The 115,343-nt window shown below is 53.2% G+C and carries 101 protein-coding genes, 1 riboswitch and 1 other annotated feature (1 of these 103 running past the window's edge); of the genes, 23 read left to right on the forward strand and 78 right to left on the reverse strand.

Going from position 1 to position 115,343, the window contains the following annotated elements; genetic code table 11:
* Positions 1-546, forward strand: a 546-nt coding sequence (locus M2108_RS15570; protein WP_277470314.1) for a transposase, incomplete at its 5' end; no start/stop codon positions are given.
* A 117-nt stretch (positions 547-663) separates the two neighbouring features.
* Here M2108_RS15570 and groL read toward each other — a convergent pair.
* From groL to M2108_RS15605, 7 genes are all read right to left on the reverse strand, one after another.
* Positions 664-2,295, reverse strand: a complete 1,632-nt coding sequence (gene groL / locus M2108_RS15575) for a chaperonin GroEL (protein WP_277470315.1) — start codon at positions 2,293-2,295, stop codon at positions 664-666.
* Between the two features lie 87 nt (positions 2,296-2,382).
* A complete protein-coding gene (groES, locus tag M2108_RS15580; RefSeq protein WP_068720745.1) occupies positions 2,383-2,664 on the reverse strand; it encodes a co-chaperone GroES in 282 nt (93 codons plus the stop codon).
* A 328-nt stretch (positions 2,665-2,992) separates the two neighbouring features.
* Positions 2,993-3,763 (reverse strand): twin-arginine translocase subunit TatC, encoded by a 771-nt coding sequence (gene tatC, locus M2108_RS15585; protein ID WP_277470316.1) that lies wholly within the window; start codon positions 3,761-3,763, stop codon positions 2,993-2,995.
* Positions 3,764-3,919: 156 nt separating this feature from the next.
* Positions 3,920-4,162 carry a twin-arginine translocase TatA/TatE family subunit gene (gene tatA / locus M2108_RS15590; RefSeq protein WP_198536442.1) on the reverse strand — a complete coding sequence of 81 codons (243 nt, stop codon included), beginning with the start codon at positions 4,160-4,162 and terminating at the stop codon, positions 3,920-3,922.
* A gap of 124 nt (positions 4,163-4,286) precedes the next feature.
* A complete protein-coding gene (locus M2108_RS15595; RefSeq protein ID WP_039870183.1) occupies positions 4,287-4,772 on the reverse strand; it encodes a MogA/MoaB family molybdenum cofactor biosynthesis protein in 486 nt (161 codons plus the stop codon).
* A 77-nt stretch (positions 4,773-4,849) separates the two neighbouring features.
* Positions 4,850-5,323 carry a cyclic pyranopterin monophosphate synthase MoaC gene (gene moaC / locus M2108_RS15600; protein WP_277470317.1) on the reverse strand — a complete coding sequence of 158 codons (474 nt, stop codon included), beginning with the start codon at positions 5,321-5,323 and terminating at the stop codon, positions 4,850-4,852.
* Complete coding sequence (locus M2108_RS15605) at positions 5,313-5,954, reverse strand: 5-formyltetrahydrofolate cyclo-ligase (RefSeq protein WP_277470318.1); 642 nt, start codon at positions 5,952-5,954, stop codon at positions 5,313-5,315. Before M2108_RS15605 ends, moaC begins: the two co-directional genes overlap by 11 nt.
* A 229-nt stretch (positions 5,955-6,183) precedes the next feature.
* Between M2108_RS15605 and M2108_RS15610 the strand changes: the two genes are divergently transcribed.
* On the forward strand, positions 6,184-8,139 hold the full coding sequence (locus M2108_RS15610) for an ABC-F family ATP-binding cassette domain-containing protein (RefSeq protein WP_277470319.1): 1,956 nt from the start codon (positions 6,184-6,186) through the stop codon (positions 8,137-8,139).
* Positions 8,140-8,539: 400 nt separating this feature from the next.
* On the opposite strand, the gene M2108_RS15615 is transcribed toward M2108_RS15610, so the two are convergent.
* The 8 genes from M2108_RS15615 to M2108_RS15650 form a co-directional block, all read right to left on the reverse strand.
* The gene (locus tag M2108_RS15615) at positions 8,540-10,096 is read right to left on the reverse strand and encodes a 2-isopropylmalate synthase (RefSeq protein WP_277470320.1); all 1,557 of its coding nucleotides are present in this window, start codon (positions 10,094-10,096) and stop codon (positions 8,540-8,542) included.
* 265 nt (positions 10,097-10,361) lie between these two features.
* Positions 10,362-10,653, reverse strand: a binding site (T-box leader).
* Positions 10,654-11,086: 433 nt separating this feature from the next.
* Entirely contained in the window at positions 11,087-12,136 is a 1,050-nt protein-coding gene (gene tsaD, locus M2108_RS15620; protein WP_277470321.1) for a tRNA (adenosine(37)-N6)-threonylcarbamoyltransferase complex transferase subunit TsaD, read from the reverse strand.
* Positions 12,133-12,657 carry a ribosomal protein S18-alanine N-acetyltransferase gene (gene rimI, locus M2108_RS15625; RefSeq protein ID WP_277506236.1) on the reverse strand — a complete coding sequence of 175 codons (525 nt, stop codon included), beginning with the start codon at positions 12,655-12,657 and terminating at the stop codon, positions 12,133-12,135. Before rimI ends, tsaD begins: the two co-directional genes overlap by 4 nt.
* Positions 12,654-13,484, reverse strand: coding sequence for a tRNA (adenosine(37)-N6)-threonylcarbamoyltransferase complex dimerization subunit type 1 TsaB (gene tsaB / locus M2108_RS15630; RefSeq protein WP_277470458.1), 831 nt, complete (start codon positions 13,482-13,484; stop codon positions 12,654-12,656). The genes rimI and tsaB overlap by 4 nt, the downstream gene beginning before the upstream one ends.
* Positions 13,484-13,972: a tRNA (adenosine(37)-N6)-threonylcarbamoyltransferase complex ATPase subunit type 1 TsaE gene (tsaE, locus tag M2108_RS15635; protein WP_277470323.1), complete on the reverse strand. Its 489-nt coding sequence runs from the start codon at positions 13,970-13,972 to the stop codon at positions 13,484-13,486. Before tsaE ends, tsaB begins: the two co-directional genes overlap by 1 nt.
* Positions 13,973-14,077: 105 nt before the next feature.
* Positions 14,078-15,085: a DMT family transporter gene (locus M2108_RS15640; protein WP_277470324.1), complete on the reverse strand. Its 1,008-nt coding sequence runs from the start codon at positions 15,083-15,085 to the stop codon at positions 14,078-14,080.
* Positions 15,086-15,378: 293 nt separating this feature from the next.
* Positions 15,379-15,564 carry an H-type small acid-soluble spore protein gene (locus M2108_RS15645; RefSeq protein WP_277470326.1) on the reverse strand — a complete coding sequence of 62 codons (186 nt, stop codon included), beginning with the start codon at positions 15,562-15,564 and terminating at the stop codon, positions 15,379-15,381.
* 50 nt (positions 15,565-15,614) lie between these two features.
* Complete coding sequence (locus M2108_RS15650) at positions 15,615-15,806, reverse strand: hypothetical protein (protein WP_280777083.1); 192 nt, start codon at positions 15,804-15,806, stop codon at positions 15,615-15,617.
* A gap of 211 nt (positions 15,807-16,017) precedes the next feature.
* Here M2108_RS15650 and ku point away from each other — a divergent pair, with 211 nt between their 5' ends.
* From ku to ligD, 3 genes are read left to right on the forward strand one after another with little or no spacing between them, the layout of a single operon-like run.
* Positions 16,018-16,989 carry a non-homologous end joining protein Ku gene (ku, locus tag M2108_RS15655; protein WP_277470328.1) on the forward strand — a complete coding sequence of 324 codons (972 nt, stop codon included), beginning with the start codon at positions 16,018-16,020 and terminating at the stop codon, positions 16,987-16,989.
* 33 nt (positions 16,990-17,022) lie between these two features.
* Complete coding sequence (locus M2108_RS15660; RefSeq protein ID WP_277470329.1) at positions 17,023-17,970, forward strand: ATP-dependent DNA ligase; 948 nt, start codon at positions 17,023-17,025, stop codon at positions 17,968-17,970.
* 27 nt (positions 17,971-17,997) lie between these two features.
* Positions 17,998-18,882 (forward strand): non-homologous end-joining DNA ligase, encoded by an 885-nt coding sequence (gene ligD / locus M2108_RS15665; RefSeq protein WP_277470330.1) that lies wholly within the window; start codon positions 17,998-18,000, stop codon positions 18,880-18,882.
* Positions 18,883-19,106: 224 nt separating this feature from the next.
* Here the strand turns inward: ligD and M2108_RS15670 are convergent, their stop codons facing one another.
* On the reverse strand, positions 19,107-20,018 hold the full coding sequence (locus M2108_RS15670) for a YitT family protein (protein ID WP_277470331.1): 912 nt from the start codon (positions 20,016-20,018) through the stop codon (positions 19,107-19,109).
* Between the two features lie 166 nt (positions 20,019-20,184).
* Positions 20,185-21,618 (reverse strand): cardiolipin synthase, encoded by a 1,434-nt coding sequence (gene cls / locus M2108_RS15675; RefSeq protein WP_277470332.1) that lies wholly within the window; start codon positions 21,616-21,618, stop codon positions 20,185-20,187.
* 244 nt (positions 21,619-21,862) lie between these two features.
* Between cls and M2108_RS15680 the strand changes: the two genes are divergently transcribed.
* Both M2108_RS15680 and M2108_RS15685 read left to right on the forward strand, forming a co-directional pair.
* Positions 21,863-23,077, forward strand: a complete 1,215-nt coding sequence (locus M2108_RS15680; RefSeq protein WP_277470333.1) for a peptidoglycan DD-metalloendopeptidase family protein — start codon at positions 21,863-21,865, stop codon at positions 23,075-23,077.
* Between the two features lie 24 nt (positions 23,078-23,101).
* Complete coding sequence (locus M2108_RS15685) at positions 23,102-23,551, forward strand: bactofilin family protein (RefSeq protein WP_277470334.1); 450 nt, start codon at positions 23,102-23,104, stop codon at positions 23,549-23,551.
* A 48-nt stretch (positions 23,552-23,599) separates the two neighbouring features.
* On the opposite strand, the gene M2108_RS15690 is transcribed toward M2108_RS15685, so the two are convergent.
* The 5 genes from M2108_RS15690 to M2108_RS15710 all read right to left on the reverse strand — a co-directional run bounded on the left by M2108_RS15690 (position 23,600) and on the right by M2108_RS15710 (position 34,519).
* A complete protein-coding gene (locus M2108_RS15690) occupies positions 23,600-24,388 on the reverse strand; it encodes an ABC transporter permease (RefSeq protein WP_277470459.1) in 789 nt (262 codons plus the stop codon).
* On the reverse strand, positions 24,381-25,310 hold the full coding sequence (locus M2108_RS15695; protein WP_277470335.1) for an ABC transporter ATP-binding protein: 930 nt from the start codon (positions 25,308-25,310) through the stop codon (positions 24,381-24,383). Before M2108_RS15695 ends, M2108_RS15690 begins: the two co-directional genes overlap by 8 nt.
* Before the next feature lie 1,062 nt (positions 25,311-26,372).
* On the reverse strand, positions 26,373-30,968 hold the full coding sequence (gene gltB, locus M2108_RS15700; protein WP_277470336.1) for a glutamate synthase large subunit: 4,596 nt from the start codon (positions 30,966-30,968) through the stop codon (positions 26,373-26,375).
* Between the two features lie 376 nt (positions 30,969-31,344).
* The gene (locus M2108_RS15705; RefSeq protein ID WP_277470337.1) at positions 31,345-33,699 is read right to left on the reverse strand and encodes a YhgE/Pip domain-containing protein; all 2,355 of its coding nucleotides are present in this window, start codon (positions 33,697-33,699) and stop codon (positions 31,345-31,347) included.
* A gap of 244 nt (positions 33,700-33,943) precedes the next feature.
* Complete coding sequence (locus M2108_RS15710) at positions 33,944-34,519, reverse strand: TetR/AcrR family transcriptional regulator (RefSeq protein ID WP_277470460.1); 576 nt, start codon at positions 34,517-34,519, stop codon at positions 33,944-33,946.
* Positions 34,520-34,824: 305 nt separating this feature from the next.
* Between M2108_RS15710 and M2108_RS15715 the strand changes: the two genes are divergently transcribed.
* Complete coding sequence (locus M2108_RS15715; protein ID WP_277470338.1) at positions 34,825-36,012, forward strand: MGDG synthase family glycosyltransferase; 1,188 nt, start codon at positions 34,825-34,827, stop codon at positions 36,010-36,012.
* A 69-nt stretch (positions 36,013-36,081) separates the two neighbouring features.
* Here the strand turns inward: M2108_RS15715 and M2108_RS15720 are convergent, their stop codons facing one another.
* Together M2108_RS15720 and thpR are read right to left on the reverse strand one after the other, a co-directional pair.
* Entirely contained in the window at positions 36,082-36,972 is an 891-nt protein-coding gene (locus tag M2108_RS15720) for a cell wall hydrolase (protein ID WP_277470339.1), read from the reverse strand.
* Between the two features lie 82 nt (positions 36,973-37,054).
* A complete protein-coding gene (gene thpR, locus M2108_RS15725) occupies positions 37,055-37,660 on the reverse strand; it encodes an RNA 2',3'-cyclic phosphodiesterase (protein WP_277470340.1) in 606 nt (201 codons plus the stop codon).
* 112 nt (positions 37,661-37,772) lie between these two features.
* Between thpR and M2108_RS15730 the strand changes: the two genes are divergently transcribed.
* Positions 37,773-38,708 carry a D-2-hydroxyacid dehydrogenase gene (locus M2108_RS15730; protein WP_277470341.1) on the forward strand — a complete coding sequence of 312 codons (936 nt, stop codon included), beginning with the start codon at positions 37,773-37,775 and terminating at the stop codon, positions 38,706-38,708.
* Positions 38,709-38,801: 93 nt separating this feature from the next.
* Here M2108_RS15730 and M2108_RS15735 read toward each other — a convergent pair whose 3' ends face one another.
* Entirely contained in the window at positions 38,802-40,577 is a 1,776-nt protein-coding gene (locus M2108_RS15735; protein ID WP_277470342.1) for a methyl-accepting chemotaxis protein, read from the reverse strand.
* 213 nt (positions 40,578-40,790) lie between these two features.
* The gene (locus M2108_RS15740; RefSeq protein ID WP_277470343.1) at positions 40,791-42,200 is read right to left on the reverse strand and encodes a deoxyguanosinetriphosphate triphosphohydrolase family protein; all 1,410 of its coding nucleotides are present in this window, start codon (positions 42,198-42,200) and stop codon (positions 40,791-40,793) included.
* Positions 42,201-42,391: 191 nt separating this feature from the next.
* Here M2108_RS15740 and M2108_RS15745 point away from each other — a divergent pair, with 191 nt between their 5' ends.
* Together M2108_RS15745 and M2108_RS15750 are read left to right on the forward strand one after the other, a co-directional pair.
* Positions 42,392-43,165, forward strand: a complete 774-nt coding sequence (locus tag M2108_RS15745) for a polysaccharide deacetylase family protein (RefSeq protein WP_277470344.1) — start codon at positions 42,392-42,394, stop codon at positions 43,163-43,165.
* A gap of 122 nt (positions 43,166-43,287) precedes the next feature.
* Positions 43,288-44,313, forward strand: a complete 1,026-nt coding sequence (locus tag M2108_RS15750) for a helix-turn-helix transcriptional regulator (protein WP_277470345.1) — start codon at positions 43,288-43,290, stop codon at positions 44,311-44,313.
* A gap of 84 nt (positions 44,314-44,397) precedes the next feature.
* On the opposite strand, the gene modB is transcribed toward M2108_RS15750, so the two are convergent.
* From modB to M2108_RS15775, 5 genes are all read right to left on the reverse strand, one after another.
* Entirely contained in the window at positions 44,398-45,060 is a 663-nt protein-coding gene (modB, locus tag M2108_RS15755) for a molybdate ABC transporter permease subunit (protein WP_277470346.1), read from the reverse strand.
* Positions 45,061-45,093: 33 nt separating this feature from the next.
* Complete coding sequence (modA, locus tag M2108_RS15760; RefSeq protein WP_277470347.1) at positions 45,094-45,879, reverse strand: molybdate ABC transporter substrate-binding protein; 786 nt, start codon at positions 45,877-45,879, stop codon at positions 45,094-45,096.
* 219 nt (positions 45,880-46,098) lie between these two features.
* Positions 46,099-47,064, reverse strand: coding sequence for a helix-turn-helix transcriptional regulator (locus M2108_RS15765; RefSeq protein ID WP_277470348.1), 966 nt, complete (start codon positions 47,062-47,064; stop codon positions 46,099-46,101).
* Positions 47,065-47,287: 223 nt separating this feature from the next.
* Entirely contained in the window at positions 47,288-47,938 is a 651-nt protein-coding gene (locus M2108_RS15770; protein ID WP_277470349.1) for a hypothetical protein, read from the reverse strand.
* 188 nt (positions 47,939-48,126) lie between these two features.
* Positions 48,127-48,813, reverse strand: a complete 687-nt coding sequence (locus M2108_RS15775) for a M50 family metallopeptidase (RefSeq protein ID WP_277470350.1) — start codon at positions 48,811-48,813, stop codon at positions 48,127-48,129.
* Between the two features lie 271 nt (positions 48,814-49,084).
* Between M2108_RS15775 and M2108_RS15780 the strand changes: the two genes are divergently transcribed.
* Both M2108_RS15780 and M2108_RS15785 read left to right on the forward strand, forming a co-directional pair.
* Entirely contained in the window at positions 49,085-49,612 is a 528-nt protein-coding gene (locus M2108_RS15780) for a coiled-coil domain-containing protein (RefSeq protein ID WP_277470351.1), read from the forward strand.
* A 40-nt stretch (positions 49,613-49,652) separates the two neighbouring features.
* Positions 49,653-50,357 (forward strand): AIM24 family protein, encoded by a 705-nt coding sequence (locus M2108_RS15785; RefSeq protein ID WP_068720687.1) that lies wholly within the window; start codon positions 49,653-49,655, stop codon positions 50,355-50,357.
* A 93-nt stretch (positions 50,358-50,450) separates the two neighbouring features.
* Here M2108_RS15785 and M2108_RS15790 read toward each other — a convergent pair whose 3' ends face one another.
* The 21 genes from M2108_RS15790 to M2108_RS15890 form a co-directional block, all read right to left on the reverse strand.
* Entirely contained in the window at positions 50,451-50,906 is a 456-nt protein-coding gene (locus M2108_RS15790; protein ID WP_277470352.1) for a Dps family protein, read from the reverse strand.
* Between the two features lie 356 nt (positions 50,907-51,262).
* The gene (locus M2108_RS15795) at positions 51,263-53,953 is read right to left on the reverse strand and encodes a discoidin domain-containing protein (protein ID WP_481856916.1); all 2,691 of its coding nucleotides are present in this window, start codon (positions 53,951-53,953) and stop codon (positions 51,263-51,265) included.
* Between the two features lie 31 nt (positions 53,954-53,984).
* Positions 53,985-55,502 carry a glycosyl hydrolase gene (locus tag M2108_RS15800; protein WP_277470354.1) on the reverse strand — a complete coding sequence of 506 codons (1,518 nt, stop codon included), beginning with the start codon at positions 55,500-55,502 and terminating at the stop codon, positions 53,985-53,987.
* 215 nt (positions 55,503-55,717) lie between these two features.
* Complete coding sequence (locus M2108_RS15805; protein WP_280777084.1) at positions 55,718-58,657, reverse strand: PA14 domain-containing protein; 2,940 nt, start codon at positions 58,655-58,657, stop codon at positions 55,718-55,720.
* A gap of 10 nt (positions 58,658-58,667) precedes the next feature.
* Positions 58,668-58,747: riboswitch (cyclic di-GMP riboswitch) on the reverse strand.
* A 138-nt stretch (positions 58,748-58,885) separates the two neighbouring features.
* Positions 58,886-60,259 carry a sugar phosphate nucleotidyltransferase gene (locus M2108_RS15810; protein WP_277470356.1) on the reverse strand — a complete coding sequence of 458 codons (1,374 nt, stop codon included), beginning with the start codon at positions 60,257-60,259 and terminating at the stop codon, positions 58,886-58,888.
* A 424-nt stretch (positions 60,260-60,683) separates the two neighbouring features.
* On the reverse strand, positions 60,684-62,021 hold the full coding sequence (locus M2108_RS15815; RefSeq protein WP_277470357.1) for a UDP-glucose dehydrogenase family protein: 1,338 nt from the start codon (positions 62,019-62,021) through the stop codon (positions 60,684-60,686).
* 4 nt (positions 62,022-62,025) lie between these two features.
* Positions 62,026-63,126, reverse strand: coding sequence for a glycosyltransferase (locus M2108_RS15820; protein WP_277470358.1), 1,101 nt, complete (start codon positions 63,124-63,126; stop codon positions 62,026-62,028).
* A gap of 45 nt (positions 63,127-63,171) precedes the next feature.
* Positions 63,172-64,311 (reverse strand): glycosyltransferase family 4 protein, encoded by a 1,140-nt coding sequence (locus M2108_RS15825; protein WP_277470359.1) that lies wholly within the window; start codon positions 64,309-64,311, stop codon positions 63,172-63,174.
* Complete coding sequence (locus M2108_RS15830) at positions 64,305-65,498, reverse strand: glycosyltransferase family 4 protein (RefSeq protein ID WP_277470360.1); 1,194 nt, start codon at positions 65,496-65,498, stop codon at positions 64,305-64,307. Before M2108_RS15830 ends, M2108_RS15825 begins: the two co-directional genes overlap by 7 nt.
* A complete protein-coding gene (locus tag M2108_RS15835; protein WP_277470361.1) occupies positions 65,485-66,342 on the reverse strand; it encodes a glycosyltransferase family 2 protein in 858 nt (285 codons plus the stop codon). Before M2108_RS15835 ends, M2108_RS15830 begins: the two co-directional genes overlap by 14 nt.
* 14 nt (positions 66,343-66,356) lie before the next feature.
* On the reverse strand, positions 66,357-67,745 hold the full coding sequence (locus tag M2108_RS15840; RefSeq protein ID WP_277470362.1) for an oligosaccharide flippase family protein: 1,389 nt from the start codon (positions 67,743-67,745) through the stop codon (positions 66,357-66,359).
* Positions 67,711-69,156 (reverse strand): O-antigen ligase family protein, encoded by a 1,446-nt coding sequence (locus M2108_RS15845; RefSeq protein WP_346780566.1) that lies wholly within the window; start codon positions 69,154-69,156, stop codon positions 67,711-67,713. Before M2108_RS15845 ends, M2108_RS15840 begins: the two co-directional genes overlap by 35 nt.
* Positions 69,157-69,236: 80 nt before the next feature.
* Complete coding sequence (locus M2108_RS15850; RefSeq protein WP_068720658.1) at positions 69,237-70,010, reverse strand: WecB/TagA/CpsF family glycosyltransferase; 774 nt, start codon at positions 70,008-70,010, stop codon at positions 69,237-69,239.
* On the reverse strand, positions 70,007-71,353 hold the full coding sequence (locus tag M2108_RS15855) for an O-antigen ligase family protein (protein ID WP_277470364.1): 1,347 nt from the start codon (positions 71,351-71,353) through the stop codon (positions 70,007-70,009). Before M2108_RS15855 ends, M2108_RS15850 begins: the two co-directional genes overlap by 4 nt.
* Positions 71,354-71,362: 9 nt before the next feature.
* The gene (locus M2108_RS15860) at positions 71,363-72,298 is read right to left on the reverse strand and encodes a glycosyltransferase (RefSeq protein WP_277470365.1); all 936 of its coding nucleotides are present in this window, start codon (positions 72,296-72,298) and stop codon (positions 71,363-71,365) included.
* A 25-nt stretch (positions 72,299-72,323) separates the two neighbouring features.
* Positions 72,324-73,016: a sugar transferase gene (locus M2108_RS15865; RefSeq protein ID WP_277470366.1), complete on the reverse strand. Its 693-nt coding sequence runs from the start codon at positions 73,014-73,016 to the stop codon at positions 72,324-72,326.
* Positions 73,017-73,051: 35 nt separating this feature from the next.
* A complete protein-coding gene (gene galU / locus M2108_RS15870; RefSeq protein WP_082707628.1) occupies positions 73,052-73,945 on the reverse strand; it encodes a UTP--glucose-1-phosphate uridylyltransferase GalU in 894 nt (297 codons plus the stop codon).
* Positions 73,946-73,993: 48 nt separating this feature from the next.
* On the reverse strand, positions 73,994-74,635 hold the full coding sequence (locus M2108_RS15875; RefSeq protein ID WP_277470367.1) for a CpsD/CapB family tyrosine-protein kinase: 642 nt from the start codon (positions 74,633-74,635) through the stop codon (positions 73,994-73,996).
* The gene (locus M2108_RS15880; RefSeq protein WP_277470368.1) at positions 74,619-75,359 is read right to left on the reverse strand and encodes a YveK family protein; all 741 of its coding nucleotides are present in this window, start codon (positions 75,357-75,359) and stop codon (positions 74,619-74,621) included. Before M2108_RS15880 ends, M2108_RS15875 begins: the two co-directional genes overlap by 17 nt.
* 444 nt (positions 75,360-75,803) lie before the next feature.
* Complete coding sequence (locus M2108_RS15885) at positions 75,804-76,439, reverse strand: response regulator (protein WP_090717544.1); 636 nt, start codon at positions 76,437-76,439, stop codon at positions 75,804-75,806.
* Between the two features lie 23 nt (positions 76,440-76,462).
* Complete coding sequence (locus tag M2108_RS15890; protein WP_277470369.1) at positions 76,463-77,908, reverse strand: sensor histidine kinase; 1,446 nt, start codon at positions 77,906-77,908, stop codon at positions 76,463-76,465.
* Positions 77,909-78,346: 438 nt separating this feature from the next.
* On the opposite strand from M2108_RS15890, the gene M2108_RS15895 reads away from it, so the two are divergent.
* A complete protein-coding gene (locus M2108_RS15895; RefSeq protein WP_277470370.1) occupies positions 78,347-78,685 on the forward strand; it encodes a hypothetical protein in 339 nt (112 codons plus the stop codon).
* 87 nt (positions 78,686-78,772) lie between these two features.
* Here the strand turns inward: M2108_RS15895 and M2108_RS15900 are convergent, their stop codons facing one another.
* Complete coding sequence (locus M2108_RS15900; protein ID WP_277470371.1) at positions 78,773-79,630, reverse strand: helix-turn-helix transcriptional regulator; 858 nt, start codon at positions 79,628-79,630, stop codon at positions 78,773-78,775.
* A gap of 82 nt (positions 79,631-79,712) precedes the next feature.
* Between M2108_RS15900 and M2108_RS15905 the strand changes: the two genes are divergently transcribed.
* Positions 79,713-81,653 carry a glycoside hydrolase family 20 zincin-like fold domain-containing protein gene (locus tag M2108_RS15905; protein ID WP_277470372.1) on the forward strand — a complete coding sequence of 647 codons (1,941 nt, stop codon included), beginning with the start codon at positions 79,713-79,715 and terminating at the stop codon, positions 81,651-81,653.
* 12 nt (positions 81,654-81,665) lie between these two features.
* On the opposite strand, the gene M2108_RS15910 is transcribed toward M2108_RS15905, so the two are convergent.
* Positions 81,666-81,989: a hypothetical protein gene (locus M2108_RS15910; RefSeq protein ID WP_277470373.1), complete on the reverse strand. Its 324-nt coding sequence runs from the start codon at positions 81,987-81,989 to the stop codon at positions 81,666-81,668.
* A gap of 116 nt (positions 81,990-82,105) precedes the next feature.
* Here M2108_RS15910 and M2108_RS15915 point away from each other — a divergent pair, with 116 nt between their 5' ends.
* Both M2108_RS15915 and M2108_RS15920 read left to right on the forward strand, forming a co-directional pair.
* Complete coding sequence (locus M2108_RS15915) at positions 82,106-83,083, forward strand: hypothetical protein (RefSeq protein ID WP_277470374.1); 978 nt, start codon at positions 82,106-82,108, stop codon at positions 83,081-83,083.
* 68 nt (positions 83,084-83,151) lie between these two features.
* Positions 83,152-83,394, forward strand: coding sequence for an NHLP leader peptide family RiPP precursor (locus tag M2108_RS15920; protein ID WP_221802318.1), 243 nt, complete (start codon positions 83,152-83,154; stop codon positions 83,392-83,394).
* A 21-nt stretch (positions 83,395-83,415) separates the two neighbouring features.
* On the opposite strand, the gene M2108_RS15925 is transcribed toward M2108_RS15920, so the two are convergent.
* Positions 83,416-85,332 carry an ATP-binding protein gene (locus tag M2108_RS15925; protein ID WP_280777085.1) on the reverse strand — a complete coding sequence of 639 codons (1,917 nt, stop codon included), beginning with the start codon at positions 85,330-85,332 and terminating at the stop codon, positions 83,416-83,418.
* A gap of 111 nt (positions 85,333-85,443) precedes the next feature.
* Positions 85,444-87,342, reverse strand: a complete 1,899-nt coding sequence (locus M2108_RS15930) for a sensor histidine kinase (protein WP_280768007.1) — start codon at positions 87,340-87,342, stop codon at positions 85,444-85,446.
* A 243-nt stretch (positions 87,343-87,585) separates the two neighbouring features.
* Between M2108_RS15930 and M2108_RS15935 the strand changes: the two genes are divergently transcribed.
* Together M2108_RS15935 and M2108_RS15940 are read left to right on the forward strand one after the other, a co-directional pair.
* On the forward strand, positions 87,586-87,765 hold the full coding sequence (locus M2108_RS15935; RefSeq protein WP_277470376.1) for a hypothetical protein: 180 nt from the start codon (positions 87,586-87,588) through the stop codon (positions 87,763-87,765).
* Between the two features lie 20 nt (positions 87,766-87,785).
* A complete protein-coding gene (locus M2108_RS15940) occupies positions 87,786-88,388 on the forward strand; it encodes a hypothetical protein (RefSeq protein ID WP_277470378.1) in 603 nt (200 codons plus the stop codon).
* Positions 88,389-88,516: 128 nt separating this feature from the next.
* Here the strand turns inward: M2108_RS15940 and M2108_RS15945 are convergent, their stop codons facing one another.
* Positions 88,517-89,755 (reverse strand): MFS transporter, encoded by a 1,239-nt coding sequence (locus M2108_RS15945; RefSeq protein WP_277470379.1) that lies wholly within the window; start codon positions 89,753-89,755, stop codon positions 88,517-88,519.
* Positions 89,756-89,901: 146 nt separating this feature from the next.
* Between M2108_RS15945 and M2108_RS15950 the strand changes: the two genes are divergently transcribed.
* Positions 89,902-90,618 carry a peptidylprolyl isomerase gene (locus tag M2108_RS15950; protein WP_277470380.1) on the forward strand — a complete coding sequence of 239 codons (717 nt, stop codon included), beginning with the start codon at positions 89,902-89,904 and terminating at the stop codon, positions 90,616-90,618.
* A gap of 124 nt (positions 90,619-90,742) precedes the next feature.
* On the opposite strand, the gene M2108_RS15955 is transcribed toward M2108_RS15950, so the two are convergent.
* The 9 genes from M2108_RS15955 to M2108_RS15995 all read right to left on the reverse strand — a co-directional run bounded on the left by M2108_RS15955 (position 90,743) and on the right by M2108_RS15995 (position 99,520).
* On the reverse strand, positions 90,743-91,837 hold the full coding sequence (locus M2108_RS15955; RefSeq protein ID WP_277470381.1) for a Leu/Phe/Val dehydrogenase: 1,095 nt from the start codon (positions 91,835-91,837) through the stop codon (positions 90,743-90,745).
* 214 nt (positions 91,838-92,051) lie between these two features.
* Entirely contained in the window at positions 92,052-92,381 is a 330-nt protein-coding gene (locus M2108_RS15960) for a hypothetical protein (RefSeq protein WP_277470382.1), read from the reverse strand.
* Between the two features lie 39 nt (positions 92,382-92,420).
* Complete coding sequence (locus M2108_RS15965) at positions 92,421-93,122, reverse strand: pirin family protein (protein ID WP_277470383.1); 702 nt, start codon at positions 93,120-93,122, stop codon at positions 92,421-92,423.
* Between the two features lie 33 nt (positions 93,123-93,155).
* A complete protein-coding gene (locus tag M2108_RS15970) occupies positions 93,156-93,338 on the reverse strand; it encodes a hypothetical protein (protein ID WP_277470384.1) in 183 nt (60 codons plus the stop codon).
* A gap of 7 nt (positions 93,339-93,345) precedes the next feature.
* Positions 93,346-93,993, reverse strand: coding sequence for a nitroreductase family protein (locus M2108_RS15975; protein WP_277470385.1), 648 nt, complete (start codon positions 93,991-93,993; stop codon positions 93,346-93,348).
* A gap of 148 nt (positions 93,994-94,141) precedes the next feature.
* On the reverse strand, positions 94,142-94,579 hold the full coding sequence (locus tag M2108_RS15980) for an RrF2 family transcriptional regulator (RefSeq protein WP_277470386.1): 438 nt from the start codon (positions 94,577-94,579) through the stop codon (positions 94,142-94,144).
* 163 nt (positions 94,580-94,742) lie between these two features.
* On the reverse strand, positions 94,743-95,675 hold the full coding sequence (locus tag M2108_RS15985) for a manganese-dependent inorganic pyrophosphatase (protein ID WP_277470387.1): 933 nt from the start codon (positions 95,673-95,675) through the stop codon (positions 94,743-94,745).
* 114 nt (positions 95,676-95,789) lie between these two features.
* Positions 95,790-97,208: an RtcB family protein gene (locus M2108_RS15990; protein WP_277470388.1), complete on the reverse strand. Its 1,419-nt coding sequence runs from the start codon at positions 97,206-97,208 to the stop codon at positions 95,790-95,792.
* A 1,484-nt stretch (positions 97,209-98,692) separates the two neighbouring features.
* Positions 98,693-99,520: an AAC(3) family N-acetyltransferase gene (locus M2108_RS15995; protein ID WP_277470389.1), complete on the reverse strand. Its 828-nt coding sequence runs from the start codon at positions 99,518-99,520 to the stop codon at positions 98,693-98,695.
* A gap of 241 nt (positions 99,521-99,761) precedes the next feature.
* On the opposite strand from M2108_RS15995, the gene M2108_RS16000 reads away from it, so the two are divergent.
* Positions 99,762-100,748, forward strand: a complete 987-nt coding sequence (locus M2108_RS16000; RefSeq protein WP_277470390.1) for a ring-cleaving dioxygenase — start codon at positions 99,762-99,764, stop codon at positions 100,746-100,748.
* Between the two features lie 92 nt (positions 100,749-100,840).
* On the opposite strand, the gene M2108_RS16005 is transcribed toward M2108_RS16000, so the two are convergent.
* Positions 100,841-101,530 carry a hypothetical protein gene (locus M2108_RS16005; RefSeq protein ID WP_277470391.1) on the reverse strand — a complete coding sequence of 230 codons (690 nt, stop codon included), beginning with the start codon at positions 101,528-101,530 and terminating at the stop codon, positions 100,841-100,843.
* A 131-nt stretch (positions 101,531-101,661) separates the two neighbouring features.
* Complete coding sequence (locus tag M2108_RS16010; protein WP_277470392.1) at positions 101,662-102,345, reverse strand: YjjG family noncanonical pyrimidine nucleotidase; 684 nt, start codon at positions 102,343-102,345, stop codon at positions 101,662-101,664.
* Positions 102,346-102,482: 137 nt separating this feature from the next.
* Between M2108_RS16010 and M2108_RS16015 the strand changes: the two genes are divergently transcribed.
* Entirely contained in the window at positions 102,483-103,442 is a 960-nt protein-coding gene (locus tag M2108_RS16015) for an MraY family glycosyltransferase (protein ID WP_481856917.1), read from the forward strand.
* 74 nt (positions 103,443-103,516) lie between these two features.
* Here M2108_RS16015 and M2108_RS16020 read toward each other — a convergent pair whose 3' ends face one another.
* The 10 genes from M2108_RS16020 to M2108_RS16065 all read right to left on the reverse strand — a co-directional run bounded on the left by M2108_RS16020 (position 103,517) and on the right by M2108_RS16065 (position 114,530).
* The gene (locus M2108_RS16020) at positions 103,517-104,032 is read right to left on the reverse strand and encodes a mismatch-specific DNA-glycosylase (RefSeq protein ID WP_277470394.1); all 516 of its coding nucleotides are present in this window, start codon (positions 104,030-104,032) and stop codon (positions 103,517-103,519) included.
* 47 nt (positions 104,033-104,079) lie between these two features.
* Positions 104,080-104,220: an RNA 2'-phosphotransferase gene (locus tag M2108_RS16025; RefSeq protein ID WP_346780565.1), complete on the reverse strand. Its 141-nt coding sequence runs from the start codon at positions 104,218-104,220 to the stop codon at positions 104,080-104,082.
* A 23-nt stretch (positions 104,221-104,243) separates the two neighbouring features.
* Positions 104,244-106,859, reverse strand: coding sequence for a polynucleotide kinase-phosphatase (locus M2108_RS16030; protein ID WP_277470395.1), 2,616 nt, complete (start codon positions 106,857-106,859; stop codon positions 104,244-104,246).
* Positions 106,856-108,301, reverse strand: coding sequence for a 3' terminal RNA ribose 2'-O-methyltransferase Hen1 (locus tag M2108_RS16035; RefSeq protein WP_277470396.1), 1,446 nt, complete (start codon positions 108,299-108,301; stop codon positions 106,856-106,858). The genes M2108_RS16030 and M2108_RS16035 overlap by 4 nt, the downstream gene beginning before the upstream one ends.
* A 2-nt stretch (positions 108,302-108,303) precedes the next feature.
* On the reverse strand, positions 108,304-109,155 hold the full coding sequence (locus M2108_RS16040; RefSeq protein WP_277470397.1) for a nucleotidyltransferase domain-containing protein: 852 nt from the start codon (positions 109,153-109,155) through the stop codon (positions 108,304-108,306).
* A gap of 90 nt (positions 109,156-109,245) precedes the next feature.
* Complete coding sequence (locus M2108_RS16045) at positions 109,246-109,416, reverse strand: hypothetical protein (protein ID WP_277470398.1); 171 nt, start codon at positions 109,414-109,416, stop codon at positions 109,246-109,248.
* Between the two features lie 154 nt (positions 109,417-109,570).
* Positions 109,571-111,577 carry a DUF6449 domain-containing protein gene (locus tag M2108_RS16050; RefSeq protein ID WP_277470399.1) on the reverse strand — a complete coding sequence of 669 codons (2,007 nt, stop codon included), beginning with the start codon at positions 111,575-111,577 and terminating at the stop codon, positions 109,571-109,573.
* On the reverse strand, positions 111,531-112,433 hold the full coding sequence (locus tag M2108_RS16055; RefSeq protein ID WP_277470400.1) for an ABC transporter ATP-binding protein: 903 nt from the start codon (positions 112,431-112,433) through the stop codon (positions 111,531-111,533). Before M2108_RS16055 ends, M2108_RS16050 begins: the two co-directional genes overlap by 47 nt.
* Complete coding sequence (locus M2108_RS16060) at positions 112,430-112,813, reverse strand: GntR family transcriptional regulator (RefSeq protein WP_090717470.1); 384 nt, start codon at positions 112,811-112,813, stop codon at positions 112,430-112,432. The genes M2108_RS16055 and M2108_RS16060 overlap by 4 nt, the downstream gene beginning before the upstream one ends.
* Positions 112,814-113,396: 583 nt before the next feature.
* Positions 113,397-114,530: a polysaccharide deacetylase family protein gene (locus M2108_RS16065; RefSeq protein ID WP_280768008.1), complete on the reverse strand. Its 1,134-nt coding sequence runs from the start codon at positions 114,528-114,530 to the stop codon at positions 113,397-113,399.
* A 509-nt stretch (positions 114,531-115,039) separates the two neighbouring features.
* Between M2108_RS16065 and qoxA the strand changes: the two genes are divergently transcribed.
* Positions 115,040-115,343: the beginning of a cytochrome aa3 quinol oxidase subunit II gene (qoxA, locus tag M2108_RS16070; RefSeq protein ID WP_277470402.1), read on the forward strand. Its footprint extends 707 nt past the window's final position; the window shows 304 of its 1,011 coding nt (coding positions 1-304); it begins with the start codon at positions 115,040-115,042; its stop codon lies off the right edge, out of view.

Below are 115,343 nucleotides of genomic sequence, written 5' to 3' on the forward strand. Positions count from 1 at the left end.
TATCTGGAGAAGGAAGAGATTCAAGCGGTCGTAAAATACGCCAGCTACCACAAAGAAAAAAGCAAAGCTTGGAAAGAAAATGTCGGCAAGGTTGAAAACTGGACGTACAGCGAAACCCAGGATACGTGGACGTGCCCCGCCGGAGAAACGCTGCATTTCCTCAAAGAGAGCAAGGAGACTCTCCCAAGTGGCTACGAAATTCACAAACGTCATTACCGAAGCCAGAGCTGCGAGGGCTGTCCACTGAAGGAACGCTGCACGAAGGCCGCAGGAAATCGGGAAGTGGTTGTCAGTCTGGAGAGGCTGCGTTACCAGAATCAGGCTCGAGACCTCCTGCGAAGCGAGGAGGGTTACGCCCTGGCCGTACGTCGAATGACGGAACCGGAAAGTGTATTTGGACAACTGAAGAACAACCGGGGGTTCCGGCGTTTTCTGCTTCGCGGCATGGAAAAAGTGACGCTCGAGGTCGGTTGGCTTTCGCTTGCCCATAATGTACTGAAGCTAGCGGCAACGGACCAAAAACGCAGAGCAGCGATTCTCGAATAACAGGAGAATCGCTGCTCTGTTTAAATTTTAGACTTTTGAGAAGAGAATGAGCCTGTCACTACCAGTAGAATATCTACTTATGGGACAGCCCCCTCCCAAGGTCTCCGGTAAATCGTCTTACATCATGCCGCCCATGCCGCCCATGCCGCCCATGTCTGGCATGCCGCCGCCTTTTTCAGGCTCTGGCTTGTCAGCGATGACAGCTTCGGTGGTCAGGAACATAGCCGCTACGGATGCAGCATTCTGCAGCGCGGAGCGTGTTACCTTCGCAGGGTCAACGATTCCAGCTTCGAACATGTTCACCCATTCGCCGGTTGCAGCGTTGTAGCCGATGCCTACTTTTTCCTTCTTCAGACGGTCCACGATAACAGAACCTTCTTCGCCGGCATTCGCAGCGATTGTGCGGATCGGCTCTTCCAGAGCGCGCAGAACGATGTTTACGCCGGTTTTTTCGTCGCCGGTTACATCTACTGCTGCTACTGCATTATATACGTTCACAAGAGCTGTACCACCACCGGATACGATACCTTCTTCAACCGCAGCGCGGGTTGCGTTCAGGGCGTCTTCGATGCGCAGCTTGCGCTCTTTCAGTTCGGTTTCAGTTGCTGCGCCAACTTTGACTACGGCTACGCCGCCAGCCAGTTTAGCCAGACGCTCCTGCAGTTTCTCTTTGTCGAACTCGGAAGTGGTTTCTTCCAGTTGGGCACGGATCTGGCTTACGCGGGCATTGATGTCCGCTTTGTCGCCGCTGCCGTCTACGATTGTGGTGTTTTCTTTGGTTACGCGCACTTGACGTGCGTTACCCAGCTGATCAACGGAAGTGCTCTTCAGGTCAAGACCGAGCTTCTCAGTGATCACTTGGCCGCCTGTCAGGGCAGCGATATCCTGCAGCATAGCTTCACGGCGGTCGCCGAAGCCAGGAGCCTTAACAGCAACAGCGTTGAAGGTTCCGCGCAGTTTGTTCACGATCAGCATAGCCTGTGCTTCGCCTTCGATATCTTCAGCGATGATCACGAGCGGACGGGCCTGCTGTACGATCTTCTCAAGCAGCGGCAGGATTTCCTGTGTGCTGCTGATCTTCTTGTCAGTGATCAGGATGTACGGGTTGTCCAGAACAGCTTCCATTTTGTCCGTATCGGTAATCATGTACGGGGAAATGTAACCGCGGTCAAACTGCATACCTTCAACCACTTCAAGCTCAGTCAGGAAGCCGCGGGATTCTTCAACGGTGATAACGCCGTCTTTGCCCACTTTTTCCATAGCTTCAGCAATCAGCTGGCCTACTTCATCGTCGGCAGCAGAGATAGCTGCTACTTGAGCGATCGCCTGGGAATCTTCGATTGGCTTAGCGATGTTCTGCAGTTCAGCAACAGCTGCTTTAACCGCCTTGTCGATCCCTTTACGGATAACCATCGGGTTAGCGCCTGCAGTAACGTTCTTCAGACCTTCGCGGATCATAGCCTGAGCCAGAACCGTTGCAGTTGTAGTACCGTCACCGGCTACATCGTTAGTCTTGGTAGCTACTTCTTTAACGAGCTGTGCGCCCATGTTCTCGAAAGCATCTTCCAGTTCGATTTCTTTAGCGATGGTAACACCGTCGTTAGTGATCAGCGGGCTGCCGAATTTCTTCTCAAGGACTACGTTACGGCCTTTAGGACCCAGTGTAACTTTTACTGCGTTAGCCAGAGCATCAACCCCGCGGAGCATCGAGCGGCGGGCGTCTTCACTGAATTTAATTTCTTTTGCCATTAGTGTTAACCTCCTAGAAATTGTTGTAAGTGTTTAAAATCGTCTGAATCTTAAGTATATTTACCGCTATCCTTATAAAGGATCTTCTTAGTCAAGAATCGCGTGAATGTCGCTTTCTTTCATAATCAAATATTCTTTGCCTTCGTATTTGATTTCGGTTCCGGCATATTTCGAGAAGATCACGCGGTCGCCTTCTTTAACTTCCAGCGGTACACGCACTCCGTCTTTCAGAGCTCCGCTACCTACTGCGATAATTTTGCCTTCCTGCGGTTTCTCTTTGGAAGAGTCCGGAAGCACGATACCGAAAGAAGTGGTTTCCTGTTGCTCGCTTGCTTCTACCAATACGCGTTCACCTAATGGTCTGATCATGAAAAATAGCCTCCTTTGAAATTATGTGGTTTAGCTTGAAAACAACATTGGAATACAAAAATCTGCCCGGGACAACACCGGTTCGGCACAGCTGCTGCCTGCCGTTTCCGTAATACCCGGCAGTGTTAGCACTCAACCTTCTTCAGTGCTAACAACAATTTTTATGATACTCAACTTGAAGACGGATTTCAAGTCCTTTTACATAAAATCAGATCCAGATTGCGGAAAAAATATGGCTGAACGGGTTGTCCCTGCGCACACTCACATACATTCTATCCACCGGGAGGCAAAATATGCCTCCACGGCTCCAAAACCAGCCAGCAAGCTGTCAATGTCCCTGCTGCTTCACATAACGCGCCTCCCGCGCAGCATCCTCTGCGAGCTGTCTGCGGTAGACCAGCGCTGAAAGAAACACACTGAATTCATACAGTATAAGCAGCGGAATCGTGACCAGGAAATCCGAGATGAAATCCGGAGGTGTAATGACCACAGCAATAAAGACAAGCGCGAAATAAGCATAACGCCGCATCCGGCGCAGGCGCAGCGGATTAAGAACCCGCAGCTTGGTCAGAAACATGACGATCAGCGGCAGCTCAAATAGCAGTGCCAGCGGAATGCACAGGCTGAACATAAAGCTGAAGTACTCGGTAATCCCGTACGTCTCCTCCAGCCCCATGCTGCGGGTGATCGTGATTGTAAACGACAATGCCATGGGAAAAACAATATAGTAGGCAAACAATAAGCCCAATATGAACAAAATAGACACGTAAGGAACATACCGCAGCGCCGCACTCCGCTCCTCCGGCCGCAGCCCCGGGCTGATGAACGCCCACAGCTGGTAGACAATGAACGGCAGTGAGACGGCCAGCGAGACGGCCATAGCGATCTTCATATACATCCCGATGCCATCCCAAAAGGAAAAAGCATGCAGTATAAAACCCTGAGCCTGATCGGCATCTATCAGATACAGATATACGGGCCTTGCCGCGAACAATCCGCCGATCAGACCGGCTGTGAATACAAGCAGCACATAAATAATCCGTCTGCGCAGCTCAGTGAGATGATCAACCACCGACATTTCTTCCGATTCCAGAGACATGACTGACACCACCCGGATCCATATGTAAATTCCCCGCCAAAATGGCCTGTGTATAGCCGCAGGTTCAGAACCTCTGCAGCTCTCGTGTTTACAAAAAAAGGGGCGCCGCCCGGTCTGAAGCAGACTGAGAGAAACGCCCCCGCGTAGTTACACCTGTTATTCCGGCAGCTTCCGTTCCTGCGGAAGGTCTGCAGCTAATGTCTGCGGGGCCGGCGGTGCAGGAGCTTCACTGCGCCGAGCCGGTTCCGGCTCATTGATAATTTCACGTGCCCCGTCCTTGAATTCACGGAAGGTGCGTCCGACCGCCCGGCCAAGCTCCGGAAGCTTATTCGGACCAAAAAGCAGCAGCGCCAGGATCACCAGTAGAATAATTCCGGGAGCACCAATACCATTCAGCATTCGCTTTTCCTCCTCGCCCTTTGTCCGTTCATGATAGATTAAGCAACAGCTTAATAATACCATAACTTATGTCACACATCCAACAGCTAAAGAGCTGAGGCGTCAGGGCGGGGGCATCCGTCTCTTACTGGCGGTATTGTCCGGTTACCATAAGCAGCGCCTCCGGCAGCTGATCCATGATTGCCGCCAGGTTCTCATGCACTCCCTTGGGCGTTCCCGGCAGATTGACAATCAGCGTCCGTCCGCGTATTCCGCAAATACCGCGGAAGAGCATGACCGCACGGTTCTTCTGCATCACTGTGCTTCTCATCGCCTCCGACATTCCGGGCACCTCACGCTCAATGACCCGCCGGGTAGCTTCCGGCGTAACGTCGCGGATCGCCAGCTCGGTTCCGCCTGTAGTAAGCACAAGATCCGCCTTGAAATAATCGGTAAGCTCGATCAGCGCGGCAATAATCTCATCCTGTTCATCCGGTACAATTCTGACCTCGATAATCTCACCGCCAAGCTCCTCTTCCACCAGCTCGCGGATAACCTGGGCGCTGGTATCTTCCCGTTCGCCCCTGGATCCTTTATCGCTTGCCGTCAGGATTGCTGTTTTCCACGCCATAGGTTGTTCCTCCCTCTTATGTTCTATGTAAGGAAGGCCGCAATGTGCAGCCTTGCCGCACTTCTCTCTTGCAGTGACTAAGCTTCCAACTCGTAATTCCCGTTCTTCCCGCCGCTCTTGGAGACAAGCATCGTAGGTCCGATGACCATATCCTTCTGCAGCGCCTTGCACATGTCATAGACGGTCAGAGCCGCCGCCGAAACGGCCGTCAGCGCCTCCATCTCCACTCCGGTCTTTCCGGTCGTCTTCACGGTTGCTTCTATATAAAGTTCATCTTTGCTGTTGTCCGAGAAGCGGATGTCAACACCGGTCAGAGAGAGGGGATGGCACATCGGAATCCAGTCCGAGGTCTGCTTCGCAGCCATAATGCCGGCTACCTGTGCAACTGCCAGAACATCTCCTTTGCCGACGCTTCCAGACTTGATAGCCTCAAGCGTCCCGGGATCCATTGTTACCTTGCTTCTTGCAGCCGCAGACCGCTTGGTGACGTCCTTATCGCTGACATCCACCATACGTGCCCGGCCCTGCTCGTTAAAATGACTAAATTCCATGCTGTCTCTCCCTCCGGCAATCCATGACGCCGTCTTCCGTAATTAACAAGTCCATGTAAGCATCATGGTCGTCCATAGGCACTTCCTCAACCACCTGCCGGCCGAAAGCCAGACCAATCCATAAAGGGTCTTTCCCTTGCAGGGTAGCTTCAGTATCCAGGGTAGCCCTCAGACGGTCGTAATATCCGCGTCCGTAGCCCAGCCTTCCGCCCCGCCGGTCAAAAGCCAGCCCCGGGACGAAGATCACATCCGGCCTGGGCAGGTGCTCCTGCCTGTCAGCAGAATCAGCAGCCGGCTCCAGTATGCCAAAGGCTCCTGGTACAAGCTCCTTCCATGAGTGTACCGGATGCAGGCTCATCATTCCTGTGGCTTGTATCACACGGGGCAGCAGTACCGTGCAGCCCTCTGCCCAGGCGCCGGCAATCAGCGGGCGCGTATCCAGCTCCGAACGGAAAGGGACATACGCAAGCAGCGTCTTTACTTCTTCCCCTGCCAGCCTTTCCATCGCATGCCTGCAGACCAGAGAAGACAGTGCATTTCTCTGGTCCTCCGGCAGCATGCCGCGGGCGGCGGCAGCCGCTGCACGCAGCTCCCGCTTCCTTTCAGCGGGCAGGGCACTTTGGCCTGTCATGTGCAGCCGCCTCCCGTTTGTTTTTCCCTAGCTTATCATCGTTTGTAAACTCAGTTTACCACTCTTCTCCCCGGTTCGCCAAGGTTGCATCATTCCCTCTGTTAGACGAAACCACAAAACCGTCCCCCTCGCGCGGCAGAAGCTTTTCATGTAAACTGTAGTATAAGCAAGATATACAGCCGGGCCAGAGCGCCCGGGCGAATATGCAAGGGCGGAGGGTTCAATCAGTATGCTTCTTCAAGCGACAGGAATTTCGAAATCATATGGTATTCAAAGCGTGCTGGACGGCATCAGCCTGCAGGTGAACGAGAAGGAACGGGTCGGACTGGTTGGCGTTAACGGCGCCGGCAAATCCACCTTTCTGCAGATTCTTGCAGGCGAGATGTCCTATGACAGCGGGCAAATTCATAAATCCAAAGAGACAACCGTAGGCTACCTGGCCCAGAACAGCGGCCTGCAGTCGGACAAAACCATCCAGGAGGAAATGCTGGCTGTGTTTGCTCCCTTAATTGAAGCGGAAGCAGAGCTCCGGCAGATGGAAGCGGATATCGCTGACCCGAAGCTGGCCGATGATCCGAAGCGTTATGAAGATCTGCTGGAGCGTTACTCCAAGCGCTCGGACTGGTTCAAGGACCACGGCGGCTATGAAATGAACACCCGGATCCGCAGCGTTTTGCACGGTATGGGCTTTGGGGATTTCGCGCCGGATACTCCCATTTCCACACTCAGCGGCGGACAGAAGACACGGCTGGCACTCGCCCGTATTCTGCTGCAGGCTCCAGATCTGCTCATGCTGGATGAGCCTACAAACCATCTGGACATTGAGACGCTGACCTGGCTGGAGGATTACCTGCGCGGCTATGCCGGCGGCATTCTGGTCGTTTCCCATGACCGGTATTTCCTCGACCGTCTGGTTACAACAATCGTTGAAATAGAACGCCATCAGTCCCGCCGTTATACGGGCAATTACAGCCGCTATATGGAACTGAAGGCAGCGGAATATGAAATCCGCATGAAGCAGTATGAGAAGCAGCAGGAGGAAATCTCCCGGATGGAGGATTTCGTGCAGCGCAACATCGTGCGCGCCTCCACTACCAAGCGTGCCCAGAGCCGGCGCAAGGCACTGGAGAAGATGGAACGCATTGACAAGCCGCTCGGCGATCTCAAAAAAGCCAACTTCTCCTTCGAGCCTGATTTCATGTCCGGCAAGGAAGTGCTGCAGGTACGGGACGTTGCCGTATCCTTCAGCGAAGCATCTTCGCCGCTGTTCCGCAATGCCTCCTTTGAGCTGCGGCGCGGGGAGACGGCTGCGCTCATCGGGCCGAACGGGATCGGCAAATCGACGCTGCTGCAATGCCTGACCGGCACCCGCCAGCCGTCCGCCGGAACCGTCAACTGGGGAGCCAAGGTCAAAATCGCCTACTACGATCAGGAGCAGACACGCCTCAACCCGCGCAATACCGTGCTGGAAGAGCTCTGGAGTGAATATCCGATGCTGGAGGAGGCACGGATCCGCACCATCCTCGGCAACTTCCTGTTCAGCGGCGAGGATGTCCTCAAGAAAATCGCCGCCCTGAGCGGCGGGGAGAAAGCCCGGGTGGCGCTTTCCAAGCTGATGCTGCGCGGCGCAAATATGCTTATTCTCGATGAGCCTACCAACCATCTGGATCTGGTCAGCCGCGAGGTGCTGGAGGCAGCCCTCATTGATTTTGAAGGCACCCTGCTGTTCATATCCCATGACCGGTATTTCCTGAACAAAATGGCTGAGCGTGTCCTTGAGCTGCATCCCGGCGGCATTGACCAGTATCTCGGCAACTATGACGACTATATCGAGAAGAAAAAAGAGCTGGAAGCCATTGCCCTGGAGGAAGCCGGACTGCTTGCTGCCAAAGCCGCACGGATTGCCGATGCTGAAGCTGCGTCAGCCGACAGGGGCAGTGCCTCCTCCTATGAAGCAGATAAAGCGGCCAAACGGGAGGAGCGTAACCGTCTGCGGCGGATTTCCGAGCTGGAAGAAGCCATTGCCCGGCTGGAAGAGGAGATTGCCGTCATTGAGAATGAAATGACGAAGCCGGAGGTTTATCAGGATTATATGGCGCTCCAGCAGCATGAAAGCGACCTGAAGGAGAAAAAGCAGCAGCTCAGCGGACAGTTCGACGAATGGGAGAAGCTGGCTGACGAATAATGTAAACAGGTTAAATAATTTATTTTAAACTGTTTCCGATTTGTTCATAAATAGTTATCCACATGGCTATCCACAGTTTTCGTGTATAACCTCAAATAAAAAAAGCCCCTTGGGGGCTTTTTTTATGCATTAAATCAGCATTTCACCTGTCAAGTACTTTTTATCCACCGAATTGTCCACATTATCCACAATTTCCACACAAACCTCACATTGGAAAACTCCCCAATCCTCTGGTGCACGAAACAGGCGTTATTGCTGATTTTACACGGTTTTTACACAACCAGGGCGGAATATGTGGATAACGTTGTCCACAGCTTGACAAATCCTGCATTCGCTAAAATTCTACTTTTTCAGACAACATAATCTGCCGCAAACTGTCCAAAGCCGTCTGCACTGCCGGTTAGACAGCCGTCTCCTGGCCAGTTTCCGCGCGGGCGGAGAGCAGCGCCGCATTGCAGGCCGCTACATAGGCTATTCCCGCCGCCATTACGATATCCTGATGAATGGCCGTGCCTCTGAATTTGGCGCCGTTCCATTCTACCATGACCGCTGCTTCAGCCTGGGCCTGCTCTCCGCTGCCCAGCGAGTGCAGCTCAAGACCGGTAAATCCGATGCTCTCAGCAATCCCCAGACTGATCGCTGCAATCACTGCTTCCAGCGGGCCGCTGCCTGTGCTGGTATAGGCTTCCTCTGCGCCGCTCTGCAGATTACGCACGGTCACTGCAGCCACCCGGCGCGGCGCACTGCCGGCGAGCACCTGGACATCGCCAAGCTCATAGAACTGCGCCTGCTGTCCGGTCGTACTGCTGACCATGCGCAGCAGCTCGTCATCGCTGACTGCTTTCTGGCGGTCTGCCTTCTCCTTGAAGGATTCGTAGAGCGCATCCAGCTCTGCCGAGTCCAGGGCAACGCCGTATTTGGCGGCACGGTCCTTGAGCGCATGCCGGCCGGAGTGCTTGCCCAGAATAATCATGCTGCGCGGAATGCCCAGCCGTTCAGGGTCCATAATCTCATAGGTGCTGCGGTCCTTCAGCAGGCCGTCCTGATGGATGCCGGATTCATGCTGGAAGGCATTCCGGCCGACGACCGGCTTATTGAAGGCAATCGGGAAATGCATCGCCCCGCTGATCAGCCGCGAGGTATCATACAGCTTATCCAGCACGATTCCCGTCTCCGCGCCAAGCACATCCCCTCTTGTCTCAAGCGCCATGACCAGTTCTTCCAGAGCACAGTTTCCGGTACGCTCACCGACACCGTTCACCGTAACCTCGATTTGCGTTGCCCCGCCTTCAATGGCGGCCAGGCTGTTGGCAACGGCCAGCCCCAGATCGTTATGACAATGGGCGCTGAAGCTTACATTCTGTCCGCCTCTGGCACCAAGGCGTACGCGCCGGAACATCTCCCCATATTCCTGAGGCAGTGCATAGCCGACTGTATCCGGCAGATTAATGATGCTGGCGCCCTCCTCAATAACTGCCTCAACCATTTCAATCAGGTCATCGATTCCCGTCCGGGCCGCATCCATCGCGGTGAATTCCACCACATCGCAGAACTGGCGGGCATAGGCCGTCATTTCACGGGCGGCTGCAACAACCTCAGGCCGGCTCTTGCGCAGCTGATGCTGCAGATGAATATCGGAGGAGGAGATGAACAGGTGAATCCGCCGCCGCGCCGCATCCCGGGTTGCCCGGACAGCCGCATCGATATCCCCGCGGACCGCGCGGGCGAAGCCGCAGATCTCTACACCCTGCACCTTCCGTGAAATGGTCTCCACAGCGGCGAAATCCCCCGGGCTTGAGACCGGGAAGCCCGGTTCCAGCACATCTACTCCCAGCCCGGCAAGCTTGTGGGCCAGAACAATCTTCTGCTCAGGGGTCAAGCTGGCCCCCGGTGCCTGCTCACCGTCCCGCAGCGTCGTGTCAAAAATCTGAATACGTTTTTTTACCGGAATTATCATCATGAACCCTCCTGAAATGTAAGTTTAAAATAAGCTGCTCTTCCATTTGTGCAGGGCACACGTCGACTTGCCCCCTGCTTCTATTCCCGCCCACTGCTGCCGGCAGCACCCGATCCAATTGCAGTCATGTGCCGGGCCATAGCCCGGCTAACTGCAGAACAACGCTAAATTTCCCTACAAAGCAGGGCTTTACATGGAAGCTCACTCAGGTACTTTGCGGGTCCCCTAATAGCTTTCTGACAGGACAAAAAACCCGCCGTCTCCATAAAGAGACGGCGGGTTACCCCTCCGCGGTACCACTCTTCTTGACGCATCCGGCTTACCTTCAAGGTAAACCGCAAGCTGCGTCCAGCTCACCCCAGACCCGCTCTGGTCCATGCAGGCATGGTCAGGCAAGTATGAGTGTCCGGTAACGGGGACTTCCGTTGCAGCGTACATATTTTACTTCCGCCGCTCCGCTCCAGGGCGAGATTCAATGCCTCCAGGTGACTGCGTCGCACCAACCCGCAGCTCTCTGCACACCTTCATCATCTACTGCTCCCGTTCATCGCATTTCATCCTTATAAGCATACAAAAAAGCCTGCCGTCTCATTCAAGAGACGACAGGCTGTTCACCTTCGCGGTACCACTCTTGTTGATATCCCGGTTCAGCCGTATCAGGCCGTTTGGAGAATATCCACTCAATTGATCTGGCAAAAGCATCCGGATGACTTCAATCATCCTGCCATTGCTGACCACCCTTTCACGGAGGTTAGCCGTAGACGGTGTACGAAAGACCCGGCACACTAGCGTGCCGTTTAATGTTCTTCCGGAATTCGCCTCCAGAAAAACATCCCGCTTCCACCGCTCCGCTCCAGGACGAGTTCAGGTCTCCTTCGGCTGCGTCGCACCTACCCGCAGTTCTCTTAACCCGGAGTTCCCCTACTGCTTCTCTTCATCGCGTTTGGTTATTTGAATTGGGTTGATTATACTCTTCCCGTTTGAGGGATGTCAATAGGCAGACACAGACCACTGCTCCAGCGACAATCCGGGATCGGCAACCATATCGAGAGGTGTGCTGCCGTCATGCCGCCATTTCACATAAGCTGCCGCTCCGATCATCGCTGCATTATCCGTGCAGTATACCGCCGGAGGAATAATCAGCTCGATACCCTCTTTCTCACAGCGTGACACCAGTGCTTCACGCAGCCCTTTGTTGGCGGCAACTCCGCCGCAGAGCAGCAGCTGCCTGGCTTTATTGGCTTTGACTGCACGCACGGCCTTCTCCACCAGAACCTCCACAACGGACTCCTGAAAGCCCCGGGCAATCCCGGCCACATCCGGAGTCAGCCCCTTCATCTTACTCTGGTTGACCACATTCAGCACAGCCGACTTCAGGCCGCTGAAGCTGAAATCGTATGAATCGGGCTCAAGCCATACCCGCGGCAGCGCTACTGCCTCTTCCGCTTCATGAGCAAGCCGGTCGACATGCGGACCACCCGGATACGGGAAGCCCAGTGCGCGCGCGACCTTGTCGTAAGCCTCACCCACCGCGTCGTCACGGGTGCGTCCGATAATCCGGAACTCCCCTTCGCGCTCCATGTTCACCAGCTCCGTGTGCCCGCCGGATACAACCAGCGTCATACACGGATACTGCAGCTCCTTGACCAGCCGGTTGGCATAAATATGCCCGGCGATATGATGGGTGCCGATCAGCGGCTTGCCCCAGGCCAGCGCCAGGCTCTTGGCGGCCACGACACCGACCAGCAGCGCACCGACCAGCCCCGGGCCCTGGGTTACCGCAATGGCTGTAAGCTCCTCCGGCTGTACACCGGCAGCTGCCATTGCCTCTTCAATTACCAGGGTAATGACCTCCACATGCTTGCGGGAGGCAACCTCAGGTACTACACCGCCAAAAGCGCGGTGGGTTTCGATCTGGCTGGAGATGATGTTCGCCAGCACCTCACAGCCGTCCTTGACAACAGCTACCGAGGTTTCATCACAGCTCGTCTCGATAGCCAATATAAGTACAGGCGCAGTTGCGCCCGCTTCTGTATTCATTGCTGATCCACTCTTCCTTCCATCAGTCCCTGCTCCCCGTAAGCCGGCAGATCCGCCCACATAATCAGCGCGTCCTCCCGGTTGTCCGAATAGTAGCCCTTACGGGTTCCCGCCGGACGGAAGCCTTTTTTGCGGTACAGATTCTGGGCCACCTCATTCGAGACCCTGACCTCAAGTGTAATTGATTTCATGCCCAGGAAGCCTGCCGTTCTCATCAGCTCATCGAGCAGCCGCTCGCCCCATTTGCGTCCCCGGTAAGCCTCCAGGAGCGCAATGTTTGTTACGTGCGCCTCATCAACAATGGCCCACATCCCGGCATAACCGATGATGCGGCCCTGCAGCTCCATTACCATGTATTTGGCAAAATGATTATGTGTCAGCTCATTGCGGAACGCTTCCTCGGTCCACGGCATCGTAAAGGCTTCCCGTTCGATTACGAGAATTTCCGGAATATCTTCAAGCTTCATCAGGCGAAAAACAAGCTCATTCCCCTGATCTCCCACTATCATAGGCTCCGTCATACTTGACTTGTGCTCCCTTCACTGCTCCGGCGCAGATTGGCTTCCGCTTCAGAAAGCTGGGTATAGTTCGGGATTAACCCGTGAACCTCATCACTGCCAGCCAGCAGTCCTGCCTCACCAAGAAATCCTGCCCAGCGCCCTTCCAGCTCGTAAGGTACCGGCTGTATTTGAGCCCTGCCAAGCAGCGGCTCAAGGCTGGCACGGCTTGCATGCTGAGCGGTTTCACCTACGAACCACAGGATGCGCGGCCTGCTGCCCTCTGCCTCCGCCTGCTTCAGCCGCCCGGCAAGATGCGTTACCCAGTCAGCCATAAGCCGGATCGCATCCGGTTCAAGCCGCTGCGGAGCAGCCTGGCCATCAGCTGTAAACAGCCCGGTGTAAGCTTGCCCGCGGCGGGCATCGATCAGCGGGATGATCCAGTCGGGTCCATATCCGCCTTGTCCCGCTTCAGCAGCCGGGCCTTCCACCTGCTTCTCCAGCGCGGCAGCATAACCGCCCCAGGCCAGCGCATGCAGGCTGGAAACGCCGGCAACCGGCACCTTCCAGGCCCAGGCCAGTGTCTTGGCCGCAGATACCGCAATGCGCGTTCCGGTGTAAGATCCCGGGCCGACGCCGACAGCAATTCCCTTTAGCATGGATGCATCGGTAGCGCTGGCCTGCATTGCCTGCTCGATTATCGGGAGCAGATGCACGGAATGGTTCCGCTCTCCGGATGCATTAATCTCATGCAGCACCCTGCCTTCCTCCGTAACAGCTACGCCCAGAATGGCCGTCGAAGTATCCAGCGCCAAAAGCCGCTTGCGCGGCCCGTTATTTTCGTTCATCATCATTCGTTACCCCACTTCTGGATCAGCTCGCGGCACAGTCCGCCGTATGGCTCCCCGGCTGCCTTCACCGTGATCAGGCGTTCCTCCGGTCCGGCTGTTTCCATGTATAGATGCAGATGCTGCTGCGGCATCAAATCTGTAATGATACTGCTCCATTCCACCAGGCAGACTCCCTGCCCGTAGAAATATTCATCGAGCCCCAGCTCGTCCGCTTCCTGCGGGGAGATCCGGTACACATCCATATGGTACAGCGGCAGGCGTCCGTTGTATTCTTTGATAATAGTAAATGTAGGACTGTTGACAATCCCCTCTACACCCAGATGGCGCGCAAAAGCCTGTGAAAATGCCGTCTTGCCAGCACCCAGGTCACCATCGAGTCCAATCACCATGCCTGCCGATGCCGCACCGGCTATCGCAGCTGCAAGCATCTCCGTATCCTGAAGGCTGTGTGAACGGTAAGTAAATACCGTTTCAACATTATTGTCCAAGCTGCAACTCCACCTTATTTAGTATCCTTTAAAAGACATGAACCGACATAGCATAACAATACTTTTAATTATATCGGTATGCTACTTGTCCCGCAACAACCCCCTCTATTCCCGGCTGCCGGCCGTAAAGGATGAATGCGGCTGTCTGCTTGTCGCTGCCTGTTTTTTCTTCCGAGTGTGTCCGGAAAACAGGCTGTGCAGCACCATTCCGGCGATAATGACCGCAATTCCAATCCAGGACAGCAGAGAAGGCAGCGGTGCAGACAGAATCAGGATTTCCCCGATCAGCGCAAACAGCACCTCCAGCGACTGGGTGGCTTCCACCGCAGCCAGTCCGCTCATGCTGCCGCGGACCATATCCGTAGCCCGGAAAAACAGGACGGTGGCAATTACACCTGAGGATAGAGCGACAATGACAGACTGTCCGGTCTGCGGGCCGGAGGGCAGCCCGGTATCTGCCAGACCGATGAGCGAGATAATAAGCCAGAACGGCAGGCTGGCCAGTGTCATGCCGAGAATACGCTGGAACACGTCGAGCCGCTCCCCGCACAGCTCCATTGTCTTGCGGTTTCCAAGCGGATAAGCAACGGACGCGATCAGAACGGGGACTATGCCCAGTAGCACCTGTGACGGTTCAAGTTCACGGGCATGATCGGTCTGGAGCAGCGCTACACCAGCCAGAATGATCAGGGACAGCCCGAGGCCGCGCAGCGGAATCCTGCCCCGTTCATATACGCTTGCGCCTCCGGATCCGGCAACCCATTGTCCGAAGAACGGGGCCAGAAGTGAACCGGAGATAATGGTTATCTGCCAGGTTCCTGCGGTCAGCCAGCCTGGCGCATAAGCAGCCGCGAAGCAGATTGGCGCGTAGAACAGGCCAAAACCGACCGTTCCCCAGAGCAGCCAGGCCCCCGGGCGCTCCTTCATCGCTTCCAGCAGCGGCTTCAGCCTGCCGCGCCCCGCAACGATCGCTACCAGAAACGGGAGCGTAAACAGATAGCGCAGTGAGGCGCTCCACGCCCAGCTTCCTCCCGATAACTCCATCCGCCGGTTAAGAACAAAGGTTACCGCAAAAAACAACGCCGAACAGACGCCAAGTAAAATAGGACGCACGCTCATCATCTCTTTTCATCAAATTCACCTCCCCAATATAGGGTCAGGCTTTCGCCACCGTCAACCCTTGTGTCAGCTGTACGGCAGCTCGGTATTCACTTTGCCGTGAATGCAGCCGCCGGACAGACATCCTGCAGCAGCCTGCCCTGTTTATGAAGCACAGCAAAACAGAGCAGCCATCCCCCGTAATCCGGACAACGCTGCTCTGCCGCTGATTTAACACTTTAAAACCACTCGATAAAATCTCTATTCAGCTATAGTTGCACTCCGTACAATTAAACGGGCTACTGCAGTTATTTGCGCTGCTCCTCCAGCCGCTCTACCCCGACTGTATGCGTATTGGTTGGACGAGAGCCAACCTGTACCGTTGCCATGCCATTTTCCTCGTCCACACGCTCGATCCAGACCGATTCGCCGTCCAGATGAACCGGGATCATCTCCTTGGATGTATAGATATCCATCGCACGTTTTACGTCCATGATTCAAGTCTCCTTTGAAAGCATGCGCTTTATTTTTTAACAGTACTGTCTCAAAAAAATGGATCTTCCTGCACTTCATCCGCTTCAGGCTCACCGATGGTGTCATCGGCATCGAGATATCCGGCCTCCGGACCGGAATCCGTATCATCCGGATCGGCAATAATCCCGGCCCAGTCCACAACCTCGGCAGGAATATCCTGTTCGGATAAATCATCAAGCCATTCCTTGCGCCCCTTGCCCATGGTTCTTATCCCTCCGCTTTTCTCCATACATGACAGACATAACTGCCCGAACGCCGGCTTTTACAAGCCCGGCTTTATTTTTTCCCAGGACTCGCAAAAAATGCATCAGGGTAGAAACTGTGCCCGCACACCATACTAAACAGTAATTACATGATGGGGTTTTAGCTCAAACAGCACTTATATAGCACTTATAACTCAGGAGGCGATATCCATGCATACCGTCTGGAAAGGGGCCATCAGCTTCGGCCTGGTGCACGTCCCGGTCAAAATGTTCTCGGCAACCGAGGATAAAGACATTTCACTCCGTTACATCCATAAGGAATGCGGAAGCCCGTTGTCCTATGTCCGTAAATGCCCTGTATGCGAAAAGGAAGTCGGGTGGGAGGAGATCGGCAAGGGTTATGAATATGAAAAAGGCAAGTTTGTCCTGTTCGACAAAGAAGAACTGGAGCAGCTGACTGAGGAGAGCAGCAAGAGCATCACCATTCTGGATTTCGTGGATTTGACGGAAATTGACCCGATTTATTTTCAAAAAACCTACTACCTGTCTCCGGACCAGGCCGGCACCAACGCCTACCGTCTGCTGATGGAGGCCATGCGCCAGACAGGAAAAATCGGAATCGCCAAAATTTCCATCCGGTCCAAAAGCAGCCTGGCAGCCATCCGGGTGCTGGAGAATTGCCTGGCCATTGAGACGATTTTTTATCCGGATGAGGTGCGTCCTGTAACCCAGGTTCCAGGCCTGCCGGAAGCGGGAATTGTCAGCGACAAGGAGCTGGAAATGGCCAAGCTGCTGATCTCCCAGCTGTCCACTCCGTTTGAGCCGGGCAAATATACCGATGATTACCGCCAGCGGATGCTGGATCTGATCTCACACAAAATTTCTGGCGAGGAATTCCATATCGCACCCGCCCGCCAGGAGAGCAATGTAATTGACCTGATGGCCGCGCTGCAGGCCAGCATCGAGGCAGTTCAGCATATTCCGAGCGATCCCGGGACCGCTCCAGCAGCTGCTGCAGGCAAGCCCAAGACGGGCGCCGGTACCCGAAAAAGAACAGCCAAGGCCAGCGGCACCGAAGCGGCAGCCGGTACTCCTGTCCTCAGCGAAGCAACCGGACCCATTCCGGTCATTGCCCCCAAGACCAAACGGCGCAGCTCAAAAAGCAAAGAGACCGTATCCTGACGTGAACGGTCCGGCACCAAAGGAGGCGGTTTGATGGAACTGAAGCCTGTTACACCGTTCGAACCGGTACTTGCTGCGCAGCTTCCCTCCGGCAGCCAGTGGATTGCCCAGATCAAATGGGACGGGGTCCGCATGCTGTCCTATTATGACGGCAGCCGCATAGAGCTTGTTAACCGCCGAGGCAACCGTCGCACGATGCAATACCCCGAATTGACTGTGCAGGACCGCTATTGCCGGGCAGACAGCTTCATCCTGGACGGTGAGATTATCGCGCTGGTCGGCGGTAAGCCGTCCTTTCATGAAGTGATGCGCCGTGACGGCGTGAGAAGCGAAGCCGCAGTCCGCGCCGTGCTGCCGCAGGTTCCGGTACTCTATATGGTCTTCGACATGCTGTACTGCAGTGGCAGGTGGCTGCTGGATCAGCCCTTGTCCATGCGGCAGCAGATGCTGCAGGATATGCTGCTGCCCCATCCCCATGTGCAGAATGTGCCAAGCTACACTGATCCGGCCCAGCTGTTTGCTGCTGCCAGCAGCGGGGGGTTAGAAGGGATTGTCTGCAAAGACCTGGGCAGCACCTATGCTCTGGGCGGCAAAGACAAACGCTGGCAGAAGCGCAAGATCATCCTCGACGTAACCGCTGTAGCCGGAGGAGTCACCTTCCGGGACGGGATCGTTAATGCCCTGCTGCTCGGTCTTTATGACAATGAAGGCAGGCTGCACTATATCGGCCACGCCGGGGCGGGCAGAATGACCGCCATGGACTGGCGTAATCTGACTGCCCAGGCCCATAACCTGACTATACCTGCATCGCCTTTTGCAGCCATGCCGGAGCGCAGCAAGGATGCGGTATGGATCAGGCCGAGCCTGGTGTTCAAGCTGCATTTTCTGGAGTGGAACCCCTCCGGAACGCTGCGCCAGCCTGTCATCCAGGCACAGGTAGATCTGCCCGCTGAGTCCTGCCGCCTTGAGCAGAGAGGCTGAGCACTATTTTACAGGAGGTGAATCTGTATGCCGGCAGCCCTTAAAGGCACGATTACCATTGACGGACAGGAGCTTACGGTTACGAATCCCGAGAAGCCGCTTTGGCCGGAGATGGGGATTACGAAGCGGATCTATCTGCAGAAGCTGGCCGCCCTTTCGCCTTACCTGCTCAGCTACTGCAGAAACCGGCTGCTGACGGTTATAAGATACCCCCACGGCGTGCCCGGGATGTCTTTTTACCAGAAAAATGCCCCCCGGCCGCGGCCTGCATTTGTAAAAACAGCTGTGCAGGACGGGATCGAATATATTGTTCTGCATGGCTTGCCGGAGCTGCTATGGCTGGGGAATCTGGCCGCGCTGGAGTTTCATCCTTCCCTGCATTACGCCGGAAGCAGCCTGCCCTGTGAGTGGATGATTGACCTCGATCCTTCCCTTGAGGTGGAGCCGCGCATTATGGAAGCAGCATCTCTCGTGGGCGATGTGCTCAAATCACTGGGTCTGTCCTCGGTTCCCAAGACCTCAGGGGCTACAGGGGTACAGATTATTGTTCCGGTACAGCAGGGTATTACTTTTGAAGAGCTGCGCAAGACCGGACACTTTATCGGGCGTTATGTGACCGAGAAGCGTCCCGACCTGTTCACGCTGGAACGCCTGAAAAAGCACCGCGGTGACCGGATTTATTTTGATTATCTCCAGCACTACGGCGGCAAAACGCTGGCTGCCCCGTATACTCCCCGGGCACGCCCGGGAGCTACCGTGTCCACTCCGCTGCTGTGGGAAGAGGTTGCCCGCAACGTATCACCGCTTGATTATCATCTGCTGAATATTGAAGAACGGCTGAACCGCATGGGTGATCTTATAGCCAAGGTAGCGCCACAGCCCGTAGGCGAGATTGCTGCGAAGCTGCCTTGAAGCGTAGATCGGGCAGGGACAGCAGAGCCGCAGAACAGCATACAGACAGCAATAAGCCCGCAATGCCTATAATGGCTGCGGGCTTATCAGGCGTCCAGCTTGTGGACGGAAGGTATTGTTCTATATGAGAATTCGGTACAAAGAGCTGCAGGCACCGGATTGATTACTCTGACTTTCGTAAATATACCTTCCTTCGGACAGCGTATCCGTTCCCCCGGATCACGCTAGTGGATTGATTTCTTTTTGAAGCGGCCGCCTTTTACATCGTGGATGTTGCCAATTGCAATAAATGCATCAGAATCCCAGTCTTCTACAATGGATTTGAGCTTTGCTTCTTCCAGACGAGTAATGACAACAAAAATCACCTTTTTATTTTCACCGGAAAAACCGCCTTCGCCATCCAGATACGTTACACCACGCCCGAGACGCTCCGTCAGCGCTTCCCCGATGTCGCGGAACTTGTCGCTGATAATCCAGACCGACTTCGACTGGTCCAGACCTTCGAGTGTTACATCAATCATCTTGAAGGCAATATAATAAGCAATCAGGGAAAACATGGCATTATTCCAGCCGAACACAAACCCCGCTCCGGAAAGGATAAAGAAGTTGAAGAACATGACTACTTCCCCGACAGAGAATGGCAGCTTCTTCGCAACCAGAATGGCCACAATCTCCGTACCGTCAAGCGATCCCCCGTATCTGACAACGAGCCCGACCCCGACGCCCAGTATAACCCCGCCGAACACGGCTGCCAGCAGCGGCTCAACGGTAATCGGATTGACCGGATGCAGCAGCTGAGTACCGATCGACATGACAACGACCGCAAATAAAGTGGATAAGGCAAAGGTCTTGCCGATCTGCTTGTAGCCGATTATCAGAAACGGCAGGTTGAGCAGGGTCAGCAAAATACCGAGAGGAATATGAAAAATATGGGATAGCATAATGGAAATACCGGTTATTCCGCCGTCAATCAACTCATTGGGAACCAGAAAAATCTCCAGGGCCACCGACATCATCGATGCACCCAGCACCATCATAACCACCCGCCCGGCAAACCGCAGTCTGGCGGTCTTCAAGGATGCTTTCTGCGGCTTTTTCTGATCCTCATTCGTAAGGATTTGCTGGCTCACAGTCATAGAACTCCCCCTATAAATAAGTGTTCAAAGAATAACTGAAAGCATAAGGTTAAGCTATACTTTCTTATATTTCTTCTCGTACTTATATTATATCATAAAAGACGGCCAAATAAGGTATGGAACATATTCGCGCCTTAGAAAAGTTAAGGTTTAGTCCTATTTTTGGTCATAAAAGCGGAGATAACAGCTGACAAAGACCTTGAATCAACTTGACATTCCTGCTCCGCTTCATGAATTTTTCAGGGTCAATAAACTCGCTGTGCTTCTGGTCTTTTTCAAAGGCGGCGGCAAGCCGGGTAACCATATCCGGAGAGAACAGCACCGCAGTCAATTCAAAATTGGAATAAAAGCTGCGCATATCCAGATTGGCGCTGCCGGCCGTCGCCAGCAGATCATCCACAATCATCACTTTGGCATGCATGAAGCCCGCAGTATAGCGGTAGAATTTCACCCCGGCATCCTGCAGATTCTCCAGATACGATAAGGACGCAGCATAAACAAGCTTGTTGTCCGGTTTGGCCGGAATGATGATCCGCACATCCACTCCGCTCAGCACCGCGTTTTTCAGTGCCCGGCAGATCGCCGGATCTGGTATGAAATAAGGCGAGGTGATCCAGATCCGCTTTCTGGCCGCCGTAAGGGCGCCAAAAAACATCTCCTGGGATGCATCCACCGCGCCGTCCGGACCGCTCGCCACAAGAAGCACAGACTCCTCCCCGCTGCATTGATGATCCGGAAAAAAACGCGGATGGCTAAGCCAGTCTCCAACTGCCAGCTTCCAGTCCTTCAGGAATACATATTGCAGATCATATACGGCATCTCCCTCCAGCTTTAAATGAGTGTCGCGCCAGTTGCCCATTTTGGGGTCCTTGCCCAGATACTCATCTCCCACATTCATTCCGCCCGTAAACCCTACCAGCCCGTCGACAACCATAATTTTGCGGTGATTCCGGTAATTGAACCGGCGCTCCAGAAGCGATATCAGCGGCGGCAAGAAGAAATGAACCTCTACGCCGGCATTTTTCAGCGTCCGGATAAACCTTTTGCTCAGGGCATAGCTGCCCAGGCCATCGCACAAAAGCCGGATCTTCACCCCTTGGCGGGCTTTACGAACCATTACATCCTGGAAGCGGTCACCAATTTCATCATCGCGGAAAATATAAAACTCCATATGGATATGCTCCCGCGCCCCTTCCATTGCCTCCAGCATCGCCTCATACGCTGCCCCGGCGTTCGGCAGGATCCGGCAGCGGTTCCGGCCGGTAATCTTCATATCGGACAGCCCGGAGAGCAGACGGAGCAGGCTGCCCCGGCCGGCAAATTTGGGATTTCCGCATTCCTCCGTTTTTTTGATGATCCTGATTTTACTGCAGACATGTGTGCGGATTTCACTGCGCCGCGCCGGCGTACAGCGTCTGCCGATTCTGCGGCTCTGCCGATAATCGCGCCCGAGGAAATAATAGAACGCAAGACCTGCCGGGGGGCAGCAGAAGCTGAGAAATATCCAGGCCATCGCCCTTTGCGGACGGCGGTATTCGAGCAGCATAACAGCTGCAATCTGCAGTACAAAGAGAGCCAATAAGAGTGCAATAACAGTCAAGCCGTCACCTCCACAATCTCAATAAACAGCAGCCGGCAGCCTTTGATCCGCTGCCCGGGCAAGCTGATTCTAATACAGGTTTTGCCGGAACTCTTCCTCTTTATTCAATCAAACTGTTGTCATGTTCATCCAAAGGCCTGAATACATAGAGTAATAGGACAAATCGGATGAGCCCGCTGATTACAGAATTTCCGGATTCACAGCCAAGCACAAGGCGGCTGCGCAGCCGCAGAAAGGAGAAGCTATGAAAACCCAGCATAAGGATAACCGGATTACCCTGCTCGTTGTCCGTGAAGCCGGACGTCCGGTCAGACAGCTGCAGCTGTCCAAGCCGATGGCCCTGGCCCTGCCGGCTGCGGCTGCCCTATCTATTTCCAGTCTGGTCACCTCGATGCATTTTCATGCCTCACGTTCCATCGCTGAGCTGGAGGCGGAAGCCGCCTCCTTGTCGCTGGCCAATCTCCGGATGGAGATGAAGGTGGCCGACAAGGACCAGACGCTGCAGCAACTCCGCAACCAGGTCACGGAGCTGTCCGAAGAAGCCGAGGTAATCAAAGACAAGCTCAAAAGTGTAAGTGAGCTTGAAGCACAGCTGCAGTCGCTGATTGATGGCGAGGAGGCGACCGGTACACATTCTGGTACAGATTCAGATGCAGATATGGACTCTGCCTCTATCTCAGGGAATCCCCCGGTATCCGCTTCCGGAAATGCATTTGCGGTTACGGCAGCAGGACCGTCCGCAGGCTACAGAGCAGTTGCTTTGAATGCAGAACCGCAGGCAAGTTCTGCCGTCGCCTCCCTGCCGGCCATCAGCTTCCGTCTGGGAGCCATCTCGGGCGCAATCAGCAGCACGGTAACTCCGCAGGTAGGCGGAGAATATATCGCCGTCTATCAGGATGATCCACTGGGAATGGTACAGGAGGCACGCGATGACTATGAAGAAATCCGCAGCCTGCTGGATGAAATGCTGGCCAGCCTGTCCGCCACCATTACAGAAGCCAAAGAGGTCCGGGATGCAGAGGCCCAGCTTAAGGCCAGCCAGGCCCTCGCTGAGAAAGCACGTCTGGCTCCGGCCGTTATCTGGCCTACCCGTTCCAAGGTCATTACCTCCAGCTTCGGCTACCGTTCCGATCCCTTTAAGGGAATCTCCGCCTATCACTCGGGCATCGATATTGCCGGCAGTATCGGAGACCCCATCTATGCGGCCATGGAAGGTGAGGTTACAGCATCGGATCAAATGGGCGCAAGAGGCAAATATATTATTATCAAGCATGCAAATGGTCTCGAAACCTGGTACATGCATCTGAACAGCATGAGCGTCTCCGCCGGTGACAAGGTCACCAAAGGCGAGCAAATCGGTACGCTTGGCAATACCGGGCGCAGCACGGGGCCGCATCTGCATTTTCAGGTCATCAAGCAGAATAAAGCGGTCAACCCTTTGGGTTATGTCAAACAATAGAACAGGAATGAGAGGTGGATAAGCATGTGGAGTAAACGCAAGCACACTGCGCCATTTAGGTCAACGGATTCGCTGATCGGCCACGGCGGCAATCTGGAGGGCAAGGTACAGTGCGATACAAACCTGCGGATTGAGGGGAATTTCAGCGGGGAAATCCAATGCCAGGGGACCGTTACAATCGGTGAGCAGGGAACCGTACGTTCCACGATTAAAGCCAAAGAAATCATCATCGCAGGAAAAGTGTACGGTGACGTCACAGCGGATCAGCGGCTCACCATGACAGGTACTGGTCAGCTGCACGGCAATATTCTCGCAGGCACGCTGAGCATTATGGAAGGCTGCGTGCTGAACGGCTCTGTCGCCACTGCCGAACAGCCTGCCGTGCTGCTGGCGGACGTTCCCGCAGGGGCGGAGCTTGCGGACAAAGCCGGCAAGCGCGGATCCAAGCAGCAGGGCAAACGCGAAGCGGGCTAAGCGGGCGCTGCCCGTTTAGCCTCACTTTTTTTGTATAAGACGCCCTGTCTAGGCAGCCACATCTCTTTTGCTGAAGACAAACCAGGAAACCGCCAGAAACAGCACATAGTAGGCAGCCAGCACTGCAACCGAGAAGCCGAGGCTGACCCCTCCCGGTCCTGTTTCGCCAAACAGATACACCCGCAAATCCATATGAGTGAAAATCAGATATTTGGCCCACTCGAAGCGTTCAGGAGTAAAAAGCGTCGCGAAAATATTTTTGGTAAACATAATAAACAGTGACAGTCCGATCGCCAGACCGCTTGCGCGGAAGACACTGGAGACCATGAAGGCCAGCGCCACTGTAAGGAACAGTTCAATATAGCGGCAGAACAAATCCATGAACGAGTATGCCGCCGGACTCCATGACATCAGATCTGTAACAGTGGAGGAATCCGCTCTCGCAAAGATCAGCGATGATGTATAACCGAACGCGATCAGCACGGCTGTACTGAGCAGGCTGAACAGAATCAGGGATATATATTTTGAAAGCAGGATTTTGGAGCGGCTCCACGGGCGGATCAGCAGCAGCTTGATCGTCCCCCAGGAGAATTCTCCGGCCACAGCATCAGCTGCAATAACAACCGTAAAGATGGTATTCAGGAAAAAGGAAATACTGACTGTCATCTGAAAATTATCCCATACCCCGGTTCCGGACGGATCAGAGCTGCTTGTAAAATAAATCAGTGCCGGAAACAGCGCACTCATGAGTCCCAAAATAAACAGCATCACCCATGTGCGGACACGGCTGTAAATTTTGATATTCTCATTATGTATGAGAGCTGCGAACTCACCCAATGCCTTCACCTCCGGTAATCTCCAGGAATTGATCTTCCAGTGACCGTGACAGCGCCCTGATGCTATATACTTTGAAGCCTGCCGCCACAAGTCTTGCATTCAGCTCAGCAATGTCCTCACGCGCGGCCACCACGGAGATCCCCCCGTTTTTTAACACGCCCTGCCCCAGCACGGCCAGCGCACCCTCAGGATCATCAACCTCAAACAGCGTTTCCGTGACCGGCAATACAGAGTCTCCTACTGCTTTCAGCTGCTTGACATCAATCAGCCGGCCGTTCTGGATAATGGCCACACTGTCACACATCAGCTCCATCTCGGACAGCAGGTGGCTGGAGACAAATACGGTCGTCCCCTCCTCCTGGCACAGCCGCCGCAAATAATCGCGCAGCTCCCGGATGCCCTGGGGATCAAGACCATTTGTCGGCTCATCAAGGATCAGCAGCTTCGGCCGGTGCAGCAGGGCCTGGGCCACGCCCAGCCGCTGGCGCATGCCGAGCGAGTAGGTTTTGACTTTGTCGTTAATTCTCTGGCCGAGCCCGACCAGCTGCACAACCTCATCAATTCGCTGCTTCGTAACACCGGGAACCATCCGGGCGTACTGGCGCAGATTCTGGTACCCGCTCAGGAACTTGTACATTTCCGGATTCTCCACGATCGCGCCGACATTGGCCACAGCCTCTTCAAAATGATCCTTGATGCTGCGTCCGCAGATCAGAATATCACCGCGGCTGATCGAGATCAGACCGACCATCATGCGGATCGTAGTTGTTTTCCCGGCGCCGTTGGGCCCAAGAAACCCGAAGATCTGTCCGGGCGGAATATCCAGCGTCAGATCACTTACCAGCGTTTTGGAGCCGATTTTTTTGGTTACCCCCATCAGGCTGGCAACAGGCTTATTCGCCGATTCTGCCGTAAGTGGCATTTCTTCACTTCCTTTCTTTCGTTTATAAAATGAAATATTCAAATCTCCAAGCAAGGTTCAAGTCATAACTCCGGGGATTGGTTGGATTTCAGGCTGCTGTTGGTGTACAGAATAGATTTGAAGTTTTCATTACGGGATGGCCGTGACTCCAGGGAATGGTTGGACTTCCAGCCGCTGTTGTCTGCAGATTTCTTGATCTTACTCGCTGTTCGCGGTAGAAATCCGCAGACTGCCTATGCTTCCGTAGCGAGCTTTTCTGCGAAAAGCTTTCAGACGGACGCTCCGCTCTTCCAGTTCCAAAATTCCCTTCCGCCACTTTTTCCTTCTTGTTAATTTTTAAGTCCTAAATCTATGAACAAAGGCAAAAGCAGCACTTCTAAAGTTCCATATTTCTCCTACGTTACTCTTACCTTGCATATATTTTGAAAAATTTCATTTTATATATTTTCTATATTACCACATCTTACCTTTTTCCTGAAAATCAGGGAAAAGGAAGAGCTAACTAACTAATAGACGGCTAATATGACGGTAACACTGCATATATAGAAAAATTTTAATAAGAATGTCGCTCCATCCTCAGTACCCCTCTACCTATAAACCCGAATTAACCGCCGCCAATCTTTAAATAGGACAATGTTCAGACGAAATAACGGGATTTTTCCCTTTATTCGGCTCACCTTGCCCACTTTGGGGATGTTTAATGGGATTTCTCCCTCTATTACCGCTCACTTTGCCCACTTTGGGGACGTTTAATGGGATTTTTCCCTCTATTACTGCTCACCTTGCCCACTTTGGGGATGTTTAATGGGATTTTTCCCTCTATTACCGCTCACTTTGCCCACTTTTGGCTGTTCGCCCACTCCTACATTTGGGACTAAGCAGACAGGCCTGCTCTAATGTAGTTAATCCATTATTAACTATCTATCATGCTTAGGATGGAGGGGTGGCACCAGCTATACAGGTGTACATATGAAAAAGGGCCGTATCCTCCGCCAAGCGGACGAATACAGCCCTTTTCTCTTTATTCCATTAAGCCGGTCAAAAAGACACGGCTATGATGATTTAGCCTCCAACACGCGCAAGCTCACGCATATTGGCTTCAAAAGCAGCCATCAGGGCAGCTTCGCCGGTCAGGCCGGTCTGCTCTACCTTGCGGATCTGCTCCAGCATCCGTTTGTAATCCTTCGGAATGACGCGGACGAACTTAGGCAGCGACGCTTCCCAGGAGCCCAGAATCCGGCCTGCGGCAGCACTGCCTGTAAGCTCGGCATGACGGCTGATCAGCTTGTGCAGCTCTGCTGCTTCCTCAGCTTCTTCAACCCGCTCCAGCAGGACCATTTCCAGGTTGCAGCGTTTGATGAAGCTGTTCTCCGGATCGTAGACATAGGCGATACCGCCGGACATCCCTGCCGCGAAGTTGCGGCCGGTTGCACCCAGCACGGCTACACGGCCGCCGGTCATATATTCACAGCCGTGGTCACCCACGCCTTCTACGACTACGTTCGCGCCCGAGTTGCGGACAGCAAACCGTTCGCCGGCAATACCGTTGATATATGCTTCACCTCCGGTTGCCCCGTAGAGCGCGGTATTTCCAATAATGATGTTATCTTCAGCGGCAAAGGTAGCCTTAGGCGACGGCTTGATGATCAGCTTGCCGCCGGACAGTCCCTTACCCACATAGTCATTGGAGTCGCCTTCGACCGTAATCGTGATCCCCTTAGGTACGAAAGCACCAAGACTTTGTCCGGCAGAGCCGGTGAAGTTCAGGCGGATCGTATCATCCGGCAGACCGGTAGCCCCGTATTTGCGGGTCAGCTCGCTGCCCAGGATGGTGCCGACAGCACGGTTGACGTTGGTAATCGGCAGGGATACTTCCACCGGCTGGCCGGATTCCAGCGCTGGAGCCGCCAGATCGAGCAGCTTCGATACATCGATCGTTTCTTCCAGGCCGTGGTTCTGGAACTTGCTGCGGAAGCGGGTGCTTCCTTCCGGCAGTTCCGGCGTATGCAGCAGGCCGCTCAGATCGACGCCCTTCTTCTTCCAGTGGTAATCAGCATGGACAGCATCCAGGCAATCCGTACGTCCTACCATCTCTTCAATGGTCCGGAAGCCAAGCTCTGCCATAATTTCACGCAGATCCTGAGCTACAAAGGTCATGAAGTTAACGACATGCTGCGGATCGCCGGTAAAGTTTTTGCGCAGATCCGGATTCTGGGTGGCAACGCCGACCGGACAGGTGTCCATCTGGCAGACGCGCATCATGATACAGCCCACCGCTACAAGCGGCGCGGTTGCGAATCCATATTCTTCGGCTCCCAGCAGTACCGCAACCGCAAGGTCGCGTCCGCTGAGCATCTTGCCGTCGGTTTCCAGTACAACACGGTCACGCAGATTGTTCAGCATAAGCGTCTGGTGAGTCTCGGCAAGCCCGAGCTCCCACGGCAGACCGGCATGGCGGATCGAGTTCATCGGGGAAGCCCCGGTACCGCCGTCATAACCACTGATCAGGATAATGTCGGCACGGCCCTTGGCTACGCCGGCGGCAATCGTTCCGACACCAACCTCAGACACCAGCTTCACGTTAATGCTGGCCCGCGGGTTAGCGTTCTTCAGATCATAAATCAGCTCTGCCAGATCCTCGATCGAGTAGATGTCATGGTGCGGCGGCGGCGAGATCAGGCCTACGCCTGCTGTAGAGCCGCGCACTTCCGCTACCCAAGGATAAACCTTGCGGCCCGGAAGCTGTCCGCCTTCACCAGGCTTCGCTCCCTGTGCCATCTTGATCTGGATTTCATCGGCGTTCACCAGATAGTTGGAGGTTACCCCGAAGCGTCCCGATGCCACCTGTTTGATCGCACTGCGGCGGGAATCGCCGTTAGCGTCAGGAGTGAAACGGGCCGGATCTTCCCCGCCCTCACCGGTGTTGCTCTTGCCGCCGATCCGGTTCATTGCAATCGCCAGCGTCTCATGGGCTTCCTTACTGATGGAGCCGAATGACATTGCTCCGGTCTTGAAGCGTTTCATAATCGATTCTGCAGATTCAACTTCATCCAGCGGAACCGGCTGGTTCACGGATTTGAATTCCAGCATGGAGCGGATCGTCTGATGCTTCTTGCTCTCCCCTTGAACAAGCGCCGCATATTTCTTATACAGCGCGTAGTCACCGCTTCGCACAGAATGCTGCAGCAGATGAATGGTCTGCGGGTTGAACAAATGATCTTCCCCGTCACTGCGCCATTGATAATCACCGCCGGAATCGAGCACCTTGTCGTTGCCGTCCTTGTCAGTGAATGCGCGGTTGTGGTGCATCAGTGCTTCAGCCGCCACTTCCGCAAGACCGATACCTCCGATGCGGGAAGGCGTCCAGGTGAAGTAACGGTCCACAAATTCCGCACTCAGGCCGACCGCTTCAAAAATCTGTGCGCCGCGGTACGACTGAATTGTGGAGATCCCCATTTTGGACAATATTTTAACTACGCTCTTGGTCGCAGCCTTGATGTAGTTCTTAACGGCCTTCTCATGCGAGATGCCGCGCAGCAGACCCTGGCCGATCATATCGTCCAGGCTCTCAAAAGCAAGATAAGGATTGACTGCACTCACACCGTAACCGAGCAGCAGCGCGTAATGATGTACTTCCCGCGGTTCGCCGGACTCCAGCAGAATGCTGACCTTGGTCCGCGATCCGGAGCGGATCAGATGGTGATGCAGGCTGGATACAGCCAGCAGCGCCGGAATGGCTGCATTCTCACGGTCTACACCGCGATCAGACAGGATAAGAATATTGTGGCCTTTGGCCATTACACGGTCAGCCGCTTCATTCATGCGCTCAAGCGCGATACGCATGCCTTCCGCTCCAAGCTCAGCCGGGAACAGAATCGGGATCGACATCGATTTGAAGCCGGCACGGCGGACGTGGCGGATCTTGGCAAAATCCTCATTGGAGAGGATCGGCGACTCCAGGGAAATCTGCCGGCAGCTCTCCGGTTCAGGCTTCAGCAGGTTGCGCTCCGGACCGATTGTTGTAGCTGTAGAAGTAACCAGCTCCTCACGGATGGCATCGATTGGCGGATTGGTTACCTGTGCGAACATTTGTTTAAAGTAGTTGTAGAGACGCTGCGGACGGTCAGAGAGCACGGCCAGCGGGGCATCATAGCCCATCGAGCCGACGGCTTCGGCGCCGGTGGAGGCCATTGGCTCAAGCACCTTGCGCAGATCTTCAAAGGTATAGCCGAACGATTGCTGCAGCTGCTGCACATTGTCATGCTTAGGATTCGGCAGCTCAGGCGCTTCAGGAAGCTGATCCAGACCGATCAGATGCTCATCGAGCCACTGGCGGTAAGGCTGCTCGGAGGCAATTTGGGCTTTAACTTCCTCGTCCGAGATAATCCGGCCCTGCTTCGTGTCAACCAGCAGCATACGTCCCGGTCTCAACCGGTCTTTGTATAATACATCCTCTGCCGGAATATCAAGCACTCCCGCTTCTGAGGACAGAATAATCATATCGTCTTTGGTTACATAATAACGCGCCGGACGCAGACCGTTGCGGTCCAGCATCGCGCCGATCTGCACACCGTCAGTAAAGCCCATTGCGGCCGGCCCGTCCCACGGCTCCATCAGCGTGCTGTGGTATTCATAGAATGCCTTCTTCTCGTCGCTCATGGTTTCATGATTGCTCCACGGCTCAGGCACCATCATCATCGCCACATGCGGCAGGGAGCGTCCGCTGAGATAGAGAAATTCAAAGGTGTTATCGAACATCGCGGTATCCGAACCGTCAGGATTCACAATCGGCTTGATTTTGCCGAGGGATTCCCCGAATACTTCACTCTTGAACAAGGACTGGCGGGCATGCATCCAGTTCACATTCCCCCGCAGCGTATTGATCTCACCGTTGTGGATCATGAAGCGGTACGGGTGGGCACGCTCCCAGCTCGGGAACGTGTTCGTGCTGAAACGGGAGTGAACGAGGGCGATTGCCGACTCCAGGTCTTCATTCTGCAGATCCAGGTAGAACTGGCCTACCTGCTCGGTTGTCAGCATGCCTTTGTATACGATCTTGCGGCAGGACATGCTTGGCATATAAAAGGATTCAGCCTCTTCAACACCGCCGTAGCGGATAGCGAGCTCTGCACGCTTGCGGATTACAAACAGCTTGCGTTCAAAGGCCAGCTCATCAGCAAGGCCTTCCGAACGGCCGATAAACACCTGGCGTACATAAGGCTTGGCAGCCTTAGCGGTTTTGCCCAGCATTTCATCATAGGTGGGAACATCACGGTATCCCAGCACTACCTGGCCTTCTTCAGCAATAATCTCGCTTAACAGAGCTTCATGACGGGCGCGGATCTCCTCGTTATGAGACAAAAAGATCATACCCACGCCATATTGGCCCTGTTCCGGCAGCTCAAAGCCAAGCTTGCTGGCTTCACCGGCAAAGAAACGGTGCGGAATTTGCAGCATAATGCCGGCTCCGTCACCGGAGTTCGGCTCGCTTCCCTGTCCGCCGCGATGCTCCATATTAAAGAGCATGGTCAAAGCGTTACTCACGATATCATGGGAAGGCTTACCTTTAATATGGGCAACAAAGCCCATGCCGCATGCATCTTTTTCGAACTGGGGATCATAAAGACCTTGTTTGTTGGGCAGTTCAGTGTGTCTCATCATACGCAACCTTTCTATTCTAAAGTAGTACCTTGATTCTCAGGAAAATGTTACAAAGAAATACTTAATATTTATTCAAGCCAGATTGGTTATATAAGTTTATCATCGACCTGACATGAGCGCAATTTAAAGTTTTTTATGAGTTTGATTAACATTTGTTTTTACGGTACAGCTTTACTGAGCGAAAGTGTAAAAAAACTTTATGATGCATATTTATGCATAACTTATGTATAAGCTCTTATTCAATGAAAACGCTTCAGACGGTTTTCTTTTTCACTATGTACTCTTTTTTATGGACTTTTCCGCATATAAAAAACACAAGGGCGCCCCCGCGGGGACGCCCTTTGTTCATATCAGCCATTTTCAGATAATGTGATTATACAGTCAAAACTTGTTCACCTTTAACAGAAATTTCATTCTCCTGCTCACGGGTCATGAAGTACGTAAACGTAAGTGCTAGGAATACAATCCCATAAATAGCCAGCACTCCCGCATCGCTCCACATCACACCGTAATTGCCGGTGGAAATGGCTGCCTTAAACCCGCGGACACTATAGGTCATCGGAAGCAGCGGGTTGAAGAATTTCATCCAGCCCGGAATCAGCTCCAGCGGGAAGGTTCCTGCGCTGGTTGTCAGCTGGAAGATCAGGATCACAATCACTACAAAACGTCCAGGCTGATCCAGCCAGGTTACAATCGCCTGGATCATCCACATGAACGAGATACTTGTTATAAAGGTAAAGGCATAGAACAGGCCTACATTCTGTACTTCAAGGCCAAGGCCGTACAGTACAATCATTGCCGCCATCAGCGACTGGAGCACGCTCATCATGGAGAAGGTCAGCGTACGGCTGATGAACCGGTTGAACCGGCTGGCGCCGGGAACTTCAGAGCTGCTCATCGGAATGACCAGTGTGCAGATCAGCGCGCCTACAAACAATCCGAGCGACAGGAAGTAAGGGGCAAAGCCCGTGCCGTAATTCGGCACTGCGCTGACCTTTACTTCTTCAATCTGTACAGGCTGCGCGAACATGGATACCAGCGCATCCGTCTTGTTCACTGTGCTGGTCTGGGAAGCGGCCTCTCCAAGCTTGGAGGCCAGCTCACCGGAACCGGACTTCAGCTCATCAAGGCCGTCCTTCAGCTGGCCCGCACCGTCGCTGAGCTTCTTCGAGCCGTCAGCTACCGAGCTCAGGCCGCTGCTCAGCTGGCCTGCGCCTGCCAGCAGCTTAGAGGTGCCGGCTTCAAGCGCCTTGCCGCCGTCAGCCAGCTTCGCTCCGCCTGCGGCTGCTTCGTCCAGCTTCGCGCCGAACTGCTGCATCCCGGCGGACAGCGTGACACCGCCGGTCTCAAGCTTCGCCGCGCCGGCCACAAGCTGCTGCTGCCCGGCCAGCAGCTGCGTGCTGCCTGCATTCAGCTGCTGCGCACCTTCATGCAGTTGGGTAACCCCCGCGTCCAGCTGCTGCGTTCCCGCCTGCAGCTGGTTCGCGCCCTGCACCAGCTGCCCGTGGCCGCTGTGCAGCGAAGTTGCGCCAGCCAGCAGCTGCTGCTGGCTCTGATCGAGCTGCGCTGTGCCTTCGGCTACAGCGGCGCTTGCGGCCAGCAGCTTCTGCACATCTGCGCTTGCAGCAAGCTGCGGGTTCGACTTGGCCAGCTGCTGCAGGCCGTCTGATACTGCCTTGGCAGCGGCGCTAACCTTCGCGCTGCCTTCCTTGGAAGCCTGAAGACCGGCTTCCAGCTTCGCACTGCCTTCATTCGCGTCCGTCAGTCCGGCCGCCAGCTTCGCGCTGCCGTCAAGGGCAGACTTCGTACCGGCCGCAAGCTTCGCTGTTCCGTCTACTGCCGACTGCGTGCCGGCCTGGAGTGCCTTGGCTCCGGCTTCGGACTGTTTCAGTCCGGCGCTGAGCTGCTTGCTGCCGTCAGCAGTCTGGGCAACACCTGCCTGCAGCTTCTTGTGTGCAGCGGACAACTGTTCAAGTCCGCCTGCCAGGGTGCTGCTGCCGCTCTCCAGCGCCGCGGCCCCGGCATTCAGGGCGGTTACGCCTTCAGTCAGCGGAGCTACACCTTCTACCAGCTTGCCTGTGCCTTCGGTCAGCACAAGCAGATTATCCTTCAGCTTGAGCGCACCGTCATCCAGCTTGGCTGCGCCGTCGGCAATTTTCGTTGCACCGTCTCCCGCATCGCCGAGCCCATCGGCGATTTCCGTAATTTTATCGAACACGGAAGTCGTATAAGCTTCAGTAATTTTGGCGGATACCTTGGTCTTGATATCCTTTACTGCAGTCCCGCCGATCTGGCCGGCAAGGAAGTTATAGCCTTCATTCGGCTCATAGATGATTTTGGCCGGCTGCGGGTCTGCTTCCAGCAGCGTCGTCGCGTTTGCAGAAAAATCCTCAGGAACGATAATAGCCATATAGTACGTATTATCGTCCAGACCGGCTTCCGCTTCGGCACGGGATACGAAATGCCACTTGAACCCGTCGGTCTTTTTAAGCTCCGCCACCAGATCACTGCCCGCGGTAAGCTGTGAGCCCTCGTATTCGGCGCCCTTATCTTCATTGACAACAGCCACCGGCAGCTCATTCATTTTACCGTACGGGTCCCAGAAGGCCTTGAGGAACAATCCGCTGTACAGCACGGGAATGAACAGGACGACTAACATGGGAATCAGCACCTTCGGATTTTTCAGCGCCGCGCCCAGGTCCTTGAAAAAGACAGATAAAGATTTCATTCTGGTTCTCTCCTTATGATCATATGCTCTTTATACAATGCTATAAATCTCTCTCTGTTTAGGCGGTACTACTAATTTGCTGGCTTGATGAAAGTTGCAGTAATACCAGATGACCATTTTCCCCATCCGGTCAATCAAAAGCAAAAAAAATTTGTTCAGCCATTCTGCCGCACTCTCCAAAGGCAGCGCCGCATTCAGGGACAGCGGACAAACTGTGCGCCGTTCCCTCCCGCAAGTTCATAACTTACTGTGCCAGGCCATCTGACAGAAACAAGTGAAAATAATCCTTGATCTGTTCCTTGCTCAAAGGTACATGCACCTTGTTCAGCTCGGCGGTCAGTACAATGTACAGCCTGAACATGACTATGGATACGATCTTGGGGTCGCACAGCTTGATCTCCCCTTGCTGTATGGCCTGTTCCACCTCCCGCTGCAGATATTCCAGCACAACGTTCTCGAGCTTGTCGAGCCCGTCACCGGCCTGCGGCGTTCCGAAATCGCGACTTTCCTGGGAAAGCTTGATAAACAGCTCATGTTCGCTTCGAAATTCAAGCAGTGCATCCAGCACCCTGTGCAGGTTATCAAAAAACGGCTTATCCCGCCTGATCTCCCGCTCGGCGATATGCTTCATCTCGGTAATGACATCACGCAGAATCTCATCAAACAGCTGCTCCTTATTCGTAAAAAAGGTATAAATCGTACCTTTTCCGACATTCGCAATCTTGGCGACCTGATCCATTGTCGTTGCCTTATAGCCGAATAATGAAAAACATTTCGTAGCGGCCTGAAGCACCAGCTGCCTTCGATCTACCACAGCCACCTGTATCCACTCCCTTTCCTGCAAAAAATCGCTGCCCCATCGTCTTGACCACTTTACTAATCCGGTCATTTGGTCATTACCCACTTTATCACTTTCCCCTTCACTTGGCAATACCCGGCTGCGCTCTTTTATTTTTAATTTATTGCAGTGTTTTAACTTTCCATTTACGTCTTATTTGTATAATGTGGGATAAGGGGTTCATTCCCTTGTATAATGTAATAGAACTATTACAGAGAGGTATCTCGTATTCGATCTAAGAAGAGGACCCGCAATTCTACCCATGAAGGAAAGTAGCAGGTGAACTTATGCGAAAGAAAAGAGTACTGCTGTTTTCGGAAGGCTTCGGCACGGGCCATACAGGGGCAGCCTATGCTCTGGCCGAAGGAATCAGACTGCTTAACCCGGACGTCCAGTGCCGGGTCATTGAGCTGGGCAAATTCCTGAATCCTACGGTTGCGCCTTGGATCCTTTCCGCTTACCGCAAGACAGTCAGCAGCCAGCCTAAGCTGGTCGGCATGATGTATAAAACCCAATATCATAAATCACTGAACCGGCTGACCCGTGCAGCGCTGCACCGGGTTTTTTATACTCATGCCAAAAAGGTGGTCGAGCAGCTGAGGCCCGATCTTATTATCTGCTCCCATCCGATTCCTGCCGCTGTCATCTCCAGGCTGAAGCAGCAGGGGCTGGATATACCGCTTTATACTTTGATTACAGACTATGACGCGCACGGCAGCTGGGTGAACCCTGAGGCTGACCGCTATCTGGTCTCTACCTCGCGGGTCAAATCTATCCTTACCGGGCGGGGAGTTCCGCCTGAGCTGGTCACAGTCACCGGGATTCCGGTGCACCCGAAGTTCTGGGAGCGTTCCAACAAGACATTGCTACGTAAAGAGCTCGGACTGGCTGATATCCCCACTGTATTGATTATGGGCGGAGGCTGGGGCTTGATGTTCGGCCAGGATATCATGGATTCCCTTACCGCCAGAATGGATCAGATTCAGCTGATCTTCTGTATGGGGAGCAACGACAAGCTGGTAGCGCGGATGCGTTCCACTCCGCTGCTAAATCATCCTAATGTAAAAATTCTGGGCTACAGCAGCGAAATCAACAAGCTGATGGACGCCTCAGACCTGCTGATAACGAAACCGGGCGGGATGACCTGCACGGAAGGGCAGGCCAAAGGGATTCCAATGCTGTTCTACAGCGCCATCCCCGGCCAGGAAGAGAAGAACTGCCAGTACTTCGTAGAGCTCGGGCTGGCCGAGGTACTCGACTCCCAGGTGGTGGACAAATGGTTCTCCCTCCTGCTCCGCGAATACGCGGGGATCGAGGAGCAGCGCAGACGGCGGCTCGCCCTGGAACGTCAGCAGCCCCACAACTGCGCCTCCACAGTGCTGCAGCTTCTGGGCAAGACCGCAGACGGACCTGCCGAGCTGCGGAGCACACGGGCGCAGGCGCGGACAGAAGAGGCTGTTTATGTTACGCCCTGAACGATCAAAAACCTCCAATTCTGCCTGATGCAGATTTGGAGGTTTTTTAGTTGTCTGCTGGCAGGACTTTTATTTATAAAAGGTATGATTGCCGATGGTCTTGGCATAGGTACGTGAATGATGTACGGTCAGATCCTGTGCCAGCTGCAGCGACAGGAAAAAATACGTATCGTCCGTAACCTCTTTCACTCCGGAAAGAGCGGCATTGACCGCTTTGATGCTGTCTTCATTCGGTTTCACACGTTTAAGACGCCCGTTAGCTACCGGGCTAAACTGGCTTTTCTGATAAATGACCTCATATATAGTGTCGGGAAAATTGGCTGACCGTAGCCTGTTCAGAACAACGTTGGCGACTGCCACCTTGCCCTGGTACGGTTCACCCTCCGCTTCTGCCATTACAATCTTTTGCAGCAGTAGCAGGTCTTCTTCGGATACGGCGTAGCTCCAGGTTGCTTCCGCTTGCTGTTCCTGGTTTAGTAGCTTTGTCCGGGAGAAGAACAATTTAAGGGGGGGATTTTGCTGAGATGCCGTTTTGACTTTGTTTACGGTCTGATTCCCCTTGGCTGCCGCCTGTTTGAGTGCTGTCTGCACTGCCGGCGGAGCCTTCATCAGAGTGGCTTTGGGCTGAACGGTTGGTTTAACGGCTTCCTGTTTGGGCTTCAGCTTGCCAGGATCGAACCATTCCGCCTTGGGCTGCTTGTCCTGCCAGACCTGGCCAAGACTTGTTGCTGATGTATAAAAGACAGGGGTGCTTATCCTGCTTGTCCTCTCCGGAGCTGACGACTGCTGTACCTGCAGCGCTGCGGCTGCGGCATGGCCGGCTCCGCCTAATTTATCCAACTGCTGTGTATTCTGGCCTTCGGTAACAACACCGGGGCTAAACAGGCTTATCGCTGAGAAACACACTAGAATTACGCCGACCAGCAGCGCAATACAGCGGTTTTGTTTAAAAATCTCCATCACTTACCTCCTAGTTTACGGCACATTCCTATTGTATGTAACCGAAAATGGAAGCTTTGAAAACTTTCTTGTCGATTTAAGCTTAGAAAAATGACATTTTTCCGATCATTTCATACATAGGAATGGCATGCATTCTAGTAGCATACACCACAAAAGCATCAACCGTCCAGTCTTTTACCGAACAATTGTTCTCTATTTTATCTCTCCCGCCCCGCATATCGCTCAGCAGCCCTGTACTGAAAACGCGTTCATCCCGGTATTTACGGGCTAAAGTCAGGTGCGGAGAATAGGATCTTTTTTCCGCCTTAAACCCCAGCGCTGAAGTTGCCGAAACGACGTTGCGCTGGAGCTCCTGCAGCTGCTCCAGCTCACCGGAGACTCCGGCCCACAGCACTCTTGGCGACTCCGGAGCCCCGAAGGTTCCCCATTCCCCGAGATGGAGCCTGAACGGTTTCTGCCGGGCAGAAATTACCTTCAGGGCAGCAAGCAGTGCCGGAATTTGGGCAGCCGGGGTGTCACCCAGAAACTGGAGGGTAATATGATAATCATCGGGATATGTCCATTTGGCAAACTTCAGCATTGAAGACAGGGCGGCTGCTTCCTGTCCCAGCAGCCTTCCCTGCTCCTCAGGCAGCTTCACGGCAACAAACAGACGCTCAGGATCACGGCCGGTCAAACGGTTTTCCATGTGTATTTCACCTTTCGGGACAGATTTGTTATCCTTATTGTATACAAGATCAGCCAATTTTACGAAAATTGTATAATAGGAGGGAACCATCATCACTAAATCCATTGTTTGTTTGCAGCCACTTACTTCTCAGCAGCAGGAGACCATTCTCGCCGCCGCTCCGGGTTATACCCTTACACTCGGTAATGCCAAAAGCCCGGATCTTGATCAGCTTGCCCACGCGGAAATTGTAATCGGCTGGGGCAAAGGTATAGTAGATACTCTGCTGCAGCCGGATTCACCGCTCCGCTGGGTCCAGACCTGGTCGGCCGGCGTGGAGAAGCTGCCGCTCGGGAGGCTTGCGGAGCGCGGCATCCTTCTGACGAATGCCAGCGGTGTCCATGCCGAGCCGATCACGGCCGTTATTATCGGATTCATGCTGATGTTTACCCGAAACTTTCACACAGCGATCCGCAAGCAGCTGGAACGCAAGTGGCATTCGGACGGCAAGGAAAGCGAGCTGACCGGTAAAACCGCCGTCATTGCCGGAACGGGCTCCATCGGAAGCGAAACCGCCAGAATCGCCAAGGCTTTCCGGATGAAAACCATCGGAATCAGCCGCTCAGGCTCAGAGGTTGACGGGTTTGACAAGGTCTACACCACTGCACGGCTGCAGGAAGCAGCTGAATCTGCTGACTTCCTGATCAACACCCTGCCGCTTACCGACGAAACGCAGGGACTCTTTAATGCCGATGTGTTTAATGCCTGCCCTCAGGGGGCTTATTATATCAATATCGGACGAGGGGCGACCACGGATACGGAAGCCCTTATGACCGCGCTGAACAGCGGGCAGCTGGCCGGAGCCGGCCTCGATGTCTTTGACCCCGAACCGCTTCCTTCTGAACATCCGCTCTGGGGCATGGAGCAGGTCATAATTACACCGCACTGCGCCGGTACGACGGACCGTTATGCCGACCGGATCGTAGAGCTCTTTACTGAGAATGTACAAGCTTACCTGAAGGACGGCCAGCCTTCCCGTAACCTGGTGGATTATAGCCGGCAATACTAATATCGTTTAACATCCCGGTTTAATTTTCAAAAAGGGGTATTCCCGGCAGCCTTATCAGGCCGGGAATACCCCTTTGTCTTTTGCTGTTGACTGTTAAATCCGGAAACGCGTTACCGACTCCTCAAGCTCCACCAGACGGCTGCGCAGCTGGCCGATGCCGGCTGCTACCTCACTGGTCGCCTGCACCTGCTCATTGGCGGAGGCTGACGTCTCCTCCACCCCTGCTGCCGACTGCTGGGCAAGCGCCGAGATATGCTGGCTGAATTCATTCATGGTCTCACTTGCACCGGCCATTTTCCGGATATCTCCGCCCATATTATCAATAGTGCCAGCCATTACATCTACCGAGCGGTTAATATCTGCCAGGGCGCTGCCGGTCTCGAGAATCTGCCGGCCGCCCTCCTCCGTCTTCAGGACACCTTCCCGCAGCTGCTCCACCATCTCCCTGGAATCCGCCTGAATCCCCTGGGTGATGCTGGTGATTTCGGATACGGTCTGCTGCACATCCTCTGACAGCTTGCGCACTTCCTGGGCAACGACCGCGAATCCGCGGCCGCTGTCCCCGGCTCTGGCTGCCTCTATCGCCGCGTTGATGGCCAGCAGATGGGTCTGTTCAGAGATGCTGCGGATGGAGCCCACCAGCCGGAAGATCCCTTCATTCTTACGGTTCAGCTCCTCCACCGTATCCATCGACTGGGATACAACTTCGGCAATCTGGCCCATCTGCGCCACAGAGCTTTCCATTAGCGCCCTGCCCCGCTCGCCTTTGGTACGCACCTGATCCGAATGCAGCAGCAGCTCATTTCCTCTGCCGGTAAAATCACTGATCAGCTTGTTCAGATCCTCAACCGCCTTGGAGGCTTCCACTGCGGATTCCGCCTGGCTGCCTGCCGCATTGGCCAGCTCCTCCATTGTAACAGCAATCTGGCTGCTTCCCTCTTTGGTGCCTGACACCGTGCGGACCAGCTCTTCGCCCTGAAGGGCGATGATTCCCGACACATTACGGATCTGGCCGACGATCGCAAGCAGCGTCCGGTTTGTTTCATTGACCGTTTTGGCAAGCAGCCCGATCTCATCCTCATTGCGGATCAGGGTATCCTCCGAGGTCAGATCCCCTTCCGCAATCCGCTGCAGATGGCCGGTTACAGCTTTGATCGGGTTAATAACCGTCTTACGGATTACCATATTGATCAGGCCGATAATCAGCAGTACAAGCAGTATGATTATACTGATAATAGTAAACGAGGCGTGAAATGCAGCCTCCGAGTGTCTCCCTTCCTGCTCGGCATCCTCCTGGCTATGCTTGACCAGCGAGACCAGATCAATCTGCATCGCATTAAAGGCTTCAATGCCTTTTTGCGAGACCTCCAGCGCCAGCTCCTCATTCCCCTCAGCACTGAGCTTGATAGCCTGATTATTGATCGTCATGTATTCATTCCATTTGTCGCTAAGGGCTGACAGCTGCTCCAGTCCTTTGTCACCGTTAAGCGATTCCCTGTAAAGCTTCATCATTTCGGCAACCTTGCGGATCGCCTGACCCCTTTGTTCTTCCAGCTTTTTCTTTTCTGCACTGTCTGTATTGAGAATATGCTGCATGCTGAGCGCCATAATGTGCTCTGTATAATAGTTAATATCATGCACCTGATTAAGCGCCGGTATTGCTTTTTCAACAATATTTCCTGTGTTTTTCTGCATATTGTACATTTGATAGAGGGAGGTACCCCCGATTAGCAGAACCAGTAGGGCCAAGGCTGCGTAGCCTGTGGCGATTTTGGCTCCAACGCTATTTTTTCTGGCCTCCATGACCTTTTTCATAGTCCCTTTTGTCTGCTTCAGTACGGATTCCATACGATTCTGCTCTTTTCCCACAATAATGCCCCCTCTGATTTCCGAAAACCTTACACGTAATTACAACCTATTACTTTCATTTTCACAATTGGGCAAAACGATAGATTACTCTCTATATTTCGGCAGGAATTACGGATATTTTTAGATGATGTCATATATTCCGGCTATGGACCGGCTTTATTCTTCTGCACAAAAAAACGGACTCCAGCAGGGAGCCCGGTCTGTCTGACGGCTTTAATCCAGGTCGTAAATACTGCCTACCTTAAGGCCGTACAGCTCGTTATAGATTTTTTCGGCAAAAGCATCCGTCATCCCGGCGATATAGTCAATCACCATATGCTCCCAGGTCCAGATCGGCTTCTGCTGCCGCTGGTCCTTCTCAAAGCGCTGCAGCCAGTCGCTCGGAATGATCGCCTTGGAGGTCTCCGGATCGTTGAACGCCCCCCACAGCCGGCGGAGAATCCATTCACTGCGTTTTTGCAGGCGCTGCACGCGCAGGTCGCGGATCATCGTAACCCAGGCGAAGCTTTTGAGCACACTGACCGTCCGCAGCATATCCTCATCCTCTGCGCCATCCTTGATGAATGTGACCTTCTTCCAGTCCCCGTCGGAAATGACCCCGAGACTGGCCACGAAGGTGCTTACCCAGTATGCCTTCACCTCCCGGCGCGTACGGGAATAATCATTTTCGCAGGTCGGCATCTTGTCCATCCACACTCTCAGGAACTCGCTCAGTACCGCTTCCACCTTGATATGGATAGCTTCAGGCTGCCAGCCCTTCCAGAAGGAATCCTCCAGCGTCGTGATCTTCTCCACAATCAGCCGCTGGATATAGGCATCGTGCATAAAATGCTCATGGACTTCAATTTTGCCCGCCTTGATGCCGTCCTCCAGATCATGCGCGGAATAAGCGATGTCGTCGCACAGGTCCATCAGCTGGGCCTCCAGCGTCTTTTTGCCGTCAGGGATTCCCCAGTCCTTGCGGATCTCCGAGATATAATTCCATTCGGACAGATACATGCCCTTCTTCAGCACCGTGCCGGGAAAAGGATATTTGTTGATCCCCAGCAGCACGGCATCGGACAGGTTCAGCCCGTCGATATTCTCGCGTTTTTCAAGAAACATGATCAGCCGGAAGTTATGCGCATTGCCCTCAAAATGCTCATACCGCCGCTTCATATTCCCTTCGATTGTCTGCTTCTGCACCGGGCCGGCGCCTGATTTCAGTGCTTCCTCGGCTGTTTTTTTGGCGATAAGCTGCTCCAGGATGTTGTCCAGCACCTCTTCGCCTTTGTGCCCGAACGGGGGATGGCCGAAATCATGGGCGATGGCCGCACATTCCACCACTTCAGGATCAATGACAAGCCCGGGGTTGTCCGCCTGTCCCGTTTCCACCTCGGGATAAGAACGAAGCAGGCTTTTGGCTGCCTCACGGGCAATCTGCGCAACCTCGAGCGAGTGGGTCAGGCGGGTCCGGTAATAATCGCCGGTGCCGGCGCCAAACACCTGTGATTTGCCCTGCAGCCGGCGGAAGGTCGGTGAGTGAATCAGGCGTGAATAGTCGCGTTCATACGCGGCTCTTGATGTCTCCAGACGGGTAATCTCCGGATATTGCCTGTGCTCTCTTTTCTCAATTAGTGTCATATCCGATGCCCCTATCCATGTTCTGTATTTAGTACTTCATTATAGTCATTTCCGGCAGAACTTTCACTCTAAAATAGAAAAAACGGCGTCTGCGCATTCCATGAATATTTCAGCACAGGGATGGAGCATTCTAAGGTCAAAATAGCCCGTTTCCCGCACACGGGTCCGGTATGGAGTGAAACTGACTAACCATGACAAAATTACGCCGAAAGTCCGCAGCAGTACTGGCCCTGCTTATACTGCTGTTCAGCTGGTCAAGCTACGCCCTTGCCCGTTCCGATATCAAGAACCGCCAGTATCACGAGCAGAAGGGCGACATGATCTGGGAGGTGCCGACGCGCCAGAAAGTGATTGCCCTGACCTTCGATGATGGTCCTGACCCGATCGACACCATCAAGATTCTCGATGTACTGCAGAAATACCACGCCAAGTGCACCTTTTTCGCCATAGGCAAAAAAATCGCCGCCTATCCTGAAGTCGCCAGCCGTGTGATCTCCGAAGGCCATGAGCTGGCTAATCACACTTATAACCATGTCTATTTCAAACGGCCCATCTCGGTAGAGCAGGTAATGAAGGAGCTGAAGCAGACGGAGGATGAGATTGTAAAGGTTACCGGCCGGCACAGCAGCCTTTTCCGGCCGCCGGGCGGGATGTACGACGAGACGCTGGTCAATGTCTCAAACCGCATGGGGCTGAAGCCTGTGCTGTGGTCGTGGCATCAGGATACACGCGACTGGGACCGCCCGGGGGTGTGGAAAATCTCCAGCAAAGTAATCAAGAACGCCCGCAGCGGTGATATTGTACTCTTCCATGACTATGTACATGGACAATCCCAGACGCATGAAGCCCTGCAGATCATTCTGCCTGCCCTGGAGAAGCAGGGATACCGGTTTATTACCGTCTCCGAGCTGATTGGACTGTCAGCCTCCGAGAAGGCGGGTGACAGCAGGCAGCTGGCCTATTAGGGGCTGCCACCTTTCCCGGGGTTCTTTAATTGCACCTGCTCTCAAAATAAGGTAGGCTTGATCTAGCATTAAGACTGATTGAGCGCTGCCGCAGGGCACCTCTAGGAGGCTTTATTTATCCCATGTCCGAGAATACTTCCTATACAACCGAGGAAATCGCCCGGCTGTTAAAGATATCGAAATTAAAGGTCTATGACCTGATCAAAAAAGGCGAGCTGCCGTCTTACCGTGTCGGCAAACAGATGCGGGTAGACCACTCTGATCTGGAGGCCTATAAGCAGAATTCGCGCAGCACCAGTGCGTCCGCAGCGCCGCAGGGGGCTTCTGCTCCCTCCGCCCCCGTCCCTCTGCAGACGGGTATGCCGTTCGTTCTGCCGCCGGCCACCTTCTCGCCTCCGCTTCACCTCACCCAGCCTGGTGCCGGAACCGCGAAGGCTGCGGTTACAAACATAGTGATAACCGGGCAGGACATGTCCCTTGATATCCTGGCTACCCACCTGGAGCGCAGTCTGCCCTCCTCCCGCCCGCTTCGTTCTTATGCCGGCAGTCTCGACAGCCTGATCTCCATGTACAACGGCGAGTCGGATATAGTCAGTACCCATCTGCTGGACGGCGATACCGGGGAGTATAACCTCCCCTATATCCGCAAGGTGCTGGTGGGCTTCCCTTATCTGGTTGTGCATATGCTGACCCGCAGCGCCGGGATCTATGTGCGGCAGGGGAATCCGCGGAATATCCGCGGCTGGGCGGATTTGCAGCAGCCGGGCCTGAAGCTGATTAACCGTGAGCGCGGCTCCGGCGTCCGTGTGCTGCTGGACGAGCAGCTGCGGCTGCACGGAATTCCTGCAGCCAAACTGAGCGGGTATGGAACCGAGGAGAACAGCCATCTGGCGGTAGCCGGCCGCGTGGCCCGCGGTGAAGCCGATGTCGGCATCGGCATAGAAAAGGCCGCCAAAATCATTGAAGGTCTGGAGTTCATCCCGCTGATTCAGGAGCGTTATGATCTTGTGATGCTCAAGAAGCCGGAGAATGAACAGTGGATTGGGGCAGTGCTTGATATTTTGCGTTCCCCGGCCTTCAAGAACGAGCTTCATACCATTCACAGCTATGATCTTACAGGAACTGGTGAGATTATCTACGAAACCTAACGCTTGCCCGCATATACAAAAACTCCGGCTTTCCCTGAACAGGCAAAGCCGGAGTTTTTGTATGTAATCGTATCCTTTCACCGCCTAGGAACGGCGGTTAACGAACATCAGCATAAGCGCAGAAATGACTATGATTGAACAGACCCACATCCAGGCAAGGGTTATATTGCCGCCGTCAACGGCAACATAGATTGCAGTCGGTACAGTCTGTGTACGCCCCGGAATATTCCCGGCTACCATGATGGTAGCCCCGAACTCACCCAGTCCCCGGGCGAAGCCCAGCACAAATCCGGCAGCCAGCGCCCGGCCTGCCAGCGGCAGCGTCACATACCGCAGTACCTGCAGCTCGCTGGCCCCCTGGGCGCGTGCGGCATCCTCAAGATCCTTATCTACTTCCTCAAAGCCGGCCTTGACTGTCCGGTAGACCAGCGGAAAAGCGACTACTACAGCAGCTATCACCGCTGCTCCCCACGTAAACAGAATGGTCTGCTCTGTTAACCGTTCATACAGCTCGCCAATCCAGCTCCTGCGTCCCAGAATGACCAGCAGCACAAATCCGACAACGGTCGGCGGCAGAACAAGCGGCAGCATCAGTACAGTCTCCAGCAGACTGTAACCCGGAAATTTCCGGCCCGCCATCAGCTTGGCCGCATAGGTAGCCAGAATAAATACAATAATGCTGGTAATTACAGCGATTTTGACTGAAAGCCAGACCGGGGCGAAAAATTCAGTCCAGTTAATCTCCATCCGCTTCCACCCCGCTTATCTTCATTCGATGAATTAATCCGCCAGTGAAAATCCGTAGCTTGTGAAGATGCTGCCTGCCGCCTTGGTCTGAACATAATTGTAGAAGGCCCTGGCTTCTGCCTGATGATCCGATTCCTTGACAATGCCTACAGGGTAATTAATGGCTTTGTGCACATGTGCGCCCACAGTAAGCGCGATCTTTACCTTGGCGGAGGTGAGGGCATCCGTCTTGTATACGAAGCCTGCATCCGCATTCCCTGTCTCTACATAGGAGAGCACCTGACGGACATCCTTGGCAAAGACCAGCTTGCTCTGCAGCGTATCCCATACCTTCTTGGCAGTCAATGACTGCTGGGCATACTGGCCGGCAGGCACGGATTCAGGCTGCCCAACGGCCACTTTTTTAAAAGCCTTATCAGTAAGCTGTGTAATGGAAGTGATCTTTGTTTGGGAGCTTACGGGAACAACCAGTACCAGCTGATTCTTCAAGAGCTGCTTATTCTCCGAAATAAGCCCTCCGTCTACCAGTGCCTTCATCTGCTTATCCCCGGCAGAGAAGAACAGGTCCGCCGGAGCGCCTTGTTCAATCTGCTTCTGCAGCGTGCCGGAAGCCCCATAATTGAAGACAAGATCAATATCTGGATGCTGCTTCTCATACTGTACCGCGATTTTGTCCAGGCTGTCCTGCAGGCTGGCCGCTGCGGATACGATAATCTCTGTTTTCTTGGCTGCTGCCTGTACCTCAAGCCCGGGCGTTGCTACCGATGCACCCGATACAAGAAAAACAGACATGATGATCACAGCTAGTCTCTTTAGCATTTGGATTCCTCCTACCTATGTATCTGTATATTTTGGTGTTATTTTAGCACATCCTTTTTTATAATACTATATGTTTAGTTATGTTTGTTTATATTTAGTTATGAACAGTTATATATAATATAAATTGAACAAAGGTCAAATACACACGAACCAGATTCGTTGCCTGCATCACGAGTCTAAATCCAGGGCACAACAGGAACAGTTCCTGATGTATCCCGATTATTTGTATAGCATCAGCCATTGTTCCATATGATATCTGAGGACATCCCTGTAATAAAACGGCTCCATGATCTCAGCCTCCTCCTCAAACTTCATGAGCCAGCGGACAAAAGCGATATCCTGCTCAATAGCTATCCTGAAGTGCAGACAGCTATTCTGTCTGTCCACCTTGCTAGGCTTTACCGGCAGTTCTTCATACTTCAGCCGCTCCATCATCCGCTCCGAGAACCGGATTCTGAATTCGATCTGTACACTGTCCTGGTCAAGACTCCATTTTTGCGACATAAAAGCCTGCAGGTCAAAGCGTTCCTTGGAAAACCAGTTATTCAGCGTCTTTACCTTGGAGAAGCCATTAATATGATAAGCGCGGATTCTTCCGAAACGGTGACAGGCACCTATCAGATAAATCCGGTTCTCCAGCGGAACAAGACAGTAGGGGTCAATCTGGAGCGCCTGCTCCTCCTTGCCATTCTCACAATAGTCTGCCTGCATGCTCCGCTGCTTCATCACAGCTGACAGGATTTCCGTAAGAAATACAGACTGCTCCAGCTGCATGGAATTCCAGTCTGCGCCGGGCTGCCCGGCCTCCTTTCTCACACTTTCCATCGTTTCTTCCCTTTCTGCCCTTTGCTTATATTGTGCAGCCATTATTTTTTCATAGGCAGTTTCAAATTCAGCAGGCAGCAAAGGCTTGATATCTTTCATCACTTTACGCAGCTTTGAAAAGGCAGCTGCCTCGTCATCTGTGAGATCTAAAGGGTACAATGCAAAATTACCGATAAAAGCATATCCCTTCCCATGCCCCAAGTGGGTAATCGGAATATGCATGGCGCTGAGCGCATCCATATCCCGATAAATCGTTCTTTCGCTGTTGCCGCAGCGCTCTGCCAGCTCACGCGCCAGAATCCCAGGTTTTGCCTGCACTAGCGTGATGATACGCATCAGCCGGATTAATCGGTCTGTCATTTTTCAGTTCCCCTTGATATATGGTAAAATAGACCCATTATTTTTAATAATTTAGTTATATTTATCTATAAATGAGAATCAAATAACCGAGTCACAAAAAGATAATAGAACTATTTTACTACATTACCACATTTATATTACATGAGCTGTAAAGCACCTTATTCAATATCGGGTGATTCTTGTTATGTATGTAACACTGCTTATCCTGCTGAATTGCGGCCTGCTAGGCTTCAAGCTGCTTATATAACACTTCAGCCTCCTTCACAAGCTGCATATCGCCTGAACGTGCTGCCAGGAGCAGCAGCTTGTCTGCCTGTCTGCGCAGCTTCTCCTTCAGCAGTAAATCCTTTCCGCGGCCGTCTTGGAGCGGCGCCTCCTCCAGCAGCTTAACCATCTTCAGAAGTTCCAGATGCTTTTCTACATGAAAGTTGTTGTCCAGAGCCAGCGCCCCGGTATGATGCGTATATTCGAGCCCCAGCTTTTGCAGCGGCAGCTCCCTGATTCGTTCCACCGGCGGCTGCTTGTATTGCCACTGCAGCCAGAGCGCCTCATGGATTCCGGCAGGCATGCCTTCGGTTTTAAACTCCAGGCAGATGAACTTGCGGGCTCCGGCATGGATCTTGCCCAGCTTCAGGAGCAGGGATCTCCCTTCCCCGGCTTCAGCGGTACAGCCGTAGGCCCGGATAAAGGTCAGGTGTGCTTCCAGCCAGATTCGCAGCTCGATCTCCTTTGCCACCAGTTTACGGCTTTTCTTGCGCACCTCCTCACGCTGGTTCAACCCTTTCCATTCCACAAGCAATATTAAATTCCGGGATGCTCCGGCAAAAATCCGGCTCCGGCTCCATGTAAATATGGGCTGGATACTTGCTTGCATATTTCCACCTCTTTCTTTTTTTAGTTCTTCTATTAATGTACCAATAATGGCGGACAACTCCTTGTCATGGAATATATGTTCGCCTCTATATTATCGACAAAAAAAGAGCCAAACTGCTTAAAAAGCAGATTGGCTCTTTTTGAATTGATGTCCTTTTGTCTAAATCTGACGAAATTCTCGTCTGTCCTTCACCTGCTCCCCCTTGTAACCTTAGCCCGTTCCTTTCTGAAAAAACAGGCGAGCGACCATTTGGCACAAAGCAAGGAAAACAGAAAGAATAATGCAGCCCAGAAAACGGCAGGCAAAGCGGTAAGTCCGGCCAGATTTGCCGCATCTCCCGCTCTGGACGGTGTCAGCAGCGATGCTGAGAGCAGAAACAATGTGCCCATTACCGACTCTTCCAGCGTCAGAAAGGCCAGGAACAGATAATAGTATTTGAGTGCCTTGGGCCAGATGTACAGCAGGGACAGATTAAGGGCGATGAACCCGCCCAGCCAGAGCATGCCGAAGCCGCCCCTGACATACAGCACCAGCATAATGAGAGCGACCAGCGAGGATAACAGCAGCCCCCAGCGTTCACGCCCTGCGGCGTACAAATAAAACAGCAGCAATGCAAACAGCGAGGCCAAAGGATAACCCGAAAGGGATACCAGCACTGGCCGAAGCCCTGCTTCTACTGCCGAATAAGTTACACCGCTATGGTCTGCATACAGCTCGATCCTCAGCACTTGTCCCGAGAGCAGCAGGGTTACCAGCGCATGCCCGAATTCGTGGAACATCGTATCCAGATTGCGAAACACCGATGAGAATGGAATCAGGCGTGTCAAAAGCGCAGAGGCTGCGAGAAACAGCACGGTCTTCAGCCATTTATTCATACGATCAGCCCTCCCCGTTCACAGTATACGTTATATTCATTATTTTAGAAAAGCCAATTGAAACCTGCCTGTCCGAATCGCTGTATTACTCTTTGGTTACTACTGTAGGCCGCAGGGTAAAAGTCCTTAAACTGATCTTATCCGCCAAAATCACACACCGTCTGTCAGGCAGATGCCAAAATGCTGCCAGACTTCGATCAAAAGTGCCAGGGCCTGCCTCTCTATGCTAAAATAACAGTAAGTACGAACCTATTTTCAGGTGGTGAATGATATGAAACTCATAAAATCTTTAACCCGCACATGGAAAAAGCTGACGCTATCAGCCCTGCTGCTGCTCGGTCTGTCCATTTACCTGCCGGCTCCGGCAGCAGAGGCCAATTATTTCAGTGATTTATATAATGGATTACAGAACTTCTCAGAGCTGCCGGGCGAAGTGAACAAGCTGCAGCAGAGCTATCAGGAGACAGTTGAAGAGCTCCAGCAAACCAAGGATCAGCTTGGGCAGACCGTTGATGCACTGGGGGAAACCCAGAGCCAGCTGGGGCAGACGCTGGAGCAGATGGAGAGCTACCGCGCCCAGAATGAGGCCCTGCAGGAGCAGAACCGCCAGCTTAGCCTCGTTGTTGATGAACTCAAAAATGACCGCACCGAGCGGGAAAATTATTATAACCGGATCAAAGTTACAGTGATTACAGGAATTGCCCTTATTCTTGGCTATTTTCTTATCATCCGGCTGCTGCGCTTTATGATGCGCCACCGATCCAGAAAAAGCGACAGCCTGCGTGACAGGCTGCGTTAAGCAGCATCTGTTTCTCTCTTAACAGGAAGGAGTATGAACGATGAATGTTGACATCCAGGATGAAGGGGACAGCAGCAGCGGACAAGCCATTGCTTTTACTGTCGGGGAGAACGAAGAGGTTCATGTCCTGCATCCGCAGCAGATAATCGCATATCAGGGCCCCTCCTCTGGAAGGGCTGACCGGCTGATGGATGTCAAGGGCATGTACCGCAAGCGCAAGCTGATCCGTTCTGATCTGTCCGGACCCTGCCGGTTTGTCGCAGCGCTTCCTCCCGGCTACAAGGTCAAAACCCTGCAGCTGGACGGCAAAAGCGATCTGCTCTATGACTTCAGGCACCTGTTCTTCTACAGTAATGGAATTACAATGCAGACACGCGTACTGAGCATGAAGAATATGCTGGTGACCCGCGATGTGGTGAAGGTGAAATTTGCCGGCCACGGCAGCATCGGCATTCTTACCGAAGGAACGGTCTGCGAGGCTGAACTGCATCCTACGGAGCCGCTGTATGTGGATGCAGGCAGTATTATTGCCTATCCGGAGAACGCCAGGCTCGAGCTGACCGTTTACGGCAATCATCTGGCCAGCCAGCATATGAGCTATCACTGGAAAATGACCGGCCACGGTCCGGTACTGTTTCAGGCAGGCCGCCAGAGCCGCCGCTTTGAACGGGAGCATGACGAGGATGGGATCATCAAGCGTTTTCTGCGTGAAGCGCTGCCATTTGGCGGTGTATTCATTAAATAGGCTGTATATCAAAAGTGCCCGTGCGGTTATCGCACGGGCACTTTAATGCTCCAGCAGCCTGCACAGGGCACAGCTGCTCAGCAATTCATGTTATTAAGCCAGATAAGCGTTCAGCATCCAGGCATTCTTCTCGACACTGGTTCTGATTCCGATCAGAAGATCAGCCGTCGGCTGGTCGCTAAGCTCCTCCGCAGCGGAGATCGCACTCTTGAGCTCTTCGGAGACATGTGCAAAATCCTTGATCAGCTGGGCAACCATTTCTTTCGCACTCTCGCCGCCGGCAGCTTCCTTCAGCTCGGAGAGGGCCAGGTATTGGGTCATTGAGGAAGCTGGCTTACCGCCGATAGCGAGCAGACGTTCAGCCAGATCATCCACATAGGTGGCAGCCTCGGTATAGAGCTCTTCGAACTTGGCATGCAGGGTGAAGAATTGTGCTCCGCTCACATACCAGTGGTAGTGATGCAGCTTCACTCCAAGCAGGGTCCAGTTCGCAGTCTGGCGGTTCAATGCAGCGTGCAGTTCGGTCTGATTATTGACTTGAGTACTCATTCTAAATAGCCTCCTATAGTGAATTTATTTGTTATTGTATTTAGACTCAATCTAAATCTATATACAATATAACACAATGATATGCTGTCTGCAAGGTTGTATTTCGCTTTTGTTGCTGCAAATTCTAGCATACCTAATAGGAGAAACCTGTTATTTGTATCACAATCAGCGGAGGACAGCTATATTGACATAAATCACCTGACGGCGGGATAGAATCTGACATAAACTGCATAGCTGGCGATTATCCCCTTCTTTTTTAGCATATGCAAATCCCGCTTTCCTATACAAAGTAAAAAACCCTGCCGGTAGCGGCGGGGTCCCTTCACAAGAATGCAGAATTGCTGCTCTCCTGTACCCTATTCTCTTGAGTATACCTGCAGTTCCTGAATGGACCAGTAATTCCCTCCGGCTCCTGTCTGCAGAATCTTGATATAACGCGTCTTTAATTGAGGGAAAGAGATCCGGGTCATACTAAGCTGGCCTTTACCGCTGACCACCCGCTTCCAGTTCTGCGCATCGTCTGAAACGTACAGCTCATAGCCGCGGGGATAGTCATAGGAGGACAGAGTATAATCCAGTTCCACCGCCTCAACCGTATGGGCCTTGCCGAGGTCAATCTGAAAATATTCCCCTGATGCCTGATGTTTGCCGGTATCCCAGCGTGTGCGCCGGTCCCCGTCTATGGCACCGCCCGGATTGGAAACACTGGTACTGATGTTGGAGGAGACTTTCCATTCTGAACGGTCCAGCGGAACCAGACCTGTAGCAGTAATCTGCACTTTGTCCGACAGGAGGCTTGAACCGGCAACCCTTACTGCATAAGTATAAAGCGTGCCCTCCTTCAGCTTGCTGTCGGTATATCCGGTGCTCTGCACATTCGTGGCTACAACCTTCATATCCCCGCCGGAGCCGTCGGCCCGGAGCACCTCATAGCTTGCTCCGGGAGCCTCCAGCCAGCTCAGTTTCATGGATAACCCTTTCACTGCCTGCGCTTTGAAGCCTTGCGGCGCAGCATCCGCCACCGCGGAAGAAGGCTCCAGAATATACTGGACCGCCTCTCCCGGCGCTAAGGTTTCGGTGAATTCGAGCTCAGGCGCTGCATTTTTTCCGGTTACATAAGTGCGAGCTGCCTCATAGGTATCCCCGTTGCCAAAACGTTCCCCTTCGTATACCGTTTTTTCAGGCATAGTGACCTTAACCGTAACCTTTTGTTCTGTTTCTTCAAAGTTAACGAAATTCACCAGCACCTTATTGGATGTAGCCCCGCTGCCGGCCAGCGGCTCCAGGGTTGAGGTGTCTACGGCCCGGACATAGACCAGCTTGTCGGCCAGCTCATCCTTATTGGTGATCTGATAGGTTAACGGTGCTCCATGCGTAGCATAGGCAAGACTAAGCCTGCGCATAATGCTTACCCGGGAATCCTCATTTTCTTTGGTGTAATAGATTTCCGTCTTGGCCGGATCATGCTCTTCCAGATTAAAGCCGTATTTAAACAGGCTGAAATTTTTGAAGAAAGCGGCATGCTGCACAAACATATCCGCGTAACCGATATGGGCGCGCATGATCCGGTCAAATACCGCTGCCGTAGGCTCGGAAGCCCCGTACTGGTAAGAATCGACATGTGAATCCGAAGTACCGAATTCAGTGGTCAGCATTTTTTTGCTGAGTCCGTCTGCCGCACCGCCGAAGGTTTTGAGATTCTCAGTGAAGCTTCCCCCGTCGCTGAAAATATAGGAGTCCCCGTAGGAATGTCCGTTAGTCAAATCCGTAACCTCTTCCAGTTCGGCCCTCTGCCCGGGATCACGCTCCCAGCCGTCAGGATCGCCGCACTGCTTGACGGTCCCTTTCTGATTGCCGCAGGAATCTGTTCTATACTCAGGCCAGTAGGCCCAGCCCGGTGCCACAGTCTGCAGATGCGGGGCAATGGTCTTGCCCTTCGTATTCAGCCAGTCGGCAATTGCCAGGTTAACTGCTTTGGAACGGTTAAACAGCCCCGGCTCATTATCAACCTCATAATATTGAAAATAAGGGCTGTATTGCTCGAAGTAATCGGTCAGCTTCTTCTCTGCATCCGCCGGCAATGAGCCGTCAGCATTCAGCTCGATATCTCCGGTATGCAGGTAGAGAGCCACCGACTGCATATTGTAATCTTGAAGCACTTTGTAATAATCAGCCATGTTTGAGCAGGAGCGGCCGACGTCGCTGGCACAGCTGGTACGCATAACGTTGCCGCTGTATGCTATTCCGAGCCATTTCATAATATAAGGAAGATGGGTAACCGCACCTTCGTCAAAATAAAACTGCTTATTGTTGACCATCGTGCCCGTCAGTGTGTAGCTGCCATGAATCGGTTCCTGAATCGGCTCATTCAACGATTCCAGACTAAGGACATCCCAGGTCCACCAGTTGTACTTATCCTCCATACTTGACGAATAGATTCCCCGGGCAGCCTTCAGCTTCAACTCATTACTCCCTGTTGTAAGCTGCTCTTTTGGAATATAAAGCTCATAGGTTTTGCGGAAACTGTATTCGTTGTCTGTGCCGGCCACACCGGCAATCTGGATGATGCCGGACAGCTGGCTGTTGGAGAAAACACTCATCTGGGGGACGGATTTGTAGGCATCAATGATGCTTACGCGAAATAAGACCCCGTTCTCCGGGATCTTATTCAAATTGTAGGTGATACTCAGCTCAGGATTGGTATCCCCTCTCAGCCCCGAAGGTACGCTCTGAAGATTTGAAGGCGTCTTGCCGGAGGCGGAAGAAACAGTATAGGCGGCTTTGACACCGGCAGAAGCGGCTGCCGCAAATTCTGCGGACGATCCGTCCTGCTTGCCAAGCTGCCACAGCACAGTCCCGTCAGGCAGCTGCGGGCCTGCGTCACTTGATGATGACAGTTTGGTCATGTCTACCTCCACCTCGCCCCGTTTCGTGCCGTCCTCTCCGAAGACAGAAACGGACACTAGAAACAAGATGGCTAAAGCTGCGAATTTAAGCAGTAGATGAAGTGGTTTAATGGTTTTTTTCTTCTTATTTCTGGTCCTCATTCCCTTGTCCTCGCTTTCTTCCGGGGTTAGATTACTTAGGAGGAGTCAATGCGCTCGGGGGAATAACTCCCTGCTTCTGACTGGCACTCTTCCATTGTAAACCAATGCTTGCGTTGCCATGATCCTCATAATATTCGACTTTGATGTCATATGGGGTTCCGGCTTTTAGGAGTATACTTCCCTCCCGGCTGTCGCCGCTCTGCTTCTTCCAGCTGTCGATAATCAGCCTGCCGCCGATCCAGACGCGGACTCCGTCGTCCGAGGAGGTTATAAAGGTATATCTTTCGCTGTACAAAGGCTTAATGGTTCCGGTCCAGCGGACGGAAAAAAGATCTTTCTGGATCCCGACCGCCGGCGAATTCTGATGCCAGTTAAAGTCGATCTTACTGTCATTGCGGATCAGATCCGCACCGCCGGTCAGGTCAATATTATTGAAATACTGTGCCCTTAAGCCTTTGGCCTGAACAGCGGCTGTCTTGTCTACCTTGCTGGCCAGGTTAACAATATAGTCATCCCTTGAAACAATGTATTTATTGTTCATAAAACTGGTTATTTTCTGGTTATTATTATTCTCCGTCAGCATTTTCCCCCATGTCATCGTATATACCCATTTACTTTGGGTTTGAGACAATGTTACAGGGTCTGGAAGCTCTCCGCTTTCGCCGATGCCGATCGGCTTCCCTTGCGCAAGTCTCAGCAGCTTATCATAGTAGGATTGCCTGAAATCATTATTGTAAATATCTGCAGCCAGAATATCCACCTTGTCGATACCCGGAAAATAAGGATCATATTCATCAGACGATTCATTAGGGGCATTCGGATTCCAGACCCACAGCAAATTATTCAGTCCGTGTGTGCGGGTCAAGCGGTTATACATAATGTCCCAGAGCTTGACGAAGTTATCCTTCTCCCCCCACCAGAACCAGCCCCCGTTCATTTCATGATAAGGCCGCCAAAGCACCGGAACTCCGGCTTCCTTCAGCTGCTCCAGATAAACGGCAATTTCATCAATATCAGCAATCAGCTTATTATATTCTGCGGTACCCGGGGTCACATAAGCATCAAACTTCTCCTGGCTTAACCCCATCTTGACATTCTTCCATTCGTCAGAGGTTCCGGGCAGATTCTGATGGAAGGTCATCGCTACGATGCCTCCGCCCTCATGCCAGCTGATCGCACTGTCCACAACCCACTGGCGCTGCTGGGCTATAAGCGATTTCGGCTGATTGCCAATTGCTCCGAGCTCATAACCATGCAGTACGGCGGATTGCCCGCTTATTGACTTCAGTTTTTTGTTAAATTCATCAGGGCTCTCCAGATAGTCATGCTGCCCGGAAATCAGTCCGGTACCGCTCAGGTTTGTCAGATAGCTTAGTAAATCTTCCGCTTCCGGGGAAGCGTCAGGATTAATCGGGGTAATTTCTGCTGCCGGGCCTACCGGTGTATGGGTAACAGGAAGACTGCGCACCTCGGACCAGGGCAGCAAAGAAAGGATAAAGATAATGGGCAGGACAGTGGTGTACAGCCGGTACTTGCGGTAAGTGTTCAATGTTATCTCCTTTCTCCAGCCGCATAGCCGCACAGGTGCCAAAAAAGGATTCCCGGCAGGGATTCCTATTCTTGCAACCGGATGAGGACTATAGCTTAGTAGCCCTGCCGGTAAGCAGGGCCCATAAGGTGTGGACTTTGAGGATTTAGTATTGTAACAGCTCAACCAGCATCAGTGACGGCGAAGAACTCAGCAGAACACACTCCGTTTCCTGATCAGGAAACGGAAGGCAGGAATAAGGCACTGGCAGGAACAGCCTCCTTGATTTGGCTGGCACTTTCCCACATCAGTTTGGCCTTTGCATCTCCTTGGTTCTCGTAATATTCCACTTTAATATCATATAATTGCCCGGCCTGCAGGCTGATGCTTCCTACGCGTTCGGTTCCGCTCTGCTTCACCCAGCTGTCGATGATCAGATTGCCATCGACCCAGACGCGGATGCCGTCATCTGAAGTGGTATATATGTTGTAGTTTTCACTGTACAGCGGTTTGATTTTGCCGCTCCAGCGTACGGAGAAAAAATCAATCCCTATCGCTGCATCGGGTGTGCCCTGGCGCCAGTTGAAGTCCAGCACAGCATCGGTACGCACCAGTGCCGGAGCACCGCTAAGCTGAATATTGTTAAAATATTCGGCCTGCAGTCCGTTTACAGCCACAGCTTGAGCAGATGTGGCTGTTGGTACTGGTGTTGGCGCTGATGTTGGTGCCGGTGCAGCTGTAGGAGTTGGTGCCGGTGTGGCTGTCGGTGCCGGCGCTGGTGTAGGCGCCGGTGTTACCGTTACTGCTGCTGCCGACGCCAGCGAAGCTGTAACTGCTGTATTGTCAGCAGAATCCTTAACAAACAGTGCGCTGGTTGGAACAACTACCTTTGCCTGGCTCGGGCTCTGCCACATCAGGCGGACGCTGGCATCGCCGGCATTCTCGTAATACTCCACTTTAATGTCGTATAATTGTCCGGCCTGCAGGGCAATGCTGCCGGTACGCTCAGTTCCGCTTTGCTTCACCCAGCTGTCGATGACAGCTGTACCGTTAACCCAGACACGGATGCCGTCATCCGAATTGGTAAAGAACTGGTAAGTTTCGCTGTAGGCCGGCTTGATCTGGCCGGTCCAGCGGATGGAAAAGCCGTCTACCGGGAGTACCGGATCCGGAGCCGCCTGACGCCAGCTGTAGTTAATCTGTGCATCATTGCGTACAAGCGCCGGAGTACCAGACAGCGTCATGTTCTTAAAATACTCACCTTTGAGCCCGTTGACTGCAGGCTCCTGCAATACCGAATCCGGAGCCAGTCCCGGTTTGACAGCCAATACCGGCGCTTCTGTTTGTACTGGTGTCGGAACCGGTGTGGCTGTTGGTACTGGTGTTGGTACTGGTGTTGGTACTGGTGTTGGTACTGGTGTTGGTACTGGTGTTGGTACTGCTGTTGGTACTGCTGTTGGTACTGCTGTTGGTACTGCTGTTGGTACTGCTGTTGGTGCTACTGCTGCCTGGCTGGATGCCGGATTCTTAACAAACAGTGCGCCGGTTGGAACAACTACCTTCGCCTGGCTCGGGCTCTGCCACATCAGGCGGACGCTGGCATCGCCGGCATTCTCATAATACTCCACTTTAATGTCGTATAATTGTCCGGCCTGCAGGGCAATGCTGCCGGTACGCTCGGTACCGCTCTGCTTCATCCAGCTGTCGATGACTGCTGTGCCGTTAACCCAGACACGGATGCCGTCGTCCGAGTTGGTAAAGAACTGGTAAGTTTCGCTGTAGGCCGGCTTGATCTGGCCGGTCCAGCGGATGGAAAAGCTGTCTACCGGGAGTACCGGATCCGGAGCCGCCTGACGCCAGCTGTAGTTAATCTGTGCATCATTGCGTACAAGCGCCGGAGTACCAGACAGCGTCATGTTCTTGAAATACTCACCTTTGAGCCCGTTGACTGCAGGCTCCTGCACTGCGGAATCCGGAGCTGGTACCAGAGCTGTTGGTGCCGGTGTTGCCGTTGGCACTGGTGTTGGCGTAGCCGTTGGTTTGACTGTCGGCGTCGGCGTTGGCGTCGGTGTCGGCGTCGGCGTTGGCGTCGGCGTTGGCGTCGGCGTTGGCGTCGGCGTCGGTGCGGCCCATACCTTATACTTGTCACGGGTAAGGGTATAGCTGTCATTCATAAAGTTTATGATTGTATCATTACTGTTGTTTTCATACAGCATTTTTCCCCAGTTCATCATGAAAACATAGTTTTGCTGGGAAAGCTTCAGCTTGGCAATGCTCGGCATTTCACCGTTTTCACCGATACCAATCGGTTTACCGGCGGCCAGGCTGAGAAGACTGTCATAATATTTGTTCAAAAAGTCATTATTATATATATCTACTGCGAGCACATCCACTTTATCCGCACCCGGATAGGTCAGCTCGTAGGAATCGGAATTGGAATTGGGAGCATTCGGATTCCACACCCACAGCAAATTGTTTAATTGATGAACGTTGACGAAACGGTCATACATGATATTCCACAATTGAGCAAAGTTATTTTTCTTGCCCCACCAGAACCAGCCGCCGTTCATTTCATGATAGGGTCTCCAGAGGATGGGAACCCCTGCGTCCCGTAAACTTTTGAGCGAAACAGCCACTTTATCCAGATCAGCAATCAGGGCATTATACTCCGCAGTTCCAGGTGTTACATACTTGTTAAACTCAGCCTGGCTGATGTTTTTCTGCACATTGCCCCACTCATATTTGGTGCCGGGCAGATTCTGGTGAAAAGTCATGGCTACGATACCGCCGGCTTTATGCCAGTTGGTAGCGCTCCAGACGATGTTCTTGCGCTGCGCTGCTACCCCACTCTCTGTCTGTCCGCCGATCGCTCCAAGCTCATAGCCGTGCAGGGCGGCATACTGTCCGCTTATGGTCTTCAGCTTGTTGCTGATTTCATCCGGACTTTCGAAATAATCATGCTGTCCTGTAATTATCCCCTTGCCGGTGATAGCGTACATTTTGTCCAGCAGCTTAACTGCCTCTGCTGAAGCATTGGGATTTACTGGGGCTCCGGTCACGGAAGCTGCTTGCACAGATGACGGTGCAAAGCCTAATCCTATAGGTACAGCGGACAATAAAACGGCCACGGACAATACGGCAGACAACAGACGAGACTTACGGTAAGCTTTCAACATTCATCTTCCTTTCGGTAGCCAGGCTGCCACTTGGTAGAGGCCCTATAGCTTTGCGTCCCTATCTTTCGAGTAGGTTTGCCTTTGTCGTTTTGGAAGGAATTATCCTTCTTACCGTAAGTATCGACTCTATGAAGTTGTAGGTTTATAGCAAAAATGAATAAATCTTAATAAATAGTTCCAAATACCCGTTTCACACTTTTCACAATTGGTTAAATAGATAAATTAGACCTATGAAATAAACTGGTGTAATTCAATGTCTTCCCAATCGAGCGTAATCCGGATGTTATCCTCTTCCACCAGCTCGGAGCCGCTCTGCACCTCGATAAACTCCACATCTGTCAGTGCCAGGATGGCATGTTTGGTTCCTTCCGGGATGCGGACGACATCGCCTGCCTTTACCTTATGCATCTTTTCATTGATGACAATGCTGGCTTCCCCGCTTACAAAGGTCCAGATTTCGCTGCGCTTGTGGTGAAGCTGGTAGCTGATATTTTTCCCCTTCTCGATAAAAATCCGTTTCGTCAGCACTTCATTGCCCTCATCATATTTCACATAGTCAATTACCTTGTAGTGGCCCCAGCGGCGTTCCTCGTACATCGGTCTTTGTTCGTGAGATTTGAGCACTTCCTTGATGCGCGGGCTTTCCGCCTTATGCGTAACCAGAATCCCGTCAGGGCTGGCGGCGATGATCAGATCCTTCGCCCCGATAACGGTAATCGGAATATCCAGCTCATTGATCAGGCAGGTCCCTTCGGAATCGGAGGTAACCACTCCCTTGCCGACCAGATTGCTGCTCATCTCCTCGGTCAGCGTATTCCAGGTGCCCAGATCCTTCCAGAAACCGGCATACGGCTGAACGACGATCTTTTCTTCTTTTTCCACCACTTCGTAATCAAAGCTGATGGAAGCCATCAGTTTGTATTGCTTCTGCAGCTCTTCGTAGTTAATCGGCAGACCCTTGCTCTGCAGAATATCCAGCAGATAACCGAGGCGGAAAGCGAATACGCCGCAGTTCCAAAGGGCGCCCTTGCTGATGAGCCCTTCTGCCTGCACACGGTCAGGCTTTTCCTGGAAGTGGCTTACCTGCAGGTAGCCGCTTGCCCCCGCCGCATCACTGGTAGGTATAATATATCCGTATTTTTCTGAGGCATGTTCAGGCACTACACCCATCAGCGCCAGGTTCGCGCCGCTCTCCTCCATCGTCTGCTCCAGCTGGACTACCGTATCGAAGAAGGATGCCTCCACATACGGATCGACAGGCAGAATGGCCACTGTTTCCGACGGGGAAACGCCGGCAATGGAGTACAGGTAAGCCGCTGTCAGCGCAATGGCCGGGAAGGTATCGCGGCGTTCCGGCTCCACGATAATCGGCACATGACTGCCGAGCTGGCTCTGGATGGACTCCACCTGGCTGCGGCCTGTAGCGAGGTAGGACGAGCCTGTCATCCCTGCTTCCTCCAGCTGTCTCCAGACCCGCTGTACCATTGATTCCGGTTCACCCGCCGGGCTTTCCAGTACTTTCAGAAATTGCTTGGAGCGAGAGTCGTTGGACAATGGCCAGAGCCGTTTACCTGAACCGCCTGATAGAAGTACTAGTTTCATGGGAACCCCTCCTTGGTATATGTGACGCAAAAATTTCGGATTGTTATTGGGAGCATTTTGCAGGGAAGAAAATCAAAACCTCGGGCTGTTGTTAGGGTCACTCCAAGGAATGTTTGGGCTTCCGGCCGCTGTTGTCTTCGGATTTCCTGATTTGAACCGCTGGCCGCGGTAGAAATCCGAAGACAGCATAAGCTTCCGAAGCGAGCTTTCCTGCGGAAAGCTTTCAGGCGGACGCATTCGCTCCTACAGCTCCAAAATTCCTCTCCGTTCCATTTCATAAAATTTGGTTGTAAAAACCTTTGCTTGCCTCACCAAGCATTCCAAAAGCATCCAAAGCATGCTCCCCCAACAGGGAAGGCTCCCTGCTAAAGATCCGGAATTGCCGCTTGGTTGAGCGGCAGCTAAAGATTAAGTGCTATAGCTATTAAACCGCGCCGGCAACCGGAGAATATCCGCTAAGCCCGCCCATCTGCGGACGGCCGACGGAATGATATTCCAGGCCCGTGCCCTCGATCTGCTCCTTCGAGTAGACGTTGCGCCCGTCGATCAGGATCTGGCGGCGCATGGTGCCGGACAGGTGATGCAGATCAATATCCTTGAACTGTGCCCAGTCGGTCAGCAGGCAGACAGCATCACTGCCTTCCGCAACCTCCTCCGGCACGCCGCACCAGCGCAGCTGCGGATGATCATATTGTGCGCGGAAGTTGGCGGCGGCGATCGGATCGTACAGCTTCACTGTAGCTCCCTCCGCTACCAGTGCCTCCACGATCTCGCGGGCCGGAGCCTCACGGACATCATCGGTGTTCGGCTTGAAGGCCAGGCCCCAGATGCCGATTACGGCGCCGCGCAGGCTGCCTAGTGATTCATGCAGCTTGGAGATGATCATGAACCGCTGGTCCTTGTTCACCTCGACCACCGATTTCAGCAGCTTGAACTCGTAGTCCACGTTCCCGGCAATCTGGATCAGCGCATTGGTATCTTTCGGGAAACAGGAGCCTCCGTAACCGATACCGGCCTGCAGGAATGAGGAGCCGATTCGCCGGTCCATCCCCATGCCTTCCGCCACCATGGTCACATCAGCTCCCACTTTTTCACAAATGTTGGCGATCTCGTTGATGAAGGAGATTTTGGTCGCCAGGAATGCATTGGATGCATATTTGATCATTTCCGCGCTGCGGATGTCCGTTACGAAGATGTTTTCCGTGAAGCCCTGATGAAGCTGGCGCATAGTCGGCTCAAGCTGCGGATTGTCAAGACCGATAACGATACGGTCCGGGTGCAGGGTATCGCGGATCGCGGAGCCTTCACGCAGGAATTCAGGAGCGGAGACAATATCGAAGGGGTGATTGGTGCGGGAAGCGATGAGTTTGCGGATTCGTTCATTCGTTCCGACCGGAACCGTGGACTTGGTCATGATGATTTTGTAGCCTTCCATGGCATCGGCAATTTCAGCGGCAGCCCCTTCGATATACTGTAAATCGGCTTCGCCGCCAGGCAATGACGGTGTTCCTACAGCCAGGATCACGATATCGGAGCGGCGTACCGACTCCTTGAGATCCGCTGAAAAGGACAATCTGCCTTCACGCAGATTCATTTCAATCAATGCCTCAATGCCCGGTTCGTAGATCGGTGATTCCATCCGGTTAAGCTTGTTGATTTTTTCCTCATCCTTATCGACACAAATCACATGGTTTCCATTCAATGTAAAGCACACGCCTGATACAAGACCGACATAGCCGGTACCGATAACTGCCAGCTTCATACAATCATCCTCCTTTTAGGAAATTAACGTAGGCTTGCTCTACATACTGCTTGAACTGCACCATAAACGCCTGTTCATCGAACTTGCGGGCATGCCCCATAATCCGGCCGATATCCCATGCGTAGGACTCCACTTCGTTTATGGCCTTCAGTAAATCGTCAACTTCCTGATGCTGAAAAAATACGCCGTTCACATAAGGCACGATTGTATCCAGCGCCCCTCCGGCCTGGTAAGCAATAACCGGTCTTCCTGCAGCATTCGCCTCCAGCGGCGTGATACCGAAATCTTCTTCGCCCGGAAAAATAAAGGCCCGGCACTGCGACATAAGGCCCGTTACCTCAGCATCCTCCAGCCGGCCCAGGAAGGATACATTGCCCTTGGCCATGCCTTCCAGACGCTTGCGGTCCGGTCCGTCACCGACGATGAACAGCTTCAGCCCGTTGCGGTTAAAAGCCTCCACTGCGAGATCGATCCGCTTGTAGGAAACAAGCCGTGAGACGATCAGGTAGTAGTCGCCGATTGATTTCGAGCTGCTGAAGCGTGCGGTGTTGATCGGCGGAAAGATAATATCCGCATCGCGGTGATAATAGTTCTGGATCCGCGTCTTCACGACGGAAGAGTTAGCTACGAACTGGTTAACATTTTTACTCGTCCGCTGATCCCAGTTCTTGAGCCGCTGCATGTAGATCTTCAGCAGTCTTTTGAACAGTCCGGAGTTGGTCTGCCGCTCCATGTAAGTGTCATAATCCCAGGCAAAGCGCATCGGCGTATGGCAATAGCAGAGATGGAACGTCGATTCGGGCACCTGAATGCTTTTCATAAAAGCACTGCTGGAGCTCAGGACGATATCATATCCGCGAAAATCCAGATCACGGATGGCCATGGGATATAGCGGCAGCACCCCTTTAAAGTTGGTCTTCACTCCCGGAATTTTCTGCAGCCAGGAGGCTCTGATGTCCGCGTCTTTGAGGTTGTCGGTCAATCGGCTTCCGTTAAACACGGTTGTGAAGATCGGAGCCTCCGGATACATGTGGTGGAATACCTCCACTACTCTTTCCGCCCCGCCCATTTGGATTAAGTAATCGTGCGCTATCGCAATTTTCATGTGAATCATCCTCAAAGTTTTATGGAGCCGCATCATCAAGCACAATCAGGTTGCCGCCAGCAGTCCTTTGTAGTAATCAACAATGTCCTTGACGGTATTCTCGATGACAAAATGCTCTTTCACCCGTTTCGTTCCATTCTCGGCCATCCGTCTGCGCTCCTCGGGATGTTCCAGCATCCATGTGATGGATTCTGCGAGTATCCCTGCGTCTCCAGGCTGGATCAGCATTCCGGTTACACCCGGTACTACAATCTCTACAGGCCCGCCTTCATTCGAGGCGATGACCGGCAGCCCGGCTGCCATGCCTTCAACAATGACCTGGCCGAACGGCTCAGGCGTAACCGACGTGTGAATCAGCAGATCGGCTTTTTGCATTAATCCCTGTATGTCATCCACATGGCCCAGCAGACTGACATTGGTCAGATCATTCTGCTGAATCGTCCGGATCAATTCCTGTTTGTATTCCTCTTCTCCAAACAGCGCATCGCCGGCCAGCCAAAATTTCACTCTGCTGTCCTGCTTGAAGGCTTTGGCTGCCTCCAGCACGACATGTTGGCCTTTCCAGTGTGCCAGCCGTCCGACCAGCAGCACGTTGAAGTCCTTCTGGTCCCGTCTGCGGGTCCCTTCACTGATCGCCTTGGCGAAGGCGGAGTAGACAACGAGTGTCTTTTTCGTCTGCGGCAGCTCCAGAGCGCTCAGCGTAGAGTGCGAATTGGCGATGACCCCGTTCGGCAGCATGCGCGACATCATGCGGATGGCCTTGGCGACCACCGGCTTTAAGTAAGGGGCGCCGATATGGTCCCGGATATGCCAGATCAGCGGCACGCCCGCTTTCTTGGCGGCGACTGCACCGTAGAACGCTGATTTCAGCGAATTGGTATGCACACAGTCCACCTTCTCCTGCTTCAGCAGGGGAGCCAGCTTGCTGCCGTAGGCCAGCAGCTTGATTGCTGCTGCCGGAGCTCCAAGATTGACGGCGTTGCGGCCGCGGCTGCGGATGCTCTCATCCAGCGGAATTACGCGGACATCAATGCCCTTTTCGCGCAGCCGTTCAGCAAGCGCACCTTCTTCGGCCAGAATGACGAGCGGCTGCACATTTTCTCCGATATTGGTGAGGATATTGAATAAGGCAACCTCTCCTCCGCTCCACTTGGCGGTGTGATCAATATAGGCTACTTTTAGCATCCTGCGGCCACACCCTTTCCCAAAGTCTGCAGAAATACCGATTCAACCTGATCCCCGACATGCTGCCAGGTGTACTTCTCAAGTACATGGCCACGGCATTCTTCACGGCTCGGCAGGAGCTTTCGGTTGCTGAGCATATGAATCATACCCTCTGCCATATCGTCGCTGGCTGCACTCTTGAACAGCAGCTCCGGCCGGAAGCCCTGGAGAATTTCCTTGTTGCCGCCTACCGGGGTAGCCATAACCGGAAGTCCGGAGGACAATGCCTCGACGGTAATCAGCCCGAATCCCTCCAGCGCCTGTGAGGGAACCACGAACATGTCGGCTGCCTGGTAGTAGGAGGCCAGCTCATGATCGGGAATATATCCGAGCAGCCGGACCTTGTTGCCAAGGCCGTAATCGGCGATTTTTTCTTCAAGCTCGCCCCGCAGCGGCCCTTTGCCGCCGATCAGCAGAATCGCGTTCGGGAAGCGCTCCGACACCTGCTTCCAGGCATCCAGCAGCTGCAGCAGCCCCATGCGGTTCATCAGCCGCCGCACGGTCAGCACGGTGGTTGCCCCTTCCGGCAGATTCAGTGTCCGACGTACCGCCAGCCGGTTGTTCGCCGGAACAAAGCGTTCGATATTGGCCGCTCCCGGAATCACGACGATCTTGTGCAGCGGCACTCCGTGCAGCTGATGCAGCACGTCACGGAAATACTCGCTAAGGACAATAAATTTATCTGCCAGCTTGTAGGCCTTGCGTTCGATGGACTTGGCAATGGTCGTCTTGACCCGGTGCTTGATGCCCTGGCCCTCGATCTTCATCTCTTCATTCCACGGACCGTGGAAGGTCATGATGACCGGAATCCCCCGCTTCTTTGCCTCAATCGCCGGCCCTACGCCGTATGGGGCAAAGTGCGAGTACAGGATGTCGATGCGTCCGCTGCCGTTGCCCATCAGATCTGCCGCTTTGCGCTGGAAGGCATCTCTGCGCTTCCAGATCGTCTCTTTGGGATCGCCCGCATTATGGATGATCAGATCCTTGGGAGTCGGCGGTGTCTCCTGGCTGCAGATCAGCGCATGCACCTGGTTGCGTGTGGAGAGCTGCTCGCAGACAGATTTGAAATACGTGTTGAGCCCGCCGGGCTGCAGCGACGGCCAGCTAAGGCCGGTCGTCATAATGTTCAGTCCGTCACTGTACGGCATAGCTTCTCTCCCCCTTCTTCTTCCCTTTCTCCGCCTGACCCTGCGCGTTATGCCGGGCCAGCCTGCTGGAGCTGGTTAATTCGTAAAGCTTGAAGCCGACCATGAATTCATACATCACCCAGAATACGGATACCGCAAATCCGGAAATGCCTTTCTTGAACAGGCCATGCAGGAAGTATTTCTGCAGGAAGCGTGCCGGCGGCCGCAGCAGCAGGTTTCTCAGCTTGAACGGCTTGCCTTTTTCGAATGCCGCCTGTGCCTCCAGGTCGGTGTATTTGTTGAAGCGGGCCACATGGTCGTTGATGCTGCGGAAGCCCTGATGCCACAGCACTCCGTTCAGCCGGACCGTCCGTTCCTCCTCAACCTCGGGCATCTCATGCACCAGGGAATTGCGGATGCCGTACTCCTTGCGGTTATACAGGCGGACCAGGTACTCCCCTTTGTCCAGCCATCTGCCCAGGAAATCACCGATCCGGTAAAGCGAGAAGGCTACGCCCCGGTCAGTCAGCCCCGGCTTGCGCTGCAGAATATCCTGTGCCAGCTCATCGCTGACCACTTCGTCGGTATCAATCAGGAAGACCCAATCATGGACGGCGCGTTCCACTCCGAATTCCCTTTGTTTGGCATATCCGGGCCACGGGTTGACGTATACCCGGCAGCCGAGGCTTTCGGCCAGCTGCACCGTCCCGTCCTTGCTTCCCCCGTCGATTACCACAACCTCGTCGGCGAAGAGTCGGCAGGACTGAATTGCTTTGGATATGCGAACTTCGTCATCCTGAGCAATGATGACAACCGAAATCGGGTAACTGCCCGGGCTGCCAAGCACGCTTGTTACTGAATCCATGAAGGTATCCTCCTTTACTTAACTGCTGGATCCGCCGGTTTCTTGCGGATATAAGAATTCATCGTTGTCTTCATCCATTGGATGTCCTCCCTGCTGATCAGCAGGCGGGGAAGCTTAACTTTCAGGTTGTATCTGATATTAAGAATAATGAACAGGAAGCGGAGCATTGCCGATGACAGCATCGCCACTCCCGCTCCGAATAATCCGAACTTTGGCACCAGCAGGAAGAGCAGCGGGATTACAAGAATCAGGCCCACCCCCTGCAGGATGGATACAAACTTCGGTTTGCCGAGCGCCATGAAGGTCTGAGCCAGAATCAGGGTGCCTCCGCTGATCGTTACCTCCAGCAGCAGCAGCCGGAATACCGTCAGTGCAGTGTTGAAATCCTTGCCGTACAGCAGCGGGATAACAAAGGGGGCAGCCAGCATCAGGAATAGTGCGCCTAACAGCGTGCAGGTGGTGCTGATCCGGAAAGCCTTGAAGGTCAGCGAGATTGCTTCATCTTTCGAAAGCTCGGAGGCTTTCGGGAACAGCACCACAGTAATGGAATTCGAGAAAAAGTTGACCATCCGCGACAGGCTTACCGCCACGGCATACAGCCCCAGGTCGGCCGGCCGCAGCAGGCCGGCGATAATGATCTGGTCAATGTATGTAGAGAACTGGCCGAGCAGATCATTACCGTAAGAGCCAAGCCCGTAGGTGAACAGTCTTTTGAAATTACGGTAAGTGTTTCTCATCTTTACTTTGTAGGTACGCAGCAGGAGCAGCGTCATCCAGATGAACAGCGGCACCGAAGGAATCAGATAAGCCAGTGCGGTAGTATATGGATTCATACTGCCGGTAAGGATCAGAATGCCGATGACCGCCAGCGTCAGAAGCGGCACCAGATACCGCTGCCAGTTGAAGGTTTTGTAATCCCCCCTGAACTGAAAGGCCGCATTGTTGATCTGTGAGACCACAATCAGCGGGCATAGGATCATGGACACTTGCGCGAACAAGACAACCTCTGAACTGAAGGAATCGAGCCAATACGGCAGAACGAAAATCCCTACTGTCATCGCTATTATCCCGAAACCCAGGCCGATCAGCAGTGCGACCCGGTACAGCACACCGGCTTCATCGGGGTTCTTCTTGGCGTTGTAGATCAGCGCCGACGGAATCCCGAAGCTCATGCTGAACGCCAGGAACTGTGACCAGTTCACCATCGCCGTCTGTTCCCCGCGGCCGGATGGTCCGAGGTAGCGGGCGGTCAGCACGCCGGTCAGCATATTGACCAGCAGGATCAGCACGCTGACCATCATGGTTTTGACTGCCGCCGAGCTGTTGTTCTTGCTCTTGGTAAACCGTTTGAGCGAGGACCAGACCGCGCTAGTGGGAAGTGATTTGGCGTTCGACTGCTGCATGCGGTGTTCCCTTCTTTCTACTCTCAATAATCTCTTTGGCGCCGAGGCCAAGGCCAATCAGCATCCAGATCAGGTATCCCTTCAGTCCCGGGAAGCCGTTATCGGATAGCAGGCTGACGACCGCTCCTGTCCAAGCTGCCAGTGAAAGCCTGGCGTACGGCTGAAGACTGTCCTTACTCGTGACCCTCTGGGCAATCTGTTTGATGACGACGCCCAGTGCGCCGAAGAAGAACAAGGCCCCCAGTACCCCGAAGGTGAGCAGCAATGCGATAAACCCGTTATCCATATTGCCGTACTCGCCAAGTTCGCCTCCGTTACCCAGCTTGGTACTCTGACCTACACTGCCAATTCCCTGACCAACGGGATTCGAGGCTACCAGCGGTACCATGTTCTGCCAGAGGACGAGCCGCTCATTGTAGGAGTGATCCTCCTGTACCGAGGTTAATGTCTCCATCCGTGCGACCAACCCTTCTGCACCCGGAAGCTTCGGAACGATCCAGAACAGTGCAGCGGCAACAAAACCGAGCTGGAGCAGCGTCTTCCACTTGCCTTTGGAAGGGGAGGAAGCGATGTAGACCAGCAGCATCACCAGCAGCACCAGCCAGGCCGAGCGGACCAGCGTGGTCAGCAGGCAAATTACGACGAGCAGGACGCCGATCCAGCGCAGCGTACCCTGCCATCTCCGCTCCAGAATCATCGGCACCAGGGCGAATACCAGGAAGGTAGCGGCAGGCCCGGGTGAATTCAGCGTGGAGAACACCCGGACTTCCAGCGGATACGGCGTTCCGATGGAGATCATATCCGCATTGCGCATCCAGAAGGCATCCCATGGCGGAACGGTCAGATACTGGATGATGCCGTAGATGGCTACCAGCACGGCAATGTTGGCAAAAGCGTACAGCAGCCGGTCAATATCCTTCGGCGTGAACCGGGTAACCGCAAAGAACGGAATCAGCAGCAGCGGTACGATGTAGTTCGCCAGATCGTACACCGAGCCCACGCCGTTCTTGGCCAGCCCGATCATTGCGCCGTAAGCCAGTGCCACTGAGAACAACAGAATGATCCGGGATGATGACTTGCGGATCCGGTGAATTTCCCGCAGCACCGGAATGGCAAGGGTTGCACCCGTCAGCAGCGGCGCCAGGCTGAGCAGGGATACGGAATGGTATACCCCTTCTGACCAGTCGGCGATCCGCCGCAGCTCCGGGGCCACTGCCCAGATGAGCAGCGTGTAGGCAATCAGCAGTTTGGGCTTCAGCAGTGCCAGCAGGAAGGCGGGAAAGAGTAGCCCTGCCAGAATGGCTCCCTGCAAACTGTCGGAGGCACTTAGCTGTGCGCTGGCGAACCCGATGATCAGCGGAAGGCCAAGACATATGGCGCAGATCAGCGCTGTCACCGCGCCGGATTTCATCGTGTTCAGGGATGGCAGCGATATACTGCTCTCATTCTGCTCCGTCATCTTCGTTCCCCACCTCCTGCCGGCAACTGTAATTATTCAAGGCTTCTGCCCTTTACACGGTCTTTCTTGCGCAGCTCCTTGAGCAGCAGAACCAGGAATTGGGCATCGTCTACAAGATATCTCTTCCAGAGCCTTCCCGGCTCCTGGCTTAGCCGCCAGAACCATTCAAGCCCTGTCTTCTGCATAAAGTCCGGCGCCCGCTTCACGGAACCGGAGAGGAAATCAAAGGTTGCGCCGACGCCGATCGAAATCGGAGCCTGGTAAGAGGTGTAATGGCGGTAAATCCATTTCTCCTGCTTCGGCGCGCCCACTCCGACGAATACAATATCCGGCTGGCTGTCCGTCAGCATCTTGATGATGTGCCGGTTCTCCTCCTCGTTATGCTCGAAGCCATAGGAGGGAGAGTAGCAACCGACAACATTGATGCCGGGATAAGCCGCTTTTAAATTCATTGTCGCCTTTTCCGGTACGCCTTCCGCGGAGCCGAGGAAGAACAGCCGGTACTTCCTTTGCTCGAAGGCGTTGCCCAGACGGCTGAAGAGATCCGAACCGGATACCTTCTGCTTGAGCGGCTTGCCAAGCATCTTTGAAGCCCAGATCAGCGGCATCCCGTCTGCGACGACTGCGCCCGCCTCTGAATAAACGGCCTGGAACTCTTTGTCCTTGCGCAGCTTGATTACATGATCGACATTGCAGGTCAGGATGTAGGACTGGTTCCTTTCCTGAATCGTTTTGTCGATGTAATCAAGCAAGTCCATGAAGTCATAGTTATTAAAGTTAACATCGAACATATTCACTTGATTCATCGTATCACTTCTTTTTGTGGGGAATCGGTTGGCTGTGAAGATCGATATAGGCAGTTCAGGTACCAACAGAACGGAATAATGAATTGGACCGTCGACAGCGTGTTATCTGAAAAGGAATATACTAGAAACGCTGCAATCAAGAGTGCGTAATAAGGTCTGACCCGCGGCGCCAAAGCTCTGTAAACCACAAGAAACACAGCCAGTAAAGAAAGCATTAGCAGGATGGCGCCGATATACCCTCCATCGTAGTAAAACCGGATGTACTCGTTATGCGGAACAACAAACCCGTAATAGAGTGTACCGTCATTGGCTACGGTGGCTGATCCAAGTCCCCGGCCCGCCCAGGGCGACCCGGCTGCCTTGTTCAGGAAAAACTCCCAGGCTTCCGTCCGGCCCGACAGGTCAATCCCCGTCTCGGTAGTCCGCTCAAAGGAGCGTTTTCTGAGATTATCCAGCTGCAGATAGACAGCTGCGGAGAGTACGATCCCCCCGCCCAGAAGCAGGAACAGGTACTGTGACTTGCCTTTTAAATACTGGCGCGAGATGTCGTAGAAATAATAGAGAACCATAGGTACGAGTGCCAGCATCGGCCCTCTCGTTCCTGTTCCGACAAGAATCAGAAAGTTCAGACCCAGCAGGGTGTAAAAAAGCCGGATATGCTGCGGGCTGCGCTTGATCTCTATGAAGCAGATCGCCACGCCCATGAACGCCAGCATCGCCAGATGCGGTGCAATATTTGCTCCCTGCAGCCGTACAGCACCTGTAAATTCAATGGACAGAAGGGAGTGCATGCCTGCTATCTGCAGCAGTATCCCTATCCCTACACTGATTACGGGCAGACTCGCGAGAATGCGGATCTGCTTATCGGCGACCTCCTTCTTCCAGTTGATCAGGAGAAACACGAAGGGGAGCGACAGTCCGATAAAAGCTTTTACAGCAATGGAAGAGCTCATCTCCGGCAGCCAGATGGAGAAGCCGAAGGTGATAATCACCAGAATGAACATAGCCCACAAGGGGGGACTCAGCTTGAATCTCAGTCCGTTCACCAGAATGCAGGGTACCAGCAGCATCAGGATTACCAGCTTGTAAAGCGAGAGAATTTCGAAACCGAACATGCTGCCGCTGAACAAAAAGTTGATCGAGACCGCTGTCGTCAGCAGTACGAAATAACTGATAACATCGGGGCGTGAGATGGAGACAGTTAGTAAAATAATCAAGAGTACGGCCGCTACCGCAAATACCGGCTGGTAAATGACCGCGGTCCCCAGAAACAGTGCGGACACGAGGTAGAGCATTCCGTATGGCAAAGCGTTTAGTTTGGTGCCCCACTCAAAATTAGTCATTGTCTTCCCTCACCCCGCTGCAGATTCCCTTTTCCGGTTCCAAAACATATGAAGCGTCCCCCGAATACTTTCCAGCCGGCACTTGTTCAGCAGCTTTCTGCCCTGGCTTCTGGAAAAGACTGAATCGGCCATGACGTACACGATTTTGGCGGCCGTTTTGCCCAGCAGCAGCAGATTACCCTTCAGCCCTTCGCTTTTCATGGCGTTGGAGATGCCCTGGCTGTAATACCTTTTCATAATCCAGTCTTCGGTCAGACGCCCTGCAGCCACGAAATGGTCTACGGCCATTTGTGGGTGATACAGGATGGTGTGTCCCTGCTTCTGCAGCTGCCCGAAGAGCCAGGTTTCCTCACCGGAGATGAGGGAATCGCCCTTTCTTCCGAGATCCAGCGGGAACAGGCTGATATCGAATGCCAGCTTGCGCATCGCCATATTGGCTCCGCACGGATGCAGCCGCTTCGGATATTCTCTGACCTTGCCTCCGAGATCCACGATGGTGTAAGGCAGTTCGAACGGCTTGATCAACCAGTCCGGGCGCTTGCTTTCGAAGATCGGGGCCACCTTTCCGCCCATGGCCATGACTTCCGGCCTCTCATCAAAGGTGTTGATTATGGTTGTAATCCAATTCCGGCAAGGTATCGCGTCATCATCGAGGAAAGCGATGATCTGCGATTTGGAAGCTAGAATTCCTGTATTCCGGGCCGCCGACAATCCCTGTACCGGCTCCAGAAGATAACGGATATCCATTTCTGTACCATGACTCCCTATGAAGCCCTTGATCGCTGCTGCCGTACCATCCGGTGAGTTATTATCCACCACAATGATTTCAGCCTGATGCAGATTCTCAAGTCCGATCAGCGACTGAAGGGTTTTAACCAGCAGGGCCGACCTGTTATAGGTGCAGATAATAATGGAAACCTTAGGGATGTCTCCGTACTCAGTCATCGGCAATCACCCAATTCCCATATTTTTAATAAGCGTCCTTGGAACCGAGCAGCATCAGTCCGGTTTTGAAAATGATCTTCAGATCCAGCATCGTGCTCCGGATATGGATATAAGTCAGGTCCAGCTGCACCATTTCGTCAAAACCGACACTGTTTCTGGCATTCACCTGCCAGTATCCGGTGCAGCCCGGCGTAACCAGCAGCCGCTGCTTGTCGTAATCCGTATACTGCGCCACCTCTTCAACGAGCGGAGGACGGGGACCGACCAGACTCATATGGCCCATCAGCACGTTCCAGAGCTGAGGCAGTTCATCAATGCTCGTCTTGCGGATGAATCTTCCGATCCGGGTGATGCGGGGGTCATTTTTGATCTTGAACATCGCCCCGCTCACTTCGTTGTAAGCCTTAAGACTTTCTTTCAGTTCCTCGGCATTAGAAACCATGGATCTGAATTTATACATTGGAAACAGCACTTCGTCCTTGCCCACTCTGGTCTGCCGGAAGAACACCTTGCCTTTGGGATCCTCCAGCTTGATCAGGATAGCCACAAGAGCAAAGAGCGGCAGCAGTACGAGAAGACCAAGGGCGGAGAAAAGAATATCAATGATCCGCTTCATTACCAGATAGGAATCCATCCCTTTGCTTCCTTCTTTGGCATGTAGCATGTAAAGTTTCGGCAGGACGGCCTCGTAGTCTTCCGGCAGTTTTTGCATGCTCATTTCTCCTCATTCCTCCTAAAGGTTTAAATGTATTTTTAACTGCTGAGTGTGGTTTGTCCGGCTTTGCTGAGCCATTCTGCCATTGCATCCATCACCGGATAACGCAGATCATCGCTTTGGAGGGCAAATTCCAGTGTAGTCAGGATGTAACCGAGACGTTCACCGACATCATATCTGGTTCCGTCGAAGTTATAGGCATATACCCGTTCGCTCTGGTTCAGCTTCTGGATGGCATCGGTCAGCTGGATTTCGCCTCCGGCGCCTTTTTCCTGCAGATCCAGGTATTTAAAGATTTTTGGAGTAAAGACGTAGCGTCCCATGATTGCCAGATTAGATGGGGCTGTACCCAGAGGAGGTTTTTCCACAAAGTTGTTAACCCGGTAGAGCCGTCCGTCCTGCAGATCCGGTTCGATAATCCCGTAGCGGTTGGTGAATTCATCCGGAATTTCCTGTACCCCGATTACCGAATTCTGTGTTTCCTCGTACTGGTCAATCAGTTGTTTAAGGCAAGGTGTATTGCCTGTTACGATGTCATCCCCGAGCATAACGCCGAAAGGCTCGTCTCCGATAAAGCGCCGTGCGCACCATACGGCATGCCCCAGACCCATCGCTTCTTTTTGGCGGATATAGTGGATTTCAACTTTAGAGGAACGCTGAACCTCTTTGAGCAGCTCCAGCTTTCCATCCTCCAGCAGTCTGGATTCCAGCTCGAACGCATTGTCAAAGTGATCCTCGATCGCCCGCTTGCCCTTACCGGTAACGATGATAATGTCCTCAATGCCGGAAGCGATGGCTTCTTCCACGATATACTGGATGGTCGGCTTGTTGATAATCGGAAGCATTTCCTTAGGCATGGCCTTTGTCGCAGGAAGGAAGCGCGTTCCTAACCCAGCTGCAGGGATAATTACCTTCTTTACCTTTTTCATCATCGCACTTACCTCCTGATCGTTATGTGTAGGATTGTAAATCTTGGGACTTTACCGGGTCTGATTCATGGCAATGCCGAGAATATTCGACCCGCTCTGCTCAAGCAGCGCCTTCAGCTTGCGGACTGCTTCGCGTTTTGTCTTGCCGTGCCTGGCCACCAGGATCACTCCATCGGAGAGCGGGGCCAGAATACGGGCATCACTGTATTCCACAGCCGGCGGGGTGTCGAGCAGGATCAGATCAAAGCTGCCCTTCAGCTCCTCCAGCAGAGCACCCATTTTGTCATTGCCCAGGAGATCCGGCGGACTGATGCGGGTCTTGCCTGCCGGGATGACGGCCAGGTTGGCCAGATTGCCGTATACGGCAATATCCTTCGCAGCTTCCTGACCGCTCAGGTAGGCAGCCAGTCCTTCACTGCCTTCCACCTCGAACACGGTATGCAGTCCGGGATGGCGCAGGTTGCAGTCTACAACGGCTACCTTCTTGCCGTCCTGGACAAAGGATACAGCGAGATTGGACAACACCGTTGTCTTGCCCTCCCCGCCTTCAGCAGAAGTGAAGAGAAGTACCTTGCCGCTGTCCCCCCCGGTCAACCCGAGCTGGCGGATGTAGGTGCGGAGCGAGCGGAAGGATTCGGAGATATGCGAGGATGGATTCAAGTCTGCAATCAAGCTTTTATTCAGCCGTAACATAAGTACCCTCCCCTACTCTTGCTTTGGCGTTTGCCGCACTGCCCAGATCACGTTTACGGATGACCGGGATGCTGGCAATAACCGGCAGTCCGACATCGAATTCCGCTTCCTTCTCGGTGCGGAGCGTTCCATTCAGCGTTTCCAGCAACAGGATGATACCGATAGCAGCCATTAATGAAATAACAAAGCTGATAATCAGGTTCATGGCGACACCGCCGTTAGTTGGAGCTGGAAGATCAGCCGGATCAGCCGGGGTCAGGAAGGTAACATTGTCCAGCATCATAAGGGACGGCAGGCTGCGTATGAAGCTTTGCGAAACCGCGTTTACAATGTTGGCTGCCGTGCTGTAGCTTTCGTCCTGTACACTCAGATTGATCACAGAGCTTTTCTCCGAGGATCTTACCTGCAGTTTCGCGGCCAGCTGTTCTTCCGTGAGACCAAACTCGGGATGATCGGCCACAACACTGCCCAGAATTGCGGGGGACTTCATAATTTCCTTGTAGCTCTCGATGAGGTTCAGGCTGAAGTTCAGGTTGTTGAGATTGTTGCTCTCGGGTACATTTGCGGTATTGTTGACCAGCAGCTGTCCGGAGGCGGAGTAGACGGGTGTAACGAAGTTCTTGCTGACATAGTAGGTAGTAGCACAGGAGATCAATACAAATACCGTTATCAGCCAGAGCCTCTTCTTAATCAGGTTAATGTAATCCAAAATCGTCTTTTCCACAGTAACCCTCCTTCCGCATTCATTACGTTCTGAAAGCATTCATGAAAGTTTCAGATATCTTGTGTCTTATTCTATCAATCTGTACGGGTTGCCACATGGCTCCTCCCATTACTTTAATGTTCACTTTCGAGTAAGTGAATTTGGTGCCTATGCGGGGCAGGATGGTATACTTTAGTACCATATTCCCGGGCAATCGTTTCCGGCAAATGGAAGATAAGCCTACGGCAACCGTCATTTCATCCTCTAAACCTCCAAAATTCCGTACATAATATGTCAGTTAAAACGAATCCGGACGCACGCAAACAGGACCGCCTTTAAGAAAGAGGGTCCTGTTTTTCTGCAATATCCTTACATTTACACAAAACATTCTTAAATTTGCACAAAAAAACACGGACAATCCTGTCCGTGCTCTGCCGCCTGTATAAGCTTTATAAAGTGCTGTTGTTAATCATAGGACATTTCAAATTTCGTCAGTCCGACTGCATTGGCATACAGCGCCGCCTGAGTGCGGTCGGCTACCTGCAGCTTCGCCAGAATCTGGCTTACATGCTTTTTGACGGTGAATTCGCTGATGAACAGGCGCGAAGCAATATCCTTGTTGCACGCTCCCTGGCCGAGTTCGATCAGAACTTCCTTCTCCTTGGGTGTCAATTCGTCGGTAGGACTGCTGCCGCTCATCCGCATCTTATCTTCCATCAGGCCCGGATCATAATACTTACGTCCCTTGTAGACCAGCTGGATCGCGAACAGCAGCTCCTCCGGCAGAGCCTCCTTCAGCACGTATCCGTCAACCAGCACCTCTTCTGCCTTGAGAAAATCCTCCCGGCTTGCTGACGAGGTAAGCAGAATGAATTTGCTGGTGAGTCCGCGCGCCCGGGCAGCCTTGATTACATCAAGCCCTGACTCGTCTGCCAGCCGCAAATCAATCAGTACAAGATCAGGCTGAGTCTCTTCTATAACCTGAAGAGCTTCCTGGCCATTCGTTGCTTCGCCTGCAAAATGCAGATTGGGCTGCATGGAAATCACCGCAGCCAATCCTCTTCTTACCAACGGGTGATCATCAACAATGACGATATTCACTTGAATGACCTCCTGCCTAATGTTTATGCATTCTTTAATTCAGCCACGCCGACAGGTATCGAAATCAAAATTCTTGTTCCTGCATTCTCGCTGCTGGAGATTTGGAATTCTCCGCCCAGCGACTGAGTCAGATACTGCATATTCTTCATGCCTAGCCCGCCGGTGGTATCTTCAGACGTAGTCCACAGAAGATCCGTATCAAAACCGATACCATCATCTGTAATAGACAGTCTGATCCATTTGGGCTTCAGAGACAGCTCGACATCCACCCGGCTGGCCGCGCCATGACGTATGGCGTTGCCTGTCGCTTCGGAAATAATCCGGAAGAGCGCCTTGTGGTAAGGATAAGGGAGGCTGAAATCATCCCCCGTTATTTTGAGTTCAATTTCAACATCATTGAGCCTCGACAGGCTCTTCAGATGAGATCTGACCATGCCCAGCCAGGTTGGCCCGCCGCTCTTCTTGGAACTGAGGCTGTAGATCGTAATCCGCAGCTCTTTGGCAACCCTGGTTGCCGAATCATGAATCAGGTCAATCTGCTCTTCAAGCTCAGATTCGGACATTTTGCGCCAGGTCTGCTTAAGGGAATGGGTTGCGTATACGATACCGAACAGGCTCTGCGATACGCTGTCATGCATTTCATCCGCAATCCGGTTCTGCTCATTCGTGATGATCAGCCGGTTTTCAATGACACCCAGCTCATGCCGTTCCAGAATAATGGCACTCAGCTCTGACAGGAACATCAGCTGCTGAATATACCATCTGCGCCCTTCAAGTCCCTCTGAGGATTCCAGCTTCACGCCGACCATACCGACAAACCGGGTGCTCATTCTCACCGGCATCAGCAAAAAATCGCCGAGGCCCGGCATACTTTTGAACACCGGCTCACGCTGCAGCCTCCACTCGTGCTCATGCTTTTCCAGCTCTGTGAACAGAAAACGTTCTTCTTCATGCTGCCAGCCGGTCTGCCGGCTCTGCGGAGCGGGCTCGCCGCTCTTTTTGGCAAACCAGAATAAGGCCTTATCCAGTTTGGTTAGCTTCACCACGTAGTCCGTTATGACCTGGCCGATGTTCATGAAGTCATGCTGGCTGGAGGTTTCGACGATGTGATAGAGCGATTTGATATGCTCCATGGTTTCGTTGGTCCGCGCGTTCGCTTCTTCCCGCTGCCGCTTGATCCTGTTAACCATCTGCATAACTATAACCGCAAGAACCAGGGCTAGAAACAGGTTGCCGTTCTGAAGTACTGCAGCCGATAACGATTTGCCCGCGGAATTCACAAACATATAACAAAATCCGGTTACGACAGCAATGTAGCCCAGCAGTAAGCTCCACCCGAAATACACGGACAGCGATCCTGCCGCAATCAGCACCGGGTTAAGCACATATAGCTTAAACACACTGTCAAACCCGCCGGTCAGTAAAGTCAGTGCAATAACGCCGGCCATCTCTATGCTGACTGCCAGCATAAGAACCCGCGGTCTGATCCGGAGCCTCCGGTAAATTATTACGAATACTTGGGCGATTAAGAAAAGCGAGATAATTAATAGGGATTTATAAATGACGGAAGGCCCCGTATGGTCTAGGAGGTACATCATAGATGTGAGGGACAAAGAAAAGTATCTGTAAAATGCTAACATTCTGTCTTCCGCGGTTGTTTTGATTTTCATCCCACCACCCTATTCTCCACCTTTTTTGGAAAATGCGAGCTCATCAAAGCTTTGTTTAAAAGCATCATACATGAGAAAAATCACAATAACAAGTTTCTCTATTTATTGATAACGTTTTCTTTTCAAAAAAATAACATTATGGCCTAATTTTTTTATGATTTTATTATATTTTTATTCCTTCACCTTATACCTAGCATCGGAAATCTCAGGGAGCGGGATTCAAGGGCATTTTTGCCCTTGATTTTGCTCATCCGGCCGCATTCCGCCAAACAGCAGGAGCTGTGGCAAGCAAAACAGCCTGTCCGCGAAGCGGACAGGCTGTTACAGAAGCATAATTGGTTACTGGCATTCAGAGCGGCTCGGCTTGACAGGATTCCGGGTCTAAGACGGCTGCGGCAGTTTATTATTACAAATACAAATCTGATAGCGCTGCTCCCCAACGATATGATAGCCGGTGGAGAGAACCCGGACAGTATGATTATCACGCACATCAACCTTATGGAGACTACGGCAAGCAATGCAATAAAACTCTCTCATGGTTTCATCTCCGGCAAACGCATAGTCAAAAAGCACTAAAAAAGGGCTAATATTATATTATCTAAAATAATATCATCCCGTTTTTATGAGTGTCAACATAAATCCGCATAATCCGACAAAATTCTGCTATTGGACATTGCTGCGGCAGAGCTGCGGAGAGAGCCCCATATATTTCTTGAACAGCCTTGAAAAATAAAACGGGTCGCTGTAATGCAGCATGCCGGAAATTTCCTTGACCTGCAGCGATGTATTAAGCAGCAGATGCTTTGCTTCCGCCATTTTCAGCCTGTGCATATATTCATGCAGCGGATAGCCGCTGCTGCTGCGGACCAGCCGGCGCAGGGTGGACATGGAGATATGGTGCTTCGCAGCAATCCCCGGCAGATCAGGCTGCTCATATATGCAGGCTTCCAGATCGCCGCGTATTTCCGTCATTGTCCCCTGCCGGCGGAACCGCGGATGATCAGGGAACATGCAGGAGCATTCCAGCAGCGTGGACTCCAGCCGCAGCGCTGCCCGGTCGGCATCGGCAGGAACGCCCCCGTCCATCAGACTCAAAACCTCCTCAAAGAAAGGGACCAGCTCCTCCGGACTGCCGGTCTGGAAGGTACTTCCGCCTGCTATGAGTCCCGCTTCCAGCCACTCATCCGCCCGGCTTCCCATAAAGTTGATGTAATATTCATCCCAGCTCCCGCCGGGGGGCGGACCAAAGCTGTAGCTGCAGCCCGGCCGGAAGAAGAACAGGCTTCCTGCGCGTACCTGCTGCGCCGGCCCCCCGTTCTCGGATATACTGCCGGAGCCCGCTGCAATATAGACCAGCGCCCAATGCCCGAACACTACCCCGTTGCGAAACAGCGTTCTTCCCGGCAGATGTCCGGCCTGCCCGATCCGGATGGCTGTCAGCCGGAGCATGGAAGCATCCAGCTTGGGGTCAATGATTCTGACAGGATACGGGCTGATCATATAATCCATGATCTTGGGCATACCCTCTATTCCTCCCTTTATTGCCGAATGGTATCGTTATTGCAGGTGAACATATTCTACATAAACAAGAGGTGTTTAAGCTATGCCTGAAATCTGTAATCTGCAGCTTTTGCCCGGTCCGCAGACCCTTACAATGTCTGAAGGGCTATTCCGCATTCCGCTAAAAAGCTGCATTATTCTCCCTGCAACAGAAAACCGGGACATCCTGCCCGCAGCCCGCAGGCTTCAAGAGGCAATCGGCCGAATTCTTCAGCTCAGCCTGCCCCTGTCGGTCGGCATCCGCTCATCTGTCCGGCCTGCAGCCAGCTTCTGCTGCAATCCGCTGCTCCCTGCGCAAGGTTACGAGATCACAATTGCAGCAGACGGCATTACCGTAACGTACAGCACACCGGAAGGCGCTTACTACGCCGTTGCCACACTTCAGCAGATGCTGGAGCAGTGCGGCAGGGAAGTGCCCTGCCTGTTCATCCGCGATCAGCCGGACTTTGCCGCCCGCGGCCTGATGCTCGATATCAGCCGGAACAAAATCCCCAAGCTGGAAACCCTGTATAAGATTATTGATCTGATGGCTGACCTTAGACTCAATCAGCTGCAGTTATATATAGAAGGTTCTCCCTTCGCCTACGAATCCTTTCCGCAGGTCTGGGAGCTGGAGACGCCTCTTACCGGTGATGAAATTCTGCTGCTGGATGCCTACTGCCGGGAGCGATATATTGAGCTCGTACCGAACCAGAACAGCTTCGGCCATATGGAACACTGGCTGACCCGCCCGGAATTCAACCATCTGGCAGAAATCCCCGGAGGCTTCATGCTGCCTGATCATATGTACGACCACGACCTGTATCCGGACGGCCTGTTCATGCAGCCGGGAACCTTCCACACAGAAAACCCAGAGTCCCTGAAGCTGCTGGAAACAATGTACGATGATCTCCTGCCCTACTTCACTTCAGGCCAGTTCAATGTCGGCTGCGATGAAACCTATGAACTGGGACTTGGCAAAAGCAAAGCACTTGCCGATTCAGCAGGCAAAGGCCGGCTATACCTGTCATTCCTGCTTGAAATTCATAAGCTTGTCACTGCCAGGGGCAAAAAAATGCAGTTCTGGGGCGATATCATTATCCAGCACCCCGAGCTGATTCCGGAGCTGCCTAAGGATATCATTGCCATGGAGTGGGGCTACAGTGCGGAGCATCCGTTCGAAGCCGATACCCTGAAGTTCCGTGAGGCGCAGATTCCGTTCTATGTCTGCCCGGGAACAAGCTCCTGGAATTCCGTAACCGGCCGGACCGATAATATGCTGGCCAATCTGCGCAGTGCAGCTGTTCATGGCAAGGAAAACGGTGCAATCGGCTATCTTATTACCGACTGGGGCGATTTCGGCCATTGGCAGCATCTGCCGGTCAGCTATGCCGGATACGTATACGGAGCTGCGCTGGCCTGGAATGTCCAGAACAACCTGGAGGCCGATGTGGCCGGATACCTGAACCGCTCTGTCTTCCGGGACCGCTCGGATAAGACCGGACAACTGCTGCTTGACCTGGGCAATTATTACAAGCTGGAATCCGGCGCTCTGAGGCCAAATGATTCCGAACTGTCGATGCTGCTGCGCAGCCGGCTGGATAACATGGGCATTGCCCGGAAGCTCAGCCCGGTCCGGCTTGACCAGCTTGAGGCCTATATTCTTGGCATTGAGAACCGCCTGGAGGAGCTGTCCCCCGGCTGCAGTGATGCCGGACTTGTCTTGCAGGAGCTGGGGAACGGCATCCATTTCCTGAAGCATGCCGTGCAGCTGGCCCGGATCAAGCTGCAGCTGGCGGGAGAGCCGGATGCCCTTGATCCGGCCGTTATCCGCAGGCTGATCAAGGATCTTAACCTGCTGCTTCATGAATACCGCGGGCTATGGATCCGCCGCAACCGTCCAGGCGGACTGGAGCAGAGTGTCAGCCGGCTGCTGCGTCTAAAAGGTGACTATGAAGCCCTGCTGCAGACCCTTGCGGAGCGTCCGGCAGCACCATCTGAATAAAAGCAGAACCGATTAAGGCCCGGCTTCTTCTGCCGGGTCTTTCCTTCTCTCAAGAAACATCTGCCGCGCTTCCTCATACTGGTTCACCAGCATTTCACGCTCCTTGCGTTCATGCGTCTCCCGGTCCCCGGCCTCCCGCAGGCTTTCTTCATCCTGGGTTATTGTCCAGATGTCGGAGAACAGGTAATCCCTGATTTCAACCACTGCACCTGCAAGCCTGCCCTCCTGCCAGACCAGTCCGCCGGAAGTGCGGATTACGGTGCGTCCGTCAGGTGTGACCGCCTTCTGCCCGAGGCGGATCTGCATCAGCATTTGCCCGAATGTGTACCATTCCATCAGCTTCATTCTCCCTCTCAAGTTCTAATTGAAAAAGACGTTATTGCAGCATACAATCAGATTAACCTACAGCTAAAGATTCACATGCAAACCTTATAGTGACAGGGGATAAGCCTATGGATTGGCTTAACGATTATGAACAGGAGCTCCGGGCGGTATTTGAGGAATGCAAGGCGATCATTTCCGGATTTCCGGAGCCGCTGGACTCCCGCGGGCTGGCCTATCTTGAACAGTTCGATGTCTTTGAGGCCCGCAGCAAAAAGAATTATATCTGCTATCTCCTCCCGTTCTGGCTCCGCAGTGAATGCGGACTTGGGGCTAGGCAGACACATATTATGTCCTCAGGCAATGTTCTTCTGATGCTCTACTTCTTCCTGCAGGATGATCTGATGGACAACCGGCGCAGCTCTGCAGCAAAACTGCTGCCGCTTGCGAATCTGCTGTATGCGGAGTTTCTGGATCTTTACCGCCCGCTCTTCCCTGCTGAATCCTCCTTCTGGACGCATTTCAAACGTTATCTCTTCGAGTGGTCAGACAGCGTCAGCGGGGAAGACACCGGAGACTATTACTTTAACGACCGCAGCCGGATTGCCGCCAAAGCAGCGCCCCTAAAGCTGTCTGCCATAGCCGCCCTGCTGCTCGCCGGCATGGAGTCCTCTATTGCCGCTGCAGAAGTTGCAGTACAGGAAGTGCTGATCACCCTGCAGATGCTCGACGATTATGAGGACTGGGAAGAGGATCTGGCTGATGGCAGCTATAACTGCCTGTTGTCCCTGGTCCGCCACCGTCTGCACCCGCAGGATAGCAGAGCCGTTCTTAATCCGGACGAAGTAAGGGTGTTTATTTATACGTCCGGCGGACTTATGGAGTATGCAGCAGCGGCAGCAGCCAACCATGAACGGCTGATCTCGGGCGTTTTCCGCATTCCCGGACTCACTGCATTCCATCAGATGCTGGCGGACAACCTCCGGCAGATTGCTGCCGCGATTGAAGCGGAAAAGGCACTTCTGCAGCAAGGCGGGTTACAGTACTGGCTTTCCAGGCATATGAAAGAAGAGCTGAGCTCTAATCATTCTGGTAACAACCAAAAATAGTCATAGATTCAAATAAAATGCTATGATATGCTTATGGGGTAATATTACCATTTCGGGGAAGGGTGATTATTGTGTCAGAGGCGATTTTTAAGAATCAAGTGATTCAGAAAGCATGGGAAGATCCGGGTTTCAAAGCTAAGCTGCTTGCCGATCCGAAAGAAGCTCTCAGAGAAGCACTAGGTATCAATCTGCCTGATCATATTACACTCAAAACGGTCGAGGAAGGCTCCAATGAGTTCTATCTGGTTATTCCTCCAAATCCGTCCTCCGGTGTTATGAAAACGGATGTCACCACCCTCGGTTCCTGGTAAGCATACATCACGCCTCTAACTTCACAGGGAGCCTGAACCTTCCGGAGGCTTTGCCAATGGCAAAGTCGTAACGGCTTCGGTTCCGGCTCCTTTTTGGCTTTCAAAACGGATTTCGCCCGCCATCGCTTCAATGATCCGGAAGGTCACCATCAGTCCCAGGCCGGTTCCCTTGGTTTTATTGGAGAAATACGGTTCACCGAGCCGGCTCAGCACTTCAGGGTCCATCCCCTCACCGTCGTCCTGAATATGAATATACACCTTATCCCCGACACCGTAGGCGATCATCTGTATGGTGCCTTCAGCTCCGAGCGATTCGATGCTGTTCTTGATAATGTTAATATAAGCCTGCTTGAACTTGGAGGAATTACCTTTGACCCACAGGCCTTCTCCGGCCTGCATGAGCATGTTGCCCCCGTTCAGATGGCACAGCGGCAGCATAATGCTCTCGATATGCTTGAACTCCTCCCTGACATTCAGGATCGAAATCTGCTCGAATTCCGGTTTGGCAAAAGTCAGAAAATCCGTAATGATATTAGCTGCACGGTCCAGCTCACTGAGCGCCATAGATAAATACTGTTCCTCGCTGCCGCTTGCCTTCTCACTGAGAAGCTGCAGAAACCCTCTTGTCACCTGCAGCGGATTACGCACCTCATGAGCTACTGAGGCAGCAAGCTCACTGATGATTTCCATTTTTTCGGAACGCTGCAGTTCGTTATTGAACAGCTCCAGCTCCCTTGAATATTTGACCACCTGCCGGTGGTTGAGAGCCAGCCTGCGGCCCAGAATGACAATCAGTGAAAGAATGAACACGACCAGCGCCCATTTCCAGTAGAACAGATCGTAGTCACCGTTGTTGATATAATACCAGACCAGCTCGGCTACCCCTGTTAAGGCCGCTGTACCGAAGCCTATGGCAAATGTAATCGCGTCCTTGTTCTTTTTTAGTGAAAAGAAGATTACACAGGCAATGAGCAGGACAAACTGGGCGATCATAATAAAACCGATTACCGTAGTAGAGACAAAATAATAGAACTCCACAAATCGGTTGTCTGCCAGTGTATTGATGATCAGGCACAGAATGCAGAATGCAGAGTAGGCCGTCTGAAAAATGCGGAACCGCCGGATGATGGCGAAGCGGCCGCTGCCGAATATTTTCTCAAACAAAAACGTAAGCGCCGGCAGCAGTGACAGCAGCCCGAGATCCAGTAAGATGATACTTAACGCTCCGTATTGACTGTAAAACGTATAAATAAAGGGCGAATAGGTAATCGCCAGTATACCCGTGGCCGCAATGACAATGGATAAAGACACGGCAATCGAAAAATGCTCCCTGTCCAGAAAAAAACCGCACATAAACAGGACCAGCGCCACAAAAATAAAAGAGCCGCCGAGAATGACATCAATGAGCCCGTTTTTGACAAAATGGCGGATCAGCTCGCTATGCTCGCCAATCACAATTGAATCTTTGATTCCGATCCGGTCCTGGAGGGTCGAAGTCCATATATACATAGTCTTTCCGTTATCCTCGCCCGTGAGCGGTACAAGCAGGGAATAGTTGTCCTTAATGTAGCTGCGGTCCCCCTCCAGCACAAGCCGGTCCTCTACAAATACCTTGATATGCAAGGCGTAGAGCTTTTCGATGTAAACGGCAGGCGATACATAGTGAAAGGCCGGAAGCTTAATGCGGGTCCACGCCGAGGATAGCCCGTCCGGAAGATCGCCTGCAGGATTAGCCGTTCCGCTGTCGAACCAGGCCCCCAGATCCCCGTCCGGGACTTCAAGGCCTGTGTCGCCCGGGCTCTTGCCCCACTGCATCTGCCATTCCGTTATTTTATTTGCAGCATAATGCCCTTCCCCGGAGGCTGACAATGACACGAACGTCAACATCATCAATAGCAGCATCGCTGTTATATGTACACTTTTACCGATCAAGCGCATGCAAGCACCCCAAGAGAACGTATTGGTATAAAAACGGGACAGATCACAGCTAGTATTTCGCCCAGCAATGCCCTTATCCCTTTAAAATACCCATTTTTTATCAAATCTTTTCTATTTACTGTGATCCGCTGGTATTTTTACGACAACCTCGGTTCCCTGACCTTTTTTACTGTGGAATTGAATGGTGCCGTTCATCGCTTCGACGATCCGGAAGGTGACCATCAGCCCCAGGCCTGTTCCCTTGGTTTTATTGGAATAATACGGCTCTCCCAGACGGGATAGCTCGCTCGGCTTCATGCCCTCCCCGTTATCCTTCACACTAATGATGATATGCTGGCCCGATTTCCAGGCTGACACCGTAATCAGTCCTTCTTCGTGCAGCGATTCCACACTGTTCTTGATCAGATTAATGAAGGCCTGCTTAAACTTGGCGGGACTGCCCAGCACATAAAGTCCTTCCTGCAGCTTCAGCTCAATGGTACCGCCCTGCAGATTAACCAGCGGCACCAGGATGCCGGCAACATGCCGCAGCTCACCGGACAGCTCGAATACATCCACTTCCTCCAGTCCGGGCTTGGCAAAGGTGAGGAAGTCTGTAATGATCAGGGAGGCCCGGTCCAGCTCCTGCACCGCCATATCGAGATATTCCTTCTCTTTGCGGCCCGACCGTTCACCCAGAATTTGCAGGAACCCGCGCGTCACCTGCAGCGGATTGCGTACTTCATGTGCTACAGAGGCAGCGAGCTCGCTGATGATCTCCATTTTTTCCGAGCGCTGCGCGGCATTGTTGAACTGCTCCAATTCACGGGAATAGGCGAGCGCCTGCTCGTAGTTTCTGGCAAAGCCCCGGCCGAGAATGATGATCAGCGAGAGGATAAACACCACCACGCCCCACTTCCACCAAAAAAGATGAAAGGAGCCTGTGGAGGTAAAATATAATACCAGCTCGCTGAGTGAAATGACCGCAAAGACGGCGAAACCGGTGGAGAAAATAGCGGCATCCTTGTTTCCTCTGTAAGCATATACCACGGCCAGCCCGAGCAGATATGCCAGCTGAACAATCATCAGTACCCCTAGCACATTCACCGTCATGATCACATACAGCTTGTCCAGCCGGAAGGACAGCAGGACATTCACCAGCAGAAACACAAAGCAAAAACATGAGTACCCCAGCTGAATATTGCGGAAGCGGACAAGATGCCGGCCTTTGCCGGGTCCGAAAATCCGTTCGAAATATAAGGTGAAGGCCGGCAGCAGGATAAATAATGCCATATCAAAGCTGGCTTCGACCAGCCGCTCCCTGCTGCCCAGAACTAGCGACAGAAACGGGGAGTAAGTAATAAACAGCACGCCGAATGCAAGGATCACCAGCACAAGATAGTACCCGCCGGACAATGTCTGCATCCGTATAAAAAATAAACATACCAGCAGGACGGCAGCCATAAAAATGAGCGAGGTCCCCAGGACCACATCCACTAGGTCATGTTTGGCATAAAGCGACATTAGATTATCATAATCTCCCGCTCTGATCTGCCCCGAGGCCCCGAAGCCCCTGTCCCCTCCGCTGCTCCACAGATACAAAGGTCCGTCAGCCTGTGTTGCTGTTAACGGAATCAGCACTTTACTGCCGCTAAAATTAACGTTCTGCCTCGAATCGTAGATGAGCGTGTTATTGCGGTACGCCTTGAGCGTTGTTCCGTATACTTTATCAATAAGCAGCGCTGAATCTGTCTGCATTTGCGGTATTTCAAAGCGCAGCCAGGCTGCGTCAACATCTGCGGGAGGCAGCGGTCTGGCTATATCCGCAGAACATTTCATCCAGTCCTCCTGCGGAGCAGCTGCCGCTTCAGCAACAGTCTCCTCCCCGGATTGCGCCCATTTCAGCTCCCATTCCGGCAGGACAATATCCTGTTCACCGCTCCGCCCGATCGTAATCCCTGCAGTCACCAGAACGGTCAAGAGCAGAAGCATGAATATGGCGGCCACTCTCTTTGGTGATGACAGCTTCATTAGACACCTCAATAAATCATTAGTTGGATTTAATAGTTCGTATGATTCTTACTTTCGACAACCTTCGCACTTTCCCTGCCTCTATCAGCAAATTTCAGCGAAAACCCTGTTTTAATTATCGGCACGGTTAATCAATCTGAAGAATGAATATATTAAGAATGCTCTGCCAAGCCGGGAGGCGCAGATTCGCAGCCGTTTAATCGGGTATAGAATTACTATAGATTAGGGTAAGGAGGTCCGGCTATGACTGACAAAAAGAAATCTGATGCCAGCGCGGAACGGGATGACGACGGGCTCGTAACCGAGCGGGATATAGATGAGGATTTCGGTTTGTTTCAGGAAGGCTCTTATCCCGGTTCACTACGGGATGAGGAGCAGGAAGCTGCCATTAATCACGCTGTCCCCAAAGAGGGAGAGACTTAAATCTAAGGAGCTGAACGGCTATGGGTAATGAGTTCAATAAAACTGAAGCCGATTTTGCATATGAGCGCTATCAGAAAATGGGCGACGCGCCCCCGGAGCAGGATATTCCGCTTGAGGAACTGCGCCCGCTTGGCACGATTACGGAGCAGGGCGTAAGCGGTGTAACTCTGGATGTGGAGCGCCAGCCGCTTGAATCGTCACTGGCCAGCCATGAGCCTGCTCATGAAAGACCTGTTGATTATGTGGACGGTATAGCGGATGAAGGTGCTGATCCGGCGCTTGAAGGCGACTCCATCCTTGCCGCCGATATCGGCGTAAATGAGCCTCAGCCGGCGCTTGGCCGCAGAGCCGACCGGGACAGCAGCATCATCGCTCCCCCTGCCCCGCAGCGGGACGAGCTGCTGGAATCCGACTCGCTTTTCGCCGCCGGAGCAGCCGGTTTAACCGGCAGTGTAATTGATTATGCCGATGACGAGGAAAGCTATGAGGAGGAGCAGCCGCTGGAGGATGTTCCGGATGCCGATGAGCTGCAGCCCGGCACTGCGGTTGACCCGGCCGCCCCTCCGGCTGATGTTATGCCCGGCACGGATGTGTTGAACGGCTCTACGGGCGAAGACGATTAGCCCGGACGCTTCACATGAAGAGGTTTAGAGTAATAGGTGTATATAATGTACAAAGGCCAAAAGCTAATCCGGAAAAGCGTTTCCGGTGCTTTTGGCCTTTTTTTGCTAATAGTAAATGGATTCGGGTTTTAAATATTGCCGTTTACCTGCGCATCTGCTGTCCCCCCGTGGGCACGCGCTTCACCAACCTTGGCCTCCAGGTTCTGCAGCTTGACCAGCAGCGCTGCTGCAAGCAGCATCATTCCGTTAATAACGAATACCCAGCGGATCGGGATGAACGCGCCCAGCAGTCCGCCCATAATCGGCCCGGCCATGGTAGCAAGCTGCGAGGCTGCCTGATTCAGGCCGAACGCGCGGCCGCGGAAGCCCGGTTCAATGGTCTGGACAATCATTGCATTGACTGAAGGCAGCACTCCCGCATAGAACAGGCCGTAGACAAACCGCAGAATGGCAAACTCCACATAGCCGGATACAAAATATTGCAGGATGTTGCCGATCCCGCCGCCGATCAGGCCGATGAACAAAATAAACCCGAAGCCCTTACGGCTGCCGATCCGCCCCCACTGCGGAGCCATTATTACCGTTGCTATGCCGACAGCGGAGAAAACAATACCCGAGCTAAGCGATGCCGTGTTCCTTGAAACCCCCATATCCAGCAGATAAATCGGCAGCAGCGGCTCCAGAATCATAACGGAGAAGGTGCTGATTCCCGCAAGTGACAGCAGCGTAATGAACGCTTTATTTTTGACTGCCTCCCGGATGTCATCGCTGACACGTGATCTTGCCGCGGAACGGTTAAAGTTCTCCTCCCTGGCAAAAAAGGTGGCGATCAGCGCTGACACGAGCACAATGGCCGCCGAGAACAGAAACGCATCGCGGTTGCTCGAATAATAGCTCACCACTCCGCCGATCAGCGGGCCGATAATGCTTCCTGTCGCTCCCGCTGTTGACATGATGCTGAGCGCATAGCCGGTCTTTTCCTCCGGCGTATTGGTCGCCACCATCGCAATTGCCGCCGGAACAAATCCGGCCAGCAGCCCCTGAAGCACACGCACAATCAGAAACACATACGGGTCATGCACAAAGAAATTAACCAGATAAAGTGCAGCCAGACTGAAGCCCGAGCGGATCAGCATCGGCTTGCGTCCGTATTTGTCAGCCAGAGACCCCCAGTAAGGCGAGATCAGCGCGCTCGCGAGAAAGGTAATCCCGAAGCTCACCCCCGACCAGATCTCCAGATGACTGGTAACTCCGAGCTGGTCACTAAGAAAAATCGAGAGGAACGGAATCGAAATCGAGTAGGCGGTGCTGCAGAAAAACACCCCTATCCAGAGCACGATCAGATTCCTTTTCCATGAAAATGCCAAGACAACCACCGTCCCTTCTGTTAAACCCTGAAGTATCTACCATTCTAGACTTCTTTTCCCGTGATGCCAAATCACCGTTATTCCCGGGACTTTGCATCAGGCGGGACAAACCATGTATGATGAGTGATGAGCAACCCAGCCTACTCATGATTAAAGGAGAGATTTACAACGTGAAGCGCATTAGAAGAACCCCTGTCATTCTGCTGCTGATGATGACCCTGCTGATGGCCTTTGCCGCAGGCTGCGGCAACAAGCCGGCAGACAACAATGCAGCAGGCAATACTAGCCCGGCTCCCCAGGAGGGTGCAGCTGCCGCCGCCGAAGGCGTCCCGTCTGCCACGGCCAGCCATCCTGTCGTTACCATTGAAATGGATAACGGCGGCATTATCAAGGCTGAGCTCTACCCTGAGGTTGCCCCGAATACCGTAAACAACTTCATTTCCCTGATTCAAAAGGGCTTCTACGACGGAACGATTTTCCACCGTGTTATCCCGGGCTTTATGATTCAGGGCGGTGATCCTGACGGCACCGGCATGGGCGGTCCGGGATATAACATTGCAGGCGAATTCTTGGCCAACGGCTTCACGAATAACCTGCTGCACACCGAGGGTGTGCTGTCCATGGCCAGAGGCCAGGCTATGGACACCGCCGGCTCCCAATTCTTCATTATGGCCGCAACTTCTCCTCACCTTGACGGCAGCTATGCCGCCTTCGGCAAGGTAACGGAAGGCCTCGATGTCGTGCAGGCCATCGTTAACCTGCCGCGTGACGACTCGGACCGGCCGGACACGCCTCCCGTCATGACTAAGGTTACGGTAGACACGCTGGGCGTAACTTATCCGGAACCGGAAAAAGTAGAATAGCTCCATCCCTGACCGGGGGAGCTTCAATCCGTACAGCATAGAAGCCCCTCTCCGGGTGATCCGGAGACGGGCTTCTTCACGTTACAGCAGTCAGCACCGGATGGCTTCCGTTGCAGGCTGGCTGTTATCTTCTGCTGATGGCATGATGCGGATTACGCAGGAAGGTGCTGCGGCTGTTGCGCAGCAGGGTAATCCGTTCCTCGGCCAGGCGGTCCGCTGCGGCATACGCCGGAATACCGCTGGTACGCGAAATCTCCAGCACGCGGGTAATGCTGTCATAGATTTTGCTGATCTGCTTGAAGGCACGGTCCTTATTGTAGCCGTTCAGTTCGTCAGCAATATTAATGACGCCGCCGGCGTTAATGACATAATCGGGCGCGTAGACGATGCCCATCTCATGCAGGGCGTCCCCATGGCGCGGCTCCTTCAGCTGGTTGTTGGCTGCGCCCGCAACCACCTTGGCTTTAAGCAGCGGCAGCGACTCGTCGTTGATGGTCGCCCCAAGCGCGCAAGGTGCGTAAATATCGCACTGTACACTGATAATATCAGCCGGATCAACCGCCTTCGCGCCATAGGCTTCAACCGCCCGGGCTACCGGTTCCTTATTGATATCTGTGACAATCAGCTCTGCGCCTTCCTCATGCAGATATTTGCACAGCGTAAACGATACATTTCCGACGCCCTGCACGGCAACCGTTCTGCCGGCCAGCGAGTCGCTGCCAAAGGCGGCTTTGGCTGCTGCCTTCATCCCTTGATAGACGCCGTAGGCTGTCGCTGGTGACGGGTTACCGGAAGAACCGTAAGTAGCCGAAATCCCGGTTACGAAATCCGTCTCCTGATGAATAATGTCCATATCCGCTTCTGTGGTTCCAACATCCTCAGCTGTAATGTAACGTCCGTTAAGTCCTTGTATGTATCTGCCGAAAGCACGGAACATGGCTTCATTTTTATCCTTCTTCGGATCGCCGATGATTACAGTTTTACCGCCGCCCAGGTTCAGACCGGCCACGGCATTTTTGTACGTCATCCCTTTGGCAAGCCGGAGCGCATCGGTTATAGCGGCCTCTTCAGTAGCATAGGTCCACATTCTAGTCCCGCCGAGCGCCGGTCCCAGTGTAGTATCGTGAATCGCAATAATTGCCTTGAGGCCCGATGCTTTATCCTGGCAAAACAACAGTTCCTCGTAATCGTCCCGCTCCATTGCTGCAAACAATTCCATTATGTCCATATCCCCTGTCTTATCGCATTATGCGTGTTACGTTTCATAACAAAGCTAGTATACTCAACTTTTGTTGTCAAGTTCATTTGTCCTTTTCTGTAGGAAAAAACGCAAAATAAACCCAATAACCTACATCAATATAACGTATGATGTAACCCCAAATTGAACCGGCTAGCCGTCCTTAACGTTAAAAAAAAGAAGCGCTTGCGCGCCTCTATTCCCAGTATTCATCAGGCCGGTATTCAATTTCCGATTGTACAGTGATGCTCAGACATTCAGCATCCGCATCGTACACGACGGGTTGATCTCCAACATAATACCAGTGCTTGATCACCGGACCCTCGGCCGGCTCTTCAAACCGGAACACATTCAGCTCCGGGCTCAGCTCCACCACGGCCGCCCCCTGTGCAGCCTTTACTCCGCAGAGCTTAATCAGCGTAAGCTCTCCTTGCGGACTGAACGTGCAGGTCAGTCCTTCCGTACTGCTGACAAGCATACGCCCGGTTACAGAGTGCTTCACCAGCACCCTCTCCTGCTGCTGCATTTTTGGCTCCTCCTTCATTATGGGATTGTACGTACCTGACTATGGCAGATCAATAACCATGACCAGAGTGTCAGCTCCGCTGGCAAGCGCAAGCCTGCTGATTCCCTCAATCCGGGCCGAATCTCCCGGCTGCAGGAGCTGACCGTCCGGCAGCTTAACCTGTCCTTCAATTAAATAAACGAAAATACGGCGGCCTGCCTCCTGCTCCAGCGCCAGCTCCCGGCCTGCCGCGGCCCGGCCCAGGTAAATGGTCATATCCTGGGCAATGTCTACAATCTCCGGTGTGCGCTCCGGGGCAACCACCGGCAGCAGTCTGCCTTCAAGCCTCGCAGGATCGAACCGCCCGGTTGTATAGGAGGGCGCTGTACCGCGTGTGCGCGGCATGAACCAAAGCTGCAGCAGCCGCACCGGTTCTGTGTCCGAAGGATTATGCTCGGTATGGATCGCCCCGGTACCGGCCGACATCCGCTGAACGCCGCCGAACTCCGTCTCCGCCACATTGCCCAGATTGTCCTCATGGCGCAGCCGGCCGGACAATACAATGGAGACGATCTCCATGTCGCTATGCGGATGGGCGCCGAAGCCTCTGCCCGGTGCAATGGTATCATCGTTGCAGACGCGCATAGGACCAAAAGCCGTATTATCCGGATCATAGAAATCCCCGAACGAGAAGCTGTGGCTGCCCTTCAGCCAGCCATGATCAAACCGGTGCGCGGATGCCGCGGGATAAACCTTGATCATATCGATCCCTCCTGATTGTCTGATGAGTTTGAGTTAATGATTCAGTGATTGCTGGAAGCATAAATTCTGCTGTAGAAAGCCTGCATTATTGCAGGCCACTAACAATAGTTTAGCAGAAAGCCCGGCAAAACCAAAAACGACGGCTAGCAGCCGGGGAAGGTACTCCATCTGCCAAAAGAAAAAGAAGCAGCCGGCATACGCCAGCTGCTCCTTCAATTTCAAGTTACCCCTCGAACCCGTTCCACTGGACTACTTCTTCCAGCGGCAGTCTGGCGGTGGAGCGACCTTCTGCTGCAGCTTTGCCCAGAGCAATCAGCATTACAGTCTCGTAACGTTCAGGAATGTTGAACAGCTCACGGAACTTAGCGGGATGGAAGCCGCCCATAGGAACCGTGTCGTAGCCCTTCGCCTTCGCCGCAAGCATCAGCTGCATGGATACCAGGCCGCCGTCAATGAGGGCTATTTCCTTCAGCTTCTGGACCGGCAAGCTGGAGTAGCCGTCTCTGCTGCGCTTAGCCATTGCCGCACCCACCTCTGCAGTGACATATCCGGCTGCTTCAGCGTACTCCCATATTTTCTCTGCATTGCGGTAAGCCTCGATGTCGCCGATTACAGCAATCGTAGCCGAAGCATCGACAACCTGCTGCTGGTTATTCGCAATCGGAAGCAGCTGCTCCTTCAGCTCCGGATCTGTAATTACAATAAAGCGCCAAGGCTGCAGATTGGATGAGGACGGGGCCAGAATGGCGTCATCCAGAATCGCTTTGATTTCCTCATCGGAAATGTTCCAGGACGGATCATATTTCCGCACCGAATGCCGCTCCCGGATCACCTTACTGAACTCTACTTCCACCTTCAATTCTGTTGTCATTGTCTAACTCCTCCTCTTCCTGATCCCAATTCTGTGAGTATAAAAGCACAGTTAAAGTCAAAAAAATATCTGCGTCATCATACCCTATGCTGCCCGACATTTAACTGTAATTAATTACGCACAGTATAGTTCACAAAAAAGCCTTCTGTCAACAGCCAGCCTTGCGCACCATTTCAGCTAACGTATATTTTTCCAGCACAACCACGATACTGCGGTCCATTTCGGCAAAAAGTTCACCGCAGGCGTCCATCATCTGCTCACCTAGCGCATTACCGCACATCGTCTCATTCACCGCTTTGCTGCACGCCTCGCCCGCCTCTAGTGCCTGATAAATGTCGGCAAGGGTCAGCTTTTCCGGGTCACAGTTAAGCGCATAGCCGCCGTCGCGGCCTTCTTTGGTCACCAGAATCTGCGCACGCGTCAGCTTGGCCATCGTCTTTCTCAGCAGGGTCGCCTCGGAAGAGAGCAGCTCGGCCATTTCACAGCTTGAACAGGTATCACCTTTGCGGGCCAGCACCACCATTGCCTGCAGTACCAGTCCGAAGGATTTATATTGGGAAGCGCCACTGCTGCGTGTTTTTGTCATACGGGCTCCTTTCTGACTCATTGATGTATGTTAAGTATAGAACGCCTGACCTTTTTTGGCAAAAAGAAAGCCCCCGCCCTGACGACCTACAGGTCCAAGGCAGAGGCTTGCTGCTATAAACGCGGGCCGTCAGCTGGTAAGCTTCCTCGCCCATATATATTGACTACAGCTTGGCGATCGTTTCAGTGAGTACCGGTACGATCTGGGATTTGCGGGATACAACGCCTCTGAGCAGCGCTTTGTTATCATCCAGCTTCACATTGTAAGCCTGCTCTACTGCACCGGCGAGACGGCCGAGCGCCAGACCTACGGAGTCGTTGTTCAGGATATCTGTTACTACGAACAGGAACAGATCCAGTTCTTTTTCAGCAATAATAGCTGTCAGCGCCGCTTCCAGCTCTGCCTGCTTGGAGAGCACATCGTTCACGTCAACCGCGTTGACCTGGGCGATTTCAACCTTGTAGTCACCCATTTTGAATTCCTTGGCATCCAGGGAGATCAGCTGGGCAATGCTCTTGTCGCTGAGGTCAGCACCGGCTTTAAGCATAGCCAGACCGTATTCTTCGGCATTTACACCGGCGATTTCAGCCAGCTCACGGGCAGCCGCTACGTCCTGCTCGGTGCAGGTCGGCGATTTGAACAGCAAAGAATCGGAAATGATTGCGGACAGCATCAGACCGGCGATTTCACGGGGAATCGCTACACCGTTTTCTTTGTACAGCTTGTTAAGGATAGTCGCAGTGCAGCCTACTGGCTCAGCACGGTAGTAGAGCGGGTGCGCTGTTTCGAAGTTGGCGATCCGGTGGTGGTCGATTACTTCAACTACACGGACCTGCTCAATTCCGTCTGCACTCTGCTGGCGTTCGTTATGATCAACCAGAATCACCTGAGCGGCTTCTCCGGCAACATTTGTAACAAGACGGGGTGCAGCTGCGCCGAACTGATCCAGCGCGAATTGAGTTTCCCCGCTTACTTCACCCAGGCGTACCGCTTCAGCATCCCAGCCCAGTTCCTTCTTGAGTGCCGCATAGGCAATTGCTGAACAAATTGTATCCGTGTCCGGATTTTTGTGTCCAAAGACGAGTGTTTTTTCCATTTCCAATCTCCTTACTTTGTTTTTTGTGAGAATAATATACCATACATTGATAGGGACAAGCCAGAAAAGGAACAGGAAGTCTTTGTTGTCCTTGCATTCTATAATTTTTCGCAGCTAAATGCCTTTAATCACCGCCATCGGTTTGCACTTGGCTACAACATCGGCCAGCCCTGCCCCTGTGATGCTGTCAATAATCTGATCCACATCCTTGTAGGCCTGCGGGCATTCATCGAGAATCGTCTCCAGGGAACGGTGGTTAACGATAATCTCCTCGTCGGTCCCCACCCGCAGCGACTGGCTGAATTCATCCACGCTCACCGCCAGCCGGGTTGCTCTTCTTGAACGTACCCGGCCGGCACCATGGCAGATGGAATAGAAGTTCTTCAGGCCCTCCTCGCGGCCGAGCATAATGTAAGACGAGGTACCCATGGAGCCGGGAATGAGCGCCGGATGCCCGGTAGCTTTGTACGCCGGCGTGTTCAGAAAATGCCCCGGCGGCAGCGCCCGTGTAGCCCCTTTACGGTGCACCAGCATCGGCTGGCCGCGATGGAACTCTTTTAACGCATAGTTATGCATCAGGTCATACAGCACCGGCATTTCGAACTGCGGCCCGTACAGCTCCCGGAAGCCCTCCTGCACCCCGAACGCAATCATATGCCGGTTCGTCACGGCAAAGTTCAGCGCAGAGTACATCAGATTCAGGTAGGTCTGGCCCTCGCGGCTGCTGATCGGCGCATAATTCAGGTTCGGATCGGGGTTCGTTACACCCCAGAGATGCATCGCTTCCTTGATCGTTTTTGTATGTTCACGGCCAACCATCGCCCCCCATGCACGCGAGCCGGAATGGATCATGACAACAACACCGCCGTCGAAGAGCCCCCACTCTGCCGCCAGCTCCTTATGCTCCTCGGCAATTTCCAGATACTGAATCTCGCAAAAATGATTACCGCTCCCCAGGGTTCCGAGCTGGCCGTGGGCGTTTTTGCGGATTTTGGGGGGCAGATTTTCCAGTGCAGTATGGTCATAGCGGAAGTTACTCTCCTCCACATGGGTGATCCATTGCGGGGAAGGGATATATTTTTCCGGCAGACCGTTCAGGCCGCTTCGTACAATCTCCATAATATCAATGTCGGCATAATTGCTGTTGACCCGCTCGTTCGTAGGCACATATTTTTCGATCGCTTCGATCAGTCTGCGGCGGACCTCCTTATCCTGCAGATCCCGCTTATGCAGCGGCGTCGTATGCACGCGCATCCCGCAGCCAATATCCGAACCGACAATTGAAGGCGAGACCATCCCGTCCTTCATGTTCCACACCGCCGTTGTGCCGATGCAGGTTCCCACACCGACATGCGCATCCGGAGTATAAGCCATATATTTATTGCGTGGAATCCGCAGATTGTTGTCAGCCATCTCGAATACCTTGTCTTCAAAAGACTCGTAGATCTCCTGATTGGCGAACACATGCAGCGACCCGTGCGGGAGCTCCAGCTCATAGTGGTTGCTGCCGTGCGATTTGGTGTTTCTGTTCATTGTTACTCCTCCTGTAGTTTTGTCTATATAAAAAAGCTGCCGGCCTGCGCCGTCTCTGCTCTACCTGTAACCAGGCATAGCGAAACCTTGCGCAATCCGGCAGCCCTCATTCAACGTCTAGTGCTGCAGCACGGCTATGCCGTGTTGCGGTAGCTATAGACCAGACCTGTACCTCTGCCCCGTGTGAGAGGGAGAGCAGGCGGGATGAGATGGGTAACAGCCGGATGGATAGAGCCCGCGCTCCCCGCTCTGCCGTCTGAATGCGGCAAAACGGAAGGACTGCGGGTAGAGGCCTGGCTCGAGATCGGATGCCGGGTTTAGAGCCGGAGCTGGCGTTAGAGCTGGCGTTATGTCTAAAACTGGATCGGATTCCGGGGTTATAGCTAGAACCGTATCTGGAGCTGTATCTAACGGGTCTGATTTCAGCGCCAAACCTAGAGCTGGATCTAGAAATAGATCGGATTTCAAAGCCAAAATTAGAGCTGGAGCTGATTGCGGAGCCGGATCTTGTTCTTTGCCCACACCTGTGCCCGGCTGTATGCCCAGCCCTGCTGTCCGCTCTAAGTGCTGCTCATTCCATCTGATTAGTTTGCTCATTCTTCTCTCTCCTTTCAGGGGGGAATAAGGTGCTGGCTAGGAGCGGGTTCAAAGCGATTTTTCCCTTTGATTTCAACATTGGGCCCGCTCGTGCCTCAATCAAAGGGATTTTTTTCCTTATTTCGGCGCTATAGCCCAAGTTTCAGTTCGATTAGTGGGATTTTTCCCCTTATTTCGGTACTTTGGCCCAAGTTTCAGTTCGATTAGTGGGATTTTTCCCCTTATTTCGGCGCTATAGCCCAAGTTTCAGTTCGATTAGTGGGATTTTTCCCCTTATTTCGGTACTTTGGCTCAGGTTGCAGTACGATTAGGGGCATTTTTCCCCTTATTTCGGCGCTATGGCTCAGGTTTCAGTACGATTAGGGGGATTCTCTCCTCTAACCTTGCCTGCCATACGTCTAAGAACAACAAAAAGGCTGCGTCGCACCGCCCCTCTCTCCGCCCCCTTCACAAGGTCAAAGAAAAAGGCTGCGGTGCACGCAGCCTGAAATCCCGGTATTGCCATAGATTTGGCGGCAGAATCAGATCTGCCTGACCCAAGGCAAGGGAGTGCTGCGTGAATCCTGAGTTTCCTCAGAATAGGAATATGCCGGACGTGCGAAAGGCATCGTTAGCTCACGGTCAAATAATTGGCGAACGTGTTCATCCCTGTTCAATGTCTGCATTGTTCCTGCTCCTCCCTATGCCATCTGCGGCGTAAATTTGTAGCCAGCTTACCATGGTTTTCCAGAAGTTGTCAACCTCAAGAATGGTTAGTACCCATCAATATCGTAAGCCTGCTGATACTTTTCCCCATACTTCTAACTACTACAGCATTTAAACCACCCGTTCGTTCCCGGGCTGAGCTGGAAACGGCAATTCTGCACTAGCCTCTTAGCTCCGATCACCTAGCCCTGCCCGGCACCCGTTCGCGGCAATCCCCGCAAAGTCTTCGGCAGGGGATTAGGTACAGCCCTGTCATCCAGCGGCTCGTTGTCCCCGAACAGATCCGGGTTCCCGGCCAGCATGCCGCTTATGATGTCTGTAGTCTCCGCTGCCCCGCAGATCATGACAGGAGCAGCGCCGAAATGCCCCTTGCGCAGCGCTCCGCCGTCCTCCAGCACATGCTCCACCTTCCAGAAATGCTGGGACCACGACAGCCCGCAGTGTCTGCGCGACGGTACAGGGATCTCGGATCCGTCCGGCGTAATCGTGTACAGCTGCTCCGGTTCATCGGTCATTCTGCCCGGAATGTCCACCCATTCCTCAATGCCGTGTATGAACGTGTTCCGCCGCAGATCCACGCCAAGCAGCATGATCTCCGCCTTCCGGTCCAGCAGCTTGCCGTAGACTGATCCGCGGGCACAGGGAGTATCCCAGCGGTGATCCCCGGCGGTAAAAGCTTCGGCATCCCGCCCAAGGGCAGCCACCGAGTGGGTCGGATGCCAGGAACGGATAACGCCCGGACGCCCCCGGAACAGCTCGGGCAGAATTCCTACGCAGGATGGTGAGTCCTGGACGGAGAAGCGCGGATTCGCCGCATCAATATACGACCAGGTATGTGTAGGCAGGACAAGCAGCCCGTCCTTCATATATTCGGACAGCACATCCAGCACGGTATCTGCGCCGCCTTCTACGGGTCCAATGCTTTTTAATGAGGAATGGACCAGCAGCGTTCCTTGGGGATTAATATGAAGCTCCTTCAGCTGTTCGAGCAGGCTGGCTTTCGTATACATTGCAGTACTCTCCTTTTTACGGTCGATATGTAGTTTTCACTTGCAATTCAATTAACTAACTATTAAAATTATAGTAACTTAAATAAATTCACTATTAAGCCAATATTGACCCTGCAACATTTTGTCAATAATGAAAAAAGCATTTGTGAATCTTGTCTATTCCAGTTGTCCCTTCACTCACAATATTCAAAAAATACGCTTACACCATTCCATAACATCACAAACCCGAGGAGGATCTACCATGAGTTTAACATTAAAAGGCCTTCACCATGTATCCGCCATTACAGCCAAAGCTCCAGAAAACTACAAATTCTACACTGAAGTGCTAGGACTCCGGCTGATCAAAAAAACAGTCAATCAGGATGACATCTCCGTCTATCACCTGTTCTACGGCGATGAAGCCGGTAATCCGGGGACAGAGCTGACCTTCTTTGAGCTTCCGAACGCCGGACGCAACCGGGACGGCAATAACAGCATCTCCGCACTGTCGCTGCGTGTACCGGACGACAAGGCGCTGGATTACTGGAAAGAACGGTTTACAGCCTTCAATGTAGACCACGACAGCACAATCGCTGACCGCGGCGGCCGCCTTACCCTTGGCTTCCGCGACCATGAAGGCCAGCGCTTTCTGCTGGTCTCCGACCAGAACAACCAGGGAGTTGCCGGCGGCAAGCCATGGCCGGCCAGTCCGGTGCCGGCGGAATACGGAATCACCGGCCTTGGTCCGGCTCACCTGACAGTCGAGGACGCCGAGCCGACAACGCTCGTCCTGCACGATCTAATGGGCTTCCGCCGCAAAGGAAGCTATCCTTCACCGGTGGCCGGACAGCCGGACATTGTCGTATTTGAAACCGGCGAGGGCGGCTCCGGTGCTGAAGTGCATCTGGAGGAGCGCAGCGATCTGCCGCAGGAGCGCCTGGGCCGGGGCGGTGTGCACCACGTTGCCTTCCGGGTGGATAATGAGACAGAACTAAAACTATGGATCGAGCGTATCCGCACCGTCCAGCTGCCCAATTCCGGCTTTGTGGACCGCTTTTACTTCCGGTCCCTCTACTTCCGGGAGCCGAACGGCATCCTGTTCGAGCTGGCTACGGACGGCCCCGGCTTCGCGACCGATGAGCCGCTGGAGCATCTCGGCGAATCCCTTGCCCTGCCTCCATTCCTGGAAGCGAAACGGGAGCAGATCGAAGCTTACCTCAAGCCGCTGGATACCCGCCAGCAATCCTGAGTCAAACAACCTTTATGCACTATCCCAGCCCAAACAGCTGCGTTCCGCACAGGAACGCAGCTGTTTCTATTTGCACTTGTTCCCGGAGGCCCTCAGCTCTCCGACCAGGTAATGGTAAAGATATTAAATCCGGGACGCGCCGTAGACGGCTTGCCTGTAATCGAGACCGGACTTGTGCCGCCCAGCCGGCCGGTAATTTTCACCGTTGTTGCCGACACGGTCTGCGAGGCATTGTCCAGCCGTTTGATTTTGGCATATTCACTGTATACGAAGCCCATCGTCTCCAGCGATTCCTGTGTGGAGTAACTGAAAGCAGCCTTCTTCACGCCGCCCGAATCCGTATCCAGTGTCGTTGCGATGATAGCATCACTCGGTATCGGAAAATCCTGCGGCAGGTTGACCGGCCGCATCGTGCTCTCCACAGGCGCAGCAGTGCCTGAACCTGAGCCAGATCCAGCTCCAGAGCCGTTGGAGGCTCCCGCATCCGCACCGATGCCGATCCGGACTTTATAATTTACAGCATCATAGGTAATCGGCACATCCAGCGCCTCCGCAACCGAGCGGACCGGCAAATACGTAAGGCCCTCGTACGTAATCGGCCTTAAGGTTTTGCCGTTGCCGTCTCTCAGCCAGTATGGCGTGCCGTCAACAACGACTCCAATGCTGTTGTTCAGATAGGCCTTGATCTCCTGAAGCTTGGCTCCGGCGTATACACCGGCTGAACCGGTCAGCGCCATACCGGCGGCAACCGCGGCAACCAGCCATTTTTTGTTCATTTTCATAAAAAATCCTCCCCCGTATATTAGGTTAATGTGGAAATAAATACTGTGTCCTAATATATTTAACACCCGAAGAAGCCTTCCAACCTTTCACCTGGGTAAAACACCCGCCGTTACCGCCACCATGCCGCTTTTTACTTAACAATATCCAGCAGCTCCGACAGCTCACGGATTTCATAGGTCGGCTCCACACCGGCACTGTTAGTCTTCCTTAAAGGATTGAACCAGCAGGTATCAATTCCGTAATTAACCCCGCCGCGGATATCGGAGGTCAGTGAATCACCCACAATCAGCACCCTGCTTTTATCGGAAATGCCCAGCTTGTCAAAAGCATAATCAAAGATCCCGGCCGCCGGCTTCTGATAACCCGCTTCCTCCGAAATAATGATCTGCTCAAAGGTGCCCGCAAGCGGCGAGCCCTTGATTCTCGACAGCTGCACATCCTTGATTCCGTTCGTAATAATCGCCAGCCTGCAGCCTTCAAGCGCCCCGCACAGCTCTACCGCCCCCTGGATCAGAAACGTGCCTTCCCCCAGAAAACGCAAATAAGCCTCGCTGAATTCCTCCGGATTGTATTCCAGCTTATGCCGGACAAACAGCCGGTTAAAACGCTCCACCCGCAGCGCAGCAGAGGTAATCCGCCCCGCCTCCAGATCGGCCCACAGCGCATGGTTAATCTCCTGATAGCTCGCAGCATACTCCTCTGCTCCAGCCGGCAGCCCGAAGTGGGTGAACACATTCAGAAACGCCTGCCCTTCAGCCATTCCATAATCAAACAGCGTATCGTCAGCATCAAACAGAATTACGTCATATTTCATCATCCGCCTCCAAAATGGTTGTACAATCGACAAGGTATTGCACTCTGAGATATAATCTAGACAGCCCTGCTCATAAGACAATTTATCGTGGAACATCTTAAGCTTATCCTTCAAAAAAATCAACGGTGGTGATTGTCATTTTTTACGTTTTGGCGTTTCTGGTATCATTTTGTATCGTTTATCTGCTCATTCCTCCGCTCGGCAGGCTTGCGTTCCGGCTTGATTTTGTGGACAGGCCCCGGGAGGATGTGGAGCGCAAAATCCATAGGGAGCCTATCCCCCTGACAGCCAGTTATGCAATATTCATCGGTTTTTTCATTACATATCTGCTGTTTACTCGTGATTTCTCGCTGGAGACGCTCGCCCTCTTCATCGGCGGGGTGCTTCTGCTCACTATAGGTACTATTGATGACTGGTACAAAACCAAAGGCAAGGACTTTCCGGCCCTGCCCAAGTTCATCGTCCAGATTGCAGCGGCCATTCTTGTCTTCCTGTCCGGTAATGCCTTCACCGGCTTCATCAATCCGTTCTCGGGAGATTATGTTTCCCTGCCGTTCATCCTGCAGTTCATTCTGACGATCATCTGGATCTTTGGTGTGACTACAGTAATTAACTTCTCTGACGGTATGGACGGGCTGGCCGGCGGGCTTACGGCAATTTCAGCCGTTACACTTTTCATCGTCGCGCTCACCAAAGGCCAGTCTGCATCTGCCATCATGGCCATTTCCCTGGTCGGCGTCACACTGGCATACCTGCGCTTCAATAAGGCACCAGCCAAAATCTTCATGGGCGATGCCGGCGCTACCTTCATGGGCTTCATTCTGGCGGTCATCGCGCTGGACGGGGCGTTCAAGCAGGCTACGGTGCTGTCCCTGTTCATCCCGATCCTGGCGCTCGGCGTGCCGATCTTCGACAATCTGTTTGTCGTGATCAAGCGGTTCCTTCAGGGCAAAGCGATTTATCAGGCCGATGCCAGCCAGGTGCACTACCGGCTGCTCAAGGCCGGCCTGAACCAGAAGCAGGTCGTTGCCGTGCTCTATCTGGTCAGCGTCTGCCTGTCGCTGTCATCGATCATTCTGTTGCTGATCGAAACATAACGGACTTTGCAGCAGCGTGCTGCCCCAAACTGCAACACCTCCTTCACTAATGTGAGGGAGGTGTTGTTTTGCCTTCAGCCCTTCTCCTGAATGAAGTCGTACAACTGCCGGTATATCCCTACAATCTGTGACATCGGCATCCGGACCAGGCCGCTGGAGGATGGGGCAACGAACTCGCGAACGCCGTCGACAACGGGCTCCGCGCTCTGGAAGCCCCATTCCGCCTTGGGCCTGCGGCTGAATTCCGTATAGACCCCCTTGCCCACAAAGCAGGCAATCTGCGGCCGGTACTGCTCAAGCTTGCCGCGCAGCAGCTCCCGCCCGGCAGCATATTCCTCGCGGGTGATGTCCTCCGCGCCTACCGTAGGCCGGGCCACAATATTCGTGAAGCCGTACCCAAGCTTCAGCAGCTCACCATCCTCAGCAGCCTCATACAAGCGCGGCGTCAGGCCGGACTGCTGAAGAATCCGCCAGAAATTGTTGCGCGGATTCGCATAATGATGCCCCAGCTCCCCGGAGCGGATGCTCGGGTTAAAGCCGATAAATACGATCTGTAAGCCGTTCTCCAGGTGATCCGGCACTTCTTCCATGAACATTCCCCCTGCCATTCGTTATTTCTCCGCGTTTGCCTGCTCAGCTACGTAATTGTATCAAGCAGCTCTTCCAGCAGGCAGGATCCGTCCTCCGGATCAAGCATTAATCCGTACTGCTCCGGCGTATGCCGCAGCACCTTGGTCAGAAATTTACTGAGGGAAACCTCAGCTTTAGCATCTAACATCCTATAAAACTCCCCTTATCCCGCTATAGCCGGGGATCAACCGGGTCAGACTCCAGCGCAAGAGCAGCCAGCACACATTCATGCACGCGCTCCAGCGGCTCCTTGCGGATGAACCGGTTCACCGATTCGACGCTGAGCGCGCATTCCATCAGGGCGTGCCGCTCCTTTTTGGAGGTCCTGCGCTGCTTGAGCCGTTTCAGGTTATCCGGCTGCAGATAGTCGATACCGTATATGATGTGCAGGTATTTCCGTCCCCGCACCTTGATGGCCGGCTGGACCATATGCCTGCCGTTCTTCGTAATAAAGGTTTCCGGCTTGATGACGATGCCTTCATGGCCGTCCTCCGTCATGTCCTGCCACCATTTGATGACATCCGCCTCATCAGCCCCGCTGCGGATGACCCGGTATTCCGTCTCCATGAACAACGGCGAAATTCCGGCCAGCAGCCGGGCCTGCTCCATATGCCAGTTATGGCTGTGGTCAAAAAAGCTCTGCCCGCTGTGGGCCAGTATATGAAACGGGGCGATCCGGATGCCCTCAAGCCCGCTTACATCCCAGCAATATTGCTGGAAGGCCTGGCGGAAGACCTGGACACTCTGCAGCTTCGCTTCCATCTCCTGCACCCAGCCGGAGACATCGCGGCCCGCCGCTTCTGCCTGCCGCAGCTTAACCAGCAGATGCTCACGGTCCATTTTTGCCGCTTCGGCGACATGGGCATATTGGGTGGCAATCAGCTCCCGCGCCTTGAGGTTCCAGGGAATAATCTCCGTATCCAGCAGCAGCATTTCCGTATTATATCTGGTAAAATAACCGGCCTGCACCAGATCGGCATTCAGCCGGGCCAGCACCTGCGCTTCCGTCTCCCGGTCAAAAAACGCCCGGCCTGTACGGCTATAAATGGTGCCCAGCGCCGGCCGGCCGATATAGGACACGGCCGCCTGCTCGTCGCGGAAAAGGAGCAGCACGGCACGGCTGCCCATATGCTTTTTCTCGGCGATCATCGTGGTAACGCCCTGCGAACGGAAATAGTCGAAAGCCTCCTGCGGATGCTCCAGGTAAGACTCATCCGCGGATACAGACGGAGTCGGACTCATCGTCGGCGGGATGTACACCAGCTCCTCCAGCGGAACTGTATAGTGGGAGACACTGTCGACCGCCGACTTCACATAATCGCCGCGTACCGAAACCTCCCCGTACGCGTCTGTAAAGACAGAATAGCCGTTCACCAGCTTGCCGAGGTTAGGCGGAGCAAACCGCCCGCGTTCCCAGCGGATCAGCGGGCTGTCCGGATCTTCCGCATAATCGCGGTGTGCCTTGACGCTGACAAATTCCTGTTCCGGGTAGCGGTAAGCCGTAAGTGCTCCGCCGAATACCGCTCCCTGGTCGATGTTGATCGTATTCTTTACCACCGCGGGATACGGCCGCGGATCATGGCCCCAGATAATCAGCTCGCCCGATTCATGTCCGGTATACCACTCTTTCCGTACCGGTGCTCCTGCAGCGTCCATCCCGTCAGTGTCACCATAACGGCAGAAATCCTGAACCCGGCGGGACTGCCTGCCGATATATTCGTCACGGATGCCCGCATGGGCGATCACAAGCCGCCGCACCCCGTCCCGGCACATGACCAGATGGCTGGGGGCAGATAGAAGAAACTGCTTCAGCTCTTCTTTTAAGGCAGCAGCCGCCTCAGCTCCGGCTTCCTCTTCAAATAACCGGAGCTCTGCAGCAATATTTTCGTCGCCGTGGCTCAGGGTGACATTGCGTCCGCTGAGGTAACGGGCAATTTTCCAGCCGTGGTTGCTGTCGATCATCCGGGCGATCCCGGCGTCAAAGTGCCGCTTCCAGAAGATCATCGTGTCCAGCGATCTCGGTCCGCGGCTCATGACATCCCCGACCGAGACCAGCGTCCGGCCGGCGGGATGCCTGTACAGCCCGGCTTCATCGGCAGCATAGCCAAGCTCTCCGAGCAGCTCCAGCATTTCATCGTAGCAGCCGTGGATATCGCCGATCACATCTATTCCGGCGCCGATATCAGCCAGGAGCGGATTGTCCCGGCGCACAAACTGCACAGCCTCAGGCTCCTTCAGCATGTATGTAAAGTCAAAGCCCTCCTCGCGCAGCCCGCGCAGTGAACGCTTGAACTGGCTGTACTGGCTTTTGACCCGCTGTCTGCCGCGCGGCTGCTCCCGCGTCTTGTCCCGTGCAAGCAGTGTCTGCTCCGGCACATCAAGTACCCAGGCCACGCAGGGCAGATCATGCCCGGCTGCGATCTCAATATATTTGCGGCGGTATTCCGGCTGCAGATGCGTAGCGTCCACCACCGTCAGCTTGCCCAGCCTGCTGCGCATCGACACCACGGTGTTCATCGCCTCAAAGGCCAGGCCGGAGAGCTTCTGATAGTCATTGTAGATGATATCAGCCTCCTCCCGCGGCCGCCCCTTCCAGTCCAGGTACTCGACATCACCAACCAGCGTACGGTAGGTATCCGAGGATACCATTTCCGTTTCCAGCAGCACGCCTTCCTCTACCAGTCTGCGGAGCAGAGTGGTTTTACCGCTGTTTGACGGACCGACCAGCACGATAATGCCTCCGTGCGGAAACGGAATGGTCCGCTGTGCTTCATTTTTTTCCGTCATTGCAGGTGTTCTCCTCTCGTAAATACCGCCATCTGCGTCGGGTATCCATACTCCGCAGAGCCTTCACCGATTCCTGTAATCTCAGCTGTATAATGAAAAGCTCCAGTCCAGCGGCTGCACCAGGCCGAAAAGGCTTCACGCCCCCACTCGAACCGGTGGTCTCCATGCCGGATCTCCTCCTGCTCCATCCCGTAAACGGTGTTGTAATCCTTGTTCGGCGTTGTCACAATCAAGGTCTTTGGGGCATACTGGCTAAAAATAGTATCCATCACCCGGTCCAGCCGGTGTTCATCAATATGCTCAATAACCTCACACAAAATCATAACATCCCTGCCCCGCAGCGACTCATCGAAATAGAAGAGCGAGCCGGTCACCGGATCGGGAACCACTGCCCCCGGTCTGCCCTCCAGCTTGGCGAAGCGCTCCATCGCCCGCAGCTGTGAAGCAGCCGAAGGCTCAACTGCCCTTATCTCACGGACGCCCGGCACACTGCTGAGCCTGGCCGACAGCTTGCCTTCCCCGGAGCCGAAGTCCACGATGCTGGCTCTGGCGTCCAGCTCTCCGACCGTCCGGGCAATCGCCTCATAGCGCAGATCGTTAAGCCGCACCCTCGGCGCTTCCTGAACGCCGGGTGGTTCTGCGGAACCGCCGGGAGAGGATTCTTCCAGTACGGGGATGTCCGCCGGTGCTCCAGGGCCGCCGCCGGCTTCACGCAACTCTTTCGCAGCCATTTCCTCATATTGCCTGATCGCCCCGGCAAAACGCAGCGTCCGCTTCAGAATCAATGCCCGCAGCGGGTGCTGCTCCAGCCAGCCTGCGCCGTAACGCCGGATTTTATCCACTTCATCATCACTGATGTAATAATGCTTGTAGTCATCCAGGGCGGGTATCAGCACAAACAGCTGCTGAAGTGCAGTCTGCAGCGTCTGCTTCCCCTTAAGCCGGATATATCTTGCCGAGCTGCGCGCTTTTAACGCAAAGGTATATTCCGCATCGCCGCGTTCCAGAGAAACCTCATAGCCGAGAGCACCAAACAGCTCTTCCACCGTGCGGTCCGGCAGATTGGATGCCACGGGCCCGAAGCTCAGCTCCAGCTCCAGCGGCTCCTTTACCCAGGGCACATAGGCATCCTTCGGTTTGCCGTTCAATGCCGTGCCCAGCGCCGCCCGGATGTAAGTGCAGAACAGGCTGCTGGTCACAAATTCCCTGTCATTGATATATTGCGTAATATCATTGTGCGCCTGCGAGTCTCCCTTTACAAGCTCCACCGGATCAGGCGTCACATAAATAACGGCTTCGGTCTCCTCTGCGGAGGAGGCGGTAAAAACGATGCGGACCCTCGCTTCTTTTTCAGTCCGGTCATACAGATTATTCGGATTTTTGGCCAGCAGATGGGACAGCATGCCTGCTCCCGCTCCAGTCGCCCTGATGATTAAATGCATCTCTAGTTCCCTCCATAAGCGTTGCCTGACGGCCTCCTGACCTCTTTTAATCCTGCAGTCCAGGAGCTTTCGTTACCCCAAACTTCCGCCAGTGCGCTGTAAAATAGTACGTCCAGTTGTTCATCCGGTACCCCGTCAGCCGGTTCAAACAGGGAAGCCGACTCTTCAAAATGGGCAATTGACTGCTCCAGATAGTTATTTATAACCTCAAGCCGGGGCTCTACATTCAGTTCTTCGCCGGACATTTTACGGATCAGCAGCTGATCTACAGCTTGCCGCAGCGGTGTTCCCCCGGGAATCAGCGTCTCTACGAGCACGGAGAACTCCAGCGGCGGAACCCCGTTATATTTCTCAATCCAGGCACAGGCCAGCAGCGGCCGGAGCACATAGAAGTATTTCTTGATCTTGACCTCGCTGCCCTGAAGATAGCTGCGGTAGTTCCCCCGGGCCATGTTCAAATAATGATAAATACAGGACTTGGGGGAAAACCCCAGCGGCGATAGCTTCCGGATGCTCTCTGCTACCGTGTAATTTTCCTCATACCGGATCCCTGACTGCAGCCACTCCAGCAGCGGCGGGTTCGATTTGCGTAACAGCAGCAGCGCTTTTTTCAGATCCCAGCCGTTTATGTCCAGTAAATTACTGATCGGCCGTTCAATGACATCCCTTGGTTCAAAAATCGACAGATACGCTTCAGGCCGGCGCACGTACAGGAAACGCACATCGTAATCGCTGTCCCTGGACGGAAAACCCCAGGCCCGGCTGCCCGATTCACAGGCATACAGGATACGCACATCTTCTTCCGCCTCAATCCTGCGCAGCTGGCGAATAATCTCCAGCTCAATTTCAGACATTCTGTTCATGCTCCTTTCCGCTCAAAAAAATACAAAAAGGCCATGGACTCCGTCGTCCATGGCCTTACCCAATCTGCAGCTGACTGCCGGTTACGTATCGCGGCTCCCGGTAAATACCGGTACCGTCAATAAATTACCTGCTGCTGAGACCGGGTTATGATCCAGGGAGGCCAGAGTGATGGAATACATGCGCGGATTCTCGGAATGAACAAGGTTCTCAAAGCTATTATTGTTATTGATAGCATTGTTGTAAGTATTCATCTGCCGCTGACCTCCTTTAACATTTTGTTTGGGTAATTGAATTTGAAAACATATGCCTTGCCTGATGTTAGCATTTTCCAACAGCATAATTCACAGGCCCAGTTTCTGTCAACCCGCCGGGACCGGCAGGCCGGTGCCCGGCACACTGTAGAGGCTACGGAAGAACCGCCCTGATTGCCGGCGTCAGATCCTCTTCCCGCAGGGTTAAGAAGTCCTCTCTACCCTCTATATAGACCAGCTTTACCAGATAGCCGGCAGAGTCATTATAATAACGTGACTGGTCAAGGATATCCTTGATAGCTGCAGTATCATTAACTGCAGCTGATCTGCCCTCCTTGCGGGCCAGCTCCAAATGGAGTTCAAAATCATCGCGGTCATTGCCGGTGAATCTGCTGGAATAATCGTTAGGAATTATTTCTACAGATTTCAAATCCCCTGGTGTCACACGGATTTTGTCGGCGTAACCCAGCTGCTCAAGCCTTTCTGTCAGCTTGTTGAAGGAACGCTCCCACTCATAGTTTGAGAAGTAAGGATATCCTGTATCATCAGGCTTGCTAATAATCTGAATGGTTGCATAAGAACGCTGCCCCCCAGTATGGTCCTCATAGCTCATATTCAGAATTTCCTGTTTCAATAATTCTTTCAGTTCATTAACTTCCTGCGGGTCCGAAATAATAAATGCCTTATTGTAATCACTGAAACGCAGGCCTTCTATTTCTTCATCCAGCTGATAGAGCCTGTACAATGTACGTTTATACCCCTCGCTCTCCATTACGGCCCGCAGCTCCGGTTCAAAACCGGCAACGGGAACCTGGTAGCTCCGGTTTAAAGTCCGCCCGTTATCCAGTTTATACATGAGATAAAAATCACGGAATTCGACATTCTGCGGACGAGGCTGCATCGTTGCCATTGCCTGATGCAGCTTGCGGACAGCTTCAACATAGTCCTTATCCCCGGTGAACGGGTTCTGTTTATCTGTAAAAGGATATGCATTATTCCAGTAGATATCGTATGTGGAATAATTATCTGAAGCATATACACCCACTATTTTATCCACAGCCGGTACCCGGCTCTCATAGCCGGTGAGCCCGGACACCGGAACATACAGCACAAGCCCCAGCAGCGCTGCATATCCGGTAAACTCGAGCGCCGCCTTGCGGGTCAGAATCAGCCAGGTTTTGCGGACAATCATCTCTGCGGCAATATAGCCGATCAGTGCGCCGATCAGATGGCCGCCGATAATCCAGCCAAGCTGCTGATACCTAAGATGAGCGAAATAAGTACCTGAGATGAGCATTGCACAGAGCATAATCCCCGCTTTGAACAACGGATTAAAATACGAAAAGGCAATCGCCTGTCCCGCCTTCTCCCCGTGCCGTTTACGGTATAGCAGGAAGGACAGCGCAAACAAAAGGACGGATAGCGCCGAATAGAGCCACAGGTAACCGGCAGTGAACGGATTGGTTTTGACATAGATCATATGCAGCAGCGGAGACCAGACTTCACTCCGGCCCCTTGATCCGTACCATGCCGGGTAACCATACAGATACATGCTGAAATGTTCATTCACCAGCATCAGCAGCGCGGCAGGCAGAACCAGCAGAATGTAGATCACCACCCCCTGCAGCACGGATTGCCCGGTACAGATGCCGACAAACACGCTGAAAACAAACAGGAACAGCGTAAGGATCGTCAGCGTCAGGCACCATTGTCCCACGTCGGCCCAGGAGTAAATATACATGTTGCCGTCCAGTGCCCGGACAATTCCGGTCACGGCAGCAGTCAGCCAGACCGGCCCGAGTACCAGAATTAGCCCGCTTACCGTATGGGACACCAGCAGATGCTCCCGGCGCAGCGGCAGGCTGTGCCACAGGTCGGATGGCGCTTTGGCCTGCAGATAACGGAACAGGAACAGGGCTGCCGCGACTGGCACTGTGACGGAGAACAGCATCTGAATCTCTCCGCTAATGAAGAACAGATTGTCTACAGACCGGCGTTCAAGATTGGGGGCATTGTTCAGAAACAACTGCAGCGGCAGCGCGAATAAAAGAACGAGCGAATAAATGATTCCGATCCAGCCGTGCTGGCGCAGGTTCTGGCGGATGACACTGCTGTTAAAGAAGAATCGGCTGCGCATCATAACCGGCATCCCCCATTTCATAAATAAAGATTTCCTCCAGCGTCAGCGGCAGCAGGTCGAATACATAAGGCTCGTATACATGAAAAGCCTGCGCGATCCGCTCACGGTCTCCCTTGACGATGTATAGGCTGACGCTGCCCCGCTGTTCCTCGTGGAGGATCTGCAGCTTGGCGGCAAGCGCACCGGCGTGGCGTTGATCGCGGAAGGCCACCTGAATTTTATGCGTATCCGCCTTCAGGTCATCCAGCTCCTTCTCCACCAGCATCCTCCCGCCGTGCATAATGCCGACATGGTCACACAAATCTTCTATCTCACGCAGATTATGTGAGGAGATCAGGACAGTCAGGCCGCGCTCGGCCACTTCCTGGAACAGCAAATTTTTGATCTGCCGGCGCATGACCGGATCAAGCCCGTCGATCGGCTCATCCATGATCAGCACCTCCGGCGTACAGCTCAGTGCAAGCCACAGTGCCGCCTGGCGCTGCATCCCTTTGGAGAACCTGCTGAGCTTTCTTTTCCGGTCCAGCTTAAAGGCAGCTCCAAGCTCCTCAAACCGCTTCTCACTCCATGAAGGGTAGATCGACCGGTAAAATGCAGCCATACTCCGCACCGACGCCTGCGGAAAAAAATACGGGCTGTCCGGCATGAAAATAATCCTCCGCTTTACATCCGGAGCTTCAAAAACCGGCTCACCGCCAACCGTAACGCTCCCTTCGTCGGGCCGGTAAATCCCGGCCAATGTTTTCAGGAGCGTGGTTTTGCCTGCGCCATTTGATCCGAGCAGGCCGTAGATCGTCCCTTTCGGCACAGTCAGTGAGAGGCTGTCGACGGCCTTTTCGCCCTGAAAGATTTTGCTTACCCCGCGGATTTTAATCATGCTTCTCCCCCTCTTTTGCCTTCCAGAACCTGCCGGTACAATGCGCTTATCTCGCCTTCGGTGAAGCCGAGGTATACCGCCTCCGCCATCAGCCGCAGCAGACCTTCGCGCAGCTCAGTCCGCTTACTCTCACTGCGCTCCTGGGCTAGCGGTGCTACGAAGCTCCCTTTTCCGGGCAGGGAATAAATAAAGCCTTCCCGCTCCAGCTCCCGGTACGCCTTCTGAATCGTATTGGGGTTAACCGTTAGCTGCGAGGACAATGTTCTAACCGATGGAAGCTGTTCGTCAGCCTGCAGGATGCCATGCATAATCATCTCTTTAACCTTGTCAGTCAGCTGCTCATAAATCGGCTTGCGGCTGCGGACATCCAGTTCGAACATAGGCGCCCTCCTTTACTAAGCTGCAAATATGGAAAACTTAGGTGTATTAACTGTACTACTATTATTAATACAGTTGATCGGAATTGTCAACGCAAAGAAACGGCCTGCCCGCTTTTTGCGGATGGGACGTTGTTTTACTTTAGCTATTTGTAGACTAGTTTCGTCCAAGGTTATGCAGATGGATTTCGCTGATTTTTTTTCATCGAAATCAGTACCGGTTGCTTGATTCAGCCCCTAGCAGAATCGCTCCCTTTGGACAGCTCACCGGATAACTGCATTTTGTGCAACTAAAAAGGGCAATTTTGAGTCTCAGTCAGCTTTAACTGTACTTTGTACACTTATATCGCGGTAATTTCAGCAAAATCAGGCTATCCGCAGGTTTTAGTTGCACGGTATACACTTATTTCTGAAAAAGTAGCCTTACACACTATTATAGCTGCACCAAATACACTTATTTCAATTCGCAGCTTCGCCATCAGTAACATTTATACGAAAGCAGCCCATACAAAGCAAAAAAAGCCAGCGGACTAAGTCTGCCGGCCTCTTTTCACAAACATCATGTTTCCGTTCCATGAACCTCCTGTTACCGCTCATCATTCCAGAAGTTCAGCGGCTTCAGATCTTTGGTGATTATAGCAAAGCTGTAGCCTTCCTTCTTGAAGGTCTCCAGCAGGCTCGGCAGCACCTTCAATGTTGCCTTCTGGTCATGCATCAGGATGACCGGATTAGTCTTGGATGACTGTAGCTTATGCACCTGATCCATAACCGAGTTATAGATTTTATCGCTGTCTTCCTTGTACCTCCAGTCCTCCGAATCGACATTCCAGTCCCACAGGTGGTAGCCCTGGGCCAGCACCTTGTCCCGGAAGCTTCGGGTGAAGTAGGGCTTGCTTCCGTATGGCGGACGGATCAACGTCGTTTCCGCCCCGCTGATTCTCTTCAGCACCGCGTTATCCGCCGTCATTTCAGCCAGCGCTGCCGCCGGAGAAGCATAAAATTTCTCCTTGCGGTGGGTCATACCGTGCAGCCCAAGCCCGCCCCCTGCCTTCACAATCCGTTTCACCTGGGCGGGATAACGGTTCATGTTCGGGCCAAGCATAAAGAATGTTGCCTGGACTTCGTACTTATCCAGTATATCCAGCAGCTGTGCCGTGGTCGCCGACGGCCCGTCGTCAAAGGTCAGATACACGGTCCGTCCTTTAACGGCCCCTTCTCCGGAAGGTTTAGCCGGACTTGTGCCCTGCGGCTTCAGTTCGTCCGCATACTGCTTCACAAAAGCCTCATCGCTCATCGCCGCCGACCCGTCCCGGACTCTCAGTAAATATTTATCTCCCTGAAAGGTTATGCTATATCCAAGGTATCCGCTGATCTTCACCGGAACCATCAGATTCCCGTTCTGCAAAAAGCTGTCCATCGGCACAACCGTACCATCCTGCAGCTTCAGTCCGCCGTTATTCTTAAGCAGGCGTACGGATTTGCCGCCGGCGGCAACTGCGATTCCGTCTGACAGCCCGGTAATTGTCCACTTCAGCTCTGCAGACACCGCACGCAGCGGCACATAATAGCTGCCCTTAACCGGCACAGCTTCAATTCCGGTCAGCTTGTCATTCACACCCAGCTTCAGGCTTGAGCCCGCACCGGCAGCACTTGCTGCAGTCTGCAGCACACCAAAAGTTAAAAATAAGGACATAAGGACAAGCATTACTTTTTTTAACACAAGCAAGAGCTCCAATCTATGTATATTTGCCTCTAACTCTATCATACATAGATATAACGTAATTTGAGAGATTGTAACCGGACGCCTAAAATATTGTTACTTTTCCACGCTGTGATAAATTGCACAATGGCTCTTCACGCCAAGATACGTGCAACTTTCGTCGAATGCTGTCAAACCAACAAATAAAGCGTTTAATTCCCGTTCCCTTCACACATTCTAATTGTGACGAAATTAGCAACAATACGGTACTTTTGAACAAAGTTTGAACAACCTTAAATTTAGCTTAAAGCCCGCCGCTACAGTGATCTTTGTCATACATAAAGGAACTTGTAACAAATTGATCACACATCTTTAACTTTATCGCCATTTTTGAGGACGATTATAGATATATTTACAAAATATGTATTTTGCAATCCGGGTAAGTAATTCTTACTATAGATACAGGTTATTAATTCGCCCGCCAGCATCGAACGGCTAATGAAAAGAATTATTGAAGGAAGGAGTTCTATATGAAAAAAAAGGGACCGTTATACGCTTTGTTTCTCAGCCTGCTCTTTATTCTTCCGGGATGCAGTTCGATCGCCGTACTGAATCCTAAGGGCCCGGCTGCACGGACGCTGTCTGACACCATTATCCTCTCCATTGTGGTGATGGCCTTTGTCCTGGCAGTTGTCTACATCTTATATATCTTCGTCCTGGTGAAATACCGGGCAAAGAAGAGCAATGAAGGCTACATTCCTGAACATGAGGAGGGCAATAAGGTCCTTGAAGCGATCTGGATTATTATCCCGATCATCATCGTGGGCTTCCTGT

Origin of the sequence: Paenibacillus sp. PastM-3, from assembly GCF_029893965.1 — a bacterium.
Taxonomy (GTDB): domain Bacteria; phylum Bacillota; class Bacilli; order Paenibacillales; family Paenibacillaceae; genus Paenibacillus_AQ.

Bases quoted from the DNA above. Each gene is read 5' to 3' on its own strand.
- groL (WP_277470315.1), bottom strand. From the start codon at position 2,295: ATGGCAAAAGAAATTAAATTCAGTGAAGACGCCCGCCGCTCGATGCTC.
- groES (WP_068720745.1), bottom strand. From the start codon at position 2,664: ATGATCAGACCATTAGGTGAACGCGTATTGGTAGAAGCAAGCGAGCAA.
- tatC (WP_277470316.1), bottom strand. From the start codon at position 3,763: ATGTCTCTGGAATCGGAAGAAATGTCGGTGGTTGATCATCTCACTGAG.
- tatA (WP_198536442.1), bottom strand. From the start codon at position 4,162: ATGCTGAATGGTATTGGTGCTCCCGGAATTATTCTACTGGTGATCCTG.
- M2108_RS15595 (WP_039870183.1), bottom strand. From the start codon at position 4,772: ATGGCGTGGAAAACAGCAATCCTGACGGCAAGCGATAAAGGATCCAGG.
- moaC (WP_277470317.1), bottom strand. From the start codon at position 5,323: ATGGAATTTAGTCATTTTAACGAGCAGGGCCGGGCACGTATGGTGGAT.
- M2108_RS15605 (WP_277470318.1), bottom strand. From the start codon at position 5,954: ATGACAGGCCAAAGTGCCCTGCCCGCTGAAAGGAAGCGGGAGCTGCGT.
- M2108_RS15610 (WP_277470319.1), top strand. From the start codon at position 6,184: ATGCTTCTTCAAGCGACAGGAATTTCGAAATCATATGGTATTCAAAGC.
- M2108_RS15615 (WP_277470320.1), bottom strand. From the start codon at position 10,096: ATGATAATTCCGGTAAAAAAACGTATTCAGATTTTTGACACGACGCTG.
- tsaD (WP_277470321.1), bottom strand. From the start codon at position 12,136: ATGAATACAGAAGCGGGCGCAACTGCGCCTGTACTTATATTGGCTATC.
- rimI (WP_277506236.1), bottom strand. From the start codon at position 12,657: ATGACGGAGCCTATGATAGTGGGAGATCAGGGGAATGAGCTTGTTTTT.
- tsaB (WP_277470458.1), bottom strand. From the start codon at position 13,484: ATGATGAACGAAAATAACGGGCCGCGCAAGCGGCTTTTGGCGCTGGAT.
- M2108_RS15645 (WP_277470326.1), bottom strand. From the start codon at position 15,564: ATGGACGTAAAACGTGCGATGGATATCTATACATCCAAGGAGATGATC.
- M2108_RS15650 (WP_280777083.1), bottom strand. From the start codon at position 15,806: ATGGGCAAGGGGCGCAAGGAATGGCTTGATGATTTATCCGAACAGGAT.
- ku (WP_277470328.1), top strand. From the start codon at position 16,018: ATGCATACCGTCTGGAAAGGGGCCATCAGCTTCGGCCTGGTGCACGTC.
- M2108_RS15660 (WP_277470329.1), top strand. From the start codon at position 17,023: ATGGAACTGAAGCCTGTTACACCGTTCGAACCGGTACTTGCTGCGCAG.
- ligD (WP_277470330.1), top strand. From the start codon at position 17,998: ATGCCGGCAGCCCTTAAAGGCACGATTACCATTGACGGACAGGAGCTT.
- M2108_RS15670 (WP_277470331.1), bottom strand. From the start codon at position 20,018: ATGACTGTGAGCCAGCAAATCCTTACGAATGAGGATCAGAAAAAGCCG.
- M2108_RS15680 (WP_277470333.1), top strand. From the start codon at position 21,863: ATGAAAACCCAGCATAAGGATAACCGGATTACCCTGCTCGTTGTCCGT.
- M2108_RS15685 (WP_277470334.1), top strand. From the start codon at position 23,102: ATGTGGAGTAAACGCAAGCACACTGCGCCATTTAGGTCAACGGATTCG.
- M2108_RS15695 (WP_277470335.1), bottom strand. From the start codon at position 25,310: ATGCCACTTACGGCAGAATCGGCGAATAAGCCTGTTGCCAGCCTGATG.
- gltB (WP_277470336.1), bottom strand. From the start codon at position 30,968: ATGAGACACACTGAACTGCCCAACAAACAAGGTCTTTATGATCCCCAG.
- M2108_RS15705 (WP_277470337.1), bottom strand. From the start codon at position 33,699: ATGAAATCTTTATCTGTCTTTTTCAAGGACCTGGGCGCGGCGCTGAAA.
- M2108_RS15715 (WP_277470338.1), top strand. From the start codon at position 34,825: ATGCGAAAGAAAAGAGTACTGCTGTTTTCGGAAGGCTTCGGCACGGGC.
- M2108_RS15720 (WP_277470339.1), bottom strand. From the start codon at position 36,972: ATGGAGATTTTTAAACAAAACCGCTGTATTGCGCTGCTGGTCGGCGTA.
- thpR (WP_277470340.1), bottom strand. From the start codon at position 37,660: ATGGAAAACCGTTTGACCGGCCGTGATCCTGAGCGTCTGTTTGTTGCC.
- M2108_RS15740 (WP_277470343.1), bottom strand. From the start codon at position 42,200: ATGACACTAATTGAGAAAAGAGAGCACAGGCAATATCCGGAGATTACC.
- M2108_RS15745 (WP_277470344.1), top strand. From the start codon at position 42,392: ATGACAAAATTACGCCGAAAGTCCGCAGCAGTACTGGCCCTGCTTATA.
- M2108_RS15750 (WP_277470345.1), top strand. From the start codon at position 43,288: ATGTCCGAGAATACTTCCTATACAACCGAGGAAATCGCCCGGCTGTTA.
- modB (WP_277470346.1), bottom strand. From the start codon at position 45,060: ATGGAGATTAACTGGACTGAATTTTTCGCCCCGGTCTGGCTTTCAGTC.
- modA (WP_277470347.1), bottom strand. From the start codon at position 45,879: ATGCTAAAGAGACTAGCTGTGATCATCATGTCTGTTTTTCTTGTATCG.
- M2108_RS15765 (WP_277470348.1), bottom strand. From the start codon at position 47,064: ATGACAGACCGATTAATCCGGCTGATGCGTATCATCACGCTAGTGCAG.
- M2108_RS15770 (WP_277470349.1), bottom strand. From the start codon at position 47,938: ATGCAAGCAAGTATCCAGCCCATATTTACATGGAGCCGGAGCCGGATT.
- M2108_RS15775 (WP_277470350.1), bottom strand. From the start codon at position 48,813: ATGAATAAATGGCTGAAGACCGTGCTGTTTCTCGCAGCCTCTGCGCTT.
- M2108_RS15780 (WP_277470351.1), top strand. From the start codon at position 49,085: ATGAAACTCATAAAATCTTTAACCCGCACATGGAAAAAGCTGACGCTA.
- M2108_RS15785 (WP_068720687.1), top strand. From the start codon at position 49,653: ATGAATGTTGACATCCAGGATGAAGGGGACAGCAGCAGCGGACAAGCC.
- M2108_RS15790 (WP_277470352.1), bottom strand. From the start codon at position 50,906: ATGAGTACTCAAGTCAATAATCAGACCGAACTGCACGCTGCATTGAAC.
- M2108_RS15795 (WP_481856916.1), bottom strand. From the start codon at position 53,953: ATGAGGACCAGAAATAAGAAGAAAAAAACCATTAAACCACTTCATCTA.
- M2108_RS15805 (WP_280777084.1), bottom strand. From the start codon at position 58,657: ATGTTGAAAGCTTACCGTAAGTCTCGTCTGTTGTCTGCCGTATTGTCC.
- M2108_RS15810 (WP_277470356.1), bottom strand. From the start codon at position 60,259: ATGAAACTAGTACTTCTATCAGGCGGTTCAGGTAAACGGCTCTGGCCA.
- M2108_RS15815 (WP_277470357.1), bottom strand. From the start codon at position 62,021: ATGAAGCTGGCAGTTATCGGTACCGGCTATGTCGGTCTTGTATCAGGC.
- M2108_RS15820 (WP_277470358.1), bottom strand. From the start codon at position 63,126: ATGAAAATTGCGATAGCGCACGATTACTTAATCCAAATGGGCGGGGCG.
- M2108_RS15825 (WP_277470359.1), bottom strand. From the start codon at position 64,311: ATGCTAAAAGTAGCCTATATTGATCACACCGCCAAGTGGAGCGGAGGA.
- M2108_RS15830 (WP_277470360.1), bottom strand. From the start codon at position 65,498: ATGCCGTACAGTGACGGACTGAACATTATGACGACCGGCCTTAGCTGG.
- M2108_RS15835 (WP_277470361.1), bottom strand. From the start codon at position 66,342: ATGGATTCAGTAACAAGCGTGCTTGGCAGCCCGGGCAGTTACCCGATT.
- M2108_RS15840 (WP_277470362.1), bottom strand. From the start codon at position 67,745: ATGCAGCAGTCGAACGCCAAATCACTTCCCACTAGCGCGGTCTGGTCC.
- M2108_RS15845 (WP_346780566.1), bottom strand. From the start codon at position 69,156: ATGAAATCCGGCGCGGTGACAGCGCTGATCTGCGCCATATGTCTTGGC.
- M2108_RS15850 (WP_068720658.1), bottom strand. From the start codon at position 70,010: ATGAATCAAGTGAATATGTTCGATGTTAACTTTAATAACTATGACTTC.
- M2108_RS15855 (WP_277470364.1), bottom strand. From the start codon at position 71,353: ATGACTAATTTTGAGTGGGGCACCAAACTAAACGCTTTGCCATACGGA.
- M2108_RS15860 (WP_277470365.1), bottom strand. From the start codon at position 72,298: ATGACTGAGTACGGAGACATCCCTAAGGTTTCCATTATTATCTGCACC.
- M2108_RS15865 (WP_277470366.1), bottom strand. From the start codon at position 73,016: ATGAGCATGCAAAAACTGCCGGAAGACTACGAGGCCGTCCTGCCGAAA.
- galU (WP_082707628.1), bottom strand. From the start codon at position 73,945: ATGATGAAAAAGGTAAAGAAGGTAATTATCCCTGCAGCTGGGTTAGGA.
- M2108_RS15875 (WP_277470367.1), bottom strand. From the start codon at position 74,635: ATGTTACGGCTGAATAAAAGCTTGATTGCAGACTTGAATCCATCCTCG.
- M2108_RS15890 (WP_277470369.1), bottom strand. From the start codon at position 77,908: ATGCTGGCAGTCAGCATAGAGATGGCCGGCGTTATTGCACTGACTTTA.
- M2108_RS15900 (WP_277470371.1), bottom strand. From the start codon at position 79,630: ATGCCCAAGATCATGGATTATATGATCAGCCCGTATCCTGTCAGAATC.
- M2108_RS15905 (WP_277470372.1), top strand. From the start codon at position 79,713: ATGCCTGAAATCTGTAATCTGCAGCTTTTGCCCGGTCCGCAGACCCTT.
- M2108_RS15910 (WP_277470373.1), bottom strand. From the start codon at position 81,989: ATGGAATGGTACACATTCGGGCAAATGCTGATGCAGATCCGCCTCGGG.
- M2108_RS15915 (WP_277470374.1), top strand. From the start codon at position 82,106: ATGGATTGGCTTAACGATTATGAACAGGAGCTCCGGGCGGTATTTGAG.
- M2108_RS15925 (WP_280777085.1), bottom strand. From the start codon at position 85,332: ATGCGCTTGATCGGTAAAAGTGTACATATAACAGCGATGCTGCTATTG.
- M2108_RS15930 (WP_280768007.1), bottom strand. From the start codon at position 87,342: ATGAAGCTGTCATCACCAAAGAGAGTGGCCGCCATATTCATGCTTCTG.
- M2108_RS15935 (WP_277470376.1), top strand. From the start codon at position 87,586: ATGACTGACAAAAAGAAATCTGATGCCAGCGCGGAACGGGATGACGAC.
- M2108_RS15940 (WP_277470378.1), top strand. From the start codon at position 87,786: ATGGGTAATGAGTTCAATAAAACTGAAGCCGATTTTGCATATGAGCGC.
- M2108_RS15950 (WP_277470380.1), top strand. From the start codon at position 89,902: ATGATTAAAGGAGAGATTTACAACGTGAAGCGCATTAGAAGAACCCCT.
- M2108_RS15955 (WP_277470381.1), bottom strand. From the start codon at position 91,837: ATGGAATTGTTTGCAGCAATGGAGCGGGACGATTACGAGGAACTGTTG.
- M2108_RS15960 (WP_277470382.1), bottom strand. From the start codon at position 92,381: ATGCAGCAGCAGGAGAGGGTGCTGGTGAAGCACTCTGTAACCGGGCGT.
- M2108_RS15965 (WP_277470383.1), bottom strand. From the start codon at position 93,122: ATGATCAAGGTTTATCCCGCGGCATCCGCGCACCGGTTTGATCATGGC.
- M2108_RS15975 (WP_277470385.1), bottom strand. From the start codon at position 93,993: ATGACAACAGAATTGAAGGTGGAAGTAGAGTTCAGTAAGGTGATCCGG.
- M2108_RS15980 (WP_277470386.1), bottom strand. From the start codon at position 94,579: ATGACAAAAACACGCAGCAGTGGCGCTTCCCAATATAAATCCTTCGGA.
- M2108_RS15985 (WP_277470387.1), bottom strand. From the start codon at position 95,675: ATGGAAAAAACACTCGTCTTTGGACACAAAAATCCGGACACGGATACA.
- M2108_RS15990 (WP_277470388.1), bottom strand. From the start codon at position 97,208: ATGAACAGAAACACCAAATCGCACGGCAGCAACCACTATGAGCTGGAG.
- M2108_RS15995 (WP_277470389.1), bottom strand. From the start codon at position 99,520: ATGTATACGAAAGCCAGCCTGCTCGAACAGCTGAAGGAGCTTCATATT.
- M2108_RS16000 (WP_277470390.1), top strand. From the start codon at position 99,762: ATGAGTTTAACATTAAAAGGCCTTCACCATGTATCCGCCATTACAGCC.
- M2108_RS16005 (WP_277470391.1), bottom strand. From the start codon at position 101,530: ATGAAAATGAACAAAAAATGGCTGGTTGCCGCGGTTGCCGCCGGTATG.
- M2108_RS16010 (WP_277470392.1), bottom strand. From the start codon at position 102,345: ATGAAATATGACGTAATTCTGTTTGATGCTGACGATACGCTGTTTGAT.
- M2108_RS16020 (WP_277470394.1), bottom strand. From the start codon at position 104,032: ATGGAAGAAGTGCCGGATCACCTGGAGAACGGCTTACAGATCGTATTT.
- M2108_RS16025 (WP_346780565.1), bottom strand. From the start codon at position 104,220: ATGTTAGATGCTAAAGCTGAGGTTTCCCTCAGTAAATTTCTGACCAAG.
- M2108_RS16030 (WP_277470395.1), bottom strand. From the start codon at position 106,859: ATGACGGAAAAAAATGAAGCACAGCGGACCATTCCGTTTCCGCACGGA.
- M2108_RS16035 (WP_277470396.1), bottom strand. From the start codon at position 108,301: ATGCATTTAATCATCAGGGCGACTGGAGCGGGAGCAGGCATGCTGTCC.
- M2108_RS16040 (WP_277470397.1), bottom strand. From the start codon at position 109,155: ATGTCTGAAATTGAGCTGGAGATTATTCGCCAGCTGCGCAGGATTGAG.
- M2108_RS16045 (WP_277470398.1), bottom strand. From the start codon at position 109,416: ATGAATACTTACAACAATGCTATCAATAACAATAATAGCTTTGAGAAC.
- M2108_RS16050 (WP_277470399.1), bottom strand. From the start codon at position 111,577: ATGAAATGGGGGATGCCGGTTATGATGCGCAGCCGATTCTTCTTTAAC.
- M2108_RS16055 (WP_277470400.1), bottom strand. From the start codon at position 112,433: ATGATTAAAATCCGCGGGGTAAGCAAAATCTTTCAGGGCGAAAAGGCC.
- M2108_RS16060 (WP_090717470.1), bottom strand. From the start codon at position 112,813: ATGTTCGAACTGGATGTCCGCAGCCGCAAGCCGATTTATGAGCAGCTG.